This is a genomic window from Promicromonospora sp. NPDC110617 (assembly GCF_055598465.1).
Window position 1 is genome coordinate 569721 of record NZ_JBVKBM010000002.1, and the last position, 114781, is coordinate 684501.

Here is a 114781-nt window from a genome sequence, read left to right on the forward strand (position 1 = left end):
GGAGATCGGCGCGACGTTCCAGGGCACCGAGCGGCTGCTGCGCGAACGGTTCGGGCTCATCACGGCCCGCCTGGAGACGCTGGGCGCACTGCGGGAGGGGCTGGACGCCGAACGAGCGACCGACGTCCTGGCCTACTACCTCAGCCCGGAGTCGTGGCTGCGGCTGGGCGCCATCGGCTGGGACCCGGAGACGTGCCGCACCTGGCTGCGGGAGCAGCTCGGGTTCGCGCTGCTCGGGGCACGATCCGGCGCCAGGCCAGGGCCCGGTCCAGGGGACATGACGGGTTCCGACAATCCGCAGTAGTCCTACACTAATGAATGTGCGCATACTCTTCTCAAGCACCCCCGCCCACGGGCACCTGCTGCCCCTGCTCCCCCTCGCCCGCGCGTTCCGCGAGCGCGGCGACCAGGTCGCCGTCCTGACGGCGGCGGCATTCGCGCCGCTGCTCGACGCCGAGGGCATCGAGCTCCTGCCCGCCGGACCGACGGCGGACGTCCTGTTCGCGGAGTCGGGGCGCCGGACCGGCGTCGACGCCGCCGCGGACCCCCGTCCGGAGGCCGTGGCGGACTTCTTCGCGGGCACCCGGGTGGACCTGACCGCGGACGACGCCGTCGCCGCCGCCCGGGGCTTCGCCCCCGACCTGATCGTGGCCGAGGCCCTGGACTTCGTGGGCCCCCTCGTGGCCGCCGCGCTGGACGTGCCGTTCGCCACGATGGCGTTCGGCCCGGCGATCCCGGCCGAGTTCACCGACGGCATGACCGCCCTCGTCGCGAGCCGGTATGCCGACCGCGGCCTGACGCCGGTCCCGGCGCGGTGGCACCTCGACCCGTGCCCCGACCTGCTCCAGCCGCCCGGCTGGCAGGCGCCCGCCAACCGCCTCCCCGTACGCCCGGAGCCGCACCAGGGGCCGGGCGCGGACACGGCCGCGGGCGCGGGCGCCGCGGGCACGGGCACGGGCACCGGCACCACGGCGGACGGCGCCGATGCCGCGGTCGGAGCGCGCCCCCGGGTGCTCGTCACCTTCGGCACGCACTTCTCGGACCCGGCGACCCTGACCCCGATCCTGGCCGAGCTGCGCACCGTCGGCGTGGACCTCGTGGTCACGCTCGGCCTCACCGCGAGCGCCGCGGACTACGACCTCGACAACAACGGCGCGCCCGGCGCCGGCCCCGCCACCGACGACGTCGTGTTCGCCGGCTTCACCCCGCTCGCGGAGCTGCTGCGCGGCGTCGACCTCGTGGTCACCCACGGCGGCGCCGGCACGACGCTCGGCGTGCTGGCGCGCGGGCTGCCGCTGGTCGTGGTGCCGCAGGGCGCCGACCAGTTCCTCCAGGCCGCGGTGGTCAGCGCGACCGGCACGGGCATCGCCGTGCAGCCCGGCCCGGACGTCCCGGAGAACGTGGCGAAGGCGGTCGTGACCCTCCGCACCGACCCGTCCTACGCCGAGTCGGCCGGAAAGGTGGCAGCCCAGATCGCGGGGATGCCCACCCCCGCGGAGGTCGCCGCCGAGCTGTCGGCCGCCCTGGCCTGACCCGACCGCTTGACCCGACCGCCCCACCCGCCCGCCTCCGTTGAGTTCTGGGTTCTTGCGCTCTTGGCACACAGGAAGGCGCGAATGTCCAGCACTCAACGGAGGCGGGAGCGGGCCGGGGCTCGGGTGGTCGCGGGCGTGCCGCCCACGGTCAGGACGGCGCCCGGCCCGTCGAGCCGCGCCAGATGATCGTGTTCAGCGGACCGTCCGACGCCGCCCCGGCCTCACGCGCGGCCGCCGTCTCCGGCTGGAGCGTGGCGACCAGCCGCGCCATCGCCGCCCGGCCGAGCTTGCGATGGTCGACGTTGACGGTGGTCAGCGTGGGTTCAAGGTACGCCCCGAGCTGGTTGTTGTCCCAGCCGGTCACGCTGAGGTCGCCCGGGATGGTCCACCCGCGCTCCCGGGCGCCCAGGACCACCCCGGCCGCGCCGACGTCGCTCGCCGCGATCACGGCGGTCGGGTGGTCCTTCTCCGGCAGGGACAGGACGGCGGCGCGGCCACCCTCGGCCGACCAGTCGCTCTCGATGACGAGGGCCGGACCGAGCCCGAGCCGGTCGACCGTCGCGACGAAGACGTCGCGGCGCCCGCGTGCGGAGGCGTAGTCGAGCGCGCCGGTCACGTGCAGGAACCGGCGGTGGCCCAGCTCCGCGAGGCGCACGACGAGGTCCTCGACGGGCGAGCCGTCGGCCAGCTCGCCGACGCCGCGGAACTTGTCGTCGTAGTCCGCCGAGACGACGAGCGCGGCCCGCTCGGGGAACCGCCCGCCGGACCCCGGCGGCAGGGGCGCAAGGGCAAGGACGCCCTCGACCTGGCCCGAGTCGGCGAGCTCCAGCACCCGCTCGAAGCGGTCGGCCGGCGTGCCCTCGACGCTGAACGCCTCGACGGTGTACCCGTGCTCGTGCGCGACCTCCATCACGCCGCTCAGGATCTGCGGCGGGCCGTACGTGGCCACCGCCGGGAGCAGCACGGCCACCCGGCCGCTGCGCCGGGTGCGCATGGACCGGGCGGTCAGGTTGGGACGGTAGTCGAGCTCCTCGACGGCCTGGCGCACGCGGGCCACGGTCTCGGGCCGCATCTTGGCGTCGTGGCGCAGGTAGCGCGAGACGGTCTGGTGGGAGACCCCGGCGGCCTTGGCGACCTCCCAGATGGTCGCGCGCCGCTTCTCGGTCGCCGTGTCCGTCGCGCTGCCTGTCGCCGTGTCGGTCGAGCTCTCGTTCGCCATGCCCCGTCCTCGCTGCTCATCACCGCTGGTCAGCACCCGCGTCCGTGTGGCACGCGGGCATTCTGGCACGCCCCCGCAGATCACCGTCACAGATCGTCGTCGCTGGAGAGGCCCTTGCGAAGTGATCGATCACCTCCTAGCCTAACCCGCAAGCGGTGATCGATCACTCTGCAATGGTGCAGCCCCGTGGCAATGGAGCAAGCCGTCGCACCGAGATCACCCGTGGAACAACGATGTACCAAGCAGCGACGAAACCATCAGTCCGTTCACCGAGGAGCGACACCATGCCTGACAACGCGCCGCACGTCCGCGACGTGCCGGGGACCGCGGGATGACCGCGGTCGACGAGGCCCGAGCGGGACGCGCCTCCTCCCGCCGTCGCGCGGCAGGAGGTGAGGCGGAAGAGGGCGGCGGAGCACAGCAGATCCGCAGGCCTCTGCCGTGGTGGCGGCGGCTGGCCCGCGACCGGGCGGTGCTGCTGCTGGCGCTGCCCGGCATGGCGGTCATCGTCGTCTTCCAGTACCTGGCCCTCGGCGGGAACGTCATCGCCTTCCAGGACTACCAGCCGTACCTCGGCATCGAGCGCAGCCTCTGGGTCGGGTTCGAGAACTTCCAGATCCTGTTCTCCGGCGACCCCGAGTTCCTGGCCGCGCTGCGCAACACCCTGGTCATCACGCTGCTGCAGACGGTCTTCGTCTTCCCCGCGCCGATCATCCTGGCCCTGCTGCTGCACAGCCTGGTGTCCAACCGCGTGCGCCAGTGGGTGCAGTCGATCCTGTACCTGCCGCACTTCCTGTCCTGGGTGATCGTGGTCGCGGTGTTCCAGCAGATCCTCGGCGGCGCCGGGCTGATCAACAACTTCCTGCGGTCGCACGGCTGGCAGCCCATCGACATCATCGGCAACTCCGACGCCTTCTACGCGCTCATCACGTCGCAGGTGATCTGGAAGGACACCGGGTGGGCCACCATCCTGTTCCTCGCGGTGCTGGCCGGCATCGACAAGTCGCTGTACGAGGCCTCCGCCGTCGACGGCGCGTCACGCTGGCGCCAGACCTGGCACATCACGCTGCCGGGCATGCGGCCGATCATCATCATGCTGCTCATCCTGAAGCTCGGTGACTCCCTGAGCGTCGGGTTCGAGCAGCTGATCCTCCAGCAGCAGGCGGTCGGGCTCGGCGTGTCCGACGTGCTCGACACCTACGTCTACAACCAGGGTGTCCTGGGCGGGTTCTGGGGCGTCGCGGCCGCCGTCGGCCTCGTGAAGGGAGCGATCGGGCTGGTCCTGGTCCTCGTCGCCAACAAGACCGCCCACGCCTTCGGCGAGGAAGGGGTGTACCGAGCATGAGCGCGACCACCACCGCAGGACCGGCCCCGGCCAAGCCCCCGACCACGCCGGGCCCCCACAGGAACGACAGCCGGCCGCGCAGCCGCACGCGCCCCGTGATCGACGGCGTGGCGATGCCCGGCCTCATGGAGCGCACCGTCAAGGGCATCGTCCTGACGATCGCCTGCGCCCTGGTGATCCTGCCGTTCGTCGGCATCATCTCCACCAGCCTGGCCACGCCGGAGCAGGTCACCGAGGCCGGCGGCTTCGTGCTCCTGCCCACCGGGATCGACCTGAGCGCCTACCAGATGATCTTCGCCGGCGGCGTCGTCACGCAGGCGCTGTGGATCAGCATCGTCGTCACGGGCATCGGCACCACGCTGAGCCTCGCGCTGACGACGACGCTCGGCTGGGCCCTGAGCCGCAAGGGCGCGTTCGGCGTCCGGGCGATGCTGCTCGTGGTGCTGATCAGCCTGCTCTTCAACCCCGGGATCATCCCGAGCTACCTCGTGGTCCAGCGGCTCGGCCTGCTGGACACGCTGTGGGCGCTGATCATCCCGACGTCGGTCTCGGCCTTCAACGTGGTGGTCGTGCGCGCGTTCTTCGTGCAGCTTCCGAACGAGGTGATCGACGCCGCGCGGATCGACGGCGCCACCGAGTGGCAGCTCTTCTGGCGCATCGGCCTGCCGCTGTCCAAGCCGGTGCTCGCCGTCGTCGGCCTGTTCTACGGCGTCGGCTACTGGAACGCGTTCTTCAACGCGCTGCTCTACATGTCGGACGCGAGCAAGTGGCCCCTGCAGCTCGTGCTGCGCACCTACGTGGTCGACGGCGCCCAGCTCGGCTCCCAGGACCTGGGCATCGACGCCGCCGCCCTGCCGCCCCAGACGTCGCTGCAGATGGCGATCCTCGTGGTCTCCATCGTGCCGGTGCTGCTGGTCTACCCCTTCCTGCAGCGCCACTTCGCCAAGGGGATGCTCACGGGCGCGGTCAAGGGCTGACCCGCCTGCGCCGTCCGGCATCCCGATCCTGCTGTGCTCGCTTTCTTTTCTTCCCCCGCTCGATGAGGAGTAGTCATGAACCGTTTGCTCACGGAGACGAACATCAGCCGCCGCAGCCTGCTGATGGGAGGTATGGGCCTCGGCGCGTTCGCCGTGCTCGGCCTCGCCGGCTGCAGCAACGAAGGCCGCGGCGGCGGTGCCCTGACGGGCAGCGCCACCGTCGCCCTGCCGACGTACGTCCCGTACGACGGCGTGCCCATGGACATCAAGGGCACCGACGGCGTGCCCGACACCATGCTGAAGTATCCGGCCAGCCCCCAGAAGGTGACGGAGGGGACCGTCGGCGACGGCAAGGACGTCGGCATCTTCGGGCTGACGAACACGCCGGTGCCACCGTCGGTGGACAACAACGCCTACTGGCAGGAGCTGCACGAGCGGCTCGGGTTCGCCCTGACGATCGCGCTCACACCGGCCGGCGACTACTCCGACCGGTTCCAGACGACGGTGGCCGGCGACCGGCTGCCGGACATCTTCGAGATGTTCCCCGGCGAGGTCCCCGGTCTGCCGAGCCTGCTGGAGGAGCGGGCGACCGACCTGACCGAGTTCCTCTCGGGCGACGCGGTGAAGAAGTACCCGTTCCTCGCGAACATCCCGACGGAGAGCTGGCAGTCCTGCGTCTACAACGGCAAGATCTTCGCCGTTCCGGTCCCCCGCGGGCCGGCGCAGAGCACCGTGTTCTACGCGCGCCAGGACTGGTTCGAGGCCGAGGGCATCGACCCGCAGGTGACGACCGCCGAGGAGTTCTACGACCTCTGCAAGGACCTCTCGGGCGGCAACACCTGGGCGCTCGGGCGCGTGCCGCTGGGGTACCTGCGCCAGATGTACGAGATCCCGAACGGCTGGTCCGAGGACGGCGGCAAGCTCACCAGCGCGAACCTGCACGAGCGCCAGCAGGAGGCCCTGGAGCTCGGCCGGCGTCTGGTCGCGGACGGTCTCGTGCACCCGGACGGCGTGCCGGCCACCCAGCCGCAGCGCAAGACCTGGCTGGTCAACGGCACCATCCGCATGCTCGACGACACGTTCAGCGCGTGGCCCGACTTCTCGAACTACCCGATCGACGAGAACTTCCGCCTCGCCGTCGCGGCGCCCCCGCTCGCCGAGGGCGGCGGCATGGCGGGCATCCACCTGGGCGCGCCCGTCCAGAACATCACGTCGATCAGCAAGAAGTCCGAGGGCCGCGTCGAGGCGCTGCTCAGCCTGATCAACTACCTCGCCGCACCGTTCGGCTCCGAGGAGCACCTCTTCCGGACCTACGGCGTCGAGGGCGTGCACCACGAGCTCGACGGCACGGACCCGGTGCTCACCGACCAGGGCCGCACCGAGATCCAGCTCGGGCTCAAGTACGTGGTCGAGGGCCCCTGGGTGAACTTCCAGGCCGGCGACCCCGACGTGGCGCAGGCGGAGCACGACGCCCAGGCCGCCGTCGTGCCGACCGCGGTGCGCAACCCGGTGCAGGGCCTGTTCAGCGACACGGCCAGCCGCAAGGGCGGCCAGCTCGGCGAGAAGCTCGCCTCCGTGGAGGGCGACATCCTCGCCGGGCGCAAGCCCGTCACCGCCTGGGCCGACGCCGCTGCGGCGTGGGCCAAGGGCGGCGGCGACACGATCCGCGACGAGTACCAGACGGCACTGGCTGACCGCCAGGGCTGAGCCCGCCCGCGCCGACCCCACCCACCCTCAACCGCACAACCCAAACCGTTGAGTGCTGGGTATTTGCGTGATCTGAATGCCTGATCCCGCAAATACCCAGCACTCAACGGTTCGTGGCTGGGCGGGGTTTGTGGCTGGGCGGGTGGTTCAGTCGTGTGCGGACCGACCCGGGCGCCGGGCCACGTACAGGCGGTTGCCGTCTGGTCCCGTCCACTCCAGGCGGACGACGCCGGCGGCCGCCGCCTCGCCCACCCGCGACGGATCGGCCCAGTAGCCGGCGGCCGGGTTGCGGAAGAACGTCGCCCAGGGCTGGCCGTGGTGGTCAAGGAAGAAGTTGTTGTGGCCCGCGCCCACCCCCGAGGTCCAGCGCTCCGAGTACGGACCCTCGAACCGGTCGGCGACGGCGACGACGGCGTCGTACTGGTACTGCACCCGACCGGCGCCCGGGGTGTCGTAGGCGTTCCGCGTGGTCCCGTCCGCGTTGGTCGACGTGCGGTCCCAGGCCGCGTGCACCAGGAAGTACTTGCCCCCGTGCTTGAACACGTACGCACCCTCCAGGTACGGCTCGGGCGTGTACGGCGTCTGCTGGAACAGCGGCAGGTCCGTCGTCGGGACGATGTCCTCCATGTCGTCCCGGAACGGTGCGTACAGATGGTTGTGCAGCACCAGCCAGGCGTCGTCGTCCTCGGTGTAGATGCTGCCGTCGATGTGGTGGTACGCCCCGGGCGCGATGAACGACGGCCCGCCGACGAAGGAGTCGCCGAAGGGCTTGTCGACGTTGCCCTCGGCCAGGCGGTACGGGCCCTCGGGGCCGCCCTCGCTGATCAGCAGGAACGAGCCGACCTTCGTGGAGTGGTCGCCCATGCAGGCCACGATGTACCAGGTGCCGCGGAAGTAGTGCACCTCCGGCGCCCAGGCGTTGCCACGCTTGCCGAACTGGCCGTGGTCGTCCCAGTACTCCTGCCACGGGGCGACGACGGTGCGGCCGGGCCGGTTCTCGCCGACGAACTCGGGCGACCAGACCTTGCCCTTCTCGGCGCCCGGCGCGGCGTCGGGCCGGATCGCCGTCGTGTCGGCGAGCCGCCACGGCCCGCGCAGCGACGGGGCCACCCACAGGAAGATGCCGTCGTTCCAGGGACCGGCCGCCGGGAGCCCCGGGACCCGCGTGGTCCCCGTGGCGACGTAGACGGGCTTGCCGTCGACGACGAAGCAGTTCACATAGGTGTCGCGGATCCAGACCCGGCCGAGCTCCCGGTCCCGCGGGCGCAGCTCCAGCGGCAGCACGAAGGAGTTGTCGTCGCGCGGCCAGAGGTCCGGCCGCGTGTCCGCGAGGCCGTAGGGCTCCGGGTCGGGCCAGTTCGCGGGACAGCGGCCCGCGGGCTGGCCCGACGACGCCGCCTCATCGGGCGCTGCTCCTCCAGCCGCCCCGGCGCTCGGCGTGCCCCCGGGTGTCCGACCCGGTGCTCCCGCGGCCGCCGCCGAGGCGGTCGCGGCGGGCAGGGCGAGGCCCGCCACCAGCGAGCCGGCGACGCCGGCGGCGCCCGCCAGGACCGACCGCCGGTCGACGGGAAATCCGTTCGCTGGACCTGTCATGAGCACGTCCTCCGTTCCGGGCGCGACGCCGCCGTCGCGCGTCCGACGTGACGCTAATCGGCGGAATTCCGCCGCTCAAGACGTGACAGAAAGGTACGGAAAGTGCGGTGCGGGCGGGCGGGAGCGGGCTGCGCGAGCGGGCAGGCAGCGCGAACCGCCTATGCCGCCCGGTCCCGCACGACCCAGTCCGCCAGGGCCGACAGCGGGACCAGCAGCTCACGGCCGCGCTCTGTGAGGTCGTACTCGACCCCGGGCGGCACGGTGGGAAAGACGGTCCGGGCGACCAGTCCGTCGTCCTCCAGCGCGCGGAGGGTGCGGGTCAGCATCCGCTGGCTGATCCCGTCGACACGCCGGTGGAGCTCGTTGAACCGGTGGGCACGTTCCGCGAGCAGCATCAGCACGAGCAGCGTCCACTTGTCGCCCAGCATCCGCACCGTGTGCGTGACGGGGCACGCCTCATAGTCCTCCGTCGGGACGCGTCCCGGCAGCAGGCCGCGGACGGCGGCGGCGACCATGTGGGCGTCGGGGTGGGGCACACCGGTGTTCCCATCTGACATGAAAGTGCCTTCTTTCGAGACGTCCGTGGTGCCGTGAGGATCGATGACGTCACCGTATCCAACGGTCACGTCGGGGCAGCTCGACGGCGAGACGACGAGGAGACACGCATGAGCACTCCCCCCAACCTGCTGGTCCTGGGCGCCGGGCCCGGCCTCGGCATGTCGGTGGCCCGGCGGTTCGGCAAGGAGGGGTACCAGGTCGGTCTGGTCTCCCGCAGCGCCGACCGTCACCCCGGTTACCTGGACGACCTCCGCTCCGCCGGGGTCCGCGCCGTCGCCGTCGCGGCGGACGTGCGCCGGCCCGGCGGCCTGCGCCGCGCGGTCGACTGGGTCGAGGCCGAGCTCGGGCCCGTCGACGTCGTCTATCACGGGCCCGGCGCCGACAACCCGGCGGCCGCCCCGACCGGCATCCTCGAGACGCGCGCCGACGACGTCCGCGCCGCCGCCGCCCAGGTGGTGGACCCCGCCGTCGAGCTCGCCGGGCTGGTGCTGCCAGGCATGCGCGAGCGCGGCAGCGGAGCGATCGTCTACGTGTCGGGGCTCAGCGCCGTCGTGCCGTTGCCGTTCCTCGGGCCGTTCGCGCCGGCCTCGGCCGCCCTGCGCACCTACGCCCTGACGCTCGCGGAGGCTGCCGCGCCCGACGGTGTCCACGTGGGCTCGCTCGTGGTGGGCGGTCTCATCGAACGCGGCGACATCCACCGGATGCTGACCGCGGGCGGGGCGAGCACAAAGGTCGATGAACCGGACGCGCGGGAGGTCGCCCTCGACCGGGCGCTCAACCTGCCGTCCGACCCTGTTTCTGACTCGGCCGCCCGTTTGGCTGCTGACTCGGCTCCGCTGCCGGTGCTCGACCCCGACGACCTCGCCGAAGCCGTCTGGCGCATCGCCACAGGAGCCGAACGCGAGGTCGTCTTCAACGCGCTCACCCCGGATGCGGGCTGAGGAGCGTCGCTCTGGCTCGTCCCGACCTCGCACGCTTCTCGAAGGCGCGAGGCGGGCCGAGCCAGGACATGGCCAGGCCATCCGCTAGGCCGCCGTCGCGGGTGGCATGGCGGACGGGTCGTCGAGGTCGGCAGCCTCGCTCGATGCGGCGGGTGGGTCGATGGGTGGGTCGGCGGGTGGGTCGATGGAATCGGGCACTCGGATGCGGTGACCCCGCGCGTCCGTGAAGACCCACCCCGTCTCCACCAACACACCCCCGACATTGGCGATCGCGGGCTTGCCCTGCCAGGACATCGCGATCCCCCGCGCATCAACCATCTGGTGATGGAACCAGCACAACAACGCACTGTTCGCCACCGACGTGGCACCACCCTCAGCCCAGTGCGTCACCGCGTGATGCACCTCGCACCGCGACGGCGGCTGATCACACCCCGGAAACACACAACGCCCATCACGGGCGATCACCGCACGCCGCATCTGCCCCGACACCGTCCGCTGGGCACGCCCCACATCCAACACCGCACCATCGGGCCCGAACACCACCCGCGTCACCGCACTGTCACACGCCAACCGACGCAACAACCCCGACGGCACCCGAGAACCAGACTCCGTGAACACCGCACCACCCGACGCAAGCAACCCCGAACCCGACACACCCGACGCGCCCAGCCCACCCGCACCCGCACCGCCACCAGCACCAGCACCAGCACCAGCACCAGCCACGATCACCGGACCAGCACCAGTACCCGGCGCGCCCAGGACCGACCCACCAGCAGGCCGGCCCGGGACGCTCTGCCCGCAGGTCAGGCACAGGCCCTCACGCGTGCGAGTGACCTGGGCTACCAGCTCCGACCACGAGACCGTGACACTCAGGTGCGGCCGGATCAACGCACCCGGCGAGACCACGTTCGCATCCAGCACCAGACGCGCCACATCCGCCAGACCCTGCGCACGACGCTGACCCGGCGTCCTGGAGTCCCCCGCAGCCGGAGCACCGACCACCGCATTCAAAGCCGTCGTCAACAACAGACCGTGCTCATCGGTCAAGAACCCCGCCACATGAAACCCGCCCAACGTCTTGGACACATCCAGGAACTCACCCCGGGCCGCCCGATCATCCTCCACCTCGTCCGTGTCCGGGTCGATGACCGTGGCGAACCGGCGCGCGACCACCCGGAACTGGTCCGCGTTCAACACCCCCGCCTCCCGCAGGACCAAACCCTCACCCGTCACCACGGTTCCCTCCGAGATCGCGGTCTCCAACACCTTCGTGATCCGGTCCCTGACCTCCGATCCGTCCGGATCGTCCTGCGGGTCAGGCAGATCCACCGCGACCGTGTCCACGAACGCCTCCGGTGACGTGGGCTCGCCGGTGCGAGTGTCGATCAGCCACGCCAACGCGTCCTGACGCGTCTGACTCGTCGGCGCTACCTCGCACATCACCCGGGCATGATCCACACCCAGGATCCCCGCAACCAGACGCTCACGCGTCACCGGCAAGGCCTGCGCCAGACGACGCGCCATAGCCACGTCCTTACGGGCCGTCGAGGCCGCCACACCCTCCCGCAACCGCAACCACGAGGCGAACGTGCGCGACATACCACCACTGCGCCACGACCCGTCGTCCTCGATCCGGGGCAACACCGTGAACCGCACACCCTCCAGGCGACCCACCACCTTCCGGACCCGGGTATGGGCTTGCATCAACCTGGTCACTGACGGGGCGCCCCAGCCATCGAGCACGCCCGGTGCGACCAGGCCTGCCAGCTCCGCTACAGCGGCCTCGATCAGATCCAGCACACCTTCCAACGAGGTCACGCCCGCCGGGCCAGCAGCCCCGCCCGCTGGTTGCCCGCCCTCAGGTCCTTGCCCGTTCGTGGACTCCACCCATGCCACCCCCTGCCCTCGCCGTCCGCCTGACACCATTGTCTCGAACATTCATACGCATCGCGAGGCCCACTTCAAATCTGTGGATAACTCTTCCCGAGGAAGATCGCGGCCTACTGTTGCCCGAGGGGCCACGCCTCAGAAGCCTCGGACACACCTCGGCAGGAAGGATCGGGACATGGCGGGATCGCACCACGGCCGGGAGCTGGCAACCAACGCAGCGGCCGAGGACTCAGTGCCGTCACCGCATCGCGCACCACGCGGCTCCGCCTGTCACCGACAGAGGGATCACGGGCCGCGGGCACACGAGGCCCGCGCGCAGGACGAACCTGCGTCGCCCGCCTCAGATGCCGGCTGTCTCGCTCCCGCGCAGGATCGACGTCATCTTCTTGCCGCGCGCCAGCTCGTCGACCAGCTTGTCCATGTACCGGATCTGCTGCATCAGCGGGTCCTCGATGTCCTCGACGCGGTACCCGCAGATGACGCCCTTGATCAGGGACACGTTCGGGTTCATCGCGGGCGCCTGCGCGAAGAAGGTCTCCAGGTCCACCCCGCTGTCGATCGCCTGCCGCAGGCCGGCGTCGTCGTAGCCCGTGAGCCAGGTGAGCACCTGGTCCAGCTCGGCCGTGGTGTGGCCCTTGCGCTCCACCTTCTGCACGTAGAGCGGGTAGATGCTCGCGAAGCTCATGCCGAAGATCCGGTGCCGTGCCATGCCTCGACCCTAACCGAGCTCGACGACGATGCCCGTCAGGTCGTGCAGCACGCTCGCCGCCCCGGCGGCGACGGCCGCGCGCGCACGTTTCGCCGTGACGGCGCCCGGGTGGGCGTCGTCGTTGCCCAGCCCCGTTCCCCGGAACTCCGCGCCCGGCCAGACGACGGCGGTCACGTTGTGGGTCGGTTCCGGGAGCTGCGCGCCGACCACCAGGAAGTCGGTCTCCAGGTACTGGGCCGTGATGAGGGAGAACACGTCCACGACACCGTCGCCGACCCCGACCACGAGGTCCGGCGCGGTGGCCACGGCCTCGTCGATGCGCCGCTCGACCTCGTCGTCGCTCCGCGCGGCCAGCACGGTCAGGTCCGCCCCGTGGTCCGCGGCGTAGTGCTCGACGGCGTCCGTGAGGGTCGCCGTCGCGGCGTCGTCGCCACGGGCGACCACGACGATCGTGTAGCCGGCGGGAACGGCGACGTCGTCCCACGTGCCCGGCGTGGGACGGACGGTCGCCTCGGGCGCCGGCTCGTGGCTGGACCCGACGAACCGCGCCGCGAACCCGGTCAGGGGCGGCGGGCTTGCAGCATCGTCCGACGTCGGGCCGGCCGTGACGGCGCCGCACGCGGTAAGGGTGAGCGCGACGGCGGCCGCGGCCAGGCTCGCGATGAGTCCCGCTGCCGGCCGTCTCACGACGCGACCGCCCCGGACCTCGGCGCCTCGGGTTCCGCAGGAGCTGCCTGGTCGGAGCCCTCCGCCCCCTCAGCCTCGACCGCCGCGCTCTCCGTCACCGTGCCCTCCGTCATCGTGCCCTCCGTCACCGCGTCCTCCTTCAGCGTGCCCTCCACTGACTCTTCCGCAGGTACGCCCTCCGCCGCCGCGCGCTCCGCGAGCGCCTGCGCGACGGCGGCCTGCACGCGGGCGTCCTCACGCCGGCCGCGGGTCCGACGGCGGCGCACGATCATGACGACGGCCCCGACCAGCAGCAGGACGACGGCGAGCGGCAACCACGGCACGGCCCAGCCGGACGCGTGCGCCTCGACCGGGGCGACGCCGGGGGTCGCGCCCGCGACGTCGGGCAGCTGGGCGACGAGCACGATGTCGGCGCCGAGCCAGAACAGCGGCGCCACGCCGTCGACCGGCACGGACACGGGCCAGGACTCGCCCGGCAGCAGCTCGGGCACGTCGACGGCCGCACCCTCCGCGTCGAGCCAGCCGAACGGGCCGGCGACGCCGACGTCCTGGTTCGCGGCCAGCCGGACGTTGCCGTCGTTGCGGACGGTGTACGTGACGGTCGCGTCCCCCGGTCCGAAGGGGTTGAGGGTCTGGTGATACTCGACGTGCGCGTCCGTGACCGCCAGGCTCGGCGCGAGGTCGCCGGCGACCCGCAGGTACACGCGGATCCCGGACCGGGTCTCGTAGTCCAGCCCTGCCTCCTCCGCGGTGACGGTGCGCGAGGTGAGGATCGCGCCGGCGTAGTCGCCGGGAGTCGCGTCGTCGGGCACCCGAAGAGTGAAGGGGACGTCGGCGCTCTCGCCGGGCGCGAGGCGCACCTGGTCGACGGCGGGGTCGAGCCAGGAGCCGACGTGCACGGAGCCGGTGTCGTCGGAGCCCGTGTCCCCGGAGCCCGTGTCCCCGGCGTCAGCGCCGGTGTCCCGCGTCAGGACGTCGAGCTGTCCCGCCGTCGTGGTGTAGCCGTCGGCGGCGTAGATGTCGAGCTTCAGCGGGGTCTCGCCGTGGTTGGTGACGACGAGCTCGTCGGACACCTTGGCGCCCGGGTCCACCGTGTAGCGGAAGTTCTCCCGCTCGGCCCCGTGGTCGTTGGTCGCGGTGCGCACGCCCCAGGTGACGTCGTCGGTGGGCGCGGTCGCAGGCGCAGCAGCCGTCGGCCCAGCAGCAGCCGGCGCAGCAACGGTCGACCCAGCAGCAGCCGGCCCGGCGAGCGCCGTCCCGAGGGTGACGACCAGGGCCGCGAGCCCCACGGACAGGGCCGCGAACGCGGCCGAGGAGCGAGCGGCGACACGGCGCGTGGTCACGCGGGCGGCAGGCACGGGCATGGGCACTGGCACAAGCACGGAGCTTCCTTCGATGGTGCGAGACAGATGGGTTCGGGGAGGGGGCTCTACCGGGGTCACCGGACGGGCGACGCTCCTCGTGAGAGTGCCGCCCGCCCGGCGCGGGGTCAGTCCCGCTCGGGTCAGACACACGCAGGTCGGCCCGCGCAGGTCAGCCCATGCAGGTCAGCCCCGCTTCGGTCAGCTCAGCGCGGTGAGCGTGAGCGTGGCCCGGTAGGTCCCGTCGGTGACGTCGACGGGGATCTTCAGGTCGAGGTCGGCGCCGAAGAGCGCCGAACCCGTGGTGTGCCCGGCCGCGGCGCGGCCGAGGGTCGCGGACTGGGACAGGCCCGGTCCGCCGTTGAGCCCGGTCGCGACCTGCGCGCCGGCGACGGAGCCGCCACCCGCCTCGATCACGTCTGGGGTCCAGCCGAGGTACTTGCCGGAGAACGACTGGTCACCGGAGGTGAAGTCGCCCACCTGGGCCGAGAGCGACCACTGCGGGCCGCCGCGGCGCGTGTCGGTCACCCGGATCGGGTTGATCGAACCCTCGGCGGCGTAGTGGTCGCCGGCGGCCTCGGCGGTGCCGAGGTCGACCAGCGTGTTGGCGCCGTCGATGCTCCAGACGAACTCGCCCGGGGCGCCCTGCGGCACCACGACCTGGAGCTTCTGGGTGTTCGGGTCGACCGGCTTGGCGATGGTCACCTGGTCCACGACCGAGTTCACGGGGCGGTCGGCGTCCTTGGCCTCGGAGCGGATGGTGCGCACCGAGATGGCGTCGTCGGACACCTCAACGGCGGTGTAGTTGCGCACGTTCTCCTGGTTGAAGGCCGAGAGCCACCATGAGCCGGCCGCGTTCGCCGAGTAGTACTTCGAGCCGGACGCCGAGTTGGCCGTCACGTACAGGACGCCGCCGGGACCCGGGGTGAGCACGTCGGCGCCCGCCTCCTCGGCGGGGTCGGCCTTCTCACCGTTCCGGATCAGGTACGAGCGGGCGTAGCTGTGGTCGTGGCCCTGGAGCACCAGGTCGATGCCGAGCTCGGAGAAGAGCGTGGGCCACGTGTTGCGGCGGTCGATCACGTCGCTGTCGGTGGCGTGCGGGCCCACCGAGTAGATCGAGTGGTGGAACGACACGACCTTCCACTTCGCCTCGTCGCCGTGCTCCGCGACGACGTCGCGCACGAACCGCTCGTGCGAGGCGTAGTCCCGGCTGTTGGAGTTGAGGTTGAGGAAGAGCACGTCGTTGTAGACGAACCAGTAGTCGCCGCCCGAGCTCGTGCCCGATCCGGGGCCGGCCGTCTCGTCGAGGTTCGGCGTGTTGAAGTGCTGGCGGTACGCCTTGTTGCCGACGTCGTGGTTGCCGTTGTTCGCCACGAACGGGATCTGGCGGAGGTGGTCGGTCGACAGGAAGGCCTCGTACTGCGCCTCGCTGCTCGCCGACTCCACCTGGTCACCGGCCGAGAAGAGCATCTCGGCGTCCGGGTAGGCAGCCGTGGCGACGTCGAGCGTGTCGACCCAGCCCTCGGTGTCGCGCGGCACGTTGCCGGACGAGCCGAGCTGCGGGTCGCCGAAGAACAGGAAGTCGAAGTCGCCGTCGAAGTCCTGCGTGCGGAACGTGGACACCGCCGACCAGGAGCCATCGGTACCGACCCGGTAGGAGTACGCGGTGTTCTCCTGGAGCCCCGTGAACGTCGCGTGGCGGTAGAACTCACCGCTCGAAGACGGCCCGCCCGTGGCGGCGACGCTGGTCGCGTCGGCCGGGAAGACACCGTCCACGACCTCGCCCGCGGGCGCGATCTGGGCGACCTGCTCGGTGTCCTGGTCCGAGTACCAGGCGAGGTTGCGCTCGGCCTGGGTCGCACCGATGCCGAGCACGAGGTCGGTCACCGCGGTGGTCGGCTCCTCCTCGGGTACCTCGACGGGGACCAGCGACTTGAGGTCGAGGTACACGTCGGAGCTGCTCGCCCGGTCGTTGTAGAGGCCGATCGCCAGCGTGTTGACGCCGGCCTGGAGCACGTCGGCCGGCACGCTGAACTGCTGGTTCACCGGGTTCCCGGCGCTGGCGCCGGCGTAGGTGAGGTTCTTCTGCGCGTCGGGGACGGCCTCGACGCGCTCGTCGACGAAGCCGGCCACCTTGGTGCCGTTGACGAAGATCTGCACGGCATCGTCGAACGTCACGTCGCCGCGCAGCGACGCGATCTGGCCGAGCTGGTCCGCCGTGACGTCGAACGTGGTGCGCAGGTGGTACGTGGGGATCGCGACCTTGGTCGCCGCGGCCGGGTCCACGTAGTGGTCGAGCACCGTGGTCACGGGGAAGCCGGAACCGAGGTCCGGCGTCGCCGAGCCGTTCTTCGCGCCGAACCGCCCGGTGGCGCGCTGCCAGCCCGCGTCGTCGAACCCGGCGTAGGTCCAGGTGAGCCGGTCGCTGCTGCCCGCGGCCGGGTCGGTGTTGTCGTCCGAGTACGCCCAGGTGGTCGTGCCGCCCAGGAACGTCGAGGGCAGGTCTGCTGCGCCCGCGGACGTCGCGGCGTAGGTCAGGCCGCCGGCGACGACGGAGACGAGCCCCACCGCCGCGACGGCTGAACGACCCCAGCCGCGCACGGACGCGGCCGGGCGATGGTCATTCGCTTGCATGAGTCCTCCAGTGAAGGGAGCGCCGAGCGGCGCCGAGCCGACACTTGCCCCGGGAGACGAATCGGTGCCGACGCCGGGATGAGCGACAGATGAACATGCGGGGCGGCGGCGGGTGATCTTTCGTCCGACGGCGCGACGGCGCAGGTCAACAGGTCAACAGGTCAACCCAGCCCGAGCAGCCGCTGGCCGAACCAGAACAGGCCGACGACCGTCACCCCGGCCGCGACCACGGCGCCCGTCCACAGCGCGGTGCGCGGCGCCCGGCGCCGCAACAGGATCAGCAGCGGGAAGACGACGGCGATGATCCCGAGCTGGACCACCTCGATGCCCACGTTGAACACGAGGAGCGACCACAGCAGCGTCCACGAGAACGGCTCGTCGATGCCGAGGGCCCCCGCGAACCCGAGGCCGTGGACCAGGCCGAAGGCGAAGACGACGGCGAGCCGGAACCAGTCGGCCCGTTCGAGCTGAAGCCGCCCGGCACGGGCCGGCTCCAGCACGCCCTCCTGCCCCAGGACCCCGGTATGCGGCGGTGCCGCGCGTCCCCGCCACATCCCCCAGACGTGCCACGCCGCCACCACCGCGATCGACAGCGCGATGACCGGCTCGACCACGGCCGACGGCGCGCTGACCACACCGAGCGCGGCCAACAGGAACGTCACCGAGTGCGCCAGCGTGAACGACGTCGCGGCGAGCACGACGTCCCGCAGCCGGCGCGAGCCCACGATGAGCGCGAGCAGGAACAGCAGGTGGTCCGGGCCGAGCAGCAGGTGCTCCGCGCCCAGCACGAAGAAGTGACCCATGCGCTCGTACCAGTGCTCGACCGTCGAGAAGGACGGCGTGTGCTGGGTGAGCGCCGCGCTGCCGGCGGCGCCGTCGAGCTCGTAGTCGAGGATCGTCGTGGTGCCCGTGACGTAGCCCTCGTCGTCGGCGAAGAGCGTGCTGCGCACCTCGTAGTCGACGAGCTCGCCCGGCGCACCGGCACCGCCGGACACAGCCCCGGAGGACACAGCCCCGCAGTCGTGGTCGAGCACCAGCACCGCGTACGGCACGCCCTCGCGGTCGGTGATCTCGAAGTCGCCGACCTGCGCCGGGGCGCACGCGACGCCGTCGGCCGTCACCTGGAAGCGGTCGGTGACGTAGCCGAGCACGGTGTCGGCGTGGGCGGCGAGCGCCGTCGGCTCCTCGCCGGTCTCCCAGAGCGCCATGCCCTCGTCGAAGAAGGCGCGGTCGTCCTGGTTCTCGGCGGCGGAGACGACGAGCAGGTCGTACTCCAGGCCGAGCTCGGTGCGCACGACGCCCGGCTCGGGGGTCGAGGTGTCGGCGTAGACGGTGGACGTGAAGCCGTGCGCGCCCGCCGAGGGGGCGAGCGCGGGCAGGGTGATGAGGGCGAGCAGCGCGGAGGCTGCCGCGACAGTCAGAGAGCGACGCACGGGCGGCACCCTCCACCACCGGGATGAACGGCCCGCGAACGCCCGGCGAACCATTCCCGGCCACCAAGACCAGCGAGCCGGGACCGGTCACCCGGTCCCGGCTCGCTAAAGCCCACTGCAGCCCGCTACAGCGACACCACCGGCTACAGCGTCGGCACCAGCATCGTCATCAGCTCGCCCGACCCCAGGTGCACCAGCGCCTTGCCCGGCGTCACCTGCGTCGACACGGCCGAGCGGGGCAGGCTCGCCCCGACGAGGTCGCCGTCGAACCGGTCCTGCGGGCTGAGCAGGGCGCCACGCCGGCTCTTCTTGACGTCGACCTGCCAGCCGGAGAACCCGCTGGCCACCTCGGAGGCGTCGCCGCCGAGGATCAGGCCGCGCCGGTTGTCGGCGGCCGTGCGCAGGTACGCACGCAGCCAGGTCTTGGCGGGGACGTCGGCCACGAGCTCGCCGTCGTCCACGACCAGCACGACCGGCTCGCCATCGGGGTCGAGGTGCGGCGCCAGCTCCTCCTCGGTGATCTCCGTACCGGTCAGGACGGCGCGGACGCCGTCGCGACCCTCGAAGTCGCGCAGGACGCTCGGGCGCGGCGCCAGGATCACCACCTGGGTGCCGCCGCGGAGCAGCGACTCCGTCATGACGGCCAGCATGGTGGACCGGCCCGACTTGGACGGACCGCCCACCAGGAACGCGGGCGCGTCCCCGGCGAGGTCCATGCCGAACGCGGTCAGGTCGTCGCCGCCGACGCCGAGCAGCGCCCACATCGGCCGGGCCGCCTCGGGGCCCACGTACTGGTAGGCGGCGTCGACAGTGATCGTCGAGGGCAGGTCGTCCACCCGGAAGGGGCCGGTGCCGGGCACCACGTCCTCCCGCTCACGGATCGTGGCGGCCATGAGCCGCGCGGCGCTGGTCTGCGCGCGGCCGGACGGGTCGTCGCCGAGGATTGCCACCTGCACCTCGAGCCCGCTGCCCGACCGGAACGCCCGGCCCGGCAGGATCTCCTCGGGCAGCTTCTTGTGGTCGATGCCCACCATGCCGTAGTCGAACTTGTCGGTGAGCCGCAGCACCATCGCGTCGTCGGTCAGCACGCTCATCCGGCTGGAGAGCAGGCTGCGGTCGCCGGACACGAGCAGGTGGATGCCCGCGCTCGCGCCGTCGCGCAGGAGCTCCTGGACGGTCTCGACCAGCTTGCCGCTGTCGACCTCGCCGTAGGTGCTCATGAAGCTCTCCCAGCGGTCGATCAGCACGAGCACGCGCGGCAGGCGGGTGCCCGGCTCGGCGAGCTCACGCTGCTCGGTGACGCTGGCGAAGTTGCCGGCGGCGAGCACCTGCTGGCGTCGCCCGAGCTCGGCCTGCAGGCGGGTGAGCAGGCGCGTGGCCCGCTCGGTCTGCCCGCGCTGCACGACGGCGCCCGTGTGCGGCAGCTCGTTGAGCACCGTCAGCGCGCCGTTGCCGCAGTCGATCGCGTACAGGTGCAGGTCGGCCACCGACATCTGGCTGGCCGCGGCGAAGGCGCTGGTGCGCAGCACCGTCGACCGGCCGCTGCCCGGTGCGCCCACGACGTACCGGTGCCCGAACTCGTCCAGGTCGATCAGGGCGGGACCCTGCCGCTGGTCGGACGGCGAGTCCTCCAGCGCCCAGGCGAACTGCGACGGCGCGCTGACCTGCACCAGGTCGTCGAACGGCAGCAGGTCCGGCAGCGCGGGCAGCCACGGTCGCCGCGGCTCGTCCCAGCCGCCCACGCGCGCCGTCTCGCGCAGCGTCTCGACCAGCGCCGCGAGGTCGGTCTCGACGTCCTCGCTCCGCTTGGCCCGGGGACGGGCGGGCGCCGGGGCTCCGAGGTCGGTCACGGGGATCCGCGCGACGAACGGCGCCTCGATCTGTCCGACGTCGGACAGCGACAGGCGCCGTCCACCCACGCGGGCCGACTGGAACGGGACCAGGGACGAGTGCCCGAGCCGGGCGTAGGCGCGGCCGGGCTGCGACTTGGCGATCTCCGCGGCCTCGTTCGCGTCGATGACGTCCTTGGACTCGCTCTTGTCCGTCATCCGCAGCGCGATGCGCAGGTTCGTGTTGGCCCGGATCTCCGGGGAGATGACGCCGGACGGGCGCTGCGTGGCGAGGATGAGGTGGATGCCGAGCGACCGGCCTCGCTGGGCGATGTTGACGAGACCCGTGACGAAGTCGGGCAGCTCGCGCACCATCGACGCGAACTCGTCGATGACGATCATCAGGCGCGGCAGGATGGGGCCGACGTACCCGCGGCTCTGGGCGTCGAGGTAGTCCTCCAGGTCCTTCGCGCCCGCGGCGGCCAGCACGTGCTCCCGGAAGGTGAGCTCGGCGCGGAGCGAGTCGAGCGCGCGCTCCACAAGGTGGGTGTCGAGGTCCGTGACCATGCCGACCGTGTGCGGGAGCTGCTCGCACTGGCTGAACGCCGCGCCGCCCTTGTAGTCGACGAGCACGAAGTTCATGGTCTCCGGCGTGTTCACCACGGCGAGCGAGGCGACGACGGTCTGCAGGAACTCGGACTTGCCGGAACCGGTCGTACCGCCGACCAGCGCGTGCGGCCCGTCGCGCACCATGTCGAGCACGAACGGCCCGTCCAGGGAGACACCGACGACGGCAGCCGTGCTGCCCTTGCCGCCGTTGGAGATCATCCGCCAGCGGGCCACCATCTGCTCGGCGTCGACCTCCTCGATGTCGAGCACCTCCACCAGGCGCGCCGAGTCGGGGATCAGGCCCTCGCCCTCGCTGGCGGTCACGTCGTGGACGGCGGCGACGGCGCGGGCCACCTGCTCGTACCAGTCGTCCTTCACCTCGTCGACCAGGATGGTGCGCAGGTCGTCGGCGTCCTGCCGGCTCAGCGTCATGCCGCCGTCCACGCGGGCGAGCGCCACGACCGTGCACTCCTCCGGCAGCATCTGCTCGTCGCCGTCCAGGCAGACGACGCTCACGCCGACACCGGGGCCGTCGCGCAGGATGGACACGACACCGGGCAGGGCGCGCAGGCGGCGGGCGCCGTCGAGCACCACCACGACCTGCGGGCCCGACATGGCCTTGCCGCCGGCCCCCTCCATGGCGGCCCGGCGCTGCGTGATCAGGGAGTTCACCTCGGCGACGCGGGCGGCGAGCGTGTCCGTCGTCGTACCGATCAGGGCGACGGCCTCCTGGCCGAACGCCGGGCGGGCGTGCGGCAGCCAGGCCGCCCAGGCCCAGTCCTGCACGTGCTCGGAGCTGGTCAGCACGTAGACCTGCACGTCACGCGGGCTCTGCAGCACCCCGAGCTGACCCACCATCCACTGCGCACGGCGGCGCGGCCAGTCCCCCGGGCCGGCCAGGCCGACCACGCCGGCCTCCTTGAGGGACACCGTGACCGGGACGGACCGCATCGTCGCGCGGGTCTTGCGGCGGTGCTCCGGCTCGGCGCTGTCCTCGACCTCGACCCGGCTGGTGGCGTCGGCGAGCCCGAGCCGGACCGTCAGGTGGTCGCTGTCCGTGCTGCGGCGCTCCCACAGGCGGCGCGTCGGCGTGGTGGCGATGAGCCGCAGCTCGGCGGCACCGGGGCTGGAGACCCGGCGCCGGTGCTGCTCGCGCCGCACCGCCTCCAGCACCTCCTCCTCCAGCGCCGCCCGCTCCTCGGCGTGCTGCTTGAGGCGCTCCTTGTGCGTGATCGTGCCGTTGCGCTTGGACATCCACCAGTTGCCCCAGCCCATCAGCGGCGAGGCCAGGGCGAACATCAGGTAGAACGGCGACTTGAACACGATCGCCATCACGATGCCCAGCACCGCGGGCATCGCCATGCCGAGCCACGGCAGCGGGTTCCGGGCGGGAGCCACCGGCTCGCTCGGCAGCCGGAAGTGCGTGGGCGGCATCGGCGGCAGCAGCCGCGGCGGCCGGTTGTAGTCCAGGTGCCCGGGCTCGGTGGCAGGCCGCAGGTCGGCGTCCGGCCGGGTGGCGGGCTGGACCGTCAGCACGCTCGGGCCGATCCGCAGCTGGGTGCCCGCGGGCCACGCCTCGTCCGTCTCGCCCAGCGGCTCTTCCAACCGGTCCAGATGGACCAGCCGGCCGGCCGAGCGCGGGTCCGGCACGCGCCGCACCCGCACCGCGCCGTCCAGCCCCACGACGACGGCGACGGCGGCGAGCCCGCCCTCGCGCGGCTCGTCGACCCGGACCCGGCCGTCGGGACCCACCTGCAGGATCGACTCGCCGACACCCAGGCGGACGACGGCGCCGCTGCCCGTGCCGCCCGTGACGCACAGGTCGACGGGACCGCCCGAGCCGGCACTCCCGATCCCCGGCTCGGCGAACGAGACGACGGCGCCGTCCCGGATCCCCGAGTCGGCGACGAGCAGCTCGGCGTCCGGGCCGGTGGCGACGGCGTCGCCGTGCACGGACCGGTCCTGGACGCCGTGACCCTGGACGGCCCGGCCGTCCACGTACATGGTGCTGCCCCGCGGCGCGCCCACCTCGGCGGCCAGCCGCTCCGCCAGGTCCGCCGCCTTGGTGCGCTCGTCCAGGTCCAGGGACAGGAGCGTCTCGCGCGCGCCGTGGCGCACGGTGATCAGAGCGTGCATGTCATTCGCCTCCCCGCCGCACGGCGGTCTGCTCGTCGAAGCGCACGTCGGGCAGGAACCCGCTGCGCAACCAACCGTCGTCGCCCGCGGTGAACCGCCACTTCGCGGACGGGGCCTGGCCGAGGACGATCACCACCCAGGTGAACTCCGTGCTCGCGAACCGGGCCGCGAGCAGGTCCTGCTGCGCCGCCGACGGCGCCTGCGACAGGACCAGCACGCCGCCGTCGCCCACCTCCAGCTCGGGCAGCACCTGCTCGATCCCCGCCAGGTGCTCCACCTGCTCCGGTCGGGGCAGGCCGTTGCCCACCATGACCACGCGCGGGTCGTTCGACCACGGGTTGCCCGTCAGCTCGCCCAGCCAGCGGCGCAGCACCTCGTGCCGCACCCGGGTGGGACCGTCCAGGCTGATCACGCCGCGGGCCACGGAGAAGTCCACAAGCACCCGGCCCGTCTCCCCCATGCCCAGGTTGACCAGCCGCGAGAACCGGGTGGTCGGGCTCTCCGACGCCGCCCCGGACTGCAGCTTCGCCAGCGGCGCGGACCAGCTCTGCCCGTCCTCGCTGACCTGCCACGGCGCCGGCGCCGGGGAGGCCGGGTTCGTCAGGCGCAGCCGCAGGGCACTGCCCTCGATGAACACCCCGGTCGTGCCCGGCACCTCCAGGCCGTCGCGCTCGCAGGCCGCCATCAGCACCCGCAGCGCCCGGTCGACGGTCCACGCCGCCGAGGTGTCGGTGCGCAGCAGGCTGTCGTCGAACGGCTCGTGCCGCTTGCGCCGCCGCACCAGCCAGAACGGCACCAGCCCCAGGATCGCGACGAGCACCAGCCCGCCGACGATCAGCAGGGTCGGGATGACGGGCACGGAGAAGCCCGCGTCCTCCGCCCCGGCCACGTCGCTGGTCGCCGCCGGGGTCGGGGTCGGCTCGAGCGAGGGTGCGGCCGACGGCGAGGGGGACGGACCCTCGTACCCCGGAAGCGGGCCGAACTTCAGGCCCTTGCCCTGTGCGTCCTTCGGCATCCGGAGCACCCAGCCGGGCGTCAGGGTCCTCGGGTCGGTGAGGTACTCACCGTCGGGCTGGCGGTGTCCCTCGGTGAGCGCGGCGATCTCCGGCCAGCGCTCCCGGTCGCCCAGGAAGCGCTCGGCGATGTCGTTGAGCTTCTCCACGTTGTCGTCGGGCGTCGCCTTGACCACGTAGTACAGGACCGATCCCGGCGGACCGCTGCGGCTCGGCAGGGGGGTCGGCGTGGGCGACGGGGTCGGCGTTACCTCCACCTGCTGCGTCACGGTCGGCTCGGGGTCCGGCGCCTTCGGGGTCGGCGTCGGCGACGGCTTGGGCGGCGGGTCGCCGTAGACGCGCATCTCCCAGATGGAGTTGCCCGCCGTGCCGACGCGCGCCCCGGAGTACATCCGCACGTAGCGGCCCTGGCCGACCATGTTGAGCACGTCGTTGCCGCCGTCGCCAGCTTGGATCGAGGCCGCCTCCCAGGTCTCGCCGTCGTTCGACAGCTCGATCCGGTAGTCCGTGGAGTAGGAGACCTCCCAGTCGATCTCGACCCGGCGCACGGTCGTGGACCGCCCCAGGTCGATCCGGAGCCACTGCGGGTCGCTGAACGCGCTCGACCACCGGGTGTTCGGGTTGCCGTCCACCGCCTGGCGCGCGGGGAACTCGGGCTTCTCCAGCGACGACGCGACGGCCGGCTTGCCCTGCGAGAGCAGCACCGGGTCCTCCTGCGCCGGGGCGGCCGTCGGGAGGACGGTGCCGACGAGCGCGACGAGCGCGCCGATCGCGACGAGCAGAGCGGTCACCAGGGTCGTCGCCGGAGAGCGGCGCGCGACCCCTGTCAGTCGTTCACTCACCGGCCCGACGCACCGCCGTCTGCTCCGTGTAGCGGACGTCGGGCAGGAAACCGCTGCGCAGCCAGCCGTCGTCGCCGGCGGTGATCCGCCACTTCGCCGACGTCGACTCGCCGAGCACGATGACCACCCAGGCGAAGCGGGGGTCGGCGAACCGGGCGGCCAGCAGGTCCTGCTGCGCCACCGACGGCGCCTGCGACAGCACGAGCACGCCGCCGGCGGTCGCGTCGAGCTCCGGGATCACCTGCTCGATCGCCGCCAGGTGCTCCACCTGCTCCGGCTGCGGCAGGCCGTTGCCGACCATGACCACGCGCGGGTCGTTCGACCACGGGTTGCCCGTCAGCTCGCCCAGCCAGCGGCGCAGCACCTCGTGCCGCGCGCGGGTGGGACCGTCCAGGCTGATCACACCGCGGGCACGGGCGAAGTCGACCAGCACCCGGCCGGTCTCGGCCACGCCGATCGTGACCAGCCGCGAGAACTGCGCGGTCGAGGCCTCGCTGGCGGGCGCCGCCTGCAGCCGCGCCAGCGGGGCCGACCAGCTCTGGCCGTCCTCGTTCGCCACCCACGGCTCGGACGCCGGGGAGACCGGGCCGGCCAGTCGCAGCCGCATCGCGCCGCCCTCGATGAAGACGCCGGTGACGCCCGGCACCTCGACGCCGTCGCGCTCGCACGACGCGAGCAGCACCCGCAGGGCGCGGTCCACCATCCACGACGCCGACGTGTCGGTGCGCAGCAGGCTGTCGTCGAAGGGCTCCGCGCGGCCGGAGCGCGAGCGGCGCACCGCGTAGACCACGAGGAGCACGAGGGCCGCCGCGACCACGGCGAGGCCGATGCCGATCAGCACGGGCTCCAGCCCGGATCCGCCGGTGGACTGCTCGTCCGAGCCGGCCGAGCCGGCCGGCGCGGTCGCCTCGGTCGGGGCGTTCGCCTCGGGCGCCGCGCTCGGGCCCGGGAGCGGGCCGTTCTGCAGGCCCTCGCCCTTCGCGTCCTCCGGCATCTGGAGCACCCAGCCCACCGTCACGACCGCCGGGTCGGTGAGCTTGCCGCCGTCAGGCTGGACGCGGCCCTTGTTCAGCTCGAAGATCTCCGTGTGCCGCTCGCCGTCGCCCAGGAACCGCTCGGCGATCATGTAGAGGTACTCGGGTTCGCCCTCGGGCGTCTCCGCGATCACGTAGTACGGGACCGACGGCGCGGCCGACGCCTCGGGCGCGGCGCTCGCCTCGCCGGCGCCTTCCGCCGGCCCGGTCGGCAGCACGCCGACCTCGACGCCCTCGCCCTCGGCGTCGGCGGGCAGCTCCAGGACCCAGCCCGGGAGCAGGACGGTCTCGTCGACCATGGCGTTGCCGTCAGGCTGCGTGCGGCCCTTGTTCAGCTCGAAGATCTCGTCGTACCGGTTGCCGTCGCCGAGGAGGCGCTGCGCGATGTCGAACAGGAACTCCTGCTGACCCTCCGGCTTGGCCGGGACCACGTAGTACTTGACCTTCTCGCCGTCCTTCGTCTGCGCGGCGAGCCTGTCCGTGGCGAGGATCGTGTGCGCGGCGGGGCCGGCGTGGACGGCGGTGTGGGCGGCGCCCACGAGAACGGGACCCGTGGTGGCCGCCTGGGCGGCGGCCGCGAGAGGAACCGTGACCGCGGTCGTGAACAAGGCCGCCGCTGCGAGGGCAGCGGCTATGCGGGGTGCGTGCTGCACAGTTGCTCCGTCTTCAGATGTGTCGCGCTCCAGGTGAGTCGCGTCAGTCAGGGTGGTGCGCCGGGTGGTTCAGATCCGGGTGGTACAGGCCGGGTGGTGCAGGAGGCTCGGAGGTTCGCTCAGGCCGAGCCGGGAACGCTGCGTTCCGGAAGCTTCAGGGGGTTGGTGCCGGGACCGGCCCAGCGGAAGGTCGTCATCACGGCGTCGAAGAAGAGCACCATCGCCTCGGCCAGGCGCTCCGTGTTCTCGCTGTTCCAGATCGTGGTGAAGGACATCACGAGCCACTCGCCGTCGGCCTCGTCCCGGGACACCGCGTACAGCACCTGCCGGGTCGACAGCTCCAGGTCCTCGTTCTTGACGCCGTGCTCGGTGTGCACCACGCGGACGCCGGGGCGGCCGTCGAGCTCGACGAGCTCACTCTCCTCGTACCCGTCGCCCAGGATGCTGGTGACGATCCGTGTCGGGTCCGTACCGACGTCGCTGACCACCTCGATCTCCGCGATCGAGCCCGGGACGATCACGCCCTCCATGGGTTCGGTCGGCAGGTAGACCGCGCCGGTGCCGGCGTCGCGCGCCTGGCCCAGGGTCTTGTGCAGCTCGTCCCGCAGCATGTGGCGGAACGGCTCGGCCTTGTCGCGGGGCAGCGAGTCCGGCAGGGAGCGGGCGACGACCTGCTCGACCGCCTCGTCCAGCTCGCGCTGGCGGCCCTCGCCCGTCGGGAACCGGGCCCAGCCGGGCGGCAGGAGCATCACCCAGGCGTCGGTCGGCTTGCCCGGCTCGTTCACGGGGCTCTCGTTCACAGGGCTCTCGCTCCTGGGATTCTCGCTCACGGGGTTCTCGCTCACGGCTCGCTCCGGATGATCTTGACGGCCGGCAGGAGGCCGACGAGCGTCTCGAGGATCGTGGGGACCAGCACGAGGTCCTGGCTGCGCCAGATCAGGGCGGTGTCGACCACGCCCTCCGGGTGCTCGGTACGCCGACCGACGGCAACGGTCACCCACGCACCGCCCGCCTCGTCGATGTCCACCCGGGTGACCTGGATGCCGTCGCCGTCGGGCAGCTCGGGGTACTCGATGCTGGGCGGGTTCACCGGGTTGCCGCCGGTCGCGCCCAGCACCGTCATGAGTGCGTCGTCCGACTCCGCCGGGTCCATCATGCCGACGGTGACGAGCACGGGCACCGGTCCGCGGTCCATCAGGCCGAGGCCCGCGATCGCGCGGGCTCCCTCGGTGGCCGCCTCGTCGGCGAACGCCACCAGGCTCGCGACCGTCTGGGTCAGGGAGCCGCGCACGAGCTCCACGTGCTCGGCGCGCCCGGCTTGCTCAGCGTCGGGCTGGGCCGCCGGATCGTCCGCGTCCTGCGGCAGGAAGGACGTGAGCAGCAGCTCGACGGCCTCGCTCTGCCACGCACCGACCGTCTCGGCGGGCTCCGTGACCGTGGAGGGCACGACCAACCAGCCCGCCGGGGTCTCGATGGTCCAGGTCCAGTCCTGGACGCCGACACCGCTCATGCCGGCCCCCTACCTCTCGTCGCACACGGCGAAGTCGCAAACAATGGATCGGCTCCTGGCTCAGGTGGTGAGGTGGTTGTACTCGTAGTCGGTCTCGCCGGTCCAGTCCCCGCGCCTGTCCTCGCCGGGGAAGCTCGTCGGCGGCACGGCGCCCCACAGACCGCTGATGAGGCCCGACAGCATGGCGCCCGGGCCGGCCACGTAGACCCACGGCTTGATCGTGATCTTCGCGCCCCAGAGCCCGAGCAGGCTGAGCTCCTTGAGCCCGCCGAGGCCGATCGCGCCGCTGGCCGACCAGGACTTGATCGGGGACACGATGGAGGCCCAGCCCGGGAGCTTGTTCGTGATCATGATCGAGATCTTCTGCAGCGGCAGCGGCTTGATGATGAACCCGCCCAGGGTGCCGATGAACGTGCTCGAACCGCCCTTGCCGGCGAGCACCGCTCCCTGTGCCGCCTTCACCGACGCCGTGATCGACTTCGCGACGACCATGCCGACGCCGGCCGCCGCGACACCGATGACGCCGAGGATGACGCCCATCCAGCTCGCCTCGCCCTGGGCCGCCAGCACGATCGAGGCGACCAGGCTCACGACGCCGACGATCAGGCCGGCCAGCGCCAGCGCGCCCACGCCGGGCAGGAGGATGGCGAGCACGGCGAGAGCCATGCCGATGTAGCCGAGGATCTCGACCAGCCCCTTGAGGAACTTGTTGAACCCGTGCACGAAGGCTTCCCAGCCGCTGTGCTTGAGCCCGTCGTCGCCCCAGTTCTCCTTGATCTTGGCGGCGGCCCGCTCGGCCGCGGAGTCGAGAGCGGCCATCGCGTTGACCGCGATCGTCTTGGCCGCCGCGAGATCGCCCTTCGCGCCCTCGATCTTGTTCGACCGGTTCTGCGACTCCTGCTTCTGCTGCTCGGTGAGCGGTGGCGCGTCGTCCGGCCGGTTCTCGTTCACCGGGTCGGGCATGCCCTCGGCGCCCTTCTGCGCAGCGGCCGCGTCCTGGGCCTTCGCCAGGGCCCTGCCGGTCTCCGAGCGTGCGGTCTCCAGCGCCGGCCGGTAGCCCTCCAGGGCTGCCCGGACGTCGTCGTACCGACCCGCGGCGGCGGCGAGGTGCTCGTGGCTCTCCTCCGCGCGCCCGCGCATCGCGTCGGCCGCCTCGCCCTTGAGCAGGGTCTCGTCGCCGTCGCCGATCTTCTTGAGGAGCGCCGCCTGCGTGGTCATCATCTGGGCGATGTCCTTGTAGTGCTTGATCACCGCATCCAGCCCGGACGCCTCGGCCGGCACAGGGTCGTCGTCGTAGTCCAGCAGATGCCACTCACCCACGCGGGCGGCGCTCATCCAGTCTCCTCATGTCGCGCTGACAATGTGTACTCGGGTAGTGCCTGCTCGGCCCTACTCGGGCGTCAGCGACTTCTCCAGCTCGATCTCGGTGTCGTTCCAGGTCTCGGCGGCTTTCTCCATCTTGCCCTGGAGGTCCTTGAGGTTTTCCTGGAGCTTCTCCCGCTTGACCCACCAGCTGCCGACGAAGTCACCCATGGCGTTCTTCACCGTCCTGTGACCCCAGAGATCGCCGTCGTCCCAGAGCTCTTTCATGTTCTCGAGCTCGTGGACGACCGACTTGAGCTGCTCGGCAGCGTCGTCGACGGCGACCGAGGTGACGATCAGGTCAGGCACGGGACTACTTGTTCAGCGCGTTGGCGAGCTCTTCGTCGGTCTTGCGCAGTGCCTCGGCGGCCTGCTTGAGGTACTCGCCGATACCGGTCAGACCCTCCATGACCTGCTTGCCACCCTTGTCGAGCTCCTTGTAGGACTCGTCGAACCGCTTGGAGGACTTGTCCGTGACATAGCCGTCCTGCACCAGGTTGTCGACCATGGAACGCAGCTGGTCCAGCTTGTGCTGCATGTCGTCCGCCTCCTGCTTCATGCGCTGGGCGGCGTCCTCCATCTGCTGGAAGGTCACATTGATGTTGGCCATGATCGGTCCTCTCGGGTTGCCTCGTGGAAAACAGGGCGATCGTACATGAAACGGACACCCCCGAGGTGAAATCCACGGGTCATCCCTTACGCGGATCCAGGGACCCTCCGTTCGGGCAGACTCACGGGGTTCGCGCCGGGTCCGGTCCAGCGGAACGTGGCCATGACGGCGTCGAAGAACTCGACCAGCGTCTCGGCCAGCCGTTCGGTGTCCGGGCTGCTCCAGCTCGTGCTGAACGACAGCACCAACCAGTCGCCGGCCGCCTCGTCCCGGGAGACGACATACGTCACCTCACGGGTGGAGCTCACCGGTCGGCCGCCCTCTCGGTGCACATCGTGCCTGGTCTGCACGACCCGCGCACCCGGACATCCGTCCAGGTCAACCGCCTCGCCGGAGCCGTGGGCCGCACCCAGCACCCGTTCCGCGACCTCGGCGGGGCTGCGCCCCATCTCGCCGAAGAGCTCGGTCTCGGTGATCGACGCCGGGACGGCGATGCCGGCGATCGGAACCGTCGGGAGATACACGGCGCCGGTGCTCGGGCCGGCGTTCGCACCGGCGAGCGCCGTGCGGAGCGAGGCCCGGAGCAGCTCCCGGCTCGCCGCGGCGTCGGTGTCCTGCGCACCGTCCGCGAACGCCCGGTCCTCGGGCAGGGCGCGGGCGACCACCTCGTCGACGGCGGCGTCCCGCTCCTTACCACGCTCCGCGCCGAGGGGGAACCGCGCCCAGCCCGGGGGCAGGAGGAAGGCCCAGGTGTCGGTCGGGGCCGCGTGCGATCCTGTCGCAGGGCCGGCCGCTGATCCTGCCGCTGCGTCCGCCGCCGGCCCGGTCATGCGTCGGCCCGGTTGATCAGCACGGCGGGCATGAGCTGGTCGAGCAGCTCCACCATCGCCGCGCCGAGCACGAGGTCCTGGGTGCGCCAGACCAGCACCGTGTCCACGACCGCGTCCGGGTGCTCGGTGCGCCGCCCCAGTCCCACGCTCATCCAGGCACCGCCGGACTCCTCGCCGATGTCGAGGCGGATCACCCGCACCCCGTCGCCGTCCGGCATGTCGGGGTACTCGACGGCGGGCGGTGCGGCGGGGTAGCCGCCCGTCGCTCCCAGCGCGGCCATGAGGTCGTCGTCGGGCGCCGCCGGGTCGCTGATCCCGACGGCGACGAGCACCGGCACCGGCCCGCGCCCCAGCACACCGAGGGCCGCGACGACGCGGTGGTCCCCGGGGGCCATGCCGTCGGCGAACTCCCGGAGGTTCGCCACCGAGACGGCAGCCAGCTGGTCGAGCTGGGCGCGGGCGTCGTCGTCCAGCTCGACCGTCGTGCCGGACTCGTCGGGCACGGGCTCGAGCGACTCCCGCACGACGGCCGTGGCCCCGCGCTCCCAGGCGGCGAGGTCGTGGGACGCCCCGGTGATGCCCCCGGGGATCTCGAGCCAGCCCTCGGGCAGATCCAGCCGCCACTCCCAGGCCGACGCCAGGGCGCGGGGCGCGCTCGGCGTGCCGGTCTCCGGTGTCGTCACAGGCCCGTCTGCTCCGAGTAGAGGCCGCTGTAGTCGGCGTCGCGCCAGCCGTCGAGGCTCCAGCGCGGGTCGCCCGGGTTGAAGTTCGACGGGTTGATCAGGCTGAACGGCCGCATGGACCAGCCGAACGTGTACGAGATGGGGCCGATGTACATCCACGGCTTGATGGCGAACCCGGTGATCCCGAGCTGGCTCAGGGCCGCGTTGATCTTCTGCACGTCCTTGATGTCGCTGATGCCGATCAGCCGGTCCCAGCGCCACGGGCCGCCCTTGATCGCGGTCAGGAAGCGGCTCGAGTCGTTCTTGAACCACGCACCGAACTTGCTGAAGTCGCCCTTGACCCACGCGTTCGGCTTGCCGATCTGCCACCAGCCGGGTGACACGCGAGTGGTCTGGATGAAGTTGCCCCAGTTCGTGAACGGCTTGATCTGGGCCCCGAGCTTGCCGGTCATGAACCGGTCGAACGGGCGCATCGGGTTCTTGGAGTAGATGGCCAGCCGGCTGGCCAGGCTGTTCAGCTCCTTGATCGCCCCCGGCGTGAACTTCACCTTGGAGCCGAGCTGCGCGGCCTGGATGGTCTTGAGCGAGCCGGCCATCTTGGCCGCGACGCCGATCAGGCCCAGGCTGAGGATGCCGATGATGACACTCAGCCAGCTGCCCTCGCCCTGCACGGCCAGGATGAAGCTCGCCGCGACGGAGACCACCGTCGCGATCACGCTCAGCAGCGTGAGCATGCCCAGACCCGGGATGAGGATGCTGAGCACCGCCAGCGCCATCCCGATGTACATCAGGATCTCGACCAGCTTCTTGAGGAACTTGTTCAGCTTGTGCAGGAACGCTTCCCAGCCGCTGTGGTGCAGGCCGTCGTCGCCCCAGTTCTCCCGGATCTTGTTCGCGGCGGCGGTGGCCGCGGCGTCGAACTTGACCATGGCAGCACGCGCCTTCGCCTTTGCCGCCTCCAGGTCGCCCTTGGCCGCGTTGATCTTGCCGGTGCGGCTCTCGGACTCCTGCTTCTCCTTGTCGGTGAGCGGCGGGGCGTCGTCCGGCCGGTCGGCGTTCACCGGGTCGGGCAGGCCCTCGGCACCCTTCTGGGCGGCGGCCGCGTCCTGGGCCGCCGTCAGTGCCAGGCCCGTCTCCGAGCGCGCGTACTCCAGCTCGGGGCGGAAGGTACGCAGCGCGTCCCGGACGTCGTCGTACCGGCCGGACGCCTTGTTCAGCGCGTCGGCGCTCTCCCGGGAGCGCTTGCGCATGGCGTCGGCGGCCTTGCCCTTGAGCAGGGTCTCGTCGCCGTCGCCGATCTTCTTGAGCAGCTTGGCCTGCGTCGACATCGCCAGCGCGATGTCCTCGTAGTGCTTGATCACCGGGTCCAGCCCGGCCACGTCGGCCGGGACGGGGTCGGAGTCGTAGTCGAGCAGATGCCATTCCCCGGCCCGGGTGTCGCCCATCCTCGTCGTCCTCCTGCTGCTCGTGACTGCTGCTCGTGAACTACAGCTCGTGAACTACTGCTCGTCGAACGACGCCGCGAGCTCGATCTCCAGGTTGTTCCACTGCTCCGCGGCCTGCGCCATCTTCTTCTGCAGGTCCGAGAGGTTGGTGGTCAGCTTCTCCCGCTTGACCCACCAGTCCTCGACGAAGTCGTCCATGGCCTTCTTGACCGTGTCGTGGCCCCAGACGGTGCCGTCCTCCCACAGCTTCCCCATGTTCTTGAACTCGTCGATGATCGCCGCCAGCTGCTCGGCGGCCTCGTCGACGGCGACCGACGTGACTACGAGGTCGGCCACGGGACTACTTGTTCAGGGCGTTCGCGAGCTCTTCGTCGGTCTTGCGGAGCGCCTCGGCGGCCTGCTTCAGGTACTCGCCGATACCGGTCAGACCCTCCATGACCTGCTTGCCACCCTTGTCGAGCTCCTTGTAGGACTCGTCGAACCGCTTGGAGGACTTGTCCGTGACATAGCCGTCCTGCACCAGGTTGTCGACCATGGTGCGCAGCTGGTCCAGCTTCGCCTGCATGTCGTCCGCCTCCTGCTTCATGCGCTGGGCGGCGTCCTCCATCTGCTGGAAGGTCACATTGATGTTGGCCATGACAGAACCCCTCGTGCGTTGGTCGTTCTCGGACGGACTCACGTACGCGGTAATCGTCATCAACCGGACTAACCGGACGGCGACGCGCGCGTGAACAGCCGGGGAACGGCACACGGCGTGGCGACGACGGGCCCGGGGACCACCCCGGACCCGTCGTCGGTCGCGCAAAAAGTGGCCTCTACCTGCGCGTTTGCATGGACTTCAGGATCAGCAGTGCACCAGGAACGGTCGGTCCTTGAACCGCCGGTCGAGGAACGTGATGACACCGGGCGCCCCTGTCACCATCGTCGAGACGTGCTCGCCGAGGTGCCATTCCCACTGAACCTCCGCGCCGGCCGCGCAGTACTCGTCCCGCAGCGTCCGTGCCTGACCCGGTGCGACGATCTCGTCGAGCGTCCCGTGGAAGAGGCGGATCGGGACATCGGGCGGGTTGGCCCCGAGCCGGTTCTCGTCGAGCCGCGCCTGCCACTGCGGCGACCTGAGCGGGTCGGTCGAGGTGAACATCCCGATGTTCTGGAACGCGTGCGGCAGCGTGGCCTCGACGCAGGCGTCCTTCTCGCGCTCGTACGTCTCGCGGCCGCGCTCGTTGAGGTAGGACTCGAGGTTCAGCTCGGGGTAGGCGGCGTCGAGCCCGTAGGCCGCGAACAGCAGGAAGCCAAAGCCGACCTTCCCGTCGAGCCCCTCGGCCACCTCGGTCAGGTCGGCGGGCACGCCGCCCGCCGCGACGCCGACCAGGTCGAGCTCCGGCGCGTACTCGGGCTGCAGCTCGCCCGCCCACATCGCTCCCCCGCCGCCCTGCGAGTACCCGGAGAACGCGACCTTGCCCCCGGCCTGCAGCCCGGTGGCCGGCAGGTTCGTGGCGGCCCGCACGATGTCGATGACGGTGCGCCCCTCCGACTGCCCGACGACGTACGTGTGCCCGCCCGGTGTGCCGAGCCCCTCGTAGTCGGTCACCACGACCGCCCAGCCCGCCAGCAGCATCGGCTCGATGAAGGGCCGCTCGTAGTCGAGCCAGCGCGACGGCGCGCACGTGTCGCCGACGCCGCGCGTCCCGCTCGCCACGGACACGATCGGCCGCGGCCCCTCGCCCCGCCAGGGCGTGGTAGGCACCAGCACCCGGCCGGTCACCGGGATGTCCTGGCCGGTGGCGTTCGTCGAGTGGTACATCACCAGGTAGTTGCGGGCGCTGAGCTGCCGGGGCTCCTCCCGCCACCGGACCACCTCGCCGTTCGCGCCGTCGGGCAGGGGCGTCGGCGGGGTGTAGAAGTCGTCGAGCGGGACGGCCTGGTTCGGCACGACGGGGACGTCGGGCACGTCGGATGCTGAGCTCGGCTGGGCGGACGGGTCGGACGCCGCGATGGCCGGGTCGGACGGGTCAGACGCCGCCGCGGCGGTGTCGGACGCCGACGCGGCCGGGACCGCGACCGCCGGCAGCGCCAGCACGGTCAGGGCCGCGACGACAGCGGTCCAGCGCAGCCGGACGGACCTGCGGCCGGGCCTGGAGGCCGACGCGGAAACAGGCTCGGGGCCGGGCCCTGGAACTGGCTCGGGAACTGGCTTCGGGACGGCGGACGACGGATGCGAGGCGTGCGAACGGTTGTCGAGCGGCATCGGATCTCCTCGGTGAGGTCCTCGGACGCTCGGCATTGAGCGCCCGCGCCCGCAAGCGGGCCGCTACTGACTCTAACCGCAATAGCGCGGGGACAACAGCATCCGGACAGAACTGTCCGCCCCAGACCCGCGAACGGGCCAGAACCAGAACCAGGACCAGAACTAGTACCACAACCGGACCGGGACCGGGACCGACGAGTTCGGTCGGTCGCACTGAGATCGGTCGGTCGCACTGAGATCGGTCGGTCGATGGACCGATCTCGGTGCAACGGACCGAAGTCAGAAGCGTTGCCACGCAAGCTGCTCAGCCCCAACGGCAGGCGCGGGCGCCTCGCGGCTCAGCCCTGGGCGACCGCGGGCGCCGGGGACGCCGCCGCCTCGGCGCGCTCCACCAGGCCGGCGAGCAGCGCGGCGAACGGCACCAGCACCAGGTTGCCGAGGAGCATGGTGCGCAGGAACGGCAGCCCCGCCACGTAGCTCGCCAGGAGCCCGTCCAGGGTCGGCGGGTACAGCCCGTCCAGCAGCCAGACGCCGAAGTTGGTCCAGGCGAAGAACCACAGCGAGCCGCCCACGCCCACCCCGAGCGCCGCGGCGTACCGGCCGGGCCCGCGCAGGTGCCGCGCTAGGATCGCGCCGGCGCCCACCACGGCCCACGCCGACCAGGTGAACCACATGATCTGCGTGTTGCCGAGCACCGCGTCGCTCACCGCGACCACGACGAACGGCACCACGGCCGCCCATCGGTTGCGCAGCAGGAGCACGGCGAGGAAGGTCGCCGCGGTGGCGATCTCCAGGTTCGGGGGCGCGCCGAACCCGGGCGCGACGAGTCGCCACCCCACGGCGGCGGCCAGCACCAGCACCACGGTCGCGGGCCGCCACCAGCGGTGGGCCAGCTCCCGGACGGTCAGGTCACGACGAGCGGGTTCACGACGAGCAGAGTCACGACGAACAGGGTCACGACGAGCGGCGTCACGCCCCGGCACCTCGCGGCCCGGCTCGTCGCGCCCGTCCGACGGCGGCGTCAGTACGTCTCGAGGGTCCACGTGATCTCCTGACCATCCTCGGTCTCCAGCGCCCCGGCGCCGACCTGTGCGAGCTCGCCGTCCACGGCGAGCGACCAGAACTCGCTCTTCGAGTCGTCGGCGACCCGGCCGCCGATCGCGGTGACGAACGCGTTGGCGCCCTCCCCCGTGACCTCGGCCGACGGGTCCGCCTCCAGCAGCAGCTCCAGGGCGGTCGCACCGGTCCGGCCGCCGTAGCTGAGGCTCTCGACCTCACCCGACGCGTCGGTCGACAGCGAGGCCTCGGCGGACGGCGACGCCTCGGCGGCCGACTGCTGGCCCAGCGTCGCCGAGACCATCGGCTCCGGCTCCGCCGTCGTACCGGCGCAGGCCGCGAGCAGGCCGGCGACGACAAGGGCGGCCGCCGCGGAGGCGACGGTCCGGAGGGGATGACGGCAGGTCGTGTTCACGTCGGCCAGTCTAGGTCGGCGTGAACACGACGGCGCCGCCGTCTCAGGCGCCGATCTCCGGCGTCGAGCTCAGGTCGATCTCAGGCGTCGATCCGCGACCTGTCGAGCTCGGCGGCCCCCGCGATGAGGAACTCCTTGCGCGGCGCCACGTCGGTGCCCATGAGCAGCTCGAAGGCCCGCTCGGCCGCCTCGGCGTGCTCCGCGGTCACGCGCCGCAGCGTGCGGTGGCGCGGGTCCATCGTGGTCTCCGCGAGCTGGTCGGCGTCCATCTCGCCCAGGCCCTTGTACCGCTGGATGTCCGGCTTGTAGCGCCGGCCCGCTCGGTCGAGCTTCTTTAGCGTGACGCCCAGCTCGGCCTCGGAGTACGTGTAGATGTACTCGTTCTTGCGCCGGCCGTTGCCGATCACCTCGACCCGGTGCAGCGGGGGCACCGCGGCGAACACGCGGCCGGCCTCCACCATCGGCTTCATGTAGCGGTAGAAGAGGGTCAGCAGGAGCGTGCGGATGTGCGCGCCGTCCACATCGGCGTCGGTCATCATGATGATCTTGCCGTAGCGCGCGGCCTCGATGTCGAAGGACCGGCCGGAGCCCGCGCCGAGCACCTGGATGATCGCCGCGCACTCGGCGTTGCGCAGCATGTCGCTGATCGACGCCTTCTGGACGTTCAGGATCTTGCCGCGGATCGGCAGCAGCGCCTGGAAGTCGCTGGACCGGGCCAGCTTGGCCGTGCCGAGCGCGCTGTCGCCCTCGACGATGAACAGCTCGGAGCGGTCCACGTCGTTCGAGCGGCAGTCCGCCAGCTTGGCCGGCAGCGACGAGGTCTCCAGCGCGTTCTTGCGGCGCGAGATCTCCTTCTGCTTGCGGGCCGTGATGCGGGCGCGCATCTCGGCGACGATCTTGTCCAGGAGCAGCGAGGCCTGCGTCTTCCCGTCGCGCGTGGTGGCGGTCAGGCGGGCCTGGATCTCCTTCTCGACCACGCGGGAGACGATCTGGCGCACCGGGCCGGTGCCCAGCACCTCCTTGGTCTGCCCCTCGAACTGCGGCTCCGCGAGACGCACCGTGACCACGGCCGTGAGGCCGGCGAGCACGTCGTCCTTCTCGATGCGCTCCGCGCCGTCCTTGGTGGAGACCTTCAGCTTGCGGGCGTTGGTCTCCACGCCCTTGCGGATGACCTTGAGCAGGCCCTGCTCGAAGCCCGTCAGGTGGGTGCCGCCCTTGGGGGTCGAGATGATGTTGACGAAGGAGCGCACCTCGGTGTCGTAGCCCGTGCCCCAGCGCAGCGCGATGTCGACCTCGCACTCGCGCTGCACCTCGCGCGGCGACATGTGGCCGCGCTCGTCCAGGACCGGCACCGTCTCGGTGAAGTTGCCCGAGCCCTGCAGCACCCACGTCGCCGTGACGGGCGTGTCGGGGGCGAGGAACTCGACGAAGTCGGCCGCGCCGCCGGTGTGCTTGAAGGACTCCTCGTGCGGGCCGTTCTCGCCCGGCGTGCCGGGCAGGCCGCGCTCGTCCCGCACCACGATCTCGAGGCCCGGCACCAGGAACGTGGTCTGCCGGACGCGGGTGACCAGCTCGTCGTAGCTGAAGACCGCGGACTTGGGGAAGATCTGCCGGTCGGCCCAGTAGCGCACGCGCGTGCCGGTGCGGCCGCGCGGCACCTTGCCGACGATGCCCAGCTCGGAGTGGTCCACGAAGGGCTGGAACGTCGCGTCCGGGCTCGGACCCGAGGCGGGGTCGGAGAACGTGCCCGGCTCGCCCCGGTGAAAGGTCATACGGTGCGTCTTGCCGCCGCGGTCCACCTCGACGTCGAGGCGCGAGGACAGCGCGTTCACCACGGAGGCGCCGACGCCGTGCAGACCACCGGACGCCTGGTAGGAGCCGCCGCCGAACTTACCGCCCGCGTGCAGCTTGGTGTAGACCACCTCGACGCCGCTCAGGCCCGTCTTGGGCTCGATGTCGACGGGGATGCCGCGTCCGTCGTCCGAGACGGTCACCGAGGTGTCGGCGTGCAGCACGACGCCGATCTTCGTGGCGTGGCCGCCCAGGGCCTCGTCGACGGAGTTGTCGATGACTTCCCAGAGGCAGTGCATCAGGCCACGGGAGTCGGTGGTCCCGATGTACATGCCGGGACGCTTACGAACCGCCTCGAGGCCCTCGAGGACGGACAGGTGGCGAGCGGTGTACGACTCGGACGTTGCGGTCACGGCGACAGCGTAGACGAGGTCACCGACAACCCACGTCAGGCGCCCCGGGACGCGGCCCGAACGCCCCATGAACGGCCGTGTGACGCCGGTTTTCACCCCATGACGGAAATTACCCTTTCAGCGCAATTGGGGGCGGAAGGGCACCAGAAGTGTGAGCGACGCCGCTATGCTCGCAGCGAACCGCCCACCCGGGCCGGCATGAACCGCGCGAGCGAATGGTTGGATGGAGATGTGACGACCTTGACGACCGAACCGCTCACCGCCCTCGACCGCTGCGACCGCTGCGGCGCGCAGGCCTACGTGCGCGTCGTTCTGCCCGTGGGCGAGCTGCTCTTCTGCGGCCACCACGCGCGCGCACACGCGTCCGCCTACGCGGACGTCGCCACCCATGTCCAGGACGAGACCGACCGGCTCCACGCGGAGCACGGCCAGGCCTGACACCCAGGCCGGACGACCACCGGACCACAGACGCCGACAGACCGAACGCCGGCGGTGAGCCACCCCGAAGGGTGACCCACCGCCGGCGTCGTCATGTCCGGACCCGGGGCCCGGACGGGCGCGTCAGCCCGCCGCGAGCTCCGCGACCTCGGCAGCCGACAGCGCACGGTCGAAGACCCGGACGTCGTCGACGTCCCCGCGCAGGTGGTCGACCTCGTTGCCGCCGTACTGGCCGCGGCCGATCACGAGCGGCCCCTGCGTCTCCGGCGCGGTGCAGACGTTCTTCGTGGCGACCCGCTCGCCGTCCACGTAGAGCGACAGCTCCCCCGTCGCGGCGTCCCGCACTCCCGTCAGGTGGTACCAGCGGCCCGGCTCCGGCTTGGTGGGCGACAGCGCACGCGCGCCCACGAAGCTCATCGCCCAGCGCTGGTCCTGCCCCGAGTACTGCAGGAAGAACGCGCTGTTGCCGCCGGTGTCCTGGCTGACGACGGTCTGGAATCCGCCGTCGGCCACGTCCAGCCGCGCCCAGGCCGAGACGCTGTAGGAACCGTCGGTGCGCACCAGCGTCCGTCCCGTGTCGGCCTCGCCGGCGCCGTCGAACGACAGGCCGCCGCCCGCCACGCCGTCGGCCCAGGTGGTGCCCGTCAGCGTCGCGTCGGCGTCGCCGACGCCGTCCGCGGCGACGACGCCCGCGCCCTCGTCGAAGCCCCACGCGTGCACGCCGGTCAGACCGGGCGTCCCGGGGTCGACGACGGGCGGTTCCGCGCCCGAGCCGTCCGCGCCCTCGATGATCGACTCGTTCACCGCACGCACCTGCCCGAAGTCCATCTTCTCGACCTGCCGGTCGTAGGTGAAGAAGCCGTTGACCTCGTGCTCGACGTCCGTGATCTGCGTGTAGATCGACCCGCTGATGCCGCACTGCTGCGCGGCCGTGAGGACGTCCTCCTGGTTCTCGACGTAGCGCCGGGTGAGCGTGGCGACGTCAGGCGTCATCTCGTAGGCGTGACCGTCCTCGAACCACATGTGCCCGTCCACCTCGAGGCCGAACCCGCCGTGCTCTCCGTCGATCGAGGCGCGCGTGGCGTCCGGTACCGGCTGGGCCGGGCCCACGTACTGGTGCCAGTCGATGACGTCGCCGGCGCCGCTGTCCCCCAGCGAGTCGCAGCAGTTGACGCCGGAGTGCGCGTTGACGAGCCGGGTCGGGTCCTGCGCCTTGACCTCGCGGGCGATCCGCCCGGTCGCCTCCTGGGACCACTCGCCCCAGCCCTCGTTGAAGGGCACCCAGCCGATCACCGAGGTCCAGCTCGAGTTCTGGTCGACCATCTCGTGCAGCTCGCGCTCGAACCGCTCCTGCGCCTCGACCGGCGGGCGGCCGGGCTTCATCGCCGGCATGTCCTGCCACACCAGCAGGCCGAGCCGGTCGGCGTGGTAGAACCAACGGTCCGGCTCCACCTTGATGTGCTTGCGCACCGTGTTGAAGCCGAGCTCCTTGTGCTGCTCCAGGTCGAACGCGAGCGCCTCGTCCGTGGGCGCGGTGTAGATGCCGTCCGGCCAGTAGCCCTGGTCGAGCGTGGAGAGCAGGAAGACGACCTCGCCGTTGAGCGTGACGCGGTTGCGCCCGTCCGCGCCGGGCGCGATCCCGATCTCGCGCATGCCGAAGTACGAGCCGACCGTGTCGACGACCTTGCCGCGCGCGTCGCGGACGCGGACCTGAAGGTCGTAGAGGTACGGGTCGTCCGGCGACCACAGGTGGGCGCGCGGTACGCGCACCGAGATCGGATCGCCCACGGTCCCGGCGGCCTGGGCCACGACCTTGGCCTTCGGGACCGTCTCGCCCTTCGGGACCGTCTGGCCCGTCGTGTCCGCACTGCCCGTGCCGCTGCTCGCGCGGACGACGACGTCGACCCGCCGGCCGTCGGCCGCCGCGCTGCCCTCGACGGTGAGCGTCAGGGTGCTGGTGTCGACGTCGGTGGTCATGTCGAGCTTCGTGGCGTGGCTCGCCGCGACGGGCTCCATCCAGACCGTCTGCCAGATGCCGGACGCGCCCTCGTAGAAGATGCCGCGGTCCGGGACGTTGCGCTGCTTGCCGACGGGCTGCCAGGTCGCGTCGGTGCGGTCGGTGACGCCGACCAGCACCTCCTGCGGGCCCGACGCCGTCAGGGCGTCGGTGACGTCCGCGGAGAACCGGCCGTAGCCGCCCTCGTGGTGCGCCACCTCCTGCCCGTTGACCCAGACCGTGGCCGAGTGGTCCACGGCCCCGAAGTTGAGCACCACGCGCTGGCCGCCGGTACGCCAGGACGCCGGGACCTCGACCGTGCGGCGGTACCACATGTGGTCCTCGTGCCGGTCGATGCCCGACAGCTCCGACTCCGCCGGGTAGGGCACGAGGATCTCCTCGGCGAGCGTCTCGCCGAACGGCGGGGCCTCGCCCTCGACCGCTCCCGCGAACTCCCACAGGCCGTTGAGGTTCTCCCACCGGTCGCGGGTGAGCTGCGGCCGCGGGTACTCCGGCAGCGCGTTGTCGGGCGTCACCTCCTGCGTCCACGGGGTGGGCAGACGGGCGTCGGTCACCGGCCACGTCGCCTGGCTCGCACCCGGGGTGGCGGCCGGTGCGGCCGTCCCCGGTACGACGGCGAGCACGGCGCCCGTGGCCAAAGCCGCGAACGTCGCGCCGAGGCGACGTCGGTTGCGACTGTCGGCACGGCGGCCAGGGCGAGGTCGGGCGTCGGCTGGTGCGGGGTGGGCGGACGACGGGGTGTGGTGCGACCTTGCTAGCGACATCGGTGTCACCTTTCTGGTCCCGAACACGGTCGGCAACAGGTAGGCATCGTTGCCAGGGGCTACCGTAACGTCCGGCCGTCGCGCCGCCTAGCCCCCATTCAGCTCATTCCCATTGAGCTCATCTCCGTCGAGCGCGAGTTCATCTCTGCCGAGCTCACCTCCGCCGAACCCACCCTGCCGAACCCATCTCCACCGGGCTCACTTCCGCGCCGTCACCGTGTCCGCCCACGAGGCCCGGAACCCGAGCGTGGTGCGCCAGCCCTCCGCCGTCTTGGTCAGGTTCCGGGTGGTGCCCTGGACCGAGACGGCCTGCATCGTCTTGATCTGGCCGCTCGAGTACCGAGCCGTGACCTTGACCGACTTGACCCAGGCCAGGTCGAAGACGGCCTTCGCCTTCGTCTGCGTGAGCGACCCGGTCCAGGAGGTGTTCGGGTTGCCGGGCGCCTGCGCCGAGTAGGGGTCGGCGACGTGCGCGAGGTGGGACTGCGCCGCAGTGCCGAAGGCGTCCTGGTTGTTCGTGGTGCCGGAGTAGCTCCCGCCGCGGCCGGTCGAGGCGAAGTACGGCGTCTCGGCGATCTCGCCCGCGGGGTTGCGCACGATCGAGACGGTCGAGGCGTTGTCCTGCCGGGTGGCGTCGACGGCGGCGCGCCACGTCGAGCCCGCCTCGCCACCCTCCTTCTTCCAGCCGGTGTAGTTCTGGCTGCTCGTGTCGTCGTAGAGGTGGCAGTCGCACGAGGTCTTGAGGCCCGCGGTCTTGGCGAGGATGGCGTAGTTGCGCGCGACGATCGCCTGCGCCTGGAGCGCCGCGGCGCCACCGTAGCTGCTCGTGCCCCACAGGGACGGCATCTCGTCGAGCCCGTAGAGGTACTCGTCGTTGAGGACCACCTGGTTGACCACGTTGGGCCGCGGGTTGGGGCTGGTGAGCCGCAGCCGGCCGTGCCGGTAGCTGCCCTGTGCCCCGGAGACCGTCACGGTGCCGGCGGTGCCCGCCCAGTAGTCGGTGCCCGTCCATTCGAGATAGAGCGTGCGGCGGGCGCTGATCGTCTGGCGCACCGTGCCGTTCTCGGTGATCTTGGCGGTCACGCCCGCCGGGGTGCGGGCGATCGAGAGCTTGCGGGCCGACGTGCCGGTGGCGAGCTGCGCCTGTGCGCCGTCGAGCAGCCGCCACGAGCCCGCGGACAGGCTGATCGTGGTGGTGGTCGGGTCGGCCGCCTTGCCGAGCACCTGGACGTCGACCGACGTCCACGGGTTGCTGGCGGTGCCCACGGTCGCACCCGGGTAGTAGTACCCCAGGATCTGCGCCGCCGTGCTGCCGGTGCGCGCCATCTGGTAGGCGCCGTACTGGGCCATGCCCACGCCGTGCCCGTTGCCCGAGCCGGCGATCGCCCACGACCCCGGCACGACCGTCACCGTCAGCGTGGCGCTGGTGGCCTTGACCGTCTTGAAGCGGTACTTCGTGGTGACGGACGGCTTCACCGATGTCGTCGCCTTGCCGGTCGAGCCCGTGGTCACGGTCTTGATCCGGACCCAGGCGCCGTCCCGGTACTGCTGGACGGCCACCGACGCGTTCTTCCGGGCGGCGCCGTTGTAGCGGTAGACCACCGAGAGGGTCTTGGCGGTCGCCGCCGTGGTCGTGGCCGTGCCGGACGCCGTCAGCGTGTACCCCGCCGCGGCGGCGGGGCCGGCGGACAGGCCAACTGTGAGGAGCGTGGCGGTGAGGCAGGTGACGAGGACTGCCGCGAGCGTCCGGACACGTCGTGCTCCGGGAGCGGCGCTGATCGAGGTGGACACATCGGGCACGCTCCCACACGAAGACGCCGGGCGGGTGAGCTTCCGAAGAAGTTCACCCGCCCGGCGTCGGTCCCGGGTCACGCCCCGGGCTCGTGGTGAAGTCGCTCAGTCGAGGTAGTCGCGCAGCACCTGCGACCGCGAGGGGTGGCGCAGCTTCGACATCGTCTTGGACTCGATCTGCCGGATGCGCTCACGCGTCACGCCGTAGACCTTGCCGATCTCGTCGAGCGTCTTGGGCTGGCCGTCCTGCAGGCCGAACCGCATGGAGACCACGCCGGCCTCGCGCTCCGAGAGGGTGTCGAGAACCTGGTGCAGCTGCTCCTGGAGCAGCGTGAACGACACGGCGTCCGCGGGGACGACGGCCTCGGAGTCCTCGATGAGGTCACCGAACTCGCTGTCGCCGTCCTCGCCGAGCGGGGTGCTCAGCGAGATGGGCTCACGGCCGTACTTCTGGACCTCGACCACCTTCTCGGGGGTCATGTCCAGCTCCTTGGCCAGCTCCTCCGGCGTGGGCTCGCGGCCCAGGTCCTGGAGCATCTGGCGCTGGACGCGGGCCAGCTTGTTGATGACCTCGACCATGTGCACCGGGATGCGGATGGTGCGGGCCTGGTCGGCCATGGCACGCGTGATCGCCTGCCGGATCCACCAGGTCGCGTAGGTCGAGAACTTGTAACCCTTGGTGTAGTCGAACTTCTCGACCGCACGGATCAGACCGAGGTTGCCCTCCTGGATCAGGTCCAGGAACAGCATGCCGCGGCCCGTGTAGCGCTTGGCGAGCGAGACCACGAGGCGGAGGTTGGCCTCCAGCAGGTGGTTCTTGGCCCGCTTGCCGTCGTGCGCGATCCACTTGAGGTCGCGCTCGAAGCGGCGCTGGTCCTTGTCGTTCCGGTCGAACTCGGTGGTGGCAAGGCGCTCCTCGGCGAACAGGCCGGCCTCGATGCGCTTCGCGAGCTCGACCTCCTGCTCGGCGTTCAGCAGCGCGACCTTGCCGATCTGCTTCAGGTAGTCCTTGACCGGGTCGGCCGTGGCACCGGCGGTGACGACCTGCTGTGCGGGCTGGTCGTCGTCGTCCCGGTCGGAGACGACGAAGCCGGAGCTCTCGTCGCCCTCCTTGGCCGTCTTGCCGGCTCGGCCGCGAGTCGTCTTGGTGACGGTCTCGGGACCGGAGTCGGTCTCGTCCTCGGGGTCCTCGACGGCGACGCCGTCGGGCTCGATGTTGTCGTACTTCGACTTGCCCCGAGCAGCAGGCTTCTTCGCGCCGGCCTTCGCCGCCGGCTTCTTGCGCGTGCTCGTCGTCGCCTCGTCATCATCGTCGTCGACGTCGTCGAAGTCGAGATCGACGTCGTCGGGCATCTCGTCGTCGTCCTTCGGCTTCGCGGTGGAGCGCGCCGGGGTCGACTTCTTGGCGGTCGTGGTCTTCGCCGCCGTCGCCCGGGTACGCCGGGCCGGCTTCGCGGAGGCCTCCGCCTCGTCGGCGGGCGCCTTGGCGGCGACCGCTGTGGAACGGGTGGCCGACGCCGCGGCCACCTTGGTAACAGTGGGAAGCCCGACCTGCACACCGGCGTTGGCCAGTGCGCGCAGCACCGCCTTCAGCCGCTTGGCGTCACCGACCTGCGCCGTCTCGCATGCACGCCGGAAGTTCTCGGCGTCGACCGAGCCGTCGGCGGCACCGCGAGCGAGGAGCTCCTGCAAGGCAGGATGCTCGAACTCACGGGGCAGGTTGTCGCGTGCAGGGACAGGAGCGGTGTCCTGGGGGGCTTTCAGCGGAGTGGGCGCCACAAACCGACCTTTCGGCATTCGAGGGGGCGGTGTACCGCCGGCGGGGCCGTCACTGGACCTTCTTCTTCCGCCGGCGAACATATATATTGTACCGTCGGCCTCCCTGTACCCCGCGACGAACGCGGTGATATGGGCAAAGTCAGTGCGAAGTCACGTCGGGCGGGACCATCCCACGGGGTTTCTGATTTCGCGTGCCAAGAGTCAACGACTGGCACCCCCGCACCATTCCCACTTCGGCGAATCTGCGGCGAATCCGTCCTGGACCAGGCGCGGGAGCCGGGGCCCGGGACCGAGGGACCCGGCCCGACCCGGTGAGGAACCCAGCCGGGCCCATGCCAGGTCCCAGCGGGGACCCGGCCGGGCCCGTGCCAGGAATCAGGACCTGGCCAGGCCCCGGCCAGGAATCAGACGCCCCGGCCCAGGAATCAGACCTTGACGGCGAGCACCGGGCACGGCGCCTCGACGAGGATCCGCTGCGCACCCGCGCCGAGGATGAGCTTGCCGACGGGGCTGCGCTTGCGCAGGCCGATCACGATCAGCTCGGCGCCGGTGCTCGTGGCCGCACGGATCAGGTCCTCGGCAAGGTCGCCGCTGCCCTCCTCGACGCGCACGTCGAGCCCGGCCGCCGGGCCGGTCACGAGCTCGTCGAGCTCGGCCTGGCACTCGTCGACGGGACGCTTCCCGCTCGTGACGACGACCAGCGGAGCACTGCGCTCCCGGGCCTCGGTGACAGCGGTGCTGAGGGCCTCTCGGCCCTCGGACGTGGCGAGGTGGCCGACGACGATCGTCATGTCAGCCGACGCTACCCCACACCGCGGTCCGGTCGATGCCGCACACGGCGCTCGCACCGCACTCACACGGCAGCCATCTCGTCCGAACCCGCGTCACCAAGGGAGTCACCGCTGGAGTCACCGTGGAAGAGGGCCTGCTCCCGCCGCACCCAGCCCGGCGGGACACCTCCGACGATCGCGCTGCGCAGCAGGAGCGCGAGCCGGTAGTCCGGGTCCACCCCCAGCGCGTCCGACACCCGCTCGGCCGCCAGCCCGCCGTCGCCGTGCCACCAGGCCACGAGCGCCAGCAGCAGGTAAGCCGGGGCCCTCCGGTTGCGGGGCACGTGCCTGACCACCGCCTCCAGCACGGCGCGGGCCGGCCGGGTGATGTCCTCGTCGGGCGGGATGCCCCGTTGCGGGTCGATGATCTGTGCCATGACGGCCCCGGTGGACCGGTCCGTGTCACCGTCCGCCTCCCGCCGGGCGGTGCGGAGCGCCGTCTCCGCCGTACCCGGCGCGAGGCTGAGCAGCACCGCGTCCCGGACGGGCGTGTCCGCGAGCGCCGCACCGATCTTGCCCAGGTCCACCGGGGAGAGCGCCGCGCGTTCCCCGGGCGTCGCGTGCGCCGTGGCACGCACCGCGTCGCGCCACAGGCCCAGGCTCTCCGCTCCCCAGTCGGCGAGCGCCCGTTCGGCCTGCGCGACCTGCTCGGCCCGCACGGCGATGCCTCGGCCGGCGCTCCGGGCGGTGCCGCCGGCGGGGGCTCCGGCGGTGCTTCCCGCGGGTCGCCGGCCACCGCCGCCAGGGCTTCCGGCGGGGCCGCCCGCGGGCCGCGGGCCGAATGCCGCGCCGTCGATCGGGCCGCCGCCGTTCGGGAACCTGGTCCGGCTCAGCAGCCGGCGGTAGGTGTCGGTCCAGCGCGCCGCGGCCCGTCGCGCCTGGGTCCGGGCCGCCTCCGGCGCGGCCCGCAGGGTGTACCGCTCCTCGCGGGTGCCGGCGACGGTGCGGCCCTCCAGGACCATGTGGGCGGCGACGCGGGTGCCCTGGAGCGCGGACAACGGCCTGCCCTGCACCGGGCAGCACATCGGGTCGGCGCAGTCGAGCGCCCGGAAGCCCGTCGGCGTCACGAGCCAGACCTCGGTCCCCGGGAGCCGCCGGTCGAGCCGTGCCCGGAGCAGGTCCGCCGCGCGCCGTGCGGCACCGGACGGCACGGTCACGTCCGTGGCGGTGTACAGCACCACGACGGCCCGGTCCGCGCCGTCGGCGACCACGTGGTCGGCGAGCCAGCGGGCCGTGGCCGCGCCGTCGGGGCCGTCGGGGTCGCCCGGGCGGCGCAGGCGGAGGTCGCCCAGGTCGACCCGGGCCACGAGCCCGACCCGCTGGCGCGGGCCGGTCAGGCTCACCACCACCGCGGACTCGACCGGCTCGAAACCGAGCCGGTACGGGACATAGGCGAGGAGGTCCTCCGGCCCGGCCACGCGGACCACCAGAGCGGCCGGGACCTGTCGAGCGTTCGGGACCGCCGTCCGGCGGAGGTCGTCCGGGGAGATGCCGTACCCGGGGATCGCGTTCCCCGGGAGGCCGCGACGGGAGTTGTCGTTGGCGGTGCCGCCGTACACGGGGTTGTCGTGAGCGGGGTTGTCGTGAGCGGGGCTGTCATGAGCGGGGCTGTCGTTCGCGGAGCTGTCGTTCGGGACGCCGTCCCGGGCCGTGCCGTTGTCGGGGTTCATGTGACGATCTCAGCCCGCCGGATCAACGGCTGCGCGCCCGATCGAGCCGTGTGGACAACGCGCTTCCTGTGGTCGCGCTCGCTGCCGCTCCGCCCCGTCCCGACGGTCTCAGCACCGCACGCTCGCACGCTCGGCACCGCACGCTCAGCACGGCACGCTGTCGTCACCCGGGCCTGTGCGGCTACGGTGTGCGACGTGCCCCGCTTCGCCACAGCCCGCCGCACGGCCGCGCTCGCCGCCGTCGTCGGGCTGGCGCTCGCCGCCACGGGGTGCGGCGCCGGGACCGAGCAGTCCGCGACGGGCAGCACCACCACCGGCAGCACCACCTCCGGCGGCACCGCGAGCCCCGGGCCGAGCGACGCCGCGACCGGCGGACCCACCGACCTGCCGACCTTCGACCCGTCCTCCGCGGTGGCGACCTACGCACAGGGGTTCCCGCCGGAGCTCTTCCCGATGCCGAAGGACGCGACGCTGCTCGCGTCGTCGGCGCAGCCCGTGCCCGCGGCCGCCGGATCGAAGGGGTCGAAGACCAAGGGCGTCCCGATGACCCAGGTCACGCTCAACCTGTCGTCGAGCCGTCCGACCGACCAGGTGATCAAGCAGGCCGAGAAGATCCTCACGGCGCAGGGCTTCCGGCGGATCGACGCGCCGGACGCGAGCGGTCTCACCGCACAGACGGCGTTCCTGCGCATCACCAAGGAGAAGTCGGGCGAGGTGCAGGAGTCGCTCGTGGTGGGCGTGCTCGACGACGGCGAGCGGCGCCTCGGCTCGATCAGCGGCACCGTCCGTACCCCATAGGCTGGTGCCGTGCCCGTCTCTCCTGCCCGTCCCACCGCTCTGAGCCCCACCCCCCTGGACCCCGCCGCCCTCGTCGACGCCGAGCATCTCCGCGGCGACGTCGACGCCGCTGTGAGCGCCCACCTCGCCCAGCTGGCGGCCGAGGTCGGGGCGATCAGCCCGAGCGCCGAGGCCATGGTCGAGGAGGCCGCCGGGCTGCTGGCGGGCGGCAAGCGGCTGCGGGCCGCGTTCTGCTACTGGTCGTTCCGCGCGCACGGCGGTTCCGCCGACCCGGCCGACCCCGCCCGCGTCGCGACCGTCCGGGTGGGCGCCGCGCTCGAGCTGTTCCAGGCCGCGGCCCTGCTGCACGACGACGTCATGGACAACTCCGACACCCGTCGCGGCCGCCCCACGGCCCACCGCGCGTTCGCCGCGAGGCACGCCGTCGCGGCCTGGGCCGGCGAGCCGGTGCGGTTCGGCGACTCCGCCGCCATCCTGATCGGTGACCTGGTGCTCCTGGCCGCCCAGCGCGAGCTGTCGGCGGCGCTCGCACCGCTGCCCGCGGACGTCGCCGAGGCGACCCGCGCCCGCTTCGACGCGATGCAGAGCGAGGTGGTCGTGGGCCAGTTCCTCGACGTGCTGGTCCAGGCGGAGCCGTGGGGCCAGGACCCCGCCGCCGACGAGGAGCGCGCCCGGAACGTGCTGCGCGCCAAGACCGCGAGCTACTCCGTGGCCGCCCCGCTCGCCCTGGGCGCGCTGCTGGCCGGCGCCGGCCCGCAGGCGGCAGCCGGGATCGAGGCGGCGGGCAAGCCGCTGGGCGAGGCGTTCCAGCTCCGTGACGACGTGCTCGGCGTCTTCGGCGACCCGGCCGTCACGGGCAAGCCCGCCGGTGACGACCTGCGCGAGGGCAAGCGCACCGTGGTCGTCGCCCGCACCCTGGCGCTGCTGCCCGACGCCGACGGTCCTGAGGCCGCCGTGCTGGTCGCCGCGCTCGGCAACCCCGACCTGTCCGACGACGACGTGGCGCGGGTGCGCGAGGTCATCGTCGGCTCCGGCGCGCTGGACGCAGTCGAGCAGCTCATCGCCGACCTCGCCGTGCGCGGCCACGCGCTGCTGGGCCTCGCGGACCTGGCGGAGCCCGGCCGCGGCCTGCTCACCGACCTGGCCCACGCGGCGGTCGACCGGACGGCCTGAGCCTCACCAGGCCCAGCCCGGCCCGGCAGCCCGGCGCGCCGGGCCCAGCCTCACCAGGCGCAGCTCACCAGGTCCAGAGGGTGACCTCGTCGCCCTTCTTCAGCTTCTCCCCCGCGACGGGCTCGGTCTCCTTGACGCCCTCGCCGAACAGCTCGCCGAACCCCCGCACCACCGAGGTGTAGCCGGCCTCGTCGAGCAGGGCCTGGGCGTCCTCGACGGACATCCCGACGACGTCGGGCACGGTGCCCTGGGCACCCATGCTCACCACGATGGTGACGGTGCTGCCCGGCTCCGCCCCCTTGCCCCCGCCCGGCTGGGTCCGGATCACCGTCCCGGCCTCGACCTTCTTGTCGAACCTGTCCTCCCGGACGACGTCGAAACCCTGGGCGGCCAGCGCGTCCTCCGCCTCGGCCGCGGACAGACCCGTCAGCTCCGGCACGGTGACGGGCGGAGGCCCGTCGGAGACGGTGAGCCGCACGGTCTCGTCGGTCGGGACCGTGCCCCCCTCGCGCACGGACGCCCAGATCACCTGGTCGCGCGCCACGTCGGCGGAATACTCGCGCGAGACCTCGATGTCGACGAGGCCGACGTCGCGCAGCGCTGCCCGCGCCTGCTCCTCGGTCGAGCCCACCAGGCCCGCCGGGACCTCGGCCACCTCCGGTCCGAGCGAGACCACGAGGCGCACGGGCTTGTCGCGCAGCGACCGCTGCCCCTCGTCGGGGGTCACCGAGATGACCTCGCCCTCGGGCACGTCCGAGTCGTGCTGCTCCATGTTCTTCGGCGTCAGCCCGGCCTCGGTCAGGGCCTCCTCGGCCTGGGCCACGGCCACGCCCACCACGCCGTCGGGGACGACCGCGTAGGCACCCGGGCCGTGCTCCGTGTACCACCACGCGCTGAACAGGACCGCGACCAGCGCGACACCCAGCAGGACCTTGCCGCCGCGGCGCGGCCGGGGCGCGGGCGGCGGAGGCGGCGGCGTCTGCTGCTGCGGCACCGCCCACTGGCCGGCCGGCGGCCGCTCCACGACCGCCGTGCGCGCCGCCTTCACCGCGGCGGACGACGGCGGCGGCGCCACCTTCGCGGGGATGTCCAGCACCTCGTTCGGGATCTGCCGGAACGTGCTGCGCAGGGCGTCGAGCGCCACCGCGGCGTCGTGCGGGCGCCGGTCCGGGTCCCGCGCCGTCAGCGCGCGGACCAGGGCGTCGAGCGGGCGGCCCAGGTGGCCGGCGAACGCGCTCACGGGCGGCACGTCGGTGTTGACGTGCGCGAACGCGACCTGGATGGGCCCCTCCCCCTCGTGCGGCAGACGGCCGGTGAACAGCTCGAACGCGAGGATCCCCACGGCGTACACGTCGGCACGCGCGTCGACATGGCCCGTGGCGATGGTCTCCGGCGCGAGATAGGCCACCGTGCCGAGGATCGTGCCGGTCGTCGTGTTCGACACCTCGGAGATGGCACGGGCGAGGCCGAAGTCCGCGACCTTGGGCCGGCCGGTGCCCTCCTCCAGCAGCACGTTCTCCGGCTTGATGTCACGGTGCACGATCCCCTTGGCGTGCGCGGCGGCGAGCGCGGAGAGCACCACGTCGAGGATCGCGAACGAGCGGCGCAGCGTGAGGTCGCCGTCGCGGATGAGCTGGCGCAGGTTGGTGCCCGGCACGTACTCCATGGTCAGGTAGCGCATGTCGCCGTCGGTGCCCTGGTCGTAGACGGCGACGACGCCGTGGTGCTGCAGCCCGGCGGCCGACCGGGCCTCGCGCTCGAAGCGCTGCCGGAAGCTCGCGGCCTGCTCACCCTCGGCGAGGTGCGGGTGCATCACCTTCAGGGCGATCTCACGGTTCAGCCGCGTGTCGTGGGCGCGGTACACCGTGGCCATGCCTCCGCGCGCCACGCGCGCGACTATCTCGTACCGCCCGTCGACCAGGCGGCCGATGAGAGGGTCTGCCGTCACCTGAGCCACGGGTGGGAGTGTACGGGTGACTACCCACAGCCCGGCAGGAACGCGCATACCGGACGGTGGGCCGTTGCCGGATCGTTGCCGTGTCACCCGTCCGGGCCGCGTCGCCTAGGCTTCTCACGTGACAGATCTCGACGCCCTCGTGGGCGAATGGCTGACCCTCCCTGACCTCGCCGAGGCCCTCGGCATCGAGGTCGGCAAGGCCCGCGGCCTCGTGAGCGACCGGCACGTCGTCGGCATCAAGCGTGGCGAGCGCACGACCTTCCAGGTCCCGGCGATCTTCGTGCTGCCCGACGTCGAGGGCCGCCCGGGCGTGATCCCGACGCTCCGCGGCACCATCATGGTGCTGTCCGACGCGCAGTTCACCGAGGAGGAGATCCTCGAGTGGCTGTTCACGCCCAACGACGAGCTCGGTGAGCGGCCCGTGGACGCCCTGATCGGCGGCAAGCGCGCCGCGGTGCGCCGGGTGGCGCAGACGCTGCTCTGACCCGCGCTGCTCGGAGCTCGGACGCGACGGCCGGCCGCCCCCGCGGGGGTAGCCGGCCGCTGAACCGCTGCCTACCGGCGGAGCATCTCCGCGACCTGGAAGGCCAGCTCCAGCGACTGCTGGTGGTTCAGCCGCGGGTCCACGAGCGTCTCGTAGCGCAGCGCGAGGCCGGCGTCGGAGATCTCCTCGCTGCCGCCGAGCACCTCGGTGACGTCGTCGCCCGTGAGCTCCATGTGCAGGCCGCCCGGGACGGTGCCCAGCGCCTTGTGCACCTCGAAGAACCCGGCCACCTCGTCGAGCACGTCCGTCAGCCGGCGGGTCTTGTAGCCGCTGTCCGACGTGATCGTGTTGCCGTGCATGGGGTCGGTGACCCAGGTGACGTTCGCGCCGGACCAGGTCACGGCCTCGACCAGGGACGGCAGCACGTCGCGGACCTGGCCCGCGCCCATGCGCGTGATGAACGTGAGGCGCCCCGGCACGTTGTCCGGGTTGAGCCGCTCGGTGAGCGCGAGGGCGTCGTGCGGCGTCGTCGTCGGGCCGAGCTTCACGCCGATCGGGTTGGCGATCCGGGACATGAAGTCGACGTGGGCGCCGTCGAGCTGGCGCGTGCGCTCGCCGATCCACAGGAAGTGCGCGCTGGTGTCGTAGGACTTGCCCGTGCGCTGGTCCGTGCGGGTCAGCGCCCGCTCGTAGTCGAGCACCAGGGCCTCGTGGCTCAGGAAGAACTCCACGGAGCGCAGCGCGTCGAAGTCCGCGCCGCACGCGTGCATGAACCGGATCGCCCGGTCGATCTCGTCCGCCGTCTTCTCGTACCGCGCGTAGGCGGGGTTGCTCATGAAGCCGCGGTTCCACTCGTGCACCTGGCGCAGGTCGGCGAAACCGCCCTGCGTGAAGGCCCGCACGACGTTGGCCGTGGCCGACGAGATCCGGTACGCCTGCTCCAGCCGCTCCGGGTCCGGGATCCGGGACTGGGGCGTGAACGGGAACCCGTTGATCATGTCGCCGCGGTACGCGGGCAGCGTCTCGCCGTCGCGCGTCTCGGTGTCGCTGGAGCGCGGCTTGGCGTACTGGCCCGCCATGCGGCCCATCTTCACCACGGGCGTGCTCGCGCCGTGGGTGAGCACCACCGCCATCTGGAGGATGGTGCGGATCTTGTTGCGGATGCGGTCGGCGTTCGCCTCGGCGAACGTCTCCGCGCAGTCCCCGCCCTGGAGCAGGAACGCCTCACCCCGGCCGGCGGCGGCGAGCCGCTCGGTCAGGGTGTCGGCCTGTGCGGGCACCACGATGGGCGCGGCCTGGGCCAGACGGCCGGTGGCGGCCGTCAGTGCGGCCGGGTCCGGCCACGTCGGCTGCTGGTGCGCCTCCAGCGTGCGGTAGTGGTCCAGCCCCGCCGGACCGGCGGCGCGCTCGGCCGGGTCGGCGACGGTGCTCATCGACCCGCCGTCCGCGGTGCCGGAGCCGCTGCCGGTGCCGGTGCCGGTGCTACCAGCGCTGCCAGTGGTGCCCGCACGGTGCTCAGTGCTCCGCGGGAGCGGCCGGCACGAGCGGCTGGCCGATCTCGGCGAGGATCTGGCCGAACCACTCCTGCGAGACGTCGAACGCCTTGCCGCCCGCGATCCGCGGGAACGCGATGGCCTTGAGCCGGTCGCCGTCCTCCTCGTCGTGGCCGATGACGCCGGACTCGCCGCGCAGCGCGCACTCGACCGCGTAGTCGGTCATCGACTTGATGAGGCGCAGGTCCTCGGAGTTGGCGGCCGCGGCGCGCGAGAAGTAGCCGGACTTCTGCACCATGACCTTCTCCGCGCCCAGCTTCTCCGCGAACTGCTTGGCGAACCACTGGCCGGGGTTGATCGTGTCGAGCTTCACGTGCCCGAACGGGTCGCGCTCCACGGTCTCGCCGGCCGCCTCGAGCTGGGCCACGATCTCGTGCATGCCCGCGCCCTCCGACAGGAAGATGTTGACGTTGCCGATCTCGTCCATGACGCCGCGCAGGCGCTTGGCCTCGCCCTCCAGGTCGATCTCGAGCTCGGGCAGGAACACCGCGTGCACGTCCCAGCGCTCGCGCGACAGGCCGAGGGCCGGGGCCCACTCCTGCTCGTCGAGCCAGCCGCGGTAGGACTGCGCCGTGGCGGCGGTCAGCCAGCCGCAGTGGCGGCCCATGACCTCGTGCACGATCAGCATGCGCGGGCCCACGCGGTTCTCGCCGATGACGTTGGCCGCGAACTTCGCGCCCTCCTCGGCGGCGGTCCACGCGCCGAGCGACTGCTTGATCGGCACCACGTCGTTGTCGATCGTCTTGGGCAGGCCCACGACCGTCAGCTCGTAGCCGTTCTCGTGCAGGTAGGCGGCGAGGTCGGCGGCGGTCGTGTTGGTGTCGTCACCACCGATGGTGTGCAGCACGTCCACGCCGTCGGCCTTGAGCTGCTCCGCGGCGACGTGCAGCGGGTCCTGGCCCTCCTGGACGAGGCCGCGCTTGACCGCGTCCTTGACGTTGGTCAGCTTCACGCGCGAGTTGCCGATCGGCGAGCCGCCGAACTTGTGCAGGACATGAGCCTGCTTGCGAGCCTCGTCGTCGATCTCGATCTTGTTGCCCGTCAGCAGGCCGTGGTAGCCGTGCAGGTAGGCAATGATCTCGATCTCGGGGTCGAGCTCGGTGTAACGCTCGATCAGACCGCCGACCGAGGACGACAGGCAGGGCGCGAAGCCGCCGGCGGTCAGCAGGGCCACACGACGAACAGCCATCGGAGGAGCACCTCTCATCAGGGAAATTTCGGGGGCACCGCGGCCGGCGTTCGCCGCGCGGCACCCTTCGTCGTCATCCTACTGAGCGGTGGGGGTCGCGCTCGGCACGTCCGGTGACTGAGCACACCTGTCGGACGGCGTCCCGCGCATGAGAGAATGCCGTGAGCCTCCCGGCGCCCAGCGGCCCGGGAGGCTTTCCGTTATGACGAACACGATGAAGTCACCGCAGACCCCGCCCGCCCGGCTCACCCTCCGCCCGACGACGGCGGCGGACCAGCCCGTGCTCGAACGGCTCTGGCTCCTGTTCCGGCACGACATGTCCGAGGTCTCCGGTGCATTGCCCGACGCGACCGGCCAGTTCCGGCGCGAGCGCCTGGACGCGGCGTTCACCGACCCCGGCTGGCGCGGCGTCGTCGCGCACCTGGAGCCCGCGGGCGCGCCGCCGTCGCCGGTCGGGTTCGCGCTGGTGCGCGGGCTCGACGGGCCGACCCGGGTGCTCAGCTCGTTCTTCGTGGTGCGCGGCGTGCGCCGGATCGGTGTCGGGCGGGAGCTCGCGGCCCATGTGCTCGCCGCGTTCCCCGGCCGCTGGGAGATCGCGTTCCAGGACGCCAACCCGCCGGCCGTGCAGTTCTGGCGGGCGGTGGCCACGGACGCCGTCGGCGCGGCCTGGACGGAGGAGCACCGCGCCGTCCCGGGCCGCCCGGACCTGCCGCCGGACACCTGGATCTCGTTCACCAACGGCTAGACCGCTGGTCGAGCTCGCCCACCCGCTGGTCGAGCTTGTCGAGACCGGTCTCGACAAGCTCGACCAGCGAGGACCCTCAGTTGAGGAGGTGCAGGCTGTCCTTGTTCTTGTCGGCGTACAGGCGCTCGACGTCGGCGTCGAAGTCCTTGAGGAACACCGCCCGCTTCACGCTCTGCTTGGGCGTGAGGTACCCGTTCTCGATCGTCAGGTCGCCCGCCAGCACCGTGTACTTGCGGATCGACTCGGCCTTCGAGACCGCCTTGTTCGCCCGCTGCACCGCGCCGTCGAGGGCCGCGAGGACGTCGGGGTCCTTGCGCGCCTCGTCGACCGACATCGCCGGCTTGCCGTGCATCTTGAGCCAGCCCGGCAGGCCCTCGGCGTCGAGCGTGAAGAGCGCCCCGATGAACGGCTTGCCGTCGCCGACCACGACGCACTGGCTCACCAGGGCGTGCGCGCGGATGCGGTCCTCCAGCATCGAGGGCGCCACGTTCTTGCCGCCGGCCGTGACGATGATCTCCTTCTTGCGGCCGGTGATCGTGAGGAACCCGTCGTCGTCCAGCACGCCCAGGTCGCCCGTGCGGAACCAGCCGTCCTCCGTGAACGCCTCCGCCGTGGCGGCCTCGTTCTTGTGGTACGCCCGGAAGATATGGTGGCCCTTGAGCAGGATCTCGCTGTCCTCGGCGATCTTGACGCCGCAGCCCGGGAGCTGCAGACCGACCGAGCCGATCTTGGTCGCCGTGGGGCGGTTCACGCTGGTCGGCGCGGTGGACTCCGTGAGGCCGTAGCCCTCGAGCACCTTCAGGCCCAGGCCCCGGTAGAAGTGGCCGAGCCGCTCGCCGAGCGGGCCGCCGCCCGAGACCGCGAACTCCGCGCGCCCGCCCAGCTTGGCGCGCAGCTTGGAGAAGACCAGCGCGCTGGCGACGGCGTGCTGCAGCCGCAGGCCCAGCCCCGGGCCGGACGGCGTGTCGAGCGCCCGCGACCACGCGATGCCCGTCGCCGTGGCCCAGTGGAAGATCTTCGACTTGCCGCCGGCCGCCGCCGTCTGCTCCGCCGTGTTGTAGACCTTCTCGAACACCCGCGGCACTGCGAGGATGAAGGTCGGCTTGAACTCGCCCAGCGCGTCGACCAGCGTCGACGTGTCGCCCCAGTGCCCGGTGACGACACCGCCGGCGACCGCGAGCACGTGGATGTAGCGCGCGAACACGTGCGCCATCGGGATGAACAGGAGGGTGCGTCCGCCCTCCTTGGCGAACACCTCCGGCACGGCCTCGACGGCGTTCACGGCGAGCGACGCGAAGTTGCGGTGCGTCAGCTCGGCGCCCTTGGGACGACCCGTGGTCCCCGAGGTGTAGATGATCGTGGCCAGGTCGTCGAGGCCGGACAGGCCCCGGCGCCGGGCGATCTCGTCGTCGGACACGTCCGCGCCCTCGGCCGCGACCGCGTCGAGCGCACCGTCGTCGATGACGAGCACGTCGGTCACGAGCGGGGTCGCGTCGCGCACCTCGGCGACGGTCGCGGCGTTGGCCGCGGTCTCGGCGAAGACCAGCTTCACCTCGGCGTCGGACAGGATCCACTCGACCTGCTCGGCCGAGGAGGTCTCGTAGACCGGGACGGGCACCGCGCCCGCGGCCCACGCCGCGAAGTCCAGCACAGCCCACTCGTACCGCGTGCGGCACATGATGCCGACGCGGTCGCCGGGCTCGATCCCGTGGGCCACCAGGCCCTTCGCCACAGCGACCACCTGGGCGTCGAACTCGCCGGCACTGACGACCCGCCAGGGCTCGCCCTTCCCCGCAGGAACCTCCATCATCGGCTTGTCGGCGCCGGCGCCGACCCGCTCGGCGAGCACATCGTTGAGATTGGAGGTGGGGGGCAGCTCGATGAGGATCGGGCTGAAGATCTCGTCCATTCTGACTCCAGTGGCAGTACTGACCGTGCCTGCAAAGATACCGGGAAACGGACTCCGCGTGTTGCACTCCGCGCGGTCGCTACCCTGGGTGTGCGCACCTTCTCGGTGCAGCCCCCTTTTCGACGGTCCACGCGGCCGTCGCGCAACGAGAGAACGTGAGGACGAATGCACGCCATCGGGGTCGACATCGGCGGCACCAAGATCGCTGTGGGAGTCGTCGACGAGGAGGGCAAGATCCTCGCCCAGGTGCGCCGGGAGACCGACGCCGACGACGTCGCGCACATCGACAGGGCCATCGCGGACGCGTGCAACGAGCTCGTCAAGGAGCACGAGGTCGGGGCGATCGGCCTGGCCGCTGCCGGCTTCGTCAGCCCGGACCGCACGTCCGTGAACTTCGCGCCCAACATCGCCTGGCGGGAGTACCCGCTGGCCGCGAAGGTCGCCGAGCTCGTGGACGCCGACCTGCCGATCGTCGTGGAGAACGACGCCAACGCCGCCGGCTGGGCCGAGTTCCGGTTCGGCGCGGGCCGCGAGGCCACCGACATGCTGATGCTCACGGTCGGCACCGGCCTGGGCGGCGCCGTCATCTCCGAGCGGGAGCTCGTGCGCGGCAAGTGGGGCATGGCGGCCGAGGTCGGGCACATGCGCGTCGTGCCGGAGGGCCACTACTGCGGGTGCGGCCACGAGGGCTGCTGGGAGCAGTACGCGTCGGGCAGCGCCCTGGAGCGCGACGCCCAGCACGCCGCCGTCGCCCGGGTGGACCAGGCGGACCGCCTGCTCGAGCTCGCCGGCGGCGACCCGGAGAAGATCCGCGGCAAGATGGTGACCGAGGCCGCCCAGGAGGGCGACGAGCTGTCGATCGAGCTGCTCGCGACCCTCGGGCGCTGGATCGGCGAGGGCTCCGCGTCGGTCGCGGCCCTGCTGGACCCCGAGCTCATCGTGATCGGCGGTGGCGTCGGCGCGGCCGGCGACCTGCTGCTCGGCCCGGTGCGGCGCGGCTTCGAGGCACAGCTCTCGGCGATGGGCCACCGGCCCGTGGCCAAGATCGAGCTGGCCGAGCACGGCAACGAGGCCGGCATCGTCGGCGCGGCAGACCTCGCGCGCCGCTAGACCCACCCGCCCCGGCCCGCCTCGAACGGGCCAGGAAACGTGTCAGACCCACAGGTCACCCGGGTGATCTGTGGGTCTGACTCGTTCGGGCCTGCTAGACGATGTTCTCTGTCGTCTGAACCTGCGGCTCCGCTCCGGGCGAGATGCCTCGTACCTCGGCCCTCACCCTGCACTGCGCCTCCAGTTCAGACGATGTTCTCTGTCGTCTGAACCTGCGGCTCCGCTCCGGGCGAGATGCCTCGTACCTCGGCCCTCACCCTGCACTGCGCCTCCGGTTCAGACGACGGCGCCCGGGCCGTCGTCGTCGGGGTCGCGCTGGTGCGGCATGCGCCAGATCAGCACGCCCAGGCCGGCGACGAACAGGCCGAGCCCGATCTGACCCGCGAGCGGCGGGATGGAGATGGCGGGCACCGCCGCGGACACGATCATGCCGATCACCGCGAGCACGGGCACGCCGACCACGAAGCTCCACGCCATCGTGAGCAGCGGGTCGCGGGACAGCAGCGCGGGCGGCTCCGGCGGCGTGAAGTGGGACTCCGCCTCCTCGAGCGCCTCGGCGTCGAGCGACAGCGGCCAGTCGCGCGGGCCGGAGGGCGTGCGCGCCGCGGAGGCGTCCGACGACGCGCCCCGCCCCGTGCCCGGCTCGTCGGCCGTGTCCGCCTCGCCCGTGCTCGTCCAGTCGCCACCGGCCCAGCCGCCGTCCGACCAGCCGCCCACCTGGCGGCCGCCCCGGCCGGCGCCCGCGTCACCGGACCCGCCGCCCGACCGGTCGCCGTCCGCGCGCCCGGCGTCGTCGCTGCCCTCGTCATCGGGCCGCGATGTCTGAGAAGATTCGGCGGACTTCTCCGCGCCGTCGGTCTCCCCGTCGGCCCGAGAGACGTCCATGTCGCCGAGCGTGGCGACGATGTCGGCCCAGCGCGATGCCACGTCGTCGTCGCCCAGCTCGCGTGGGGTGTCGCCGGGCACGTCGTCGTCTCGGTCGTCGGTGTTCGATGCGGCCATGGGCACACTCTATTGTCGTCAGGGGGCCCGCGGGGGCGGGTCTTGAGGAGGAATCTTGTTCTACTGGGTGATGAGGAACGTGCTGGTCGGCCCGCTGCTGCGCCTCGCGTACCAGCCGTGGGTCGTCGGCGGCAAGAACGTGCCCCGGACCGGCGCCGCGATCGTGGCCAGCAACCACCTGGCGGTGATCGACTCGTTCATCCTGCCGCTCCTGATCTCGCGCCGCGTGACCTTCCTCGGCAAGTCCGACTACTTCACCGGCAAGGGCCTCAAGGGCAAGATCGTGGCCTGGTTCATGACGGGCATCGGCGTCATCCCCGTGGACCGCTCCGGCGGCGCCGCCAGCGAGGCCGCGCTGCGCACCGGTCTGCGCGTGCTGCGTGAGGGCAGCCTGTTCGGCATCTACCCCGAGGGCACCCGCAGCCCCGACGGCCGCCTCTACAAGGCGAAGACGGGCGTGGCGCGGATGGCGCTCGAGTCGGGCGCCCCGGTCATCCCCGTCGCCATGGTCGACACCGAGGTCGCCCAGCCGGTGGGCAAGACCATCCCGACGTTCATGCCGCTCGGCGCCGTGATCGGCGAGCCGCTCGACTTCAGCCGGTACAAGGGCATGGAGAGCGACAAGTTCGTGCTGCGCGCCGTCGCCGACGAGATCGAGTACGCGATCCTCGCACTGTCCGGCCAGGAGTACGTGGACGCGTACGCGGCCAGCGCCAAGGAGCGCGCGGCCCGCGGCGAGCCCGCGATCCCGACGGCGGAGGAGGGCCCGGGCGGCCTGCCCCTGCCGGAGGTCGAGAAGCCGCGCCGGCCGAAGCGCTGACCGGCCCCGGCCGGGACCGCGCCCCGGCCGGGAGCAAGCCCCGCGCCGGGACCCGCCCTACTTGATCCCCGTCGTCGCGATCCCCTTGACCAGGTACCGCTGCCCGAGCAGGAACGCCAGGAACAGCGGCACCAGGGACAGCACCGACATCGCGAACATGCCGCCGAAGTTCGACTCCGACGTCGCGTCCAGGAACGCGCGCAGCGCCAGCGACACCGTCCAGTTCTCCTGCGACGTCAGGTAGATCAGCGGCCCGAAGAAGTCCGACCACGTCCAGATGAACGTGAAGATCGTGGTGGTCGCCAGCGCCGGGACCATCAGGGGCAGGATGATCTGCCCGAAGATCCGCAGGTGGCCGGCGCCGTCGAGCCGGGCGGCGTCGTCCAGCTCGCGCGGGATGCCGCGGATGAACTGGACCATGAGGAAGACGAAGAACGCGTCGGTGGCCAGGAACTTGGGCACCACGAGCGGCAGGAACGTGTTGATCCAGCCGAGCTGGGCGAAGATCACGTACTGCGGCACGATCACCACGTGGACGGGCAGCATGATCGTCGCCAGCATCACCGCGAACCACAGGGTCCGCAGCGGGAACCGCAGGCGGGCGAAGGCGTACGCCGCCAGCGAGCAGGAGATCAGGTTGCCGAGGATCGCCCCGACCGAGAGCACCGCGGAGTTCAGGAAGTACCGGGTGAACGAGTACCGGTGCGCGTCCCAGCCGGAGGCGTAGTTCTCGGCGGTCAGGTCGGTCAGGAGGATCGAGAGGTCGCGGAAGATCTCGTCGTCGGGCCGCAGCGACGCGACCACCAGCCAGATCAGCGGGTAGACCATCAGCAGCGACAGCACCAGCAGCCCGGCGTGCTTGAGCACGCTGCGGACCTGGCGGCGCAGCGCCGGCGGGCGCGGTGCGGGCACCCGCGTGGGCGCCGGCCGGGAGACCAGGGCGGGGTCGGTCGTCTCAGTCGTCATAGAACACCCAGAACCTCGACAGCCAGAAGTTGAACGCCGTGAAGGCGCAGATGATGGTGAGCAGGAACCACGCCATCGCGCTGGCGTAGCCCATGTTCAGGTTCCCGAAGCCCTCGCGGTACAGGTACAGCGTGAAGAAGAGCGTCGAGTCGCTCGGCCCGCCGGTGCCGCCCGAGACGATGAACGCCTGCGTGAAGGTCTGGAACGCGAAGATCACCTGGAGCACCAGGTTGAAGAAGATGATGGGGCTGAGCAGCGGCAGCGTGATGGACACGAAGCGGCGGCCGGGCGAGGCGCCGTCGACCTGAGCGGCCTCGTGGTAGACGGCCGGGATCTGCCGCAGGCCCGCCAGGAAGATCACCATCGGTGACCCGAAGGTCCAGATGTGCAGCACGATGATGGTGCTCAGCGCGGTGGACGGGTTCGAGATCCAGCCCGGGCCGTCGATGCCGACCAGCGCCAGCACCCAGTTCACCAGCCCGTCCGTGCCGAACACCTGCCGCCACAGGATCGCGACGGCGACGGAACCGCCCAGCAGCGAGGGCAGGTAGAACACGGACCGGTAGAAGGCCAGCCCCCGCATGCCGCGGTCCAGCAGCAGGGCGATCGCGAGCGCCAGCGCGAGCTGGAGCGGCACGGACACCACCACGTAGATCACGGTGACCCGCAGGGAGGCCCACAGCCGGCGGTCGCCGAGCATGTCCGCGTAGTTCTCCAGCCCGATGAACTGGGCGGGCTGGAGCAGGTTGTAGTCGGTCAGCGACAGGTACGCCGAGGCCAGGATCGGGCCCACGGTGAACGTCACCAGGCCGATCAGCCAGGGGGCCAGGAAGGCGTAGCCCGCCTTCGCGTCGGGGTAGCGGATCTTCCGGGCGGCCGTCCCGTCCGGCCCGGGTGCCGGACGGCGCCGACCGCGCGCCAGGGTGCGCAGCTCACCGATGCTGCTCACGCAGGACCTCCTCGTCCTCGACGCGCCCCCGCCCTTGGGAGCCCGCCTTCGAAACCGTTCTAGATAACGATTGCGGGAAGTGAAGCACAGATCGTTGACACGATTCAATAGCCCCGCATACGTTGACGCCCACCATCACGGACCCGATCGCAATGAAGCGAGGCGCAGGGATGCGAGAAGCACGTGCAGGTTCCAGGCGGACGACGACGGCGCTGGTCGCCGCGGGTGCGACGCTCACTCTCCTGACGGCCGGCTGCGCCGTCGACCCCGCCGGAGCCGGCGGAGGCGGCGGCGAGTACGACCCCGACGAGGAGGTCACGCTCCGGCTGAGCTGGTGGGGCGAGGCGGATCGGAACGCGACCACCGACGACGTCGTGGCCGACTTCATGGCCGAGCACCCCACCATCACCGTCGAGACCGAGCCCAGCGACTTCGAGTCGTACTTCGACAAGATCGCCACCTCCACCGCGGCGAGCGACGCGCCCGACGTCATGGCCCTCGGCGGCGCCTACCCGCTGGAGTACGGGGCCAAGGGCGCGCTCGTGGACCTCGGCACCCTGGGCGAGCAGCTCGACATGTCGGCCTTCAACGAGGCGGCCCTGTCCGGCGCCACGTACGAGGATGCGGTCTACGGCGCCCCGACCGGCGGCAACGCGATCGGCCTGCTCGCCAACCCGCGCATCTTCGAGGAGGCCGGCGTCGAGCTGCCGGACGACGAGACGTGGACCTGGGACGAGTTCGCCGACCTGGCGGCCGAGATCTCGGACCAGCACCCCGACGACGGCACCTACGGGTTCGAGATGCAGGTGACCGACATCCTCGGCAGCTACGCCGGGCAGCGCGGCACGGGTATCTACGACTGGGACGGGCAGCTCGCCGTCGACACCGACACCCTCGTGGACTTCTGGGACCTGGAGCAGGGCCTGGTCGAGTCGGGCGCGCAGCCGTCCGCCGAGGTCACCACGGAGTTCCAGGGCCAGTCCCCCGAGCTCACGCTGATGGGCACCGGCAAGGCCGCGATGGGGTTCATCTACTCGAACCTGCTGGGCACCTACGCGGACGCGTCCGGCGACGACCTGGTGCTGCTGAAGATCCCCGGCGAGCAGGAGTTCGAGCACCCCGGCGTCACCGTGCTGCCCTCGCAGTACTGGGCCGTCTCGTCCCAGTCGGAGCACCCGGAGGCCGCGGCCCTGCTCGTGGACTACCTGGTCAACAGCCCGGAGGCGGGAGCGAAGATCCTGGCCGACCGCGGCCTGCCGTTCAACACCGAGGTGTTCTCCGCGATCGAGGACGACCTCTCGCCCAAGGACGCGGAGTCCGGCGCGTACGTGCAGGAGATCGGCGAGACGGCCGAGCCCGCTCCCCCGCAGCCCGAGGGCGGCTCGATCCTCAACGACACCACGATCCTGTACGACTCCGAGGTGCTCTTCGGCACCATGACGCCGCAGGAGGCGGCCGAGGCGTGGACCGCAGACATGTCGGCGGCGCTCGAGTAGCCCGGTGTCCCTGACCCCCGAACGGCTCGCCGCCGGTGCGTCTCTGCGCGTCACCGGCGGCGAGCGCGCCACGGCGCTCGCCACCACCTGGCGGGCGGCCCTGGCCGACGTCGCCGCGTGCGTCCGCCCGCTGCCCGGCTCCGCCGCCGGTCCCGACACCGGACCGGCCGGCGGCGCACGCACCGAGCCCCTCGTCACGGCTCTCACCGAGGGCGGCCCCTACCCGGGCTGCTGGCTGGAGAGCACGGGCAGCATCAGCACCGAGGTGCTGGGCCGGTTCGCGCCCGACGTCGCCCGCGACACCCACCTGCTGCTGGCCCGCGGGGCGCGCGCCGACGGCCTGCTGCCCTACAAGGTGACGGACGATGGGCCCGCCCACGCGCAGATCCAGCGGGTCACCCCGCTGGCCCGGAGCGTGTGGGAGCAGTACCTGCGCTCGGGGTCGGGTCCCGGGGACGGCGCGGACGGCGCCCGCGACACCGAGTACCTGCGCGAGATGTACGCGGCCCTCGCCGCCGACGACGCCTGGGTCGCCGCCCACCGGGACACCCGCGGCACCGGCGGCGTCGAGGCGTTCTGCACCTACGACACCGGGCACGACGCCTCGCCCCGCTTCTGGCACGTCCCCGACACCTGCCCGGACGGCGACCCCGCGCGCTTCGACACGGGCAACCCTGTGCTCCCGTTCGTCGCCCCCGACCTGACGGCGGAGGCCTGGGCCCGCCGCGTCCACCTCGCCCGGATCGCCCAGGAGCTGGGCGAGGACCCGCGCCCGTGGCGGGCCGCGGCGTCGGACAGCCTGGCGGCGCTGGACCTCCTGTGGGACGCGGGCGACGAGACCTGGTACGACCTCGACGCCACGGGCGAGCCGGTGCGGATCCGCACCGACGTGCTGCTGCGGGTCCTGGCGTGCGGGGTGGGCGACGACGCGCTCCTCGACCGCCTGCTGCGCCGGCACCTGCTGAGCACCCGGGGGTTCCTGGCGCCGGCCGGGTTCACGTCGGTGGCCCTGGACGACCCCCGGTTCGACCGCGACGCGACGCGCAACTCGTGGGGCGGGCCCGTGAACTTCCTCGCGCTGCTGCGGGCGCCGCGCGCGTTCGAGGCACGCGGACGCACCGCGGAGCTGGCCCGGGCGCTGCGCGGGGCGTTCGACGCCCTGCTGCGCGCCGACCGGTTCCCGCAGACCCTCGACCCGTGGACCGGCGACGCCGGGTACGGGTCGGGCTACTCCCCCGCCGCGCTGTTCTTCCTGGATGCGGTCGAACGGTTCTTCGGCGTCCTGGAGCTGCCCGACGGCGGCGTGCTGTGCACCGGCCTGTCCGCCGCCGACCCGGGCCGGTGGCCCGGCGTGGAGTCGCTGACCTACGAACGGCCCACGCGCTCCGGCGTCTGGGCGCAGACCGTCGCCGGCGACCGGGTGAGCGTGACCCGCGACGGCTCCCCGTGGCTCGCGTTCCCGGTGGGCTGGCGGGTCGAGCTGGCGCCGTCGGGCGAGGTGGTGGCGGTGACCGGGGTGTCCGGGCGACCCGTCGCCGGAACCCTCACCCTGCCCGACGGCACCCGCGCGGACCTGGTGCTCGCCCCGAACGCGAGCGCGGCGCCGCCGGGAGGACCGCCGCTCTAGCGACCCGGCGCCGCGGTGGAGCTCCGCACCACGAGGCTGGTCGCGAGCTCGGTGCGCAGCGTGTGCCCGCTCGCCGTGCGGGCGCGGTAAACCAGGTCGACGGCGGTGGCGCCCATCTCCGCGAGCGGCTGGCGCACCGTCGTGAGCGCCGGGTCGATCCACGGTGCGATGGGCAGGTCGTCGAAGCCCACGAGCGAGACGTCGCGCGGCACGACGAGCCCGGCCTCGCGCAGGGCCCGCAACGCCCCGAGCGCGGTGTCGTCGCTGCTCGCGAAGATCGCGGTGGGCGGGTCGTCCAGGGCCAGCAGCCGCTGCGCGCCCTCGTACCCGGAGGTCACGCCGTAGGTGCCCACGTGGACCAGGTCGTCGTCGGTGGTCAGGCCGGCGCGGATCATCGCGGCGCGGTAGCCCGCGAGCCGCGCGATGGCGTTGTCCTGCTCCAGCGCGCCGGTGATCGTCGCGATGCGCGTGTGACCCAGCGACAGCAGGTGCGCCGTCGCCTCCAGCCCGCCCTGGAAGTTGGTGGCGCCCACGCTGAGCATGCCCTCCGGCGGCCGCTGCCGCGGGTCGACGACGACGAGCGGCGTGCCGGTCTGCTCCAGGGCGCGCCGCGCCTCGGCGTCGGGCACCGCGACGATGCTGACCAGGCCGTCGGTGCCGCGCTCCAGCGCGTGCCGCACCCAGGCGCTGCAGTCGTCGGGGTCGGGCTCGACCGCCAGGACGACGTCGAGCCCGAACCGGCGGGCGCCGGCGACGGCGCCCCGGACCACAGCCTCGGACCAGGTCCCCTCGAAGTCGACGATGCGGACGTCGATCATCCCGGTGGGCTTGGCCTGCGGCGGGCGGACCTCGTAGCCGTGCCGCGCGAGCGCCTCGGTGACGCGCGCCCGGGTCTTGCCGGACACGTCCGGCCGCGCGTTGAGGACCTTGGAGACCGTCGGGACCGAGACGCCCGCCTCGGCCGCCACGACGGCGAGCGGGATGTGCGGCTGGTCGGTTGCCATGGGTCCTCCGTCGGACATCGGTGAAGCAAGCGTTTCCGAAATCAGGATGGTAGCCCATTGCGTCGCGTGCCCCGGTAAACCAAGCAGTAGCAGGCCATGGGCTGGTTGACACCACCCGACGGCCCGTCTAACCTCCCGTGGTCTTTCCGAGATTCGGCTTCGAAATTTCGGAAGCAGGTCAACAAAGGAGTGATCGTGAACAGGACACCTCGCCTCGCCGCAGCGGCGACGGCGTCGACCCTCACGCTGGCCCTCGCCCTGACCGGGTGCGGACGCAGCGACGAGGCCGGCACCACGGCAGACAGCGCCAGCAGCATCTCGGAGGGCCCCGCCACGGGCACCGTCGAGGTGTGGGCGATGGGTACGGAGGGTGAGCTGCTGCCCGAGCTCGCCGAGCAGTTCGAGGCCGACAACCCGGACGTCACGGTGAACGTGACGCCGGTGCCGTGGGAGTCGTCCACCGAGAAGATCAACACGGCCATCGCCACCGGCGAGGTGCCCGACGTCATGCAGGTCGGCACCACCCTGATGAGCGGCTTCGTGGGCCTGGACGGCCTCGCGCCCACGCCCGAGGACATCGACTCCTCGGCGTTCTTCCCAGGCGCCTGGGAGACCACCGAGGTCGACGGCACCTCGTACGGCGTGCCGTGGTACGTCGAGTCGCGCGTGCTGTACTACCGCACCGACCTCGCCGAGGAGGCCGGTGTCGAGGCGCCCGCGGACTGGGCGGGCCTGACCGACTTCGCGGCCGGGCTGCAGGACGCCGGGGCCGAGCACGGCATCGCGCTGCAGACGCGCGGCAACTCGACCGCCCTGATGTACTTCCCGTTCTACTGGCAGGCGGGCGGCGAGATCCTGGACGACGCCGGCGAGTTCACGCTCGACAACGACGCCCAGGTCAAGGCGCTGGAGTACTACTCCTCGTTCATGCGCGACGGGCTCGCCCCGCCGGTGCTCGTCGAGGAGGAGAAGGTGCAGAACTTCGTCGACGGCAAGCTCGGCTCGTTCGTCTCCGGCCCCTGGGAGCGCGCCAACCTGCTGACGACCGCGGGTGACGACTTCGCCGACAAGTTCGGCGTGGTGCCGCTGCCCGCCGACGAGGCGACGGCGTCGTTCATCGGCGGCTCCAACCTCGCCGTCCTCGCGGACGCCGCGAACCCCGACTCCGCCTGGAAGTTCGTGCAGTTCGCCACCGACCCGGCCACCCAGGTCGACTGGTTCGGCATCTCGAACGACCTGCCCGCGGTCCAGGCCTCGTGGGAGGACCCGGCGCTGGCCGACGACGAGGCCGTGGCCATGTACCAGGGCGTGCTGGAGACCGCGCGCTCCACCCCCGCGATCCCCACCTGGTCGGAGATCGAGCACGAGCTCGACCTCATCATCGAGCAGACCATCGCGGGCGACCTGACCCCGGAGGAAGCCGCCGCCAAGATGCAGGAAGCGGCCACCTCGATCGGGACGGGCCTGGACTGACCCGTGGCCATCTCCGCACGCCGCCGCCGCACGGGCCTCGCCGCCTGGGGCTTCGCGCTGCCCTTCACGATCCTGTTCGCCGTGTTCATGCTGGTCCCGGTGGCGTCCTCGCTGTACATGGCGTTCACCGACATGCACGGCGCGGACCTCCGGACGCCCTGGGCCGTGAACTTCGTGGGGTTCGACAACTTCGCGGCCGCGCTGGCCGACCCGAAGTTCCAGCAGGCCGCCGGCAACACGCTCTACTTCGTCGGGGTGGCCATGCCGCTCACGCTCGGGGTGGCGCTGCTGCTGGCGGTCCTGCTGAACTCGGGCCTGGTCTGGTTCCGGTCCGCGTTCCGCGTGGGCTTCTACGCCCCGGTCGTGACGTCGATCGTCGCGGTGGCGGTGGTGTGGCGGTTCCTCCTGCAGCCCGACTTCGGGCTCGTGAACTCGGCCCTCGGCCTGGTCGGGATCGACGGGCCGCGCTGGCTCACCGACGAGGTCTGGGCCATGCCGTCGCTGATCATGATGGCGACCTGGCGCAACGTCGGGTACTCCATGGTGATCCTGCTGGCCGGGCTGCAGGGCATCCCGCGCGACCTGTACGAGGCCTCGGCCATCGACGGCGCGGGTGCCGTCCGGCAGTTCCGGTCCATCACGGTGCCGCTGCTGCGGCCCACCCTGCTGTTCTGCGCCGTCATCACCGGCATCGGCTACCTGCAGTTCTTCGAGGAGCCGTTCGTCATGACGCAGGGCGGGCCGCTCGGGGCCACCAACTCGGTGGCCTACGAGGTCTTCAACCAGTTCGGGTTCGGGAACTACGGCCTCTCGGCCGCGATGAGCTACGTGCTGTTCGTCGCCATCGTGATCCTGTCCTACCTCCAGTTCCGCCTGCTCAGGACGGAGAAGTGATGACGGTCCTCACCGAGCGGTCCGGCACGCGCCGCGCCGCGCCGCACCCCTCCAGCCCCAGCCGGTCCGGCACCCGCCGCTTCACCCCGCGCGCGATCCTGCTCAACGTCGTGCTCCTGCTGGGCCTCGCGGCCTCGTTCGGGCCGCTCGTCTGGATGATCGTCTCCTCGGTCAAGCCCGAGGGCGAGATCCGGCAGTTCCCGCCCACCCTGCTGCCCGAGCAGCCCACGTGGGACAACTACACCGAGCTGTTCGCGACGCTCGACTTCCCGCGGTTCTTCGCCAACTCGGTGGTCGTGGCGCTGGTCGTCACCGTCGGGTCGGTGCTGTTCAGCGCGATGGTCGGCTACGCCCTGGCCAAGCTCGACTTCCCCGGCCGCCGCGCCCTGTTCCTGCTGATCATGGGCACGCTGATGGTCCCCGGCATGGTCACGTTCGTGCCGCTGTTCGTGCTCGTGGCCAACCTGGACCTCATCAACACCTACGCGGCGCTCATCCTGCCGTTCCTGGCGGCGCCGTTCGGCGTGTTCCTGATGCGGCAGTTCATGCTCGACATCCCGGACGAGCTGCTCGACGCCGCCCGCGTCGACGGGGCCGGCGAGTTCCGCACGTTCTTCGCCGTCGTGCTGCCGCAGACCAAGCCCGCGCTGGCGACGCTCGGCATCCTGACGTTCCTCGGGTCCTGGAACAACTTCCTGTGGCCCCTGGTCGCCGTCCAGTCGGCCGACAAGTACACGCTGCCCGTCGCGCTCGCCCTGTACTCCACGGGCCAGAACACCGTGCAGTACGGCCTGCTCGTGGCGGGCGCGACCGTCATCGTGCTGCCCATCCTCATCGTCTTCCTGGCCCTGCAGCGGCACATCGTGCAGGGCATCTCGACCACCGGGCTCAAGTAACCCCACAGCCCAGCCGTACCAGCCAGTCGTACCAGCGAGGAGTTTTTCCGTGACCGAACAGATCACGCTGCCCACCGCACCCGAGTTCCTGTGGGGCGCCTCCACCGCCGCGCACCAGATCGAGGGCGGCAACACCAACAGCGACTGGTGGGCCAAGGAGCACGTCGCCGGGTCGCTGTGCGCGGAGAGCTCCGGCGACGCCGTCGACAGCTACCACCGCTACGGCGAGGACATCGCGCTGCTGGCGGACGCCGGCCTGAACGCGTACCGCTTCTCGATCGAGTGGGCGCGCATCGAACCGGCCGAGGGCGAGTTCTCGCGGGCGCAGCTGGCGCACTACCGGCGCATGATCGACACCTGCCTGGAGGCGGGCGTGACGCCGATGGTCACGCTCCTGCACTTCACGCTGCCGCGGTGGTTCGCCGAGCGCGGCGGCTGGTTCGCGCCCGACGCCGTCGACCTGTTCAGCCGCTACGTGGAGACGGCCAGCCAGATCCTGGGCGACGTCCGCCACGTGGTGACCATCAACGAGCCCAACATCACCTCGATGATGCTCGGCGCGAGCCGGCGCACCAACCTGGACGCGGCCGGGCTCGCCGCCCCGGACCAGGCGGCCTCCGAGATCCAGGCGACGGCCCACCGCCGCGCCGTCGACATCCTGCACGGCCTGGGGCACGTCAAGGCCGGGTGGGCTATCGCCAACCAGGTGTTCCAGGCCGCGCCCGGGGCGCAGGAGGCGCGCGACGCGTACGCCTACCCGCGCGAGGACTTCTTCCTGGAGGTCGCCCGCGGCGACGACTTCGTGGGCGTGCAGAGCTACCTCCGCACCATCATCGGGGCGGACGGCGAGCCCGTCCCCTTCGGCGACGACGTCGAGAAGACGCTGACCGGCTGGGAGTACTACCCGCAGGCGCTCGGCGAGGCGCTGGAGTACACCCACAAGATCACCGGCGGCGTGCCGATGATCGTCACCGAGAACGGCATGGCCACGGCCGACGACGCCCGCCGCATCGACTACACGACCGGCGCCCTGCAGGGCATGGCCCGCGCCATGTCCGCCGGCTGCCGCGTCGACGGCTACCTGCACTGGTCGCTGCTCGACAACTACGAGTGGATGAGCGGCTTCCGGCCCACGTTCGGGCTGATCGCCGTGGACCGCACCACCTTCGTGCGCACGCCCAAGCCGAGCCTCGCGTGGCTCGGCCAGGTCGCGCGCACGGGCGAGCTGCCCGCCTGACCGGCGTCACCGCCACTGCCCTGTCACACCACTGCCCGGTCACCACTACGACGACGTAGGAGACACCCCATGAGCAGAAGAACCCGCACCGCGGTCGCGACGGCCGCCGTCGCCGCCCTGGCGTTCACCGCACTGCCGGCGAGCGCCACGGGGGCGACGTCGGCCATCTCCCCGGGAGCCACCTCCCCCGCAACCATCGCCCCGGCGACCACGGCCCAGGCCGGGAGCACAGCCCAGGCCGGGAGCACGGCGAAGGACCGCCGTCAGCTCCGCACCTGGGCCGCCGACACCTGGCGGTCGTTCGAGGCCCTGGTCGACGAGGAGACGGGCCTGCCCGACGACAACATCGGCGGTGACCTGGACCCGGCCAGCCGCGGTGGCTACACCTCGCCGACGAACATCGGCGCGTACCTGTGGAGCACCGTGGTGGCGCGTGACACGGGTCTGATCGACCGCCGCGAGGCCCGCGAGCGCCTGGCGACCACGCTGCACACCGTGGCCGGGCTGGAGAAGCACGAGCCCAGCGGCATGTTCTACAACTGGTACGACCCGGCGACGGGCGACAAGCTCCTGACGTTCCCCACGAGCGGCGACCGGATCAAGCCGTTCCTGTCGAGCGTGGACAACGGCTGGCTCGCCACGGGCCTGCTGCTGACGGCGCGCGCGGAGCCGTCGCTGGCCCGTGCGGCGGACGCCGTGCGCGAGGACATGGACTTCGGCTGCTACTACGACCCGGCGCAGAACCAGATCCGGGGCGGGTTCTGGGACGTCGACCCGCAGGAGACCGCGCCCGTGGCGGGCGACTACTGCGCGATGGGCACCGACGTCTGGTACACGGGCCACCACTACGGCGCGTTCAACACGGAGCCGCGCATCGCGTCCTACCTGGGCATCGCCGAGGGGCAGATCCCGGCGGAGCACTACTTCGGCACGTACCGGACGTTCCCCGACACGTGCGACTGGTCGTGGACCGAGACGCGCCCGGTCGGCGAGTGGGCCGAGTACCTGGGGGTGCCGGTCTTCGAGGGCGCGCTGCCGTACCGGGGCATGCGGGTGGTGCCGACCTGGGGCGGCAGCATGTTCGAGGCGCTCATGGTGCCGCTGTTCGTGCCGGAGGAGAAGTGGGGGCCGCGGTCGTGGGGCCGCAACCACCCGCTGTACGTGCAGGGTCAGATCGAGCACGGCCTGCGGGAGGCGGACTACGGGTACTGGGGCTTCTCGCCGTCGAACAACCCGGCCGGCGGGTACCGCGAGTACGGCGTGGACCAGCTCGGTCTGGACGGGCCGGGCTACACGTCCGACCAGGAGCGCACGACGGTCGACCAGCCGTACGACGGCTGCCGCGAGGGCTCGCCGGCGCCCACGGAGTACGGCGACGGCGTCGTGACCCCGCACGCCTCGTTCCTCGCGCTGCGCTACGCGCACGGTGACGCGATGGCCAACCTGCGCAACATCGCCGCGGACTTCGACGCGTACGGCCCGGGCGGCTTCTACGACGCCGTCGCCGTGCGCAGCGGCCAGGTCTCGCAGCGCTACCTGTCCCTGGACCAGGGCATGATCATGGCCGCGCTGGGCAACGAGCTGGCCGACGACGCCGTCCGCCGCTACGTCTCCCCGGGTGCGCTGGAACGCGAGGTGCGCCCGCTGATTGCGATGGAGACGTTCGCCGTAGGGTGGGACAGGTGACCGCCGCCGTGGACCTCGCCCCGCGCCTCGGGCGCACCGTGCTCTACCAGATCTACCCGCAGTCCTTCGCGGACGCGAACGGCGACGGGATCGGCGACCTCGCCGGGATCGCCGAGCGCCTGGACTATCTCGCCTGGCTCGGGGTGGACGCGATCTGGCTCAGCCCGTGCTTCGTCTCGCCGTTCGCCGACGCCGGGTACGACGTCGCCGACTTCCTCACGATCGCGCCGCGCTACGGCACCAACGAGGACCTGGCGCGGCTGACCGAGGAGGCCGGACGGCGGGGCATCTCCGTGCTGCTCGACCTCGTGGCCGGCCACACGTCGGACCAGCACCCCTGGTTCCGCGCGTCGGCCGACGACCCGGACGACCACCGGTTCGTGTGGAGCGACGTGCCCGCCGAGGGTTTCCAGCCCGGCCCGGGCGCGCGCGGCGGGTACTACAAGCCCAACTTCTTCCCCGTGCAGCCCGCGCTGAACTTCGGCTACGCCCGCACGGACCCGGCCGAGCCGTGGCGGCAGCCCGTCGACGCCCCGGGCCCGCTGGCCAACCGGGCCGCGCTGCGCGAGATCATGGCGCACTGGTTCGGGCTCGGGGTGGCGGGGTTCCGCGTGGACATGGCGGCGTCCCTGGTCAAGGACGACCCCGGCCACGTGGAGACGGCGAAGCTGTGGCACGAGATGCGCGCCTGGCTGGACCGCGAGTGGCCGGGCCGCGTGCTCATCAGCGAGTGGGGCGACCCGAAGGTGGCCGTCCCCGCGGGCTTCCACGCCGACTTCTTCCTCCAGTTCGGCGGGGACGACGACGGCCTGCCACTGCGGTCCCTGTGGAACAACGACGCGGGCACGGTGAGCCCCGGCTGGGGCGAGCCGTCGCCCTGGGCGGGCGCGGACGGCACCGGGGACGCCGCCACGTTCGTCTCGGCCTGGCGGGCCGCGACGGACGCCATCGCGGCGGCCGGCCGCGGCGGCGTGGTGGGCCTGCCGACGTCGAACCACGACTTCACGCGGCTCGTCGCGGGCCCGCGCGACGCCGAGCAGGCCCGGGTGGCGCACGTGCTCACGATGACCTGGCCCGCGATGCCGTCGATCTACTACGGCGACGAGATCGGCATGCGGTACGTGCCGGGCACGCCGACGCTGGAGGGCTCCCGGCTGGGCCCCAACTACGACCGGTCGGGCTCCCGCACCCCGATGCAGTGGGGTGACCTGCCCGCGGACCCGTACGGGCCCGGCAAGCCCGCGGCCTCGACGTACCTGCCGCAGGACCCGGACCCCGGCCGGCCCACGGTCGCCGCCCAGGTGGACGACGCCGGCTCGCTGCTCCGCCTGGTGCGCGACCTGATCGCCCTGCGGCACGGCGACGCGCGCCTCGACGTCGCGGCGCCGACCGAGGTGCTCGCCACCGGGTACCCCCTGGCGTTCGTGCGCGGCGGCTCGCTCGCCGTGGTGCTCAACCCGGGCCGTGCGGCCGTGCGGCTCCCGCTGGACGGCGCCGGGGACGCGCGACCGCTGGTCGCCCGGGGCCTCCGGGTCGAGGCGGGCGACGGGGGCCCCGACGTCGTGCACCTGGACGGGCACGGCTACGCGGTGCTCGACCTGGCGGACGGGTAGGTCAGCCACCCTCCGCACAGCCGGCCGGCAGGACGCCGTCGGTCCGGGACGGTTCCGGGGCGCGGCGGAACTGGCCGGGCGAGAGGCCGCGCTCCCGGCGGAACGCGGCGGAGAACGCGAACTCCGTCGCGTACCCGACCTGCCGCGCGATCGCGGCCAGCGGCGCGTCGGTCGTGCGCAGCAGGGCGGCGGCACGCTGCATCCGCCAGCACGTCAGGTAGCGCATCGGCGGCTGTCCGACGGCGGTGGTGAACCGCCGGGAGAACGCGGTGCGCGACAGCCCCGCGGCCCGGCTCAGGCGGTCCACCGTCCACGGGAGCTCAGGATTCCCGTGGATCTGCCGGAGCACGGCGGCGACCGCCGGGTCGTCGGTCAGCCGCTCCCCGGCCACGTCGTGCTCCTCGTGCCACTGCCGCAGCGCGTGCACGAGGACCAGGTCCAGCAGCGCCGGCAGCGTCGCCTCGTCGCCCGCAGGGTTGGCGGACACCTCAGCCCGTAGGAGGTCCGTCAGCGCCCGCAGGCGCGGGGCGCGGTCCTGGTCCGGCGAGACGACCACCAGGTTCGGCAGCGTGCGCAGGTACTGCGGGGCCGGCGAGCCCTCCAGCCGGTAGGCGCCGCACAGGAACTCGAACGCCGCCGGACCCGTCGCGGGCGGGAAGGGACCGGGGACCAGGGCCGGCAGGTCCCGCAGGGCGACGGGCGCGGCGGCGAGACCGTGCTCGGCGCCGGAGGACGCGAGCACGACGTCGCCCGGCCGCAGCTCGACCGGGTCGTCGTGCTCCGTGATCAGCCAGCAGGGATCACCCAGGACGATGTGGAACCCGCTGCCGTCGAAGGCGGTGAACCGGAGACCGCCGTCGGCGGGCCGGAGCAGCCGCGCCCCCGGGTGACCCACCCGGACGGAGCGGACCACCTCCCCGATCACGTCCATGTCCGGATCATATCGACGCCGGTGCGGCGCACGACCGCGTATGGAGGCGCGCCGCTCGCGCATGGACCCGCGCTCTCCCGGGATGGTTGTGTCGGTGTCGTGACCGACGCGACACCGAACGACAGCACACCGCACGACACCACCGGTGCAGGACCGGTCGAGGTCCTGCGCGCCCACGCCGAGAAGACCGAGCAGGGCGAGCGCCTCGCCCCCGAGAGCCTGGACGCGCTGCGTGCCCACGGAGCGCTCGCGCTGCGGACGCCCAGGGAGCACGGCGGCGCAGGGGCGGACACCGTCACCGTCGCCCGGCACCTGACCGCCCTGGGCCGGGCCTGCCCGTCGTCCGCCTGGGTGGCCGGTACCTCGGCGACCTCGAAGAACCTCGCCGGCAGGGCGTTCACCGGCGCGGCGGCGGCCGAGCTGTTCGCCGACCCGGACGCGCTCTTCTGCGGCTCGGGCGTCCCCGGCGGTCGCGGCGAACGGGTGCCGGGGGGCGTGCGCCTCACGGGCCGCTGGCCGAACGTCTCCGGGTGCGAGGACGCCGCGTGGGCGGGCCTCGCCCTGCTGGTCGACGGCGCGGTCTGGTTCGCCGCCGTCCCGGCGGCGGAGCTGACCGTGGACCGCACCTGGCACATGGCGGGCATGCGGGGCACCGGAAGTCACACGCTGGTCGCCGAGGACGTCCTGGTACCCGCCGCACGGCTGGCGGCCGCGGTCCCGTTCACGCCCGCCGACCGCCTCCTGTACGCGATCACGGTGCTCGGTCCGGTGGTGGGGGCGGCCCAGGGCGCGCTCGACGCGACGACCGAGATGTTCGCCTCCGACCGCAAGCCGTTCATGACCGCGTACTCGCGGATGGGCGAGTCGGCCGGCGCCCGGCAGTGGCTCGCGGAGGCGGCCCACCGGGTGCACCGCGCGGAGCGCACGATGCTCGCGGTCGCCCGGAGCGCCGACGCCCGGAGCGCCGACACGGCGGCAGCCGCCGACCTGGACGACCTGGACGTCCCCCGACTCGCCCTGGACCTCGCGGACGCCGGCCGGGACTGCCGCGCGGCGCTCGAGCGGATGCTCGACCTCCACGGCGCGAGCGGCTTCCGTGCGGGCGGCACGCTCCAGCGGTTCTGGCGGGACGTCGCCGTCGGCAGCCGCCATCCGCACCTGAACCCGTACCTCGCCACGGAGAACCTGGGCACGGCGCTCGTCGGGGCGCTCCCCGGCTAGCCAGGGGCGGGCGCCAGGCCGCGCAGCAGAGGCCGGACACCGGGGGCGGACGCCGAGGCAGCCGCCGGACACCGGGCCGGACAGCGCAGGACCGACGGTAACCTTGGCCGCGTGGAACTGATCCGGAAGGGCAAGGTTCGCGAGGTCTACGCGGACGGCGACGATGTGATCCTGGTGGCCTCCGACCGCGTGTCGGTGTATGACGTCGTGCTGCCGACGGCCGTACCCGACAAGGGCGCGATCCTGACCCAGCTCTCGCTGTGGTGGTTCCGCCAGTTCGCGGACCTGGTGCCCAACCACGTGATCAGCGAGGACGTGCCCGAGGAGTGGGCGGGCCGCGCGATCCGCTGCAAGAAGCTGACGATCGTGCCCGTCGAGTGCATCGCGCGCGGGTACCTCGCGGGCGGCGGGCTGGACAGCTACAACGCCACCGGCAGCGTGTCCGGCGTGGCGTTCCCCCCGGGCCTGGTCGAGGCCGACCGCCTGCCGCAGCCCGTCTTCACGCCGTCCACCAAGGCGGACGAGGGGCACGACGAGTACATCTCCGTCGAGGAGATCGCCCAGGACCTCGGCGCGGAGACCACGGACCGGCTGCGCGAGCTGACGCTGGCGATCTATGACCGCGGCGCCGAGATCGCGCGCGAGCGCGGCGTCATCATCGCCGACACGAAGCTGGAGTTCGGGTTCGACGCCGACGGCGTCCTGACCCTTGCCGACGAGGTGCTCACCCCGGACTCCTCGCGCTTCTGGAAGGCGAGCGAGTACGAGCCGGGCCGCGGCCAGTGGTCCTACGACAAGCAGTTCGTGCGCGACTGGTCCTCGACCCTGACCGGCTGGGACCGCACCTACCCCGGCCCCGAGATCCCGGACGACGTGGTCAAGGAGACCCGCGCCCGCTACGTCGAGATCTACGAGCAGCTCACGGGCGAACGCTGGGCCTGACGGGCCGCTGGGCAAGCTGCACACCGCGTCATCATGCCTGTCTCGGACACCTCAGCCTCGCTACCAGGCCCCCTTGTACACGTCCCTGCGGTTGCCGATCTTGATGACGGTGACAACCACCTTGTCGTCGTCGATCTCGTAGATCACCCGGTGGTCACCGACCCGGATTCGATACTCGTCCCTGCCCGACAGCTTGGTTGCCCCATGAGGACGCGGGTCGTCCTCCAGCCTGCGGATCGCACTGCTGACGCGGTCAGCATCCTGTCTCTCCAGCTTGCGCAGCTCACGCGCGGCGGCGTTCGTCACCTCGACCCTGTACCGGCCCATCAGGCGTCCTGGTCTCGCGTCAGTTCGTCGAGGCTGAAACGCTGCCCGTCGTCGGGGTCCCGCTCGGCCGCCCACTTCTCCTCGGCAGCCAGCTCCAAGCGTTCGAGAATCCGAGCGTCGTCGGGGTCGATGAGGACTGCGACGACCTCGCCGTCGCGGACGACCCCGACCCTCAGATGTTCCGTACTGACGCGCGACAGCAGGTCAGAAGCCACGGCACCGAGGTCGGACTCGTCGACGGTCTCGTCCAGGTCGAGGTCTGTGTTCATGTGCTCATGCTTCCCGCACCTGTGGACAGCGCGCCATCCGGACGACCTACCTGGTCCGCCTCGCGGCTCCCTCCTTGGCTCACGAACAAGGCCGTACAGCGGCCTTCCCGCCCGACGGCGCGGCTCGAACAAGCGTGTCAGTGTCTGCCGATAGCCTCTCGCCCGTGAGCACCACCGCATCGGCCTACCAGGCCACCTTCGAGGAGCTCGGCACGCCGCTGCGCGACGTGACCTTCGTCGTCGTGGACCTGGAGACCACGGGGACCAACGCCACAGAGGGCGGCATCACCGAGATCGGCGCGGTCAAGGTGCGCGGCGGCGAGGTGCTGGGCGAGTTCCAGTCGCTGGTCAACCCGGGGCAGCCGGTCCCGGCGTTCGTCGCCCGGCTGACCGGCATCACGAACGCCATGGTCGCCACGGCGCCGGACATCGCGCTGGTGCTGCCGAGCTTCCTGGAGTTCGCGCACGACACGGTGCTGGTGGCGCACAACGCGCCGTTCGACGTCGGCTTCCTCAAGGCGATGTGCGCCCGGCTGGACTACCCGTGGCCCGGGTTCACCGTGGTGGACACCGTGCCGCTGGCCCGCCGCCTGGTCACGCGGGACGAGGCGCCCAACCACAAGCTGTCCACGCTGGCGAACCTGTTCCACGCCACCGTGTCCCCCGACCACCGGGCGCTGGCCGACGCACGGGCGACCGTCGACGTGCTGCACGCGCTCTTCGAGCGCCTCGCGCCGATGGGCGTCACGCACCTGGAGGACCTCGCGACGGCGGCCGACCCGGTGCCGCCCGAGGTGCGCCGCAAGCGGCACCTGGCCGACGGCCTGCCCGACTCGCCCGGCGTGTACATGTTCCGCGGCCCGGGCGACGAGGTGCTGTACGTCGGCACGTCCGTCAACATCCGCAAGCGGGTGCGCTCGTACTTCACGGCCGCCGAGAAGCGACGGCGGATCACCGAGATGGTGCGCATCGCCGAGCGGGTCACACCCGTCGCCTGTGCCACGCCGCTGGAGGCCCACGTGCGGGAGCTGCGGCTGATCACGGAGCACGCGCCGCGCTACAACCGCCGCTCCAAGTTCCCGGAGCGGCACTCGTGGGTACGTCTGACCGACGAGGCCTACCCGCGCCTGTCGGTCGTGGGCGGCGTCGTGCCGGGCGCCGCGCACATCGGCCCGTTCGGGTCCCGGCGCACCGCCCAGGAGGCCGTGCACGCCCTGCACGACGCCCTGAACCTGCGGCAGTGCACTGCCCGCATCCCGCTGGTCTCCAAACGACCTGGCAGCCCGTGCGCCCTGGCAGGCATGGGCCGCTGCTCGGCGCCGTGCGTGGCCACCGAGGCGCCCGACACGTCCTACGCCGACGTGGCCGATGCCGCGCGCGACGCCCTGACCGGTGACCCCGCCCCGGTGGTGCGGGCCCTCTCCGACCGGATCGCCACGCTCGCCCACCAGGAACGGTACGAGGAGGCCGGCGAGGTCACCCGTCGCCTGCGCGCCTTCGTGCAGGGCGCGCACCGGGCCCAGCGGCTCGGGCCCCTGGCCGCCTGCGCCGAGCTGGTCGCCGCGCGGCCGTCCGGCATCGGCGACGCCCCGGGCAAGCCCGGCGGCTGGGAGATCGTGGTGATCAAGCACGGCCGGCTCGCCGCGACCGACGTGTCGGCCCCGGGCGTCAGCCCGCTCCCCCTCGTGGACGCCCTGCGCACGACGGCGGAGCACGTCGAGCCGCCCGTCGCCCCGGCCCCCGCCGCGCACCCCGAGGAGACCGACCTGCTGCTCGCCTGGCTCGACGCCCCCGGCGTCCGGCTGGTCCACGTCAGCGATACCTGGGCGTGCCCGGTGCGCGCGGCGGGCGCGCACGCCGACCTGACCTGGGCGTCGGAGCGGGTGCGGACGGAGATCGGCGCGGCGGAGGGCCCAGCCGACGCCGCGCCCGGCACCGAGTCCGGCGCGGAGGCCCCGGCTGCGGCCGACGCGGAGGAGACCGCGGACGGAACCGCCGTCGTCCCGCGACCCGAGAACCCGCGGCACGTGGATACGATGACGGCATGCTGACCGCGATCGTCCTCATCGACGCCGAGACGTCCCGCATTCCCGAGGTCGCGCAGGAGGTCGCGAACATCGATGGTGTGAGCGAGGTCTTCTCCGTGACCGGCAAGACCGACCTCGTGGCGATCGTGCGCGTGCCCGAGCACGAGCAGCTCGCCGGCGTCGTCTCCGACACGGTGAACAAGGTGCCGGGCGTGCAGAACACCGAGACGCTCATCGCGTTCCGTGCGTTCTCCAAGGCGGACCTGGAGCAGGCGTTCGCCCTGGGGCTCGACGACTAGCTCGGCCCTGCTACCGCGGCCTGCTACCGCGGCCTGCTACCGCAGCCCCGCTACCGCGGAGCCTCGCCCGGTCCGGCGTCCGGTCCCCCGTCGCGCCGTCCCGCGGCGTCCTCTCCGGAGGTCCGCGGCCCGGCCGTGCGCGGGCCCGACGTGCCCTGCCCGCCGGAGCCGGTGCCGGCGCCCAACGACGCCGGGGTTCTGGCCTCGATCTCGTCGTGCTCCCCGTGCGAGTGGGCGGCCGCGAGCTCCGCGGGCGTGGCCGGCTCCACCCGGTCCTCGTAGAAGAACTCGGACAGCCGCTGCCAGCGCCGGTCGGACCGGTAGCCCTGGCGCTTGACGCCGCGGGCGTCCGTCGCAGGTCTGATCTCCAGCGGCTTCGGGGACGTGTGCTGGGTGCGCAGCCACACCTCCTGCGGGTCCAGGGGGGTGTGCACCTCGACGTACTCGCCGTTGGCGAAGCGCACGATCCGGCCGGACTCGTGCCCGTGCAGCACCAGCTCGCGGTCCTTGCGCTGCAGCCCGAGGCACACCCGTTTCGTCACGAAGAACGCGAACACGGGCCCCACGAACAGGAGCACGCGCAGCACCCACGTGATCGCGAAGATGCTCAGTGAGAAGTGCGTGGCGATGATGTCGTTCGTCGCCGCCAGGGCGCACACCAGGAACGCGACGAACAACGCGACGCCGACGCCCGTCCGCACCGGCCGGTTGCGCGGCCGGTCCAGCACGTGGTGCTCGCGGTGGTCCCCGGTCACGCGGGCCTCGAGGAACGGCCACGCGAAGAGCAGCGTGAACAGGATGCCCGGCACCACGACGGCCGGGATCAGGATGTTCATGCTCAGCGTGTAGCCGCCGATGACCCACTCCCAGCCCGGTCCCGGCATGAGCCGTAGCGCGCCGTCGACGAAGAGGATGTACCAGTCGGGCTGGGTGCCGGCCGAGACCGGCGCCGGGTCGTACGGGCCGTAGTTCCAGATGTTGTTGATCGCCATGGTGCCGCCCATGAGGGTCAGCACGCCCGCGATGATGAAGAAGTTGCCCGTCATCTTGGCGACGTACACCGGCGCCGCCGGGTAGCCGACGACGTTCTTGTCGGTGCGGCCACCACCCGGGTACTGGGTGTGCTTCTGCAGCACCATGAGGAACAGGTGCAGCGCGATCAGGGCGATCAGGATCCCGGGGATCACGAAGATGTGCAGGGTGAACAGCCGCGGGATGATGTGGTCGCCCGGGAACTCGCCGCCGAAGACGAGGAAGGACAGGTACGCGCCGATCAGCGGGATCGACTTGACCACGCCATCGATGATCCGCAGGCCGTTGCCGGAGAGCACGTCGTCGGGCAGCGAGTAGCCGGTGAAGCCCGCAGCCAGGGCCAGGATCAGCATCGTCAGCCCGACGATCCAGTTGATCTCGCGCGGCTTGCGGAACGCGCCGGTGAAGAAGATCCGGAACATGTGCAGCACGATCGAGCCGATGAAGATCAGGGCCGACCAGTGGTGGATCTGCCGCATCAGCAGACCGCCGCGCACCTCGAACGACATGTCCACGGTGGAGTTGAACGCCGCCGACATGAGCTGGCCCTGCATCGACGGCGGGTAGTCGCCCTCGAACCGCACCAGCGCCATGGACGGCTCGAAGAACATCGTCAGGAAGAACCCGGACGCGATGAGCACCACGAACGAGAACAGGGCGATCTCGCCCAGCATGAAAGACCAGTGGTCGGGGAAGACCTTGCGCGCCAGCTCCTTGACCAGCACCCCGATGGTGGTGCGCTGGTCCAGGTAGTCGGCGGCCTTGCCGACGGCACTCGGACGCTGCTTCGTTGCCACGTCATCACCCCTGATTTCGGCGGCGCGGGCTCTACCGTTGACCTCCAGTAGACACCGTGCCGGGCTTTGCTTCCACCCTCGCCGACGAATCGGGGCCCGGGAACGTGACACGACAGATCCGGCGCACCCCGGGGAGAGTCCCCCCAGAGGTGCGCCGGATCTGTGGTCAGGCCGTCAGGCCGAGGCGACGACGAGACCCGCGGTCTGCGTCTTCGCCCGCGCCAGGCGCTCGGAGACGTTGCTCCACGACACCAGGTTCCACCAGGCCTTGATGTAGTCCGGGCGGACGTTCAGGTAGTCGATGTAGTAGGCGTGCTCCCAGCAGTCCAGCATGAGGACGGGGGTGAGCGCGAAGGGGATGTTGCCCTGCTGGTCGAACAGCTGCACGACGACCAGCTTCTGGCCCACGGAGTCCCAGGCCAGGACGGCCCAGCCGGAACCCTGGACACCGGCGGCAACGGCGGTGAAGTGCGCCTTGAACTTCTCGAACGAGCCGAAGTGCTCGTCGATCGCCGTGGCGATGTCGCCGGTCGGCTCGCCGCCGGCCTCCGGTGCCATGTTCGTCCAGAAGATCGAGTGGTTGATGTGACCACCGAGGTTGAACGCGAGGTCCTTCTCGATCTTGTTGACGTTCGCCAGGTTGCCCGTCTCGCGGGCCTCCTCGAGCTGCTCCAGGGCAGTGTTGGCACCCTTGACGTACGTCGCGTGGTGCTTGGAGTGGTGCAGCTCCATGATCTTGCCCGAGATGTGCGGCTCGAGCGCGGCGTAGTCGTAGGTCAGGTCAGGGAGCGTGTAAACAGCCATTGCTGAGGTACCTCCAGGATCGGTCCGCACACCGGACGGTGCGCAGGGGTGGGACGCCGTCCTGGTCGTGCGCCGAGGTGGTGCCCGCCGGGACGGCAATGGCCCGTGTCCCCGGCCGCAGATGCGGACCAGGAGACACAGGCCATCGCTTGGGGTCGCAGGTCGCTCAGTGCTCCCGCGAGGTGGATCCCGCGCCTGCCTCGACGGCCTGGCGCTCGGAGCCGTGCAGCTCGTCGTGCTCACCGTGCGAGTGCGCGGCGGCGACCTCCGCCGGGGTGACGGGCGAGACGCGGTCCTCGTAGAAGAACCGGGACAGGCCCTGCCAGCGCTTGTCGGCGCCGTAACCCTTGCGCTTCACGCCGCGGGCGTCCGTCTTCGGGGCGATCGCCAGCGGGGCAGGCGCGTCGTAGTTGACGCGCAGCCAGCGCTCCTGCTCGTCGAGCGGGGTGTGGACCTCGATGTACTCGCCGGTGGCGAAGCGCACGATGCGGCCCGACTCGTGGCCGTGCAGCACCAGCTCGCGGTCCTTGCGCTGCAGCCCGAGGCAGATGCGCTTGGTGACCCAGTACGCGAACACCGGCCCCACGAAGAACAGGACGCGGAACACCCAGGTGATCGCGTTGATCGACAGCGCGAAGTGCGTCGCGATGAGGTCGTTCGACCCGGCCAGGGCCAGGATGATGAACGCCGTCAGGAACGCGACACCCAGGCCGGTACGGGCCGGCTTGTTGCGCGGCCGGTCCAGCACGTGGTGCTCGCGGTCGTCGCCGGTCACCCGCGCCTCGAGGAACGGGTACACGATGAGGAACGTGAACAGGATGCCCGGGATGACCACGGCAGGGATCAGCACGTTCAACGGCAGCGTGTAGCCGAAGATGACCCATTCCGTGCCCTGGCCCGGCATCAGACGCAGCGAGCCCTCCAGGAACAGCATGTACCAGTCCGGTTGGGCACCCGCGGAGACCGGTGACGGGTCGAACGGCCCGTAGTTCCACACGTTGTTGATCGACATCGTGGCGCCCATGAGCGCCAGCACGCCGAAGACCATGAAGAAGTTGCCGGTCATCTTGGCGACGTACACCGGCGCCGCCGGGTAGCCGACGACGTTCTTGTCGGTGCGGCCGCCGCCCGGGTACTGGGTGTGCTTCTGCAGCACCATCAGGAACAGATGCAGCGCGATGAGCGCCAGCAGGATGCCCGGCACCACGAAGATGTGCAGCGTGAACAGGCGCGGCACGATGTGGTGGCCCGGGAACTCGCCGCCGAAGATCATGTACGACAGGAACGAGCCGATCAGCGGGATCGACTTGACCACGCCGTCGGTGATGCGCAGGCCGTTGCCGGAGAGCACGTCGTCGGGCAGCGAGTAGCCGGTGAAGCCGGCCGCCAGGCCCAGGATCATGAGCAGGATGCCGACGATCCAGTTGATCTCGCGCGGCTTGCGGAACGCGCCGGTGAAGAACACGCGCATCATGTGCACCACGATCGAGGCCATGAAGATCAGGGCCGACCAGTGGTGGATCTGCCGCATGAGCAGACCGCCGCGCACCTCGAACGACATGTCGAGCGTCGAGGCGAACGCGACGGACATGAGCTGACCGTGCATGGTCGCGGGGTGCTCACCCTCGTAGGTGGTGAGCGCCATCGACGGCTCGAAGAACATCGTCAGGAAGAAGCCCGAGATGATCAGCACCACGAACGAGAACAGGGCGATCTCGCCGAGCATGAAGGACCAGTGGTCCGGGAAGACCTTGCGCGCGAACTCCTTGACGGCGACGCCGATGGAGGTGCGCTGGTCGAGGTAGTCCGCGGCCTTGCCGACGGTCGTCGTCGGCTTGGCCGGAGCCTCGGGCTTGGTGTCGTGGGTCGCGGTGCTCACTTCAGGCGCTCCCAGAAGCTCGGGCCGATGGGCTCGGCGAAGTCGTCCTGCGCGACGAGGTAGCCCTCGTCGTCGACGGTGATCGGCAGCTGCGGCAGCCGGCGGTTGGCCGGGCCGAAGACGACCTTCGCGCTGTCCGCGATGTCGAACGTCGACTGGTGGCAGGGGCACAGGAGGTGGTGGGTCTGCTGCTCGTACAGGGCCACCGGGCAGCCCACGTGCGTGCAGATCTTCGAGTAGGCGACGATCCCCTCGTGCGACCACGTCTCACCCTCGGGCGACTGGTCCGTACGGAGGTCCTCCGGGTTGAGGCGGACCATCAGGACCACGGCCTTGGACTTCTCGTTGATCCACTCGTGCGTCGAGCGGAACTCCTCGGTGGTCTCCGGGATCACGTGGAAGACGGAGCCGACGGTGACGTCGGCGGCCTTGATGGGCCGGCCCGAGGGGTCGATCGCCAGGCGCGTGCCGTTCTTCCACATCGTGTGCTTGAACTTGGAGACGTTCCAGTCGCCACCCACGGAGCCGATCAGCGGCACCGCGATGGCCAGCGGGAACAGCGCCAGAGCACCGAAGAAGGCGCCCTTGAGCACGCCACGGCGTCCGACGACGCCCGAGTCGGCGAGACCGTCGTTCAGGTCCCGGACCGCGATCGCGCGGTCCTCGTCGTTCGTCGCGAGGGGGTGCCGCTCCTGGACCATCTCCTTGTCGCCCATCAGCGACTTGGCCCAGTGGATGCCGGCGATGCCGATGCCGAGCAGCGACACCGCGAGGCCGAGGCCGAGCAGCAGGGTCGACAGGCGGACGCCCGAGGTCGTGCCGTCCGGCGGGACCATTACGTAGGCGACGATCGAGCCGACCGTGCCCAGGATCGACAGGACGAACAGGAAGGTGACGGTCCGCTCGGCGCGCTTGGCGGCGCGCGGGTCGGTGTCCGTCAGGCGGTGCTTGTGCTCCGGGATGCCCGGGTCAGGGAACCGCTCCGGGTGCCCTACGGCGGTACCCGCCTCGGGGGTGACCGTCACCTCGTGCGAGGTGTCGGCAGGGTTGTTCTGGTTCTCGCTCACGAGGACTTCGCTCCGATCCACACTGCGGCGCCGATGAGCAGGCCGAGGCCGATCACGAAGGCCCAGAGACCTTCGGACACCGGTCCGAGGGCGCCGAGCGCGTTACCGCCGGCCGAACCCTCGCGCTGCTCGACGAGGAACGACACGATGTCGCGCTTCTCGTCCGGCGTGATGTTCGCGTCGTTGAACACCGGCATCGACTGCGGGCCGGTGAGCATCGCCTGGTAGATGTTCCGCTCCGACGTCTCCCAGAGGGCGGGGGCGAACTTGCCCTCCGAGAGTGCGCCGCCGGCGCCGACGGCGTTGTGGCACATGGCGCAGTTGGTGCGGAAGAGGGCCATGCCGTTCGAGGGGTCACCCAGCGTGGGGTCGACCTGCTCGTCGGTAGGGATGGCGGGGCCGGCACCCAGCGAGGCGACGTACGCGGCCAGCGCCGCGGTCTGCTCCGCGTCGAACTGCGGCGGCTTGGCCTCGGCCTGCGGGCCGTTCATCTGCATCGGCATGCGGCCGGTCGACACCTGGAAGTCGACGGCGGCAGCGCCGACGCCCACCAGGGACGGCACGCCGTCGGTGCCCTCCGCGTTCGCGCCGTGGCACGTCGCGCAGTTGGCCTGGAACAGCTTCTTACCGGTCTCGATGTCCGCGGTGCTGACGGTCTCGGCCTTAGCCGTGCTCGGAGCCAGGGCGGCGTAGACGCCGCCCGTGGTCAGCAGCGCCAGCAGCAGGAGTACGACCGGCGCCAGCCGGTGATGCCTGCGGGCGGCGAGTGCCTTCACGAAAATTTCCTCGTCTCGCTGTGAGTGTTGAGCTTCTCTGTTATCAACCTATGCCACCGCACGTGGCCGTGAGGCGCGGCTGCCCGGGGGCGACCGCGCGACCGGTCAGCGCAGCAGGTAGATCACCGCGAAGAGCGCGATCCACACCACGTCGACGAAGTGCCAGTAGTAGGACGTGACAATCGTGGTGGTGGCCTCGTGGTGACCGAAGCGCTTGGCGGCGAAGGAGCGGCCGAGCACGAAGAGGAAGGCGATCAGACCGCCGGTGACGTGCAGGCCGTGGAAGCCGGTGGTCATGTAGAAGACCGAACCGTAGGCGCTGGACGAGATGGTCAGGCCCTCGTGCACCAGCTCGGTGTACTCGAAGATCTGGCCGCCGATGAAGAACGCGCCCATGAGGTACGTCATGGTCAGCCACTCGTGCATGCCCCAGGTCCAGAACTGGAAGAGCTTCCCGGAGCGCGACGGCTTGAACTGCTCGGCCTTGAAGACCGCCCACTGGCAGGTGAACGAGGACAGCACCAGGACGATCGTGTTGATCGTGGAGAAGGTGATGTTCAGCTTGTCCGCCTGTAGCGCCCACTCCTCGGCCGGCATGGTCTGCCGGACGGTGAAGTACATCGCGAAGAGCGCTGCGAAGAACATGAGCTCGCTCGCGAGCCAGACGATCGTCCCGACCGAGACCGGGTTCGGACGATTGACTGTCACGTGCTGGTGCGTGGGGGTGGCTGCAGCCGTTGCGGTCGACACGACAGCCATTATGGCCGACGTTCGGGTGTCCCGAACGCCGAACCGTCACAGACGCTCGCGTCGAATCTCACAAAGTCCTTTCAACGCCCTACGTGGGCCGTCACTTGCTGACGCGATTGAACAGAGTGCCATGAAAAGGGCGCGGACAAATCTGCCGCAGGGGCGGGGTCTGTGCCACGATCGACGCATGACCGGCATGACGACGGATGTGACCAGCGCAGGCACGAGCGGTACGCCCTCCCCCAGCGCGACGTCGAGCCCGCGAGTCCTCCTGTACAGCGACGACCGCACGGTACGCGAGCAGGTACGCCTCGCCGTGGGCCCGCGCCTGCACGCGGGCGAGCCCGACATCGTGTGGGCCGAGGCCGCCACCGCGGCCGCCGTGGTGGACAAGGCCGACAACGAGACGTGGGACCTGCTCGTCCTCGACGGAGAGGCCGACCAGGCCGGCGGCATGGGCCTGTGCCGCCAGCTCAAGAACGAGATCTACGAGTGCCCCCCGGTGCTGGTCCTCACGGGCCGCCCGGCGGACGCCTGGCTCGCGACCTGGTCGCTGGCCGACGGCGTGGTGGCACGCCCGCTCGACGCCATCAAGGTCCAGGAAGCCGTCGCGCGCCTGCTCGACCCCTCGACGGCAGGTACCGCGTGAACCTCGAGGCACCCACGTGGTCCGGCCTGCTCGCCGGGCTCATGACCGGCACCGACCTGAGCCAGCAGGAGGCCCGCTGGGCCATGGACCGGGTGATGACCGGTGAGGTCTCGCCCGTCCAGCTCGCCGGCTTCCTCGTGGCCTTGCGCGCCAAGGGCGAGACCGTCGAGGAGCTCGCGGGCCTGACCGAGTCTATGATCGAGCACGCGGTGCGCATCGACGTGCCCGGGCCGTCGGTGGACATCGTCGGGACCGGCGGCGACCGTGCGCACACCGTGAACATCTCCACGATGGCGTCCGTGGTCATCGCGGGCGCCGGCCTGCGGGTCGTGAAGCACGGCAACCGGGCGGCATCGTCGTCGTCGGGCAGCGCGGACGTGCTGGAGGAGCTGGGCATCCGCCTGGACCACGCGCCGGAGCGGGTCGCGCAGATCGCGCGCGAGGCGGGCATCACCTTCTGCTTCGCGGCGGCGTTCCACCCGTCCATGCGCCACGCGGGCGTGACCCGCAAGGAGCTGGGCGTGCCCACGGCCTTCAACTTCCTGGGCCCGCTCACCAACCCGGCCCAGCCGCGCGCCGCCGCCGTCGGCTGCGCCGACGCGCGGATGGCGCCGCTGATGGCGGGCGTCTTCGCCGAGCGGGGCAAGTCCGCGCTGGTCTTCCGGGGGGACGAGGGGCTGGACGAGCTCGCCGCGACGGCGGGCGCCACCGTCTGGGAGGTGTCCGGGGGAACGGTCACCGAGCACCGCATCGACCCCGCCGACGACCTCGGGCTGACGCGCATCAAGGTCGAGGACCTGCGCGGCCACGACGCGGCCTACAACGCGGGCGTCGCCCGGGCGGTGCTGGCGGGCGAGGACGGGCCGGTGCGCGAGACCGTGCTGCTCAACGCGGCCTCCGGCCTCGTCGCCGACGGCACGCTGCCCGGTACGGGCTCCGGGACCCTTGTGGAGCGCCTCACCGCCGGCATCGGCCTCGCGGCCCAGGCCGTGGACTCGGGGGCGGCGCAGGCCACCCTGGAGCGCTGGGCCCAGGCCGCGAGGTAGAGCGAAGGATCAGCCCATCATGCCCTCGGTCAGCTCGTCCATGGTGACGAGCTGGTCCGCGGTCGGCGCGGCGATGTCGACGGGCTCACCCCAGTCGGTGAACGTGCCGCTCGCGACCACGGGCTTTCCCTCGATGGTCATCGTCATGGCCAAGGCGCGAGCCAGGTTGTCCTCGTCCACGTTGTAGACGATCTCGACCTCGCCCATCTCTGCGAGCACGTCCTCGGGCATGCCCTCGACCTGCGGGCCGGTCATCTTCGTCGCGTCGACGAGCAGCGTGTACACGTCCGTCTCGACGCCGTCGACCGTCTCGGGGCCGGACTTCTCGAACGACGTGATGGCACCCTCCATGCCCTGCAGCTGGGCGGCGGGGTCCATGTCCTCCAGGCTGCTGCGCATGACGTCACCCATGCTCTTGAAGAGAACGCCCATCGGGTTGTCGCTCTTGCCGGCCTCGGTCAGGCTGAAGAACTTGCCGGACGTCGACTCGCCCATGTTCATGTAGAAGTCGCCGTCGAAGAGGACCATGTCGGCGGTCTCGCCCTCGATGTCCATCGTCATCGCCATCGCCGGGTTCGCCGGGTCGGCCAGGTTGATGTCGGCCTCGACGGGAGCACCCGCCAGTCCGGCCTCCTCCGCCCCCTCGCCCGAGTAGCCCATCGACATGTGGACGGTGCCCGCCTCGGTCTGCGCCGCGGAGAGCTCCTCGACGAACGAGGCCTGGGTCAGCTCGACCTGGGCCTGCGCCGACTCGGTGGGAGCTGCCTCGTCGGCGGAGCCGCTCGAGCTCGCCGCCGCACAGCCGCCGAGACCCACGACGAGCACGCTCGCCGTCGCCAGCACCACCGTCTTGGAGTAACGCACTGTTGACCTTCCTGCCCGCTCTCCGGGCGACGCACAGGTTGCGTCGGGGAACCGGCCAGCGAACGTTCGATCTCACCACGCTTGGCGCGTCGCACCCTGTCATCAGCGGGTGAAACAGCGGGTGAAACGAACAAACCCGGCATCCGAACGCACCCTCAGGTGAGGGTACGTTCCGACGCCGGGTCGGTCGCTGAAGCGGAAGGTCTCAGTGCGAGTGGATGCCCCGCGAGTACTCGAAGACCCAGCCCACGAGCGCGATGATCGCCACGCAGAAGCCGATGTAGAGCACCCACCAGCCCACGGCCAGGCCGAGGAAGCAGATCGCGGCCGAGCCGGCGATCGCGAGCGGCCACCAGCTCCAGGGCGCGTACACACCCTGGTCGCCCGCTGCGTCCTCGATGTTGCCGTTCGGGTCGTCCTCTGGCCGGGCGTCGATGCGCCGGGCCGTCAGCGTCAGGTACGCGCCGATCATCGCCACCAGGGCACCGACCAGCGGCATGCCCAGGAAGCCGACCGGCTCCTGCCAGTCCGTCATGAAGCCGTAGACGACCCCGGCCAGGACGAAGAAGGGCGTGCCCCAGAGGAACAGCCGGCTCTCGATCTTCACTTGCTGGTCCCCTCGTCCGGCTGGTCAACGATGGTCGTGCTGCTCTGACCCGACTCGCCGCCGCCGTGCGCGGCACGCTGCTGGGCCTGCTTGTCCTGACCGCGCCGGTCCGCCTCGCCGTAGATGTTGTCGAGCACACCGCGGTTGTACTCCGGGTGCTCCATCGCGACGACCTCGGGGTGGTGCAGGTCGAACGCCGGCGACTCCGAGCGGATGCGCGGGAGCGACGCAAAGTTGTGCCGCGGCGGCGGGCAGGACGTGGCCCACTCCAGGGAGCGGCCGTAGCCCCACGGGTCGTCGACCGTGACCTTGGGCGCCTTGCGCCAGGTGATGTAGACGTTCCAGAAGAACGGCAGGGTGGACGCGGCGAGGATGAACGCGCCGATCGTGGACACCTGGTTCTCCCAGGTGAAGCCCTCCTGCGGCATGTAGTCCGCGTAGCGGCGCGGCATGCCCTCCACACCCAGCCAGTGCTGGATGAGGAACGTGGTGTGGAAGCCGACGAAGAGCATCCAGAAGTGCACCTTGCCCAGGCGCTCTGACAGCATGCGGCCGGTCATCTTGGGCCACCAGAAGTAGAACCCGGCGAACATCGCGAACACGACGGTGCCGAAGACCACGTAGTGGAAGTGCGCGACCACGAAGTACGAGTCGGAGAGCTGGAAGTCCAGCGCCGGGCTCGACAGGATGATGCCGGTCAGACCGCCGAAGAGGAACGTCACGAGGAAGCCGATGGACCAGAGCATCGGTGTCTCGAACGTGAGTTTTCCTCGCCAGAGCGTGCCGATCCAGTTGAAGAACTTCACGCCGGTCGGCACCGCGATGAGCATCGTCATGAACGCGAAGAACGGCAGCATGACGGCGCCGGTCACGTACATGTGGTGGGCCCACACCGTCACCGACAGCGCCGCGATGGCGATGGTCGCGTAGACCAGGCCCGTGTAGCCGAAGATCGGCTTGCGGCTGAAGACCGGGAAGATCTCGGACACGATGCCGAAGAACGGCAGCGCGATGATGTACACCTCGGGGTGCCCGAAGAACCAGAAGAGGTGCTGCCAGAGGATGGCGCCACCGTTCTCCGGGTTGAAGATCTGCGCGTCGAGACGGCGGTCGGCACCCAGCGCGAACAGGGCCGCGGCCAGGGGCGGGAACGCCATCAGCACCAGGAGGCTGGTGACCAGCGTGTTCCAGGTGAAGATCGGCATCCGGAACATGGTCATGCCCGGCGCACGCATGGTGATGATCGTGGTGATGAAGTTGACCGCACCGAGGATCGTGCCGAAACCGGCCAGCGCCAGGCCGAAGACCCAGAGGTCTCCGCCCAACCCTGGACTGTAGGTGGTGGTCGACAGCGGCGCGTACGCGAACCAGCCGAACGACGCGGCGCCCTGCGGCGTGAGGAACCCGGCGGTGGTGATGAGGCCACCGAACAGGAACAGCCAGTAGGCGAACATGTTCAGGCGCGGGAACGCGACGTCGGGCGCGCCGATCTGGAGCGGCATGATCACGTTCGCGAAGCCCGCGAACAGCGGGGTGGCGAACAGCAGCAGCATCACGGTGCCGTGCATCGTGAAGAGCTGGTTGTACTGCTCCTTGCTCTGCACCAGCTGGATGCCCGGCTCGAAGAGCTCGGCCCGGATCAGCAGGGCCATCAGGCCGCCGATGCAGAAGAAGATGAACGACGTGATCAGGTAGAGGTACCCGATCGTCTTGTGGTCAGTGGACGTGATCCACTTGATGACGGTCCGGCCGAGCGTCTGCCTCCCGGGCGCCAGGCCCGGGATCAGCTCGGTCGTGGTCGCTGCGGCCATCAGTGCCCAGCCTCCTCTTCCAGTGTTTCTGCCGGGTCCTCCACCGGGCCGGCGGTGCGGGCGAGGTCCATGCCCAGCGAGCCGGTCTGACCCTTCGCCTCGAGCTCCGCCATGTGGGCGTCGTACTCCTCGGCGGACACGACCTTCACGTTGAAGAGCATGCCGGAGTGGAACTCGCCGCAGAGCTCGGCGCACTTGCCGGCGTACGTGCCCTCACGGGTCGGCGTGACCTGGAACGTGTTGGTCCGGTTCGGGATCATGTCCTGCTTGTACAGGAACGCGGGGATCCAGAACGAGTGGATGACGTCGCGCGAGTCGAGCGTGAACTCGACCGTCTCGTTCACCGGCAGGTAGAGCGTCGGGAAGGACGTCGAGGTGCCGACGGCGCCGTCGAGCTCGTCCTCCGCGGTAACGCTGCCGGGGTCCGCCTCGTGCTCGCCGTAGTCGTAGACGTCGGCGTCGAGGTAGTTGAAGTCCCAGCTCCACTGCTTGCCGATGACCTGGATGTGCTCGGTCGCGGTGCCGTCGACGGTCTTGATGGCCGTCACGTCGCGGTCGGTGTACCAGAACAGCACGAGCACCATGATGATCGGCACGGCCGTGTACATGAGCTCGAGCGGCAGGTGGTAGCGCGTCTGCACCGGGAGCTGGTGGTCGTCCTTGCGCTTCCGGTAGGCCGCGATGCACCACAGCATCAGGCCCCAGGTCACGATGCCCACGGCGAGAGCAGCGATCCACGAGCCCACCCACAGGTCGGTGATGCGCTCGGTCTGGTTAGTCACCTCCCCGTCGCTGTAGCCGGGCAGGTATCCGCGCTGGACGGATTCACTTGCGCAGCCGGAGGCCAGCACTGCGACTGCGGCGGCAAGAGCCGACGCACGCAGGATGGCCCGCCGGGTGCGGGTAGGTGGCTTCGAGTGCAAGGGAGGCCTTTCACGTCTCGTCCGGCGCGTCGCACCGGTTTCCTCCCGAGCTCCACGCAGAACCTTCGTCCTCGATGGGATGCAGCCTAGCGCGCTCCGGGGCCTGATGATGCCCGGAAGGCCCCCACGGGAACGTGACGCACTCCGCACGCCGGGCACACATCGACGCTGTTCAGGACACCCACCCGGGTCGTGTCAGAACGATCGCCGCGACGGACCGGCGGGCGGGGGTGCGAGGATCAGGTGGACGGCACAAGGAGCAGGAGGACGTGTGAGCCACGCCACCCCAGGTATCCCCGAACGGGTCTACCTCGACAACGGCGGACGCGCCCCGTGGCACCCGCTCGCCCGGCAGGCCTTCGAGCAGGCCCTCGCGGACGGCTGGGCCGACCCGCGCCGGCTGCACGCCGAGGGCCGCCGTGCGGCCCGGCTGCTCGACGGCGCCCGCGAGGCGATCGCCGCCGTGCTCGGCGCGCGGACCCAGGAGGTCCGGTTCACGCCGAGCCACACGGCCTCCCTGCACGCCGCGGTCGCGGCGGCGGCCGCCGCTCGACGGCGCGCCGGTTCCGCGGTCGTCGTCAGCGCGGTCGAGCGTGCCGCCGTGCTGCACGCGGCGACGCTCGCCGCGGGCCGTGCCGGCGCGGAGGGCGCGGGCGCGCCGCCCGGTCCCGTGCCCGTCGACCGGCTCGGGCGGGTCGACGTGGACGCCATGGTCGCGGCGGTCGGGGCGTCCGGCGTCGCGCTGGCCGCGCTCCAGCACGCGAACGGCGAGGTGGGCACGGTCCAGCCGGTCGGGGCGGTGCACGACGCCGCGCGCGCGGCCGGCGTCCCGCTGCTGGTCGACGCCGGGGCGAGCGTCGGCCACGTGGCGGTGCCCGGCGCCTGGGACCTCCTCGCCGCCGACCCGGCCGACTGGGGCGGCCCCGCCGGCGTCGGCGTCCTCGCCGTCCGGCAGCGGGTGCGCACCGCGCCCGTCGGGCCCGAGGACGAGGACCCCTGGGCCCCGGGCGGTGTGAGCGTGCCGCTCGCGTTCGCCGCCGCCGTGGCGCTGCAGGCGGTCGAGTCCGACCGCGTGGCGCAGGAGGCGCGACGCCGGGCGCTCGTGGAGCGTGTGCGCGCCACGGTGGCAGGGATCCCCGACGTCGAGGTGGTGGGCGACCCGGACGACCGGCTCCCCCACGTGGCCACGTTCTCGTTCCTCTATGTGGACGGCGAGGCACTCGTGACGGAGCTGGACCGGCTCGGGTTCGCCGTCGGCTCTGGGTCGGCGTGCACCGCGAGCACTCTGGAACCGTCGCACGTGCTGGCTGCAATGGGTGTGCTCACGCACGGCAACGTGCGGATCGCCCTGGACCGGTCCACCACGGCCGACGACGTCGACCGCTTCTGCGCGGTGCTCCCGGGCGCGGTGTCGAAGGTCCGCGAGATGCTGGGCGTCGGCGGCCTCTGAGACCCCGCTGCCCGCCCGCGAGGTGTCAGACGCACAGGTCACTAGAGTGACCCGTGTGTCTGACACGTTGGTGGACGCTCGCGGGCTGCGCTGCCCGCTGCCCGTCATCCGGCTCGCCGCGGCCGCGAAGGACCTGCCCGCGGGCACGGAGCTGACCGTCCTGTCGACCGACCCCGCGGCCAGGCACGACGTGCCCGCGTGGTGCCGGATGCGCGGCCACGAGCACGTGGGGACGCGGGAGCACCGGGCCCAGGACCCTGCAGCCCAGGACGAGGACTGGGACGGCTGGGCCGTCACGGTCCGCCTCGGCTGACTTGCGCCCTCCCCTTTGAGGCCCGGGTTTCTTCGCTTTGGACGGCGCCAAAGCGAAGAAACCCGGGCCTCAAAGGGGACAAGCGGGGACGACGACGGGCCGGTCACCCTGGGGTGACCGGCCCGTCGTGCCGAGACTGCGCTCAGCGAGCTCCGATCAGGAGAACGACCCGCCGCAGGCGCACGCGCTGCCGGCGTTCGGGTTGTCGATCGTGAAGCCCTGCTGCTCGATGGTGTCCTTGAAGTCGATCGTGGCGCCCTCGAGGTACGGCACGCTCATCTTGTCCACGACGACCTCGACGCCGTCGTAGTCGCGCAGAGCGTCCCCGTCGAGCACCCGCTCGTCGAAGTAGAGCTGGTAGATCAGCCCGGAGCAGCCACCCGGCTGCACCGCTACGCGGAGGCGCAGGTCGTCGCGGCCCTCCTGCTCGAGCAGGCTACGGACCTTGCCCGCGGCGACGTCGGTGACGTTGACGCCGTGGGTAGCGATGTCCGTGGTGGTGTCGGTCATGTCATCTCCCGATCGTGTTCGACATACCGGTAGTCGATCCTTGAACGTTGCCAACTCATCGGCTGGTCCGTCTGTTCCCGCGTTCCGGTCTGTTCTCAGATCGTACGCCCAGGTGCCGCCCGAGCCCATCACCGTTCCACGTGCGCGGCGTCACCCGCGCGGTCACCGGGCCCAGCCCGGCGACCAGGTCCGGGCCACGCGCGCCACGTCGTCGTCCGCCACCTCGTGCACCCCGCTCAGGCCCGCCGTGGACCACTCCCGCCTGCTCACCTGGCTGCGTCCGGTGAGCACGACGACGGGGACCGCGTGCGGCGCGGCGGCAGCCGCCGCCTCCACGACGACCCCCCGGTGCAGCCCCTCGCCGTCGAGCAGCGTGACGTACGCCACTACGACGTCGGCGCGCGCGGCGGCGTCGGTCAGCGCTGCCCGCTCCGCGCGCGGCAGGGCCGACGGGGCGGGTCCGGGCGCCGTCGGCCCGGGGTGGGCGGGCCCCACGTCCTGCGGCCCGACGGCGGCCGGCCGGCCGACCGGGATCGCCGGACCCGCCAGGAGCACGCCGCGGCCCGCGCTGTCGTCGTGCCCCGCGCCCGACCCGGGACCCGGCGCGCCGCCCGGACCACCCGGCCCACCTGCGGACACGGCAGCGGACGCGGGCACCCGGACGGCCCGCGCCTCGGTGCCGGCGTGCGGCGCGGCGGCATGCCACGCGGAGGCCAGTCGCTCGGCGTCGGGCAAGGTCTCGGCAAGCAGCAGCACGTGCACGAGAGGCATCGTGGCATCGTCCGGTCAAGGTGTCACCACCGCGTGTCATGATGGTGACCGTGAGCACCCTGCTGGCTGAATACTCCGGCTTCTCCGAGCCCGCCTCGTCCCCGTTGCTGCTGCTCGGCCAGGGGCGTGACCTGGCCTCCGAGCGCGGCGTGGAGTGCACGGGCGAGCTGCCCGCACCGAGCGACCCCGACCTGGTGGACCGGGCGCGCGCCGCACGGGCCGCCCTCGGCAGCCGCGCGTTCGTCCTGGGCCACCACTACCAGCGCGACGAGGTCATCGACTTCGCCGACGTCACCGGCGACTCCTTCAAGCTCGCGCGCGAGGCCGCGGCCCGCCCCGAGGCCGAGTTCATCCTGTTCTGCGGCGTGCACTTCATGGCCGAGAGCGCGGACATCCTCACCTCCGACGCGCAGCAGGTCGTGCTGCCGGACCTCGCCGCCGGCTGCTCGATGGCCGACATGGCCGCGATCGGCCAGGTCGAGGAGGCCTGGGCCGTGCTGCAGGACGTCGGCGTCGCGGACTCGACGATCCCCGTCACCTACATGAACTCGTCGGCCGCCATCAAGGCGTTCACCGGGCGCCACGGCGGCACCGTCTGCACGTCCTCCAACGCGGAGGTCGCGCTGCGCTGGGCGTTCGACCAGGTGGGCGGCATCGACGGCACCGGCAAGGTGCTCTTCCTGCCCGACCAGCACCTGGGCCGCAACACCGCCGTGCTGGAGCTCGCGATGTCCCTGGACGACTGCGTGGTCTTCGACCCGCGCAAGCCGAACGGCGGGCTGACCGACCAGGAGCTGCGCGACGCCCGGATGATCCTGTGGCGCGGGCACTGCTCGGTGCACGGCCGCTTCTCGGAGCAGAACGTCACCGACATCCGCGCGGCGGTGCCCGGGGTCAACGTGATGGTGCACCCCGAGTGCAAGCACGAGGTCGTCACCGCGGCCGACTACGTCGGCTCGACCGAGTACATCATCAAGCAGCTCGAGGCCGCCGAGCCCGGCTCCTCGTGGGCCATCGGCACGGAGCTCAACCTGGTCCGCCGCGTCGCCCGCGCGCACCCCGACAAGCAGGTGCACTACCTCGACTCGACGGTGTGCTTCTGCTCCACCATGAACCGCATCGACCTGCCCCACCTGGTGTGGGCCATGGAGTCGCTCGTCGAGGGACGCATGGTGAACCGGATCGTCGTGGACGCCGACGACGCCCACTGGGCGCGCGTGGCGCTCGACCAGATGCTGGCCCTTCCCGGAATCTGACCGGGCTGAGCGTGTGAGCGGCAACGGCGGGCTGCGCATCGGGATCTTCGTCTTCGACGGGGCGGAGGAGCTCGACGTCGTCGGGCCCTTCGAGGTCTTTGCGGAGTGGGGCTCCCACTCGCAGCTGCGGCCGACCGTGAGCACGTTCTCCTGGGACGGCGCCGGCGTGCGGCTCGCCAAGGGGCTGCGGATCCTGCCCGCGCACGGCGCGGACGACATGGGTCCGCTGCACGTGCTGGTCTACCCGGGCGGCCTGGGCACGCGGCCGCTGCTGGCCGAGCCCGGGCACCTGGAGTGGCTGCGCCAGATCCGCAAGCAGACCCCGATCATGGCGAGCGTCTGCACGGGCGCCCTGCCCCTGGCCGCCGCCGGGCTGCTAGCGGGACGGCCCGCCACCACGCACCACGAGCACTACGACGAGCTCACCGAGCTGGACTCGAGCGTGCTGGTGGACACCGAGGCGCGCTACGTGGACGACGGCGACGTGATCACGTCGGCCGGCGTCTCCTCGGGCATCGACATGGCTCTCCACCTGGTCGAACGTCTGGAGACACCGGCCGTGGGGCGGCTGGTGCGCAACGCGATCCAGCACCCGGCGACGCCGTCCGGCACAGCCTGACCCGGCGCCCGGCCAGGTGCCGGACAAGGTATCTGATACTGCCGGTTCCCGGTATAACCTTCGACGCATGGCTCGCATGCTCCAGCTCACCTGGACCGGACTCTTCCCGCGCAAGGCCCGCCCCGGACAGACCCTGCTCGACCCGTCGGTCACCCGGATGCGCGTGGGGCCCCTGGACCTCGACTCGTACCTGCACGTCAACAACGGCACGTACCTGCAGATGATGGACGTGGCCCGGAACAACCAGATCGCCGACCTCGGTATGTTCCCGATCGCCAAGGAGAAGGGCTGGGCCCCCGTGGTCGCGGCGTCGACCATCAAGTACCGGCGCTCCCTGCAGCCGTTCGAGCGGTTCGAGATCACGACCCGGATCCTGGGCTGGGACGAGCGCGTCTTCTACCTGGAGCAGGTCTTCACACGGGGCGACAAGCTGTGCGCCCGCGGGATCGTCGCCAGCCGGTTCCTGGACCGCAAGGGCAACCGGATCTCGGCGCTCGACGTCGTCCGGGACGCGACCGGGCAGGACCTGCCCTCCCCCGCGCTCCCCGAGGACGTCGCGGCCTGGGCCCGCGCGATGGATGTCGCACCGCGCGAGCCCGCCGCGAAGAACTAGCGGGACGGGAAGATCAGCGGGACGGCTACAGGCCCTCGCCGATCTTGGTGAGCAGCAGCGCCTCGGCCAGCACGACGTTCTGCAGCTCGCCCAGGTGCACCGACTCGTTCGCGCCGTGCGCCCGCGAGTCCGGATCCTCGACGCCGGTCACGAGGATCGCGGCGTCCGGGAAGATCTCGAGCAGGTCCGCGATGAACGGGATGGACCCGCCCACGCCGACGTCGACCGGCGGGGTGCCCCACGCCTCGGTGAAGGCGGCACGGGCTGCCCGCATCGCCGCCGTGTCGCCCGGTGCGAGGAAGGGCTTGCCCTGCTCGCCCGAGCGCCACGTGACCTGCGCGCCGAACGGGGCGTGCTTCGCCACGTGGGCGGCGAGGGCGGCGTCGGCCGCGACCGGGTCCTGGCCCGGCGCGAGCCGCAGCGAGATCTTCGCGGCGCAGCGCGGCGCGATCGTGTTGGACGCCTCAGCCACCGAGGTGACGTCCATGCCGATGACGGACAGCGCGGGCTTGGACCAGAGCCGTCCCGAGAGCGTGCCGGTGCCGGCGAGCTCCGCGCCGTCGAGCAGCGAGGAGTCGGCGCGGAACTCGGCCTCGGAGTAGTCGACCTCGGGCTCGGGCGCGGTGACCAGGCCCTCGACCGCGACGTCGCCGGCCGCGTCGTGGAACGTCGCCACGAGGCGCGACATCAGGGTGACGGCGTCCAGCACCGCGCCGCCGAACATGCCGGAGTGCACCGCGTGGTCCAGGACCCGCAGCTCGATCTCGCCGTCCACCAGGCCACGCAGCGACGTCGTGAGGGCGGGGACACCCACCTTCCAGTTCGTGGAGTCGGCCACGACGATGACGTCGGCCGCGAGCAGGTCGCGGTACTGCTCCAGGAACGCGCGGAACGACGGCGACCCCGACTCCTCCTCGCCCTCCAGGAAGACGGTGACGCCCACGGGCAGGTCCGCGCCGTCGGGCACGCCGAGGGTGCGCAGGGCGCCGAGGTGGGCCACGATGCCCGCCTTGTCGTCGGCCGCGCCCCGGCCGTAGAGCCGCTCCCCCACCTGCGTGGGCTCGAACGGCTCGGTGTCCCAGGTCGCGGGGTCGCCCGGCGGCTGCACGTCGTGGTGCGCGTACAGCAGCACGGTCGGCGCACCCTCGGGCGCAGGCCGGCGCGCGACGACGGCGGGCGCACCGGGCGTGCCGTCGGGGCGCGGGGCGGACAGGATCTGGACGTCGGGCAGACCGGCGTCGCGCAGGAGCTGCGCCGTGGCGGCGGCGCTGGCGGCCACGTGCGTCTGGTCGAACGCGGCGGCCGAGACGCTCGGGATGCGCACGAGGGCCTCGAGGTCGGCCTGCAGGGCGGGGAACAGCTCGGTGACGCGGGCCCGGAGGGCCGCGGTGGTATCGGTGGTCACGGCCCCACGTTAACGGCTCGGAACCGGCCGGCGCCGGGAGCGATTAGGCTGGGAGGGTGTTCTCCCGCAGCAAGACTTCGACTCCAGACGGCGTGACCCCCGTGGGCGACTCCCCGGACGAGGTGACGCCGACGTCCGACACGACGTCGGGCGCCGCCGCCGGCAAGGGCCGGCCCACGCCCAAGCGCAACGTCGCGCAGGCCGCGAACAAGCGTCCCCTGGTCCCGGACGACCGCCGGGCGGCCCGCAAGGCGCAGCGCGAGAAGTCGCGCATCGACCGGGAGCGTTCCTACCAGGCGATGCAGACCGGCGACGAGCGGTACATGCCGGCCAAGGACAAGGGCCCGGTGCGCCGCTACGTGCGCGACTTCGTGGACGCGCGCTGGAACCTCGGTGAGTTCTTCCTGCCGGTCGCGTTCATCTTCCTGTTCGCGACGTTCTTCACGACGCAGTACCCGCAGCTCAGCATCTTCGTGATGCTCGGCCTGTACGGGTTCCTGTTCCTGACGATCATCGACGTGTGGCTGCTGTGGCGTTCGCTGAAGAAGCGCCTGACGGCCAAGTTCGGCGAGGTGCCCCGCGGCCTCGTGATGTACACGGTCACGCGCGCCTACCAGCTCCGCCGGTCGCGGCTGCCCAAGCCGATGAGCAAGAAGCGCGGCAACTACCCGGAGTGACCCGGGACCGACACCACAGACCTGTGGCGAGGCGGAACCGGTCGGTTCTGCCTCGCCACAGGTCTTTTCGGCTCCGGGAGCCGGAGGTCAGGCCAGACGCTTCTTCGGCATGCCCTCGAGGGTCTTGGCCGGGTCGCGCTCGACGACGCCGTCGAGGGCCTCGTCGATCTGCTTGAGCAGCTCGGCCGGGATGGTCACGCCCGACGCCTTGACGTTCTCGGCGACCTGCTCGGGGCGGGACGCGCCGACGAGCGCGGCGGCCACGTTGTCGTTCTGCAGCACCCACGCCACGGCGAGCTGCGCCATGGACAGGCCCAGCTCGTCGGCGACCGGCTTGAGGTTCTGCACGGCGGTCAGGGTCTCGTCGCTCATGAAGCGGCTGATCGTCTGCGCGCCGCCCTTCTGGTCCGTGGCCCGCGAGCCCGCCGGAGCGGCCTGGCCCGGCAGGTACTTGCCCGAGAGCACACCCTGCGCCATGGGCGACCACACGATCTGCGAGACGCCGACCTCCTTCGAGGCGGGCACGACCTCGTCCTCGATGACGCGCCACAGCATCGAGTACTGGGGCTGCGAGGAGATGAGCTGGAAGCCGAGCTCCTTGGCGAGCGCGGCGCCGGCGCGGATCTGGTCGGCGGTCCACTCGGAGACGCCGATGTAGAGGGCCTTGCCCTGGCGGACGACGTCGGCGAACGCCTGCATCGTCTCCTCCAGCGGCGTCTCGACGTCGTAGCGGTGCGCCTGGTACAGGTCGACGTAGTCGGTGCCGAGCCGCGTCAGGGAGCCGTTGATCGACTCCAGGATGTGCTTGCGCGACAGACCCGTGTCGTTGGGCCCCTTGGGCCCGGTCGGCCAGTACACCTTGGTGAAGATCTCCAGGGACTCGCGGCGCTCGCCCCGCAGCGCGTCGCCGAGCACCTGCTCCGCGACCGTGTTGGCGTACACGTCCGCGGTGTCGAAGGTGGTGATGCCGGCGTCGAGGGCGGCGCGGACGCACGCCGAGGCGACGTCGTTCTCGACCTGCGAGCCGTGGGTGAGCCAGTTGCCGTACGTGATCTCCGAGATCTTGAGACCACTGTTGCCGAGGTACCGGTAGTTGACCATGGCATCAGCCTATGACAACGATCGAATCGCTTTGACCCGGTTTCGCGCACCGGAAGGACCACGTCCGCCCTGGGCGCCGATCGAGGCCGGGCCTCGGACGCTCAGGGCGTGAACCTGGCCCGGTACAGCGACGCCGTTCCGTCGCCCGAACCCTCCACCTGCCAGGCGACGAGGTCGCCCGCGACCGCCGCCGAGACCGCGGAGCTGGAGTCACCCAGGCCGATGAAGTGGTCCACCACCTGGGGACGCCCGTCGCCGACCGCGTCGGCGACCAGGTACACGGTGTCGCTTCCGTTCACACTGGTGCTCCACACCACGTCGCCCGCCGACACGTCCAGCGAGGTCACGACCTCTCCCGCGGTCTCCGGTTCGAAGACCCGCTCCCGGCCCGTCGCGCGGTCCAGGACGTGGATCAGCACGCCGTCGTTCCAGGCCACGAGCTCGTCCGACACCGCAAGCTCGCGCCCCCAGTACGCACCGGTGCCGGGCGCCACCGGGGTGGCGGGACGGAGGATCTCGGTGCGGCCGTCGTCCCGGTGGGAAGTGATGGCGTACCGGAACGTCCCGTCGGCGACCCGCTCCACGGTCGTGACCACCAGCTCGTCGTCGTGGGTCGCGAACGTCCGGACGCCCGTGGCGACCACCTGCCCGGGGCCGGCACCGTCCAGCGCAGTCGCCGAGACGGCGCGCACGAGCTTGCCGTCCGGTCCGGGGGTCTCGGTCAGCCAGGCGACCCGCCCGGCGGTGAGCCCGAGCCACGGGTCACCGAGCTCCGCGCCGTCCGCCGCGTGCTCCGAGGCGCTGTACTCCGTCACGGTCACCGCGCCGGAGCCCGGCTCCCGCACACGGATCGCCCACACGCCCAGAGCGCCGTCGCTGACGGGTGACTGGACCCACGCGAGCCGGTCACCCTGGCGTACCGCTGCCGTGGCCACGGTGCTCAGGCCGCCGAGCGCGGTCGAGGCCTCGTACTCGACGGCGTGCGGGACCCCGTCCTCCTGGATCTCCACGAGCTCGATCACCGACGAGCCCGCGCCCTCGGGCAGGTCGGGGTCCCCGGACTCCTCGAACTGCTGCACCATGAAGTACGAGCCGTCCTCGGCGAGCGTCGCCGTGGCGGTCCCGTCATACGCGACGGCGAAGGTCTCCAGCAGCGGCTCCACCTCCGCGGTGCCGGCCGGCGCTGTGGTCAGGCCCGGCCCGGGGGCCGCGTCGTCGCGCCGGTCGAGCAGCCGCTCGATGCCGGTCACCTCCCGGAACCACTCGCTGCCCGGCAGCGCGACCTCCCCCAGGCCGGGCACCCGCACCGGACCCACCAGGAACCACACCAGCAGGAGCGCGGCGACGCCCGACGTCGCGCCCTGCGCGGCCCGGCGACGCCGCAGCGCCGCCTTGCTGCCCCGCAGCACCGCGGCCCCGTCCAGGGCGGGCGCGTCGACGGCGTCCAGGTCCGCCTCGGCGACGAAGCCGCGCAGCCTCTCCAGCGCGCGGGCGTTGGTCGCCTTGACCGTGCCGACGCTCCGGCCGAGCTCGGCGGCGACGTCCGCCTCCGAGAGGTCCAGCAGGTGCCGGAGCACCACGACGCGCCGTTGCTGGGGCGCGAGCCGCGCGAGGGCGCGGACGAGCGCGTCCCGGAGCTCCACCTCGGCGGCGCGGTCCGGGGTGGTACCCACCGGGAGGTGGTCGTCGCCCGGCACGACCTCGCGGCGGGTGTGCCGCCACGTGTCGATGCGCAGGTTCACCAGGACGCGCCGGGCATAGGCACGGGGCTCGCGGTCCCGCACCCGGTCCCAGACGCGGTAGGTGCGCTCGAACGCCGTCTGCACCAGGTCCTCGGCCCGGTGGGTGTCGCCGGACAGGAGATACGCGGTGCGGTACAGGTAGGGTCCGGCCGTCTCGACGAACGCGACGAAGTCGTCGTCGCGCCCCCGGGCCACGCGGACGATGGCGTGCCCGGTCCCTGCGTGGCCGGCCTCTGGGTGCCCGGTCTCTTCCGTGTCGGTGCTCATGTCCCCCACCACGGTCACCGAGGCTCGCAGGTTTACCGGCCGACGGCGAGGCCGGGCGGCGCGATCAGCCGATGAGACTCGGCTGATGAGGCTCAGCCGACGAGCCCGCGCGGCGCGAGCCAGCGCGCGGCGACCTGCACCACCGGGCCCACCCCGAAGGCGAACATCACGGTCGCCCACCCGAAGGTGCCGCCCAGGAGCACGCCGACCACGACCACCGTGACCTCGATGACGGTCTTCACCAGCCACACGGGCCAGCCCGTGCGCTGCACGATGCCGGTCATCAGGCCGTCCCGCGGCCCCGGTCCGAGGCGGGCCCCGACGTACGCCGCGGTGCTCACCCCCAGCAGGACCGTCCCGCCCAGCGCGAGCGCGATCCCCGTCGGGAGCGCCGGCTCGGGCAGCAGCCGTTCGAGCACCCACAGCGAGGGGTCGATGACGAAGCTGATCACGATGATGTTGGCGATCGTGCCGATCCCGGGCTTCTGGCGCAGCGGGATCCACGCGAGCATCACCAGCAGCCCGACCCCGAGCACCACCCAGCCGTACGCCAGCCCGGTCCGGTCCACGATGCCCTGGTCCAGGACGGCCCACGGCATGGCGCCCTGGCCCGAGTGGAGCATCATCGCGGTCGCGACGCCGAAGCCCACGAGCCCGAGCAGGAGCTGGACGCCGCGGCGCACCGGACCCATCAGGACGGGGGCGCCGGGGGCGCCGGCGGCGATCTCGGTGGCGGTCACCTCGGGTGCGGGCAGGGATGCGGGCAGGGGCGCGGGCACGGCCGCGGTCTCGGGGGAAGGCTCGGCCGGGCGGCCGGTGGTCGTCGTCATGTGCCCATGGTGCGGGTCCATTGGCCTTGTCATCCAGGGCCAATCGCGCAAGAGTGGCCCCTATGTCCGCCGCGACCCCGACCGTGCTGCGCCAGCTCTCCCCCGCCACGACCGCCCGGCTGCTCGGCTCGTGGCACGCGGGCGGGCCTGCCTACGTGGCCCTCGCCGACGCCCTGCGCGCCGCCGTCCTGTCCGGCACGCTCGCCCCCAACACCCGGCTGCCCAGCGAACGTGAGCTTGCGGCGGCGCTCAAGGTGTCGCGCACCACGACCTCGGGCGCGTACGCGCGGCTGCGTGAGCTGGGCTTCGCGGTCAGCCGCGTCGGGTCGGGCACGGTCGCCACCCTGCCGCAGCGCAGCGCCGATCCCGCCCCCGGCCGGCCGGCGGGCGGCGACGCCCCGGTGGCCGACGACGCCCTGCGGGCCGTGACGCCCGGGGGCCTCCCGTCCGCCGTCGGGCACCTGGACCTGTGGCAGGCCACCCCGCCCGCGCCGCCGGAGCTGCACGAGGCGTTCGCGCGGGCCCTGGAGCGCCTGCCCGCGTACCTCGACTCGGGCGGGTACGAGCCGCACGGCCTCACGCCGCTGCGCGAGGCCGTCGCCGCCCGCTACCGCGAGCGCGGCGTGCCGACCACCGCCGACGAGATCCTGGTGACCACCGGCGCCCAGCAGGCGATCGCGCTGCTGGCGCACACCCACCTGCACCCGGGCGACCGGGCGGTCGTGGAGTCGCCCACCTACTTCCACGCCATGGAGTCGATGCGCGACGCCGGGGGCCGGGTGGTCGGCGTGCCCACGGGGCCGCTCGACGTCGACCTGCTCGCCTCCACGGTGCGCCGCGCCCAGCCGCGGCTGGTGTACCTCGTGCCGGACTTCCAGAACCCGACGGCGTTCGTGATGTCCGCCGGCGAGCGTGCGGCGGTCCGGGAGATCGCCGACCGGTACGGCGTCACGGTCGTGGGCGACGAGACGCTCGTGGAGCTCAACCTGTCGGACGTCGACCTGCCGCCCGCGTTCGCCGGGGACGGGACATCGCCGCACGTGGTCACGGTGGGGTCGGCGTCGAAGGCGTTCTGGGGCGGGCTGCGTGTCGGCTGGGTCCGGGCGCACCCGCAGGTGATCTCGCACCTCGCGCGGGCTCGGCAGTCGGCGGACATCGCGACGGCGGTGCTGGAGCAGCTCGCCGTGGTGGAGCTGCTCGGGCGCCACGAGGAGGTGCTGGCGGGCCGGCGCCGGATGCTGCGCGAGCGGCGCGACCTCCTGGTCCACCGGCTCCGGGAGGCGTTCCCCTCCTGGGACGTGCCGACGCCGCAGGGCGGGCTGTTCTGCTGGGTCGACCTGGGGCGGCCGGTCGCGCAGGCGTTCGCCGCCGCGGCCGCCGCGGAGGGCGCGCTGGTGGCGGCCGGGCCGATCTTCAGCCCTGAGAGCACCGGCTCCGCGTCCCGCGTGCGGCTCACCTTCACGCGGTCCCCCGCCGAGCTGGCCGACGCCGTACCGCGGCTCGCCCGGGCCTGGAGCCGGGTGGTGCCGTCGGGCAGGGCGCGGCGCTGATCACGGGCTGCGCGGCCCAGGGGACCGCACGGCCCGCGCGGCCTCAGGGGATCCGCAGCTCCACGCCGGGCGCGGCCTGCGTGCCGTCGTGCAGCAGGCTCGCCTGCACGGCGCCGGCCGCGGCCAGCTCGCGCCAGTGCTCACCGAGCCACTGCTCGGCGTCGTACTGCGCGGTGAAGACGGGCGTGACGGGCTCGCTCAGGCGACGCCCCTCGGCGTCGTCCAGGGCCCACTCCCACTGCGGACGGATCACTCGTACCTCCCACTTGCCGTCGAGCCGGCCGACCGGGTCAGGGCGCGGTTGATCTCCGACGCCCACAGCGGCCCCTCGTAGACGAACGACGTGTACCCCTGGGTCAGGTCGGCCCCGGCGCGCAGGTACGCGCGGACGTCGTCGGCCCGGGTGATGCCGCCCACGCCGATGATGACGGGGCCCGTGCCGAGCCGCTCGCGCAGGCGCGCGACCACCTCGATGCCCCGGCCGAGCAGCGGCGGGCCGGACAGCCCGCCCGGGCCGCGGTCGTGGCCGATGGTCGTGTTGACGGCGACCACGCCGTCCAGCCCCAGCTCCAGCACGAGGTCGGCGACGGCGTCGACGTCCTCGTTCGCGAGGTCGGGGGCGATCTTCACCAGGAGCGGGATCCTGCGGCCCGTGCCCTTGCCCGCGGCCGTCCCGGTGGTGGCCTCGTCGGCGGCGGCGCGGACCGCCTCCAGGATGGGCCGCAGCGACTCGGTCGCCTGCAGGTCACGCAGGCCCGGCGTGTTCGGGGACGACACGTTGACCACGAGGTAGTCCGCCCAGGGGGCCAGCAGCCGGGCCGACGTCGCGTAGTCGGCGGCGGCGAACTCGGGCGGCGTCACCTTGGACTTGCCGATGTTGGCGCCGACGACGATCGCCCGGCCGGCGGCGGTGCGGCGCAGCGCGCGCAGCCGGTCCGCGGCGGCGGCCGCGCCCTCGTTGTTGAAGCCCATCCGGTTGCGCACGCCCCGCACGTCCAGCTCGCGCCACATGCGCGGCTTCTCGTTGCCGGGCTGCGGGCGGGCGGTCACGGTGCCGATCTCGACGAACCCGAAGCCGAGCATCGTCAGGCCCCGGACGGCGCGGGCGTTCTTGTCGAACCCGCCCGCCAGGCCGAACGGCGCGGGCACCACGCGACCGAAGAGGCGCACGCTGCCCGGTCCACCGGCGCGCTGGCCCAGGTACGGGGCGAGCGCGCCCTGCGCGACGTCCCGCAGGACCGGCACCCTCCCCGCGCGCTCGATCAGCGAGAACGCGATCTCGTGCGCACGCTCCGGGTCCATGCGGCGGAAGACGCCGTTGAACAACAACGAGTACGGCCAGCTCATGCAGTCCTCTCCTCGGACGTGCTGCGCGACGTCCGCCACAGCCACCACAGGCCCACGAAGGGCAGGACCAGGGGCACGTAACCGTAGCCCTGGCCGAATCCGGACCAGACGGTCGACTCGCCGAACACGTCCGGGTCGGCGAGCGACAGCGCCCCGATCGTGACCACGCCGACCGCCTCGATCCCGACGGTGATCCACGCGGTCACGCGCCAGGCGGGGCTGCCGATCGCGAGCGCGAACGTCGCGACCACGTACACCGCCGCGGCGAGCGTGGAGAGCGTGTAGGCCACGGGCGCCTCGCCGAACTTCACGACGAGCTCGTAGGACGAGCGGCCGATGGCGGCGAACGCGAGGATCCCGTAGATCGTCACCAGGACGCGGCCGAAGCCCCGCCCGGTCCGTCGCCCGGCTGTCCGTTCCGTCATCGCCATCAGGCCCCCGTCCAGATCTGCCACATGCGCCATTCCAGGAAGGCCACCGTCAGCGAGGCCACGAGCAGCACCACCGAGCTCCACCTGGTGCGCTCGGCGAAGGCCCACGCGGCGGCGACCGGCAGGATCACCAGGGTGGTGGCGAAGTAGCCCCAGAACAGCACCGGGTCGCTCGCGCCGCCCCCGCCGGCACCCTGCACGATCGCGACGACGCCCTGCACGAGCAGCAGGAACTCGATGACGGCACCGCCCCAGAGCTGGTTCAGGATGACCGCGCGGTCGCGGGCGACGAACCAGCCGGCCCACCCGGCCAGGACCACGCAGAGCGCGACCACGAGGAGCAGGAGGGCAGGGATCACGTCCTGCAGACTACCGGGCGCTCCCTGTGGGGCGGCAATCGGATCGTGCGTGACCTGCGCCTCGATGAGGCCCGGCCCGGCTGTCGGAGGCCCGGGTTACCATCGGCAGCGTGACCGACGTGACCCTCTCCAGCAAGAATCCCACCGCCGTGAAGGCCGAAGCGCTCGTGGTGGCGACCGCCCAGACGTCGGACGGCGTAGCCGTCGTGTCCGACCAGCTCCCCACGGACCTGCTGACGCAGCTCGAGACGCTCGCCCCGCAGCTCGGCGTCACCGGCGCCCGCGACGAGGTGCGCAAGATCCCGGCCGGCGACAAGCTCGCCGCCGACGTCCTCGTCCTGACGGGCCTGGGTGAGCGCGCCGAGGACGGCACGTTCGCCGCCGAGACGCTGCGCCGCGCGGCAGGCGCCGCGACCCGCGAGCTGGCGGGCCTCAAGTCCGCCGCGATCGCCCTGCCGGCGTCCGACGACGCCGAGATCACCGCCGTCACGGAGGGTGCGCTGCTCGGCGCGTACGCCTTCAACCGGTACCGCACCGCCGGCAAGGACGCGGCCAAGGGCGCCGGGAACGGCGCGGCGAAGGACGCGAAGGGCAGCGGCAAGGACGCCGCGAAGAACGGCAAGGACCCGGTCGCCGCGATCGAGATCCTCACCCCGCTGCACAAGAACGCGAAGGCCAAGCTGGCCGCCGAGCGCGCCGAGATCCTCGCGGCGGCGGTCCACGCCACCCGCGACCTGGTCAACACCGCGCCCAACGAGCTGTACCCGGCCACGTTCGCCGACGCGGCGAAGGCCGCGGCCAAGGACGTGAAGCACGTCAAGGTGACGGTGCTGGACGACAAGCAGCTCGCGTCGGGCGGCTACGGCGGCCTCACGGCCGTGGGCCAGGGCTCGTCGCGCGGCCCGCGCCTGGTCAAGGTCGCCTACGCGCCGGCCAAGCCGGACGCGAAGGTCGCACTCGTCGGCAAGGGCATCACGTTCGACTCGGGCGGCATCTCGATCAAGCCGGCAGCCGGCATGGAGGCCATGAAGTCCGACATGGCCGGCGCCGCCGCGGTGCTGTCCACGGTGATCGCCGCGGCGAAGCTGAACCTCCCGGTCGCGGTCACCGGCTACCTCTGCCTCGCCGAGAACATGCCGGGCGGCAACGCGCAGCGCCCCGCCGACGTCATCACGATCTACGGCGGCAAGACCGTCGAGGTCCTGAACACCGACGCCGAGGGCCGCATCGTCATGGCCGACGGCCTCGTCTCCGCCGTCGAGGACGGCCACGACGTGGTGCTCGACATCGCCACGCTCACGGGCGCCCAGATGGTCGCGCTCGGCAACCGCACGTCCGCCGTCATGGGCACCGACGAGGTGCGCGACGAGGTCAAGGCCGCCGCCGACGCCTCGGGCGAGCTGTTCTGGCCGATGCCGCTCCCGGAGGAGCTCAAGGCCAACATCAAGTCCAAGGTGGCCGACGTCGCCAACTCCGGCCCGCGCTGGGGCGGCATGCTCAACGCCGGCCTGTTCCTGCAGACGTTCGTGGGCGACCACCCGTGGGCGCACCTGGACATCGCCGGCCCCGCCTTCAACGAGGGCGGCGCGCACGGCTACACGTCCGGCGGCGGCACCGGCGTCGGCGTCCGCACCCTCCTGGGCTTCGTCGAGGGCCGGGCCGCCGCGAAGTAGCTACTTCTTGCGCTGGGCGCTGTTCCAGTCGCGCATCCGCTGGGGGTAGCCGGTGAACCGCACGTTGTACACCGGCACCCCGAGCTGGTTCGCGATGTCGAACGCGGTGCGCTCGTCGGGCACCCGGCGGCGCGTCCACTCACCGGTGCTCGCCACGAGCAGGATGGTGCTGGGGATGTCGGTGGTCGGGGGCTCCACGTAGGCCTCGACCCCGACGCGCGAAGCGATGAACTCACCGAGGTGCGCCAGGGTCTGGCGGCGCGCGTCGTTACCGGTGGGACGCGCGGCGCTACCGGGTGCGGAGCGTCGCTGGAAGAAGCGCGCGAGCGAGCTACGGGACTGGCGGGGCATGCACCGAGGGTACTAGCGAGACCGGCGCTGTCCTAGGCATCTCCACGCACATCGCAGGAAACTCGCACCTTCTGCTCGCGGGCTGTCCTGCCGCGGACCGGGGACGCCGTCCTGTCACAGGGCCGCCGGAGCGTCAATGTCGCCACGGTCACACCCGACAAGCCCGGTACACGATTGGGGCCACGCCCGCTGAAGTGTCAAGATGGCATGCGGCGACAACCCACGCAGCCGACGAAGCCAACGCGGTCACCTCCGCGGAGTCAACGAGGAGCCAGCACGTGCCTACGCATGACAGCCCGACCACGTTCGACGTCGTCGTGCTCGGCGGGGGAAGCGGCGGCTACGCCACCGCGCTCCGCTCGGCACAGCTGGGCCTGAGCGTGGCCCTCGTGGAGGAGGGCAAGCTCGGCGGGACCTGCCTGCACGTGGGCTGCGTGCCCACCAAGGCACTGCTGCACGCCGCCGAGGTGGCCGACACCGCCGCGCACGGCGCGCAGTTCGGCGTGCGCACGTCGCTGGACGGCATCGACATGCCCGGCGTGCTCGCCTACAAGGACTCCGTGGTCGCCGGCCTGTACAAGGGCCTGCAGGGGCTCATCGCCTCGCGGAAGATCACCGTCGTCGAGGGGCACGGCACGCTCGCCTCCCCCGGCGTCGTCGAGGTCACCGCCGCGGACGGTGCGACGAGCACCTGGACCGGCACCCACGTGGTGCTCGCGACCGGCTCGTACGCCCGGACGCTGCCCGGCCTGGAGCTCGGCGGCCGCATCCTCACCTCCGACCAGGCGCTCACGCTGGAGACCGTGCCCCGGTCCGTCGTGGTGCTCGGCGGCGGCGTGATCGGCGTGGAGTTCGCCAGCGTCTGGAAGTCCTTCGGCGCCGACGTGCAGATCGTCGAGGCGCTGCCCCACCTCGTCCCCAACGAGGACGTCGCTCTCTCGAAGGCGCTGGAGCGCGCGTTCCGCAAGCGTGGCATCAAGTTCTCCCTGGGCGAGCGCTTCGCCCAGGCCAAGCAGTCCGACGACGGCGTCCAGGTCGAGCTGGAGTCGGGCACCACGTTCGACGCCGAGCTGCTGCTCGTCGCCGTCGGGCGCGGAGCGCGGACCGCCGACCTCGGCTACGAGGCCGCCGGTGTGCGCGTCGACCGCGGGTTCGTGCTGACCGACGAGCTGCTCCGCACCGGCGTCACCACGCCGGCCGGCGGGCAGGTCTGGGCCGTCGGCGACATCGTGCCCGGCCTGCAGCTTGCCCATCGCGGGTTCGCGCAGGGCATCTTCGTGGCCGAGCAGATCGCGGGCAAGTCTCCCGCACCGATCGACGAGGCGACGATCCCGCGGGTCACCTACTGCGAGCCGGAGGTGGCGTCGGTCGGCGTCACCGAGGCGCGGGCCGCCGAGCTGTACGGCCCGGACGGGGTGGAGACCATCGAGTACAACCTGGCGGGCAACGGCAAGAGCAAGATCCTGGGTACCCAGGGCTTCGCCAAGCTGGTGCGCCGCAAGGACGGACCCGTGGTCGGTATGCACCTGATCGGCTCGCGTGTGGGCGAGCTGATCGGCGAGGGCCAGCTCATCGTCGGCTGGGAGGCGTTCCCTGAGGACGTCGCCTCGCTCGTCCACGCACATCCCACCCAGAACGAGGCACTCGGAGAGGCACACATGGCACTGGCCGGCAAGCCTCTGCACGCCCACAACTGACCATAACGACAAAGGAGACCCCACAGGTCATGTCTGAGAACGTGCAGCTGCCGGCCCTCGGCGAATCCGTCACCGAGGGCACTGTCACCCGCTGGCTCAAGGCTGTCGGCGACGAGGTCGCCGTCGACGAGCCGCTGCTCGAGGTGTCGACCGACAAGGTCGACACCGAGATCCCGTCGCCGATCGCCGGCGTGCTCGAGCAGATCCTCGTCCAGGAGGACGACACCGTGGAGGTCGGCGCCACCCTCGCCGTCATCGGCGACGGCTCCGGCTCCGGTGCCGCCCCGGCGGCCCCGGAGCCGGAGCCCGCCGCAGCGGAGGCCCCCGCACCCGAGGCGACGCCTGAGCCGGCCGAGGCCGCTCCCGCCGAGGCGCCCGCGGCGGAGTCGCCCGCGCCCGCCCCCGCCGAGGCCCCCGCCCCGGCTCCGGCCGGTGGCGGCACCGACGTGCCGCTGCCCGCGCTGGGCGAGTCGGTCACCGAGGGCACCGTGACGCGCTGGCTCAAGGAGGTCGGTGACGACGTCGCCGTCGACGAGCCGCTGCTCGAGGTCTCGACCGACAAGGTCGACACCGAGATCCCGTCGCCCGTCGCGGGGACGCTCCAGGAGATCCTGGTCAAGGAGGACGAGACCGTCGAGGTCGGCGCCATCCTGGCCCGCGTCGGTTCCGGCGCCGCCGCTCCGGCCGCTGCCGCTCCGGCCGCCCCGGCTCCCGAGGCGCCGAAGACCGAGGCTCCGGCCGAGGCCACCCCCGTGCCGGACCCGGCCGCAGACTCCCCGGCTCCCGCCGAGGCCGCCTCCCCCGCTCCGGCTGTTCCGGCTCCCGCCGCACCCGCCCCTGCCGCTCCGGCCGCCCCGGCCCCTGCGGCCACGCCGGCTCCCGCCGCTGCCGCGGGTCGCGCCGCCGGCTCGTACCTGACCCCGCTCGTGCGCAAGCTCGCCGCGGAGAAGGGCGTCGACGTCGCCGAGGTGAAGGGCACCGGTGTCGGCGGCCGCATCCGCAAGGAGGACGTGCTCGCCGCCGCCGAGGCCAAGGCAGCCCCGGCGCCCGCCGCCGCTGCCGCACCCGCTGCGAAGGCGCCGGCCGCGACCAAGCTCGAGGTGTCGCCGCTGCGCGGCACCACGGAGAAGATGTCGCGCCTGCGCAAGATCGTCGCCGAGCGCATGCTCGAGGCGGTCCAGTCGCAGGCCCAGCTGACCACGGTCCTGGAGGTGGACGTCACCCGCGTCGCGAAGCTCCGGGCCAAGGCCAAGGAGTCGTTCGCCGCGCGCGAGGGCGCCAAGCTGACCTTCCTGCCGTTCTTCACGCTGGCCGCCGTCGAGGCGCTCAAGGCCTACCCGAAGATCAACGCCACGATCGACACCGAGAAGGGCGAGATCACCTACCACGGCTCGGAGAACGTCGGCATCGCCGTCGACACCGAGCGTGGCCTCGTGGTCCCGGTCATCAAGAACGCGGGCGACCTGAACCTGGCGGGCATCGCCCGGCAGATCCAGGACCTGGGTGCGCGCACCCGGGCCAACAAGGTGACGCCGGACGAGCTCTCGGGCGGGACGTTCAACATCACGAACACCGGCTCGGGCGGCTCCCTCATCGACACGCCGATCGTGCCGCTGGGCCACGCGGCCATCCTGGGCACGGGCACCATCACCAAGCGCCCGGTCGTGGTGACCGACGCCGAGGGCAACGAGAGCATCGCGGTGCGCTCGATGGCCTACATCTTCCTGTCCTACGACCACCGCCTGGTCGACGGTGCGGACGCCGCGCGCTTCCTCACCGCGATCAAGAACCGGATCGAGGAGGGCGCGTTCGAGGCCGAGGTCGGTCTCTGACGAGGACGAACGGTCGGCCGGGTAGCGC

The 114781-nt window shown here is 71.9% G+C and carries 100 protein-coding genes (1 of these 100 running past the window's edge); 37 read left to right on the forward strand and 63 right to left on the reverse strand.

Translation table 11 applies throughout. The features are described from left to right. Together ACZ7LE_RS13290 and ACZ7LE_RS13295 are read left to right on the forward strand one after the other, a co-directional pair. Nucleotides 1-304: the end of a TetR/AcrR family transcriptional regulator gene (locus ACZ7LE_RS13290; protein WP_470403741.1), read on the forward strand. It extends 371 nt beyond the left edge of the window; only the last 304 of its 675 coding nucleotides appear in the window; the start codon falls outside the window, past its left edge; it ends in the stop codon at nt 302-304. A gap of 10 nt (nt 305-314) precedes the next feature. Beyond that, nucleotides 315-1532 (forward strand): glycosyltransferase, encoded by a 1218-nt coding sequence (locus ACZ7LE_RS13295; RefSeq protein WP_470403742.1) that lies wholly within the window; start codon nt 315-317, stop codon nt 1530-1532. Nucleotides 1533-1683: 151 nt separating this feature from the next. Here the strand turns inward: ACZ7LE_RS13295 and ACZ7LE_RS13300 are convergent, their stop codons facing one another. Further along, nucleotides 1684-2754 (reverse strand): LacI family DNA-binding transcriptional regulator, encoded by a 1071-nt coding sequence (locus ACZ7LE_RS13300; RefSeq protein ID WP_470403743.1) that lies wholly within the window; start codon nt 2752-2754, stop codon nt 1684-1686. A gap of 331 nt (nt 2755-3085) precedes the next feature. Between ACZ7LE_RS13300 and ACZ7LE_RS13305 the strand changes: the two genes are divergently transcribed. The 3 genes from ACZ7LE_RS13305 (at nt 3086) to ACZ7LE_RS13315 (ending at nt 6783) form a co-directional block, all read left to right on the forward strand. Further along, entirely contained in the window at nt 3086-4099 is a 1014-nt protein-coding gene (locus ACZ7LE_RS13305) for an ABC transporter permease (RefSeq protein ID WP_470403744.1), read from the forward strand. Beyond that, nucleotides 4096-5076, forward strand: coding sequence for a carbohydrate ABC transporter permease (locus tag ACZ7LE_RS13310; RefSeq protein ID WP_470403745.1), 981 nt, complete (start codon nt 4096-4098; stop codon nt 5074-5076). Before ACZ7LE_RS13305 ends, ACZ7LE_RS13310 begins: the two co-directional genes overlap by 4 nt. A 75-nt stretch (nt 5077-5151) precedes the next feature. After that, a complete protein-coding gene (locus tag ACZ7LE_RS13315; protein WP_470403746.1) occupies nt 5152-6783 on the forward strand; it encodes a type 2 periplasmic-binding domain-containing protein in 1632 nt (543 codons plus the stop codon). A 147-nt stretch (nt 6784-6930) separates the two neighbouring features. On the opposite strand, the gene ACZ7LE_RS13320 is transcribed toward ACZ7LE_RS13315, so the two are convergent. Further along, a complete protein-coding gene (locus tag ACZ7LE_RS13320) occupies nt 6931-8376 on the reverse strand; it encodes a family 43 glycosylhydrolase (protein WP_470403747.1) in 1446 nt (481 codons plus the stop codon). Between the two features lie 158 nt (nt 8377-8534). Then, nucleotides 8535-8933, reverse strand: a complete 399-nt coding sequence (locus tag ACZ7LE_RS13325; RefSeq protein ID WP_470403748.1) for a winged helix-turn-helix transcriptional regulator — start codon at nt 8931-8933, stop codon at nt 8535-8537. Nucleotides 8934-9041: 108 nt separating this feature from the next. Here ACZ7LE_RS13325 and ACZ7LE_RS13330 point away from each other — a divergent pair, with 108 nt between their 5' ends. After that, nucleotides 9042-9875: an SDR family NAD(P)-dependent oxidoreductase gene (locus ACZ7LE_RS13330; protein WP_470403749.1), complete on the forward strand. Its 834-nt coding sequence runs from the start codon at nt 9042-9044 to the stop codon at nt 9873-9875. 84 nt (nt 9876-9959) lie between these two features. Here ACZ7LE_RS13330 and ACZ7LE_RS13335 read toward each other — a convergent pair whose 3' ends face one another. The 23 genes from ACZ7LE_RS13335 to ACZ7LE_RS13445 form a co-directional block, all read right to left on the reverse strand. After that, the gene (locus ACZ7LE_RS13335; RefSeq protein ID WP_470403750.1) at nt 9960-11675 is read right to left on the reverse strand and encodes an HNH endonuclease signature motif containing protein; all 1716 of its coding nucleotides are present in this window, start codon (nt 11673-11675) and stop codon (nt 9960-9962) included. Nucleotides 11676-12105: 430 nt separating this feature from the next. Next, a complete protein-coding gene (locus tag ACZ7LE_RS13340) occupies nt 12106-12474 on the reverse strand; it encodes a DUF2200 domain-containing protein (RefSeq protein WP_470403751.1) in 369 nt (122 codons plus the stop codon). Nucleotides 12475-12483: 9 nt separating this feature from the next. Continuing rightward, nucleotides 12484-13161 carry a BMP family ABC transporter substrate-binding protein gene (locus ACZ7LE_RS13345; RefSeq protein ID WP_470403752.1) on the reverse strand — a complete coding sequence of 226 codons (678 nt, stop codon included), beginning with the start codon at nt 13159-13161 and terminating at the stop codon, nt 12484-12486. Continuing rightward, on the reverse strand, nt 13158-14543 hold the full coding sequence (locus tag ACZ7LE_RS13350; protein ID WP_470403753.1) for a DUF916 domain-containing protein: 1386 nt from the start codon (nt 14541-14543) through the stop codon (nt 13158-13160). The genes ACZ7LE_RS13345 and ACZ7LE_RS13350 overlap by 4 nt, the downstream gene beginning before the upstream one ends. 180 nt (nt 14544-14723) lie before the next feature. After that, complete coding sequence (locus ACZ7LE_RS13355) at nt 14724-17156, reverse strand: purple acid phosphatase family protein (RefSeq protein WP_470403754.1); 2433 nt, start codon at nt 17154-17156, stop codon at nt 14724-14726. A 161-nt stretch (nt 17157-17317) separates the two neighbouring features. Beyond that, a complete protein-coding gene (locus tag ACZ7LE_RS13360) occupies nt 17318-18589 on the reverse strand; it encodes a HupE/UreJ family protein (protein WP_470403755.1) in 1272 nt (423 codons plus the stop codon). Between the two features lie 143 nt (nt 18590-18732). Continuing rightward, nucleotides 18733-23163, reverse strand: coding sequence for an FtsK/SpoIIIE domain-containing protein (locus tag ACZ7LE_RS13365; protein WP_470403756.1), 4431 nt, complete (start codon nt 23161-23163; stop codon nt 18733-18735). Between the two features lies 1 nt (nt 23164). Continuing rightward, a complete protein-coding gene (locus ACZ7LE_RS13370; protein ID WP_470403757.1) occupies nt 23165-24967 on the reverse strand; it encodes a discoidin domain-containing protein in 1803 nt (600 codons plus the stop codon). Nucleotides 24968-25010: 43 nt separating this feature from the next. Continuing rightward, nucleotides 25011-26705: a LysM peptidoglycan-binding domain-containing protein gene (locus ACZ7LE_RS13375; RefSeq protein WP_470403758.1), complete on the reverse strand. Its 1695-nt coding sequence runs from the start codon at nt 26703-26705 to the stop codon at nt 25011-25013. A 119-nt stretch (nt 26706-26824) separates the two neighbouring features. Then, nucleotides 26825-27505 (reverse strand): hypothetical protein, encoded by a 681-nt coding sequence (locus tag ACZ7LE_RS13380; RefSeq protein WP_470403759.1) that lies wholly within the window; start codon nt 27503-27505, stop codon nt 26825-26827. 41 nt (nt 27506-27546) lie between these two features. After that, the gene (locus tag ACZ7LE_RS13385) at nt 27547-28215 is read right to left on the reverse strand and encodes a hypothetical protein (protein WP_470403760.1); all 669 of its coding nucleotides are present in this window, start codon (nt 28213-28215) and stop codon (nt 27547-27549) included. A gap of 60 nt (nt 28216-28275) precedes the next feature. Then, a complete protein-coding gene (locus ACZ7LE_RS13390) occupies nt 28276-29550 on the reverse strand; it encodes a hypothetical protein (RefSeq protein WP_470403761.1) in 1275 nt (424 codons plus the stop codon). 54 nt (nt 29551-29604) lie between these two features. Next, nucleotides 29605-29886, reverse strand: a complete 282-nt coding sequence (locus tag ACZ7LE_RS13395; protein ID WP_470403762.1) for a hypothetical protein — start codon at nt 29884-29886, stop codon at nt 29605-29607. Between the two features lie 4 nt (nt 29887-29890). Next, entirely contained in the window at nt 29891-30187 is a 297-nt protein-coding gene (locus tag ACZ7LE_RS13400) for a WXG100 family type VII secretion target (RefSeq protein WP_470403763.1), read from the reverse strand. Between the two features lie 86 nt (nt 30188-30273). Beyond that, nucleotides 30274-31017 (reverse strand): hypothetical protein, encoded by a 744-nt coding sequence (locus ACZ7LE_RS13405; protein ID WP_470403764.1) that lies wholly within the window; start codon nt 31015-31017, stop codon nt 30274-30276. Further along, entirely contained in the window at nt 31014-31700 is a 687-nt protein-coding gene (locus ACZ7LE_RS13410; protein WP_470403765.1) for a hypothetical protein, read from the reverse strand. Before ACZ7LE_RS13410 ends, ACZ7LE_RS13405 begins: the two co-directional genes overlap by 4 nt. Further along, a complete protein-coding gene (locus ACZ7LE_RS13415; protein ID WP_470403766.1) occupies nt 31697-33145 on the reverse strand; it encodes a hypothetical protein in 1449 nt (482 codons plus the stop codon). The genes ACZ7LE_RS13410 and ACZ7LE_RS13415 overlap by 4 nt, the downstream gene beginning before the upstream one ends. A gap of 54 nt (nt 33146-33199) precedes the next feature. Next, nucleotides 33200-33481 carry a hypothetical protein gene (locus ACZ7LE_RS13420; RefSeq protein ID WP_377229172.1) on the reverse strand — a complete coding sequence of 94 codons (282 nt, stop codon included), beginning with the start codon at nt 33479-33481 and terminating at the stop codon, nt 33200-33202. A 4-nt stretch (nt 33482-33485) separates the two neighbouring features. Then, nucleotides 33486-33782, reverse strand: coding sequence for a WXG100 family type VII secretion target (locus ACZ7LE_RS13425; RefSeq protein ID WP_357477270.1), 297 nt, complete (start codon nt 33780-33782; stop codon nt 33486-33488). Nucleotides 33783-33989: 207 nt separating this feature from the next. After that, the gene (locus tag ACZ7LE_RS13430) at nt 33990-35393 is read right to left on the reverse strand and encodes a lipase family protein (protein WP_470403767.1); all 1404 of its coding nucleotides are present in this window, start codon (nt 35391-35393) and stop codon (nt 33990-33992) included. A 338-nt stretch (nt 35394-35731) separates the two neighbouring features. Next, complete coding sequence (locus ACZ7LE_RS13435; RefSeq protein WP_470403768.1) at nt 35732-36436, reverse strand: DUF6580 family putative transport protein; 705 nt, start codon at nt 36434-36436, stop codon at nt 35732-35734. Beyond that, on the reverse strand, nt 36415-36864 hold the full coding sequence (locus tag ACZ7LE_RS13440; RefSeq protein WP_470403769.1) for a DUF4430 domain-containing protein: 450 nt from the start codon (nt 36862-36864) through the stop codon (nt 36415-36417). Before ACZ7LE_RS13440 ends, ACZ7LE_RS13435 begins: the two co-directional genes overlap by 22 nt. Nucleotides 36865-36944: 80 nt before the next feature. After that, nucleotides 36945-39068: a DNA gyrase/topoisomerase IV subunit B gene (locus ACZ7LE_RS13445; RefSeq protein ID WP_470403770.1), complete on the reverse strand. Its 2124-nt coding sequence runs from the start codon at nt 39066-39068 to the stop codon at nt 36945-36947. 231 nt (nt 39069-39299) lie between these two features. On the opposite strand from ACZ7LE_RS13445, the gene ACZ7LE_RS13450 reads away from it, so the two are divergent. Further along, nucleotides 39300-39506 (forward strand): DUF7455 domain-containing protein, encoded by a 207-nt coding sequence (locus ACZ7LE_RS13450; protein WP_020014335.1) that lies wholly within the window; start codon nt 39300-39302, stop codon nt 39504-39506. Between the two features lie 123 nt (nt 39507-39629). Here the strand turns inward: ACZ7LE_RS13450 and ACZ7LE_RS13455 are convergent, their stop codons facing one another. The 5 genes from ACZ7LE_RS13455 to ACZ7LE_RS13475 form a co-directional block, all read right to left on the reverse strand. Further along, the gene (locus tag ACZ7LE_RS13455; protein ID WP_470403771.1) at nt 39630-42287 is read right to left on the reverse strand and encodes a LamG-like jellyroll fold domain-containing protein; all 2658 of its coding nucleotides are present in this window, start codon (nt 42285-42287) and stop codon (nt 39630-39632) included. 198 nt (nt 42288-42485) lie between these two features. Continuing rightward, on the reverse strand, nt 42486-44078 hold the full coding sequence (locus ACZ7LE_RS13460) for a SpoIID/LytB domain-containing protein (protein ID WP_470403772.1): 1593 nt from the start codon (nt 44076-44078) through the stop codon (nt 42486-42488). Nucleotides 44079-44183: 105 nt separating this feature from the next. Further along, complete coding sequence (locus ACZ7LE_RS13465) at nt 44184-45875, reverse strand: RNA polymerase sigma factor (RefSeq protein ID WP_470403773.1); 1692 nt, start codon at nt 45873-45875, stop codon at nt 44184-44186. 407 nt (nt 45876-46282) lie between these two features. Then, on the reverse strand, nt 46283-46648 hold the full coding sequence (locus ACZ7LE_RS13470) for a universal stress protein (RefSeq protein ID WP_470403774.1): 366 nt from the start codon (nt 46646-46648) through the stop codon (nt 46283-46285). A gap of 62 nt (nt 46649-46710) precedes the next feature. Next, complete coding sequence (locus tag ACZ7LE_RS13475) at nt 46711-48357, reverse strand: DUF4192 domain-containing protein (protein WP_470403775.1); 1647 nt, start codon at nt 48355-48357, stop codon at nt 46711-46713. A 195-nt stretch (nt 48358-48552) separates the two neighbouring features. Here ACZ7LE_RS13475 and ACZ7LE_RS13480 point away from each other — a divergent pair, with 195 nt between their 5' ends. Continuing rightward, nucleotides 48553-49155, forward strand: coding sequence for a hypothetical protein (locus tag ACZ7LE_RS13480; protein ID WP_470403776.1), 603 nt, complete (start codon nt 48553-48555; stop codon nt 49153-49155). Between the two features lie 9 nt (nt 49156-49164). Then, on the forward strand, nt 49165-50328 hold the full coding sequence (locus ACZ7LE_RS13485) for a polyprenyl synthetase family protein (protein WP_470403777.1): 1164 nt from the start codon (nt 49165-49167) through the stop codon (nt 50326-50328). A 64-nt stretch (nt 50329-50392) separates the two neighbouring features. Here ACZ7LE_RS13485 and pknB read toward each other — a convergent pair whose 3' ends face one another. Then, on the reverse strand, nt 50393-52285 hold the full coding sequence (gene pknB, locus ACZ7LE_RS13490; protein WP_470403778.1) for a Stk1 family PASTA domain-containing Ser/Thr kinase: 1893 nt from the start codon (nt 52283-52285) through the stop codon (nt 50393-50395). Between the two features lie 118 nt (nt 52286-52403). Here pknB and ACZ7LE_RS13495 point away from each other — a divergent pair, with 118 nt between their 5' ends. Continuing rightward, nucleotides 52404-52769 (forward strand): Rv2175c family DNA-binding protein, encoded by a 366-nt coding sequence (locus ACZ7LE_RS13495; protein ID WP_470403779.1) that lies wholly within the window; start codon nt 52404-52406, stop codon nt 52767-52769. Nucleotides 52770-52840: 71 nt separating this feature from the next. On the opposite strand, the gene ACZ7LE_RS13500 is transcribed toward ACZ7LE_RS13495, so the two are convergent. Then, nucleotides 52841-54202, reverse strand: coding sequence for a class II 3-deoxy-7-phosphoheptulonate synthase (locus tag ACZ7LE_RS13500; protein WP_470403780.1), 1362 nt, complete (start codon nt 54200-54202; stop codon nt 52841-52843). A gap of 82 nt (nt 54203-54284) precedes the next feature. Continuing rightward, complete coding sequence (locus ACZ7LE_RS13505; RefSeq protein WP_108495681.1) at nt 54285-55511, reverse strand: pyrophosphate--fructose-6-phosphate 1-phosphotransferase; 1227 nt, start codon at nt 55509-55511, stop codon at nt 54285-54287. Nucleotides 55512-55713: 202 nt separating this feature from the next. Between ACZ7LE_RS13505 and ACZ7LE_RS13510 the strand changes: the two genes are divergently transcribed. Continuing rightward, complete coding sequence (locus ACZ7LE_RS13510; RefSeq protein ID WP_470403781.1) at nt 55714-56256, forward strand: GNAT family N-acetyltransferase; 543 nt, start codon at nt 55714-55716, stop codon at nt 56254-56256. Between the two features lie 76 nt (nt 56257-56332). On the opposite strand, the gene ACZ7LE_RS13515 is transcribed toward ACZ7LE_RS13510, so the two are convergent. Then, the gene (locus ACZ7LE_RS13515) at nt 56333-58165 is read right to left on the reverse strand and encodes an AMP-dependent synthetase/ligase (RefSeq protein WP_470403782.1); all 1833 of its coding nucleotides are present in this window, start codon (nt 58163-58165) and stop codon (nt 56333-56335) included. A gap of 165 nt (nt 58166-58330) precedes the next feature. Here ACZ7LE_RS13515 and ACZ7LE_RS13520 point away from each other — a divergent pair, with 165 nt between their 5' ends. After that, entirely contained in the window at nt 58331-59275 is a 945-nt protein-coding gene (locus tag ACZ7LE_RS13520) for an ROK family glucokinase (RefSeq protein WP_285104375.1), read from the forward strand. A gap of 276 nt (nt 59276-59551) precedes the next feature. Here ACZ7LE_RS13520 and ACZ7LE_RS13525 read toward each other — a convergent pair whose 3' ends face one another. Next, the gene (locus ACZ7LE_RS13525) at nt 59552-60277 is read right to left on the reverse strand and encodes a hypothetical protein (RefSeq protein WP_470403783.1); all 726 of its coding nucleotides are present in this window, start codon (nt 60275-60277) and stop codon (nt 59552-59554) included. A gap of 55 nt (nt 60278-60332) precedes the next feature. Here ACZ7LE_RS13525 and ACZ7LE_RS13530 point away from each other — a divergent pair, with 55 nt between their 5' ends. Next, nucleotides 60333-61097, forward strand: a complete 765-nt coding sequence (locus ACZ7LE_RS13530) for a lysophospholipid acyltransferase family protein (protein WP_470403784.1) — start codon at nt 60333-60335, stop codon at nt 61095-61097. 57 nt (nt 61098-61154) lie between these two features. Here the strand turns inward: ACZ7LE_RS13530 and ACZ7LE_RS13535 are convergent, their stop codons facing one another. Together ACZ7LE_RS13535 and ACZ7LE_RS13540 are read right to left on the reverse strand one after the other, a co-directional pair. Next, nucleotides 61155-62063, reverse strand: a complete 909-nt coding sequence (locus ACZ7LE_RS13535; protein ID WP_470403785.1) for a carbohydrate ABC transporter permease — start codon at nt 62061-62063, stop codon at nt 61155-61157. Continuing rightward, on the reverse strand, nt 62053-62928 hold the full coding sequence (locus ACZ7LE_RS13540; protein WP_470404550.1) for a carbohydrate ABC transporter permease: 876 nt from the start codon (nt 62926-62928) through the stop codon (nt 62053-62055). Before ACZ7LE_RS13540 ends, ACZ7LE_RS13535 begins: the two co-directional genes overlap by 11 nt. Nucleotides 62929-63182: 254 nt before the next feature. Here ACZ7LE_RS13540 and ACZ7LE_RS13545 point away from each other — a divergent pair, with 254 nt between their 5' ends. Together ACZ7LE_RS13545 and ACZ7LE_RS13550 are read left to right on the forward strand one after the other, a co-directional pair. Then, the gene (locus ACZ7LE_RS13545) at nt 63183-64508 is read left to right on the forward strand and encodes an ABC transporter substrate-binding protein (RefSeq protein ID WP_470403786.1); all 1326 of its coding nucleotides are present in this window, start codon (nt 63183-63185) and stop codon (nt 64506-64508) included. Between the two features lie 4 nt (nt 64509-64512). Next, nucleotides 64513-66135, forward strand: a complete 1623-nt coding sequence (locus ACZ7LE_RS13550) for an MGH1-like glycoside hydrolase domain-containing protein (RefSeq protein WP_470403787.1) — start codon at nt 64513-64515, stop codon at nt 66133-66135. Here ACZ7LE_RS13550 and ACZ7LE_RS13555 read toward each other — a convergent pair. Beyond that, a complete protein-coding gene (locus ACZ7LE_RS13555; protein WP_470403788.1) occupies nt 66132-67139 on the reverse strand; it encodes a LacI family DNA-binding transcriptional regulator in 1008 nt (335 codons plus the stop codon). The two genes, ACZ7LE_RS13550 and ACZ7LE_RS13555, sit on opposite strands and share 4 nt — an antisense overlap. A gap of 195 nt (nt 67140-67334) precedes the next feature. Between ACZ7LE_RS13555 and ACZ7LE_RS13560 the strand changes: the two genes are divergently transcribed. The 6 genes from ACZ7LE_RS13560 (at nt 67335) to ACZ7LE_RS13585 (ending at nt 74938) form a co-directional block, all read left to right on the forward strand. Continuing rightward, on the forward strand, nt 67335-68612 hold the full coding sequence (locus ACZ7LE_RS13560) for an extracellular solute-binding protein (protein WP_470403789.1): 1278 nt from the start codon (nt 67335-67337) through the stop codon (nt 68610-68612). Nucleotides 68613-68615: 3 nt separating this feature from the next. Then, nucleotides 68616-69506 carry a carbohydrate ABC transporter permease gene (locus ACZ7LE_RS13565; protein ID WP_470403790.1) on the forward strand — a complete coding sequence of 297 codons (891 nt, stop codon included), beginning with the start codon at nt 68616-68618 and terminating at the stop codon, nt 69504-69506. Beyond that, nucleotides 69506-70402, forward strand: coding sequence for a carbohydrate ABC transporter permease (locus ACZ7LE_RS13570; RefSeq protein WP_470403791.1), 897 nt, complete (start codon nt 69506-69508; stop codon nt 70400-70402). The genes ACZ7LE_RS13565 and ACZ7LE_RS13570 overlap by 1 nt, the downstream gene beginning before the upstream one ends. Before the next feature lie 49 nt (nt 70403-70451). Further along, on the forward strand, nt 70452-71639 hold the full coding sequence (locus tag ACZ7LE_RS13575; protein ID WP_470403792.1) for a glycoside hydrolase family 1 protein: 1188 nt from the start codon (nt 70452-70454) through the stop codon (nt 71637-71639). A gap of 69 nt (nt 71640-71708) precedes the next feature. Then, nucleotides 71709-73325, forward strand: coding sequence for a glucoamylase family protein (locus ACZ7LE_RS13580; RefSeq protein ID WP_470403793.1), 1617 nt, complete (start codon nt 71709-71711; stop codon nt 73323-73325). Beyond that, nucleotides 73322-74938 carry an alpha-amylase family glycosyl hydrolase gene (locus tag ACZ7LE_RS13585; protein WP_470403794.1) on the forward strand — a complete coding sequence of 539 codons (1617 nt, stop codon included), beginning with the start codon at nt 73322-73324 and terminating at the stop codon, nt 74936-74938. The genes ACZ7LE_RS13580 and ACZ7LE_RS13585 overlap by 4 nt, the downstream gene beginning before the upstream one ends. 1 nt (nt 74939) lies before the next feature. Here ACZ7LE_RS13585 and ACZ7LE_RS13590 read toward each other — a convergent pair whose 3' ends face one another. Next, nucleotides 74940-75869 (reverse strand): AraC family transcriptional regulator, encoded by a 930-nt coding sequence (locus tag ACZ7LE_RS13590; RefSeq protein WP_470403795.1) that lies wholly within the window; start codon nt 75867-75869, stop codon nt 74940-74942. Nucleotides 75870-75968: 99 nt separating this feature from the next. On the opposite strand from ACZ7LE_RS13590, the gene ACZ7LE_RS13595 reads away from it, so the two are divergent. Together ACZ7LE_RS13595 and ACZ7LE_RS13600 are read left to right on the forward strand one after the other, a co-directional pair. Beyond that, complete coding sequence (locus ACZ7LE_RS13595) at nt 75969-77090, forward strand: acyl-CoA dehydrogenase family protein (protein ID WP_470403796.1); 1122 nt, start codon at nt 75969-75971, stop codon at nt 77088-77090. A 111-nt stretch (nt 77091-77201) separates the two neighbouring features. Continuing rightward, on the forward strand, nt 77202-78032 hold the full coding sequence (locus tag ACZ7LE_RS13600) for a phosphoribosylaminoimidazolesuccinocarboxamide synthase (RefSeq protein ID WP_470403797.1): 831 nt from the start codon (nt 77202-77204) through the stop codon (nt 78030-78032). A gap of 60 nt (nt 78033-78092) precedes the next feature. Here the strand turns inward: ACZ7LE_RS13600 and ACZ7LE_RS13605 are convergent, their stop codons facing one another. Next, the gene (locus ACZ7LE_RS13605; RefSeq protein ID WP_377229358.1) at nt 78093-78338 is read right to left on the reverse strand and encodes a type II toxin-antitoxin system RelE family toxin; all 246 of its coding nucleotides are present in this window, start codon (nt 78336-78338) and stop codon (nt 78093-78095) included. 20 nt (nt 78339-78358) lie between these two features. Continuing rightward, nucleotides 78359-78628: a hypothetical protein gene (locus tag ACZ7LE_RS13610; protein WP_470403798.1), complete on the reverse strand. Its 270-nt coding sequence runs from the start codon at nt 78626-78628 to the stop codon at nt 78359-78361. Between the two features lie 164 nt (nt 78629-78792). Here ACZ7LE_RS13610 and ACZ7LE_RS13615 point away from each other — a divergent pair, with 164 nt between their 5' ends. Continuing rightward, complete coding sequence (locus ACZ7LE_RS13615) at nt 78793-80679, forward strand: DEDD exonuclease domain-containing protein (RefSeq protein ID WP_470403799.1); 1887 nt, start codon at nt 78793-78795, stop codon at nt 80677-80679. Further along, a complete protein-coding gene (locus tag ACZ7LE_RS13620) occupies nt 80673-80954 on the forward strand; it encodes an Lrp/AsnC family transcriptional regulator (RefSeq protein ID WP_253867636.1) in 282 nt (93 codons plus the stop codon). The genes ACZ7LE_RS13615 and ACZ7LE_RS13620 overlap by 7 nt, the downstream gene beginning before the upstream one ends. A gap of 50 nt (nt 80955-81004) precedes the next feature. Here ACZ7LE_RS13620 and qcrB (ACZ7LE_RS13625) read toward each other — a convergent pair whose 3' ends face one another. From qcrB (ACZ7LE_RS13625) to ctaE, 6 genes are all read right to left on the reverse strand, one after another. Beyond that, on the reverse strand, nt 81005-82783 hold the full coding sequence (gene qcrB, locus ACZ7LE_RS13625; protein WP_470403800.1) for a cytochrome bc1 complex cytochrome b subunit: 1779 nt from the start codon (nt 82781-82783) through the stop codon (nt 81005-81007). 174 nt (nt 82784-82957) lie between these two features. Next, on the reverse strand, nt 82958-83587 hold the full coding sequence (locus tag ACZ7LE_RS13630; RefSeq protein ID WP_377229354.1) for a superoxide dismutase: 630 nt from the start codon (nt 83585-83587) through the stop codon (nt 82958-82960). Between the two features lie 166 nt (nt 83588-83753). Next, on the reverse strand, nt 83754-85466 hold the full coding sequence (gene qcrB, locus ACZ7LE_RS13635) for a cytochrome bc1 complex cytochrome b subunit (protein ID WP_470403801.1): 1713 nt from the start codon (nt 85464-85466) through the stop codon (nt 83754-83756). Then, entirely contained in the window at nt 85463-86533 is a 1071-nt protein-coding gene (gene qcrA, locus ACZ7LE_RS13640) for a cytochrome bc1 complex Rieske iron-sulfur subunit (protein WP_470403802.1), read from the reverse strand. Before qcrA ends, qcrB (ACZ7LE_RS13635) begins: the two co-directional genes overlap by 4 nt. Continuing rightward, entirely contained in the window at nt 86530-87309 is a 780-nt protein-coding gene (gene qcrC, locus ACZ7LE_RS13645) for a cytochrome bc1 complex diheme cytochrome c subunit (RefSeq protein ID WP_470403803.1), read from the reverse strand. Before qcrC ends, qcrA begins: the two co-directional genes overlap by 4 nt. Before the next feature lie 105 nt (nt 87310-87414). Continuing rightward, the gene (gene ctaE / locus ACZ7LE_RS13650; RefSeq protein ID WP_108495698.1) at nt 87415-88068 is read right to left on the reverse strand and encodes an aa3-type cytochrome oxidase subunit III; all 654 of its coding nucleotides are present in this window, start codon (nt 88066-88068) and stop codon (nt 87415-87417) included. Between the two features lie 178 nt (nt 88069-88246). Here ctaE and ACZ7LE_RS13655 point away from each other — a divergent pair, with 178 nt between their 5' ends. Beyond that, nucleotides 88247-88708 carry a hypothetical protein gene (locus ACZ7LE_RS13655; protein WP_470403804.1) on the forward strand — a complete coding sequence of 154 codons (462 nt, stop codon included), beginning with the start codon at nt 88247-88249 and terminating at the stop codon, nt 88706-88708. Beyond that, nucleotides 88705-89754 (forward strand): anthranilate phosphoribosyltransferase, encoded by a 1050-nt coding sequence (gene trpD / locus ACZ7LE_RS13660; protein WP_470403805.1) that lies wholly within the window; start codon nt 88705-88707, stop codon nt 89752-89754. The genes ACZ7LE_RS13655 and trpD overlap by 4 nt, the downstream gene beginning before the upstream one ends. A 9-nt stretch (nt 89755-89763) precedes the next feature. Here the strand turns inward: trpD and ACZ7LE_RS13665 are convergent, their stop codons facing one another. The 4 genes from ACZ7LE_RS13665 to ctaC all read right to left on the reverse strand — a co-directional run bounded on the left by ACZ7LE_RS13665 (nt 89764) and on the right by ctaC (nt 93959). After that, nucleotides 89764-90618, reverse strand: a complete 855-nt coding sequence (locus tag ACZ7LE_RS13665) for an SCO4651 family lipoprotein (protein WP_470403806.1) — start codon at nt 90616-90618, stop codon at nt 89764-89766. 205 nt (nt 90619-90823) lie between these two features. After that, nucleotides 90824-91225, reverse strand: coding sequence for a cytochrome c oxidase subunit 4 (locus ACZ7LE_RS13670; protein ID WP_377232102.1), 402 nt, complete (start codon nt 91223-91225; stop codon nt 90824-90826). Continuing rightward, nucleotides 91222-93036, reverse strand: coding sequence for an aa3-type cytochrome oxidase subunit I (gene ctaD, locus ACZ7LE_RS13675; protein WP_377232101.1), 1815 nt, complete (start codon nt 93034-93036; stop codon nt 91222-91224). The genes ACZ7LE_RS13670 and ctaD overlap by 4 nt, the downstream gene beginning before the upstream one ends. Then, nucleotides 93036-93959: an aa3-type cytochrome oxidase subunit II gene (gene ctaC, locus ACZ7LE_RS13680; RefSeq protein WP_285104330.1), complete on the reverse strand. Its 924-nt coding sequence runs from the start codon at nt 93957-93959 to the stop codon at nt 93036-93038. The genes ctaD and ctaC overlap by 1 nt, the downstream gene beginning before the upstream one ends. A gap of 271 nt (nt 93960-94230) precedes the next feature. On the opposite strand from ctaC, the gene ACZ7LE_RS13685 reads away from it, so the two are divergent. Together ACZ7LE_RS13685 and ACZ7LE_RS13690 are read left to right on the forward strand one after the other, a co-directional pair. Next, a complete protein-coding gene (locus tag ACZ7LE_RS13685; protein WP_470403807.1) occupies nt 94231-95409 on the forward strand; it encodes a cysteine desulfurase family protein in 1179 nt (392 codons plus the stop codon). A 55-nt stretch (nt 95410-95464) separates the two neighbouring features. Next, nucleotides 95465-95722 (forward strand): sulfurtransferase TusA family protein, encoded by a 258-nt coding sequence (locus ACZ7LE_RS13690; RefSeq protein ID WP_470403808.1) that lies wholly within the window; start codon nt 95465-95467, stop codon nt 95720-95722. Nucleotides 95723-95878: 156 nt separating this feature from the next. Here ACZ7LE_RS13690 and erpA read toward each other — a convergent pair whose 3' ends face one another. Both erpA and ACZ7LE_RS13700 read right to left on the reverse strand, forming a co-directional pair. Beyond that, the gene (erpA, locus tag ACZ7LE_RS13695; RefSeq protein WP_020014294.1) at nt 95879-96232 is read right to left on the reverse strand and encodes an iron-sulfur cluster insertion protein ErpA; all 354 of its coding nucleotides are present in this window, start codon (nt 96230-96232) and stop codon (nt 95879-95881) included. A 162-nt stretch (nt 96233-96394) separates the two neighbouring features. Next, nucleotides 96395-97003, reverse strand: coding sequence for a hypothetical protein (locus tag ACZ7LE_RS13700; RefSeq protein ID WP_470403809.1), 609 nt, complete (start codon nt 97001-97003; stop codon nt 96395-96397). A 41-nt stretch (nt 97004-97044) separates the two neighbouring features. Between ACZ7LE_RS13700 and nadA the strand changes: the two genes are divergently transcribed. The 3 genes from nadA to ACZ7LE_RS13715 all read left to right on the forward strand — a co-directional run bounded on the left by nadA (nt 97045) and on the right by ACZ7LE_RS13715 (nt 99491). After that, complete coding sequence (nadA, locus tag ACZ7LE_RS13705) at nt 97045-98259, forward strand: quinolinate synthase NadA (protein WP_470404551.1); 1215 nt, start codon at nt 97045-97047, stop codon at nt 98257-98259. Nucleotides 98260-98272: 13 nt separating this feature from the next. Continuing rightward, nucleotides 98273-98878, forward strand: a complete 606-nt coding sequence (locus tag ACZ7LE_RS13710) for a DJ-1/PfpI family protein (RefSeq protein ID WP_470403810.1) — start codon at nt 98273-98275, stop codon at nt 98876-98878. 67 nt (nt 98879-98945) lie between these two features. Next, nucleotides 98946-99491: an acyl-CoA thioesterase gene (locus ACZ7LE_RS13715; protein WP_470403811.1), complete on the forward strand. Its 546-nt coding sequence runs from the start codon at nt 98946-98948 to the stop codon at nt 99489-99491. 25 nt (nt 99492-99516) lie between these two features. Here ACZ7LE_RS13715 and ACZ7LE_RS13720 read toward each other — a convergent pair whose 3' ends face one another. After that, on the reverse strand, nt 99517-100896 hold the full coding sequence (locus ACZ7LE_RS13720) for a M20/M25/M40 family metallo-hydrolase (protein WP_470403812.1): 1380 nt from the start codon (nt 100894-100896) through the stop codon (nt 99517-99519). 56 nt (nt 100897-100952) lie between these two features. Here ACZ7LE_RS13720 and ACZ7LE_RS13725 point away from each other — a divergent pair, with 56 nt between their 5' ends. Then, complete coding sequence (locus ACZ7LE_RS13725; protein ID WP_470403813.1) at nt 100953-101573, forward strand: DUF3043 domain-containing protein; 621 nt, start codon at nt 100953-100955, stop codon at nt 101571-101573. Between the two features lie 87 nt (nt 101574-101660). Here ACZ7LE_RS13725 and ACZ7LE_RS13730 read toward each other — a convergent pair whose 3' ends face one another. From ACZ7LE_RS13730 to yczE, 3 genes are all read right to left on the reverse strand, one after another. Next, the gene (locus ACZ7LE_RS13730) at nt 101661-102674 is read right to left on the reverse strand and encodes an aldo/keto reductase family protein (RefSeq protein ID WP_470403814.1); all 1014 of its coding nucleotides are present in this window, start codon (nt 102672-102674) and stop codon (nt 101661-101663) included. A gap of 101 nt (nt 102675-102775) precedes the next feature. Next, nucleotides 102776-104683: a SigE family RNA polymerase sigma factor gene (locus ACZ7LE_RS13735; RefSeq protein ID WP_470403815.1), complete on the reverse strand. Its 1908-nt coding sequence runs from the start codon at nt 104681-104683 to the stop codon at nt 102776-102778. Between the two features lie 92 nt (nt 104684-104775). After that, nucleotides 104776-105513 (reverse strand): membrane protein YczE, encoded by a 738-nt coding sequence (yczE, locus tag ACZ7LE_RS13740; protein ID WP_470403816.1) that lies wholly within the window; start codon nt 105511-105513, stop codon nt 104776-104778. A 62-nt stretch (nt 105514-105575) separates the two neighbouring features. Between yczE and yczR the strand changes: the two genes are divergently transcribed. Beyond that, on the forward strand, nt 105576-107063 hold the full coding sequence (yczR, locus tag ACZ7LE_RS13745; protein WP_470403817.1) for a MocR-like transcription factor YczR: 1488 nt from the start codon (nt 105576-105578) through the stop codon (nt 107061-107063). Nucleotides 107064-107106: 43 nt separating this feature from the next. Here yczR and ACZ7LE_RS13750 read toward each other — a convergent pair whose 3' ends face one another. Genes ACZ7LE_RS13750 through ACZ7LE_RS13765 form a run of 4 tightly spaced genes read right to left on the reverse strand, consistent with a single transcriptional unit; the run spans nt 107107 to nt 109200 of the window. Next, nucleotides 107107-107316 carry a hypothetical protein gene (locus ACZ7LE_RS13750; RefSeq protein WP_397397242.1) on the reverse strand — a complete coding sequence of 70 codons (210 nt, stop codon included), beginning with the start codon at nt 107314-107316 and terminating at the stop codon, nt 107107-107109. Beyond that, a complete protein-coding gene (locus ACZ7LE_RS13755) occupies nt 107313-108410 on the reverse strand; it encodes a quinone-dependent dihydroorotate dehydrogenase (RefSeq protein WP_377234177.1) in 1098 nt (365 codons plus the stop codon). Before ACZ7LE_RS13755 ends, ACZ7LE_RS13750 begins: the two co-directional genes overlap by 4 nt. After that, nucleotides 108407-108835: a hypothetical protein gene (locus ACZ7LE_RS13760; protein WP_470403818.1), complete on the reverse strand. Its 429-nt coding sequence runs from the start codon at nt 108833-108835 to the stop codon at nt 108407-108409. The genes ACZ7LE_RS13755 and ACZ7LE_RS13760 overlap by 4 nt, the downstream gene beginning before the upstream one ends. A 5-nt stretch (nt 108836-108840) precedes the next feature. Then, on the reverse strand, nt 108841-109200 hold the full coding sequence (locus tag ACZ7LE_RS13765) for a hypothetical protein (protein ID WP_470403819.1): 360 nt from the start codon (nt 109198-109200) through the stop codon (nt 108841-108843). Nucleotides 109201-109310: 110 nt separating this feature from the next. Between ACZ7LE_RS13765 and ACZ7LE_RS13770 the strand changes: the two genes are divergently transcribed. After that, nucleotides 109311-110873, forward strand: coding sequence for a leucyl aminopeptidase (locus tag ACZ7LE_RS13770; protein WP_470403820.1), 1563 nt, complete (start codon nt 109311-109313; stop codon nt 110871-110873). Here ACZ7LE_RS13770 and ACZ7LE_RS13775 read toward each other — a convergent pair whose 3' ends face one another. After that, complete coding sequence (locus ACZ7LE_RS13775) at nt 110874-111224, reverse strand: oxidoreductase (RefSeq protein WP_470403821.1); 351 nt, start codon at nt 111222-111224, stop codon at nt 110874-110876. Between the two features lie 278 nt (nt 111225-111502). On the opposite strand from ACZ7LE_RS13775, the gene lpdA reads away from it, so the two are divergent. Both lpdA and sucB read left to right on the forward strand, forming a co-directional pair. Then, a complete protein-coding gene (gene lpdA / locus ACZ7LE_RS13780) occupies nt 111503-112921 on the forward strand; it encodes a dihydrolipoyl dehydrogenase (protein ID WP_470403822.1) in 1419 nt (472 codons plus the stop codon). A 29-nt stretch (nt 112922-112950) separates the two neighbouring features. Then, nucleotides 112951-114753 carry a 2-oxoglutarate dehydrogenase, E2 component, dihydrolipoamide succinyltransferase gene (gene sucB / locus ACZ7LE_RS13785; protein WP_470403823.1) on the forward strand — a complete coding sequence of 601 codons (1803 nt, stop codon included), beginning with the start codon at nt 112951-112953 and terminating at the stop codon, nt 114751-114753. Nucleotides 114754-114781: the final 28 nt, after the last annotated feature.

Coding starts and splice junctions, on each gene's coding strand:
- ACZ7LE_RS13295 (WP_470403742.1), top strand. CDS start 315: ATGAATGTGCGCATACTCTTCTCAAGCACCCCCGCCCACGGGCACCTG.
- ACZ7LE_RS13300 (WP_470403743.1), bottom strand. CDS start 2,754: ATGGCGAACGAGAGCTCGACCGACACGGCGACAGGCAGCGCGACGGAC.
- ACZ7LE_RS13305 (WP_470403744.1), top strand. CDS start 3,086: ATGACCGCGGTCGACGAGGCCCGAGCGGGACGCGCCTCCTCCCGCCGT.
- ACZ7LE_RS13310 (WP_470403745.1), top strand. CDS start 4,096: ATGAGCGCGACCACCACCGCAGGACCGGCCCCGGCCAAGCCCCCGACC.
- ACZ7LE_RS13315 (WP_470403746.1), top strand. CDS start 5,152: ATGAACCGTTTGCTCACGGAGACGAACATCAGCCGCCGCAGCCTGCTG.
- ACZ7LE_RS13320 (WP_470403747.1), bottom strand. CDS start 8,376: ATGACAGGTCCAGCGAACGGATTTCCCGTCGACCGGCGGTCGGTCCTG.
- ACZ7LE_RS13325 (WP_470403748.1), bottom strand. CDS start 8,933: ATGTCAGATGGGAACACCGGTGTGCCCCACCCCGACGCCCACATGGTC.
- ACZ7LE_RS13330 (WP_470403749.1), top strand. CDS start 9,042: ATGAGCACTCCCCCCAACCTGCTGGTCCTGGGCGCCGGGCCCGGCCTC.
- ACZ7LE_RS13340 (WP_470403751.1), bottom strand. CDS start 12,474: ATGGCACGGCACCGGATCTTCGGCATGAGCTTCGCGAGCATCTACCCG.
- ACZ7LE_RS13355 (WP_470403754.1), bottom strand. CDS start 17,156: ATGCAAGCGAATGACCATCGCCCGGCCGCGTCCGTGCGCGGCTGGGGT.
- ACZ7LE_RS13365 (WP_470403756.1), bottom strand. CDS start 23,163: ATGCACGCTCTGATCACCGTGCGCCACGGCGCGCGCGAGACGCTCCTG.
- ACZ7LE_RS13385 (WP_470403760.1), bottom strand. CDS start 28,215: ATGAGCGGTGTCGGCGTCCAGGACTGGACCTGGACCATCGAGACCCCG.
- ACZ7LE_RS13390 (WP_470403761.1), bottom strand. CDS start 29,550: ATGAGCGCCGCCCGCGTGGGTGAGTGGCATCTGCTGGACTACGACGAC.
- ACZ7LE_RS13400 (WP_470403763.1), bottom strand. CDS start 30,187: ATGGCCAACATCAATGTGACCTTCCAGCAGATGGAGGACGCCGCCCAG.
- ACZ7LE_RS13405 (WP_470403764.1), bottom strand. CDS start 31,017: ATGACCGGGCCGGCGGCGGACGCAGCGGCAGGATCAGCGGCCGGCCCT.
- ACZ7LE_RS13415 (WP_470403766.1), bottom strand. CDS start 33,145: ATGGGCGACACCCGGGCCGGGGAATGGCATCTGCTCGACTACGACTCC.
- ACZ7LE_RS13425 (WP_357477270.1), bottom strand. CDS start 33,782: ATGGCCAACATCAATGTGACCTTCCAGCAGATGGAGGACGCCGCCCAG.
- ACZ7LE_RS13430 (WP_470403767.1), bottom strand. CDS start 35,393: ATGCCGCTCGACAACCGTTCGCACGCCTCGCATCCGTCGTCCGCCGTC.
- ACZ7LE_RS13455 (WP_470403771.1), bottom strand. CDS start 42,287: ATGTCGCTAGCAAGGTCGCACCACACCCCGTCGTCCGCCCACCCCGCA.
- ACZ7LE_RS13465 (WP_470403773.1), bottom strand. CDS start 45,875: ATGCCGAAAGGTCGGTTTGTGGCGCCCACTCCGCTGAAAGCCCCCCAG.
- ACZ7LE_RS13470 (WP_470403774.1), bottom strand. CDS start 46,648: ATGACGATCGTCGTCGGCCACCTCGCCACGTCCGAGGGCCGAGAGGCC.
- ACZ7LE_RS13475 (WP_470403775.1), bottom strand. CDS start 48,357: ATGAACCCCGACAACGGCACGGCCCGGGACGGCGTCCCGAACGACAGC.
- ACZ7LE_RS13500 (WP_470403780.1), bottom strand. CDS start 54,202: ATGAGCACCGTCGCCGACCCGGCCGAGCGCGCCGCCGGTCCGGCGGGG.
- ACZ7LE_RS13505 (WP_108495681.1), bottom strand. CDS start 55,511: ATGGCTGTTCGTCGTGTGGCCCTGCTGACCGCCGGCGGCTTCGCGCCC.
- ACZ7LE_RS13510 (WP_470403781.1), top strand. CDS start 55,714: ATGACGAACACGATGAAGTCACCGCAGACCCCGCCCGCCCGGCTCACC.
- ACZ7LE_RS13515 (WP_470403782.1), bottom strand. CDS start 58,165: ATGGACGAGATCTTCAGCCCGATCCTCATCGAGCTGCCCCCCACCTCC.
- ACZ7LE_RS13520 (WP_285104375.1), top strand. CDS start 58,331: ATGCACGCCATCGGGGTCGACATCGGCGGCACCAAGATCGCTGTGGGA.
- ACZ7LE_RS13525 (WP_470403783.1), bottom strand. CDS start 60,277: ATGGCCGCATCGAACACCGACGACCGAGACGACGACGTGCCCGGCGAC.
- ACZ7LE_RS13535 (WP_470403785.1), bottom strand. CDS start 62,063: ATGACGACTGAGACGACCGACCCCGCCCTGGTCTCCCGGCCGGCGCCC.
- ACZ7LE_RS13545 (WP_470403786.1), top strand. CDS start 63,183: ATGCGAGAAGCACGTGCAGGTTCCAGGCGGACGACGACGGCGCTGGTC.
- ACZ7LE_RS13555 (WP_470403788.1), bottom strand. CDS start 67,139: ATGGCAACCGACCAGCCGCACATCCCGCTCGCCGTCGTGGCGGCCGAG.
- ACZ7LE_RS13570 (WP_470403791.1), top strand. CDS start 69,506: ATGACGGTCCTCACCGAGCGGTCCGGCACGCGCCGCGCCGCGCCGCAC.
- ACZ7LE_RS13580 (WP_470403793.1), top strand. CDS start 71,709: ATGAGCAGAAGAACCCGCACCGCGGTCGCGACGGCCGCCGTCGCCGCC.
- ACZ7LE_RS13590 (WP_470403795.1), bottom strand. CDS start 75,869: ATGGACGTGATCGGGGAGGTGGTCCGCTCCGTCCGGGTGGGTCACCCG.
- ACZ7LE_RS13610 (WP_470403798.1), bottom strand. CDS start 78,628: ATGAACACAGACCTCGACCTGGACGAGACCGTCGACGAGTCCGACCTC.
- ACZ7LE_RS13620 (WP_253867636.1), top strand. CDS start 80,673: ATGCTGACCGCGATCGTCCTCATCGACGCCGAGACGTCCCGCATTCCC.
- ACZ7LE_RS13630 (WP_377229354.1), bottom strand. CDS start 83,587: ATGGCTGTTTACACGCTCCCTGACCTGACCTACGACTACGCCGCGCTC.
- ctaE (WP_108495698.1), bottom strand. CDS start 88,068: ATGGCTGTCGTGTCGACCGCAACGGCTGCAGCCACCCCCACGCACCAG.
- ACZ7LE_RS13655 (WP_470403804.1), top strand. CDS start 88,247: ATGACCGGCATGACGACGGATGTGACCAGCGCAGGCACGAGCGGTACG.
- ctaD (WP_377232101.1), bottom strand. CDS start 93,036: ATGGCCGCAGCGACCACGACCGAGCTGATCCCGGGCCTGGCGCCCGGG.
- erpA (WP_020014294.1), bottom strand. CDS start 96,232: ATGACCGACACCACCACGGACATCGCTACCCACGGCGTCAACGTCACC.
- ACZ7LE_RS13700 (WP_470403809.1), bottom strand. CDS start 97,003: ATGCCTCTCGTGCACGTGCTGCTGCTTGCCGAGACCTTGCCCGACGCC.
- nadA (WP_470404551.1), top strand. CDS start 97,045: ATGGTGACCGTGAGCACCCTGCTGGCTGAATACTCCGGCTTCTCCGAG.
- ACZ7LE_RS13715 (WP_470403811.1), top strand. CDS start 98,946: ATGGCTCGCATGCTCCAGCTCACCTGGACCGGACTCTTCCCGCGCAAG.
- ACZ7LE_RS13730 (WP_470403814.1), bottom strand. CDS start 102,674: ATGGTCAACTACCGGTACCTCGGCAACAGTGGTCTCAAGATCTCGGAG.
- ACZ7LE_RS13735 (WP_470403815.1), bottom strand. CDS start 104,683: ATGAGCACCGACACGGAAGAGACCGGGCACCCAGAGGCCGGCCACGCA.
- yczE (WP_470403816.1), bottom strand. CDS start 105,513: ATGACGACGACCACCGGCCGCCCGGCCGAGCCTTCCCCCGAGACCGCG.
- yczR (WP_470403817.1), top strand. CDS start 105,576: ATGTCCGCCGCGACCCCGACCGTGCTGCGCCAGCTCTCCCCCGCCACG.
- ACZ7LE_RS13755 (WP_377234177.1), bottom strand. CDS start 108,410: ATGAGCTGGCCGTACTCGTTGTTGTTCAACGGCGTCTTCCGCCGCATG.
- ACZ7LE_RS13760 (WP_470403818.1), bottom strand. CDS start 108,835: ATGACGGAACGGACAGCCGGGCGACGGACCGGGCGGGGCTTCGGCCGC.
- ACZ7LE_RS13775 (WP_470403821.1), bottom strand. CDS start 111,224: ATGCCCCGCCAGTCCCGTAGCTCGCTCGCGCGCTTCTTCCAGCGACGC.
- sucB (WP_470403823.1), top strand. CDS start 112,951: ATGTCTGAGAACGTGCAGCTGCCGGCCCTCGGCGAATCCGTCACCGAG.